The sequence below is a fragment of the Mycobacterium sp. OTB74 genome, from assembly GCF_029892685.1.
Taxonomy (GTDB): Bacteria; Actinomycetota; Actinomycetes; order Mycobacteriales; family Mycobacteriaceae; genus Mycobacterium.
In genome coordinates this window covers 1-114106 of record NZ_JARXVD010000018.1, presented here as the reverse complement: position 1 = coordinate 114106, position 114106 = coordinate 1, and the positions used below count along the sequence as shown (strand labels likewise).

General features: G+C 65.5%; 112 protein-coding genes and 1 pseudogene (1 of these 113 cut by a window edge). 51 read left to right on the top strand and 62 right to left on the bottom strand.

What is annotated here, in order from left to right; all coding sequences use genetic code 11:
• Window positions 1-305 carry the 5' end (the start) of a helix-turn-helix domain-containing protein gene (locus M2432_RS21835; RefSeq protein WP_280828923.1) on the bottom strand. The gene continues 874 nt to the left of window position 1, outside the view, so the window shows 305 of its 1179 coding nt (coding positions 1-305); its start codon is at window positions 303-305; its stop codon lies beyond the left edge, outside the window.
• Between the two features lie 140 nt (window positions 306-445).
• Here M2432_RS21835 and M2432_RS21830 point away from each other — a divergent pair, with 140 nt between their 5' ends.
• The gene (locus M2432_RS21830) at window positions 446-1825 is read left to right on the top strand and encodes a DUF2252 domain-containing protein (RefSeq protein ID WP_280828922.1); all 1380 of its coding nucleotides are present in this window, start codon (window positions 446-448) and stop codon (window positions 1823-1825) included.
• Window positions 1826-1839: 14 nt separating this feature from the next.
• Here the strand turns inward: M2432_RS21830 and M2432_RS21825 are convergent, their stop codons facing one another.
• Window positions 1840-2292, bottom strand: a complete 453-nt coding sequence (locus tag M2432_RS21825; protein ID WP_280828958.1) for a MaoC family dehydratase — start codon at window positions 2290-2292, stop codon at window positions 1840-1842.
• A 290-nt stretch (window positions 2293-2582) separates the two neighbouring features.
• On the opposite strand from M2432_RS21825, the gene M2432_RS21820 reads away from it, so the two are divergent.
• Window positions 2583-3221, top strand: a complete 639-nt coding sequence (locus M2432_RS21820) for a DUF308 domain-containing protein (protein ID WP_280828921.1) — start codon at window positions 2583-2585, stop codon at window positions 3219-3221.
• 4 nt (window positions 3222-3225) lie between these two features.
• Window positions 3226-3672 (top strand): DUF1003 domain-containing protein, encoded by a 447-nt coding sequence (locus M2432_RS21815; protein ID WP_280828920.1) that lies wholly within the window; start codon window positions 3226-3228, stop codon window positions 3670-3672.
• Window positions 3673-3687: 15 nt separating this feature from the next.
• On the opposite strand, the gene hemQ is transcribed toward M2432_RS21815, so the two are convergent.
• From hemQ to hemE, 3 genes are read right to left on the bottom strand one after another with little or no spacing between them, the layout of a single operon-like run.
• Entirely contained in the window at window positions 3688-4389 is a 702-nt protein-coding gene (gene hemQ / locus M2432_RS21810; protein ID WP_280828919.1) for a hydrogen peroxide-dependent heme synthase, read from the bottom strand.
• 14 nt (window positions 4390-4403) lie between these two features.
• Entirely contained in the window at window positions 4404-5768 is a 1365-nt protein-coding gene (locus tag M2432_RS21805; RefSeq protein WP_280828918.1) for a protoporphyrinogen oxidase, read from the bottom strand.
• Window positions 5765-6814: a uroporphyrinogen decarboxylase gene (hemE, locus tag M2432_RS21800; protein WP_280828917.1), complete on the bottom strand. Its 1050-nt coding sequence runs from the start codon at window positions 6812-6814 to the stop codon at window positions 5765-5767. The genes M2432_RS21805 and hemE overlap by 4 nt, the downstream gene beginning before the upstream one ends.
• Window positions 6815-6891: 77 nt before the next feature.
• On the opposite strand from hemE, the gene M2432_RS21795 reads away from it, so the two are divergent.
• Window positions 6892-7512 (top strand): DUF3000 domain-containing protein, encoded by a 621-nt coding sequence (locus M2432_RS21795; RefSeq protein WP_280828957.1) that lies wholly within the window; start codon window positions 6892-6894, stop codon window positions 7510-7512.
• Window positions 7513-7516: 4 nt separating this feature from the next.
• The gene (locus M2432_RS21790; protein ID WP_280828916.1) at window positions 7517-8758 is read left to right on the top strand and encodes a ribonuclease D; all 1242 of its coding nucleotides are present in this window, start codon (window positions 7517-7519) and stop codon (window positions 8756-8758) included.
• 7 nt (window positions 8759-8765) lie between these two features.
• On the opposite strand, the gene M2432_RS21785 is transcribed toward M2432_RS21790, so the two are convergent.
• The 5 genes from M2432_RS21785 to M2432_RS21765 form a co-directional block, all read right to left on the bottom strand.
• On the bottom strand, window positions 8766-9674 hold the full coding sequence (locus M2432_RS21785; RefSeq protein ID WP_280828915.1) for an alpha/beta hydrolase: 909 nt from the start codon (window positions 9672-9674) through the stop codon (window positions 8766-8768).
• Window positions 9675-9816: 142 nt separating this feature from the next.
• Entirely contained in the window at window positions 9817-11712 is a 1896-nt protein-coding gene (dxs, locus tag M2432_RS21780) for a 1-deoxy-D-xylulose-5-phosphate synthase (protein WP_280828914.1), read from the bottom strand.
• Window positions 11713-11748: 36 nt separating this feature from the next.
• A complete protein-coding gene (nhaA, locus tag M2432_RS21775; protein ID WP_280828913.1) occupies window positions 11749-13032 on the bottom strand; it encodes a Na+/H+ antiporter NhaA in 1284 nt (427 codons plus the stop codon).
• 92 nt (window positions 13033-13124) lie between these two features.
• On the bottom strand, window positions 13125-14333 hold the full coding sequence (locus M2432_RS21770; protein WP_280828912.1) for a TRAM domain-containing protein: 1209 nt from the start codon (window positions 14331-14333) through the stop codon (window positions 13125-13127).
• Window positions 14330-16324: an APC family permease gene (locus M2432_RS21765; protein ID WP_280828911.1), complete on the bottom strand. Its 1995-nt coding sequence runs from the start codon at window positions 16322-16324 to the stop codon at window positions 14330-14332. The genes M2432_RS21770 and M2432_RS21765 overlap by 4 nt, the downstream gene beginning before the upstream one ends.
• 104 nt (window positions 16325-16428) lie before the next feature.
• On the opposite strand from M2432_RS21765, the gene M2432_RS21760 reads away from it, so the two are divergent.
• Together M2432_RS21760 and M2432_RS21755 are read left to right on the top strand one after the other, a co-directional pair.
• A complete protein-coding gene (locus M2432_RS21760) occupies window positions 16429-17103 on the top strand; it encodes a TrkA family potassium uptake protein (protein WP_280828910.1) in 675 nt (224 codons plus the stop codon).
• A 10-nt stretch (window positions 17104-17113) separates the two neighbouring features.
• Complete coding sequence (locus tag M2432_RS21755) at window positions 17114-17773, top strand: TrkA family potassium uptake protein (protein WP_280828909.1); 660 nt, start codon at window positions 17114-17116, stop codon at window positions 17771-17773.
• Here M2432_RS21755 and M2432_RS21750 read toward each other — a convergent pair.
• Both M2432_RS21750 and M2432_RS21745 read right to left on the bottom strand, forming a co-directional pair.
• Window positions 17770-18387 (bottom strand): DUF3159 domain-containing protein, encoded by a 618-nt coding sequence (locus M2432_RS21750; protein ID WP_280828956.1) that lies wholly within the window; start codon window positions 18385-18387, stop codon window positions 17770-17772. The genes M2432_RS21755 and M2432_RS21750 overlap by 4 nt on opposite strands.
• Before the next feature lie 119 nt (window positions 18388-18506).
• Window positions 18507-18878, bottom strand: coding sequence for an OB-fold nucleic acid binding domain-containing protein (locus M2432_RS21745; protein ID WP_280828908.1), 372 nt, complete (start codon window positions 18876-18878; stop codon window positions 18507-18509).
• 186 nt (window positions 18879-19064) lie between these two features.
• Between M2432_RS21745 and M2432_RS21740 the strand changes: the two genes are divergently transcribed.
• Window positions 19065-19775 carry an alpha/beta hydrolase gene (locus M2432_RS21740; RefSeq protein WP_280828907.1) on the top strand — a complete coding sequence of 237 codons (711 nt, stop codon included), beginning with the start codon at window positions 19065-19067 and terminating at the stop codon, window positions 19773-19775.
• Here the strand turns inward: M2432_RS21740 and M2432_RS21735 are convergent.
• Together M2432_RS21735 and dut are read right to left on the bottom strand one after the other, a co-directional pair.
• Window positions 19762-20595, bottom strand: coding sequence for a DUF3710 domain-containing protein (locus tag M2432_RS21735; RefSeq protein WP_280828906.1), 834 nt, complete (start codon window positions 20593-20595; stop codon window positions 19762-19764). The two genes, M2432_RS21740 and M2432_RS21735, sit on opposite strands and share 14 nt — an antisense overlap.
• Complete coding sequence (gene dut, locus M2432_RS21730; RefSeq protein WP_280828905.1) at window positions 20592-21056, bottom strand: dUTP diphosphatase; 465 nt, start codon at window positions 21054-21056, stop codon at window positions 20592-20594. The genes M2432_RS21735 and dut overlap by 4 nt, the downstream gene beginning before the upstream one ends.
• A gap of 25 nt (window positions 21057-21081) precedes the next feature.
• Here dut and M2432_RS21725 point away from each other — a divergent pair, with 25 nt between their 5' ends.
• Window positions 21082-21558 carry a DUF3093 domain-containing protein gene (locus M2432_RS21725; RefSeq protein ID WP_280828904.1) on the top strand — a complete coding sequence of 159 codons (477 nt, stop codon included), beginning with the start codon at window positions 21082-21084 and terminating at the stop codon, window positions 21556-21558.
• A gap of 161 nt (window positions 21559-21719) precedes the next feature.
• Here M2432_RS21725 and M2432_RS21720 read toward each other — a convergent pair whose 3' ends face one another.
• On the bottom strand, window positions 21720-22022 hold the full coding sequence (locus M2432_RS21720; protein ID WP_280828903.1) for a DUF4193 domain-containing protein: 303 nt from the start codon (window positions 22020-22022) through the stop codon (window positions 21720-21722).
• Between the two features lie 162 nt (window positions 22023-22184).
• Between M2432_RS21720 and cei the strand changes: the two genes are divergently transcribed.
• Window positions 22185-22835: an envelope integrity protein Cei gene (cei, locus tag M2432_RS21715; RefSeq protein ID WP_280828902.1), complete on the top strand. Its 651-nt coding sequence runs from the start codon at window positions 22185-22187 to the stop codon at window positions 22833-22835.
• 10 nt (window positions 22836-22845) lie between these two features.
• On the opposite strand, the gene M2432_RS21710 is transcribed toward cei, so the two are convergent.
• The gene (locus M2432_RS21710; RefSeq protein ID WP_280828901.1) at window positions 22846-23688 is read right to left on the bottom strand and encodes an inositol monophosphatase family protein; all 843 of its coding nucleotides are present in this window, start codon (window positions 23686-23688) and stop codon (window positions 22846-22848) included.
• A gap of 110 nt (window positions 23689-23798) precedes the next feature.
• Between M2432_RS21710 and ppgK the strand changes: the two genes are divergently transcribed.
• The 5 genes from ppgK (at window position 23799) to M2432_RS21685 (ending at window position 28274) form a co-directional block, all read left to right on the top strand.
• On the top strand, window positions 23799-24581 hold the full coding sequence (gene ppgK / locus M2432_RS21705; RefSeq protein WP_280828900.1) for a polyphosphate--glucose phosphotransferase: 783 nt from the start codon (window positions 23799-23801) through the stop codon (window positions 24579-24581).
• 196 nt (window positions 24582-24777) lie between these two features.
• The gene (locus tag M2432_RS21700) at window positions 24778-26229 is read left to right on the top strand and encodes an RNA polymerase sigma factor (RefSeq protein ID WP_280828955.1); all 1452 of its coding nucleotides are present in this window, start codon (window positions 24778-24780) and stop codon (window positions 26227-26229) included.
• Window positions 26230-26303: 74 nt separating this feature from the next.
• Window positions 26304-26747: a DUF664 domain-containing protein gene (locus M2432_RS21695; RefSeq protein ID WP_280828899.1), complete on the top strand. Its 444-nt coding sequence runs from the start codon at window positions 26304-26306 to the stop codon at window positions 26745-26747.
• 140 nt (window positions 26748-26887) lie between these two features.
• Window positions 26888-27280 (top strand): tautomerase family protein, encoded by a 393-nt coding sequence (locus tag M2432_RS21690; RefSeq protein ID WP_280828898.1) that lies wholly within the window; start codon window positions 26888-26890, stop codon window positions 27278-27280.
• Between the two features lie 7 nt (window positions 27281-27287).
• Window positions 27288-28274 (top strand): nitronate monooxygenase, encoded by a 987-nt coding sequence (locus M2432_RS21685; RefSeq protein WP_280828897.1) that lies wholly within the window; start codon window positions 27288-27290, stop codon window positions 28272-28274.
• A 32-nt stretch (window positions 28275-28306) separates the two neighbouring features.
• Here M2432_RS21685 and M2432_RS21680 read toward each other — a convergent pair whose 3' ends face one another.
• The 4 genes from M2432_RS21680 to M2432_RS21665 form a co-directional block, all read right to left on the bottom strand.
• Window positions 28307-30361, bottom strand: coding sequence for a hydantoinase/oxoprolinase family protein (locus M2432_RS21680; RefSeq protein ID WP_280828896.1), 2055 nt, complete (start codon window positions 30359-30361; stop codon window positions 28307-28309).
• Complete coding sequence (locus tag M2432_RS21675) at window positions 30358-32100, bottom strand: hydantoinase B/oxoprolinase family protein (RefSeq protein WP_280828895.1); 1743 nt, start codon at window positions 32098-32100, stop codon at window positions 30358-30360. The genes M2432_RS21680 and M2432_RS21675 overlap by 4 nt, the downstream gene beginning before the upstream one ends.
• On the bottom strand, window positions 32097-33560 hold the full coding sequence (locus tag M2432_RS21670) for an aldehyde dehydrogenase (protein WP_280828894.1): 1464 nt from the start codon (window positions 33558-33560) through the stop codon (window positions 32097-32099). Before M2432_RS21670 ends, M2432_RS21675 begins: the two co-directional genes overlap by 4 nt.
• Before the next feature lie 86 nt (window positions 33561-33646).
• Window positions 33647-34813: a cytochrome P450 gene (locus M2432_RS21665; RefSeq protein WP_280828893.1), complete on the bottom strand. Its 1167-nt coding sequence runs from the start codon at window positions 34811-34813 to the stop codon at window positions 33647-33649.
• Between the two features lie 87 nt (window positions 34814-34900).
• Between M2432_RS21665 and M2432_RS21660 the strand changes: the two genes are divergently transcribed.
• From M2432_RS21660 to M2432_RS21640, 5 genes are read left to right on the top strand one after another with little or no spacing between them, the layout of a single operon-like run.
• Entirely contained in the window at window positions 34901-35722 is an 822-nt protein-coding gene (locus tag M2432_RS21660; RefSeq protein ID WP_280828892.1) for an FCD domain-containing protein, read from the top strand.
• Window positions 35719-36447, top strand: a complete 729-nt coding sequence (locus M2432_RS21655) for an SDR family oxidoreductase (protein ID WP_280828891.1) — start codon at window positions 35719-35721, stop codon at window positions 36445-36447. Before M2432_RS21660 ends, M2432_RS21655 begins: the two co-directional genes overlap by 4 nt.
• Before the next feature lie 2 nt (window positions 36448-36449).
• Window positions 36450-37919: an AMP-binding protein gene (locus M2432_RS21650; protein WP_280828890.1), complete on the top strand. Its 1470-nt coding sequence runs from the start codon at window positions 36450-36452 to the stop codon at window positions 37917-37919.
• Window positions 37920-37942: 23 nt separating this feature from the next.
• Window positions 37943-39037 carry a Zn-dependent alcohol dehydrogenase gene (locus M2432_RS21645; RefSeq protein WP_280828889.1) on the top strand — a complete coding sequence of 365 codons (1095 nt, stop codon included), beginning with the start codon at window positions 37943-37945 and terminating at the stop codon, window positions 39035-39037.
• A 19-nt stretch (window positions 39038-39056) separates the two neighbouring features.
• On the top strand, window positions 39057-39920 hold the full coding sequence (locus M2432_RS21640) for an acyl-CoA thioesterase domain-containing protein (protein WP_280828888.1): 864 nt from the start codon (window positions 39057-39059) through the stop codon (window positions 39918-39920).
• Here the strand turns inward: M2432_RS21640 and M2432_RS21635 are convergent.
• The 3 genes from M2432_RS21635 to M2432_RS21625 are packed head-to-tail and all read right to left on the bottom strand — an operon-like array spanning window position 39917 to window position 42483.
• Window positions 39917-40369, bottom strand: a complete 453-nt coding sequence (locus M2432_RS21635; protein WP_280828887.1) for a VOC family protein — start codon at window positions 40367-40369, stop codon at window positions 39917-39919. The two genes, M2432_RS21640 and M2432_RS21635, sit on opposite strands and share 4 nt — an antisense overlap.
• On the bottom strand, window positions 40366-41532 hold the full coding sequence (locus M2432_RS21630) for a hypothetical protein (protein ID WP_280828886.1): 1167 nt from the start codon (window positions 41530-41532) through the stop codon (window positions 40366-40368). Before M2432_RS21630 ends, M2432_RS21635 begins: the two co-directional genes overlap by 4 nt.
• Before the next feature lie 21 nt (window positions 41533-41553).
• Entirely contained in the window at window positions 41554-42483 is a 930-nt protein-coding gene (locus M2432_RS21625; protein WP_280828885.1) for a metal-dependent hydrolase, read from the bottom strand.
• Between the two features lie 160 nt (window positions 42484-42643).
• Between M2432_RS21625 and M2432_RS21620 the strand changes: the two genes are divergently transcribed.
• Window positions 42644-43195 carry a helix-turn-helix domain-containing protein gene (locus M2432_RS21620; protein WP_280828884.1) on the top strand — a complete coding sequence of 184 codons (552 nt, stop codon included), beginning with the start codon at window positions 42644-42646 and terminating at the stop codon, window positions 43193-43195.
• On the opposite strand, the gene M2432_RS21615 is transcribed toward M2432_RS21620, so the two are convergent.
• Entirely contained in the window at window positions 43177-44028 is an 852-nt protein-coding gene (locus M2432_RS21615) for an alpha/beta hydrolase (RefSeq protein WP_280828883.1), read from the bottom strand. The genes M2432_RS21620 and M2432_RS21615 overlap by 19 nt on opposite strands.
• Window positions 44029-44123: 95 nt before the next feature.
• Here M2432_RS21615 and M2432_RS21610 point away from each other — a divergent pair, with 95 nt between their 5' ends.
• Both M2432_RS21610 and M2432_RS21605 read left to right on the top strand, forming a co-directional pair.
• The gene (locus M2432_RS21610; protein ID WP_280828882.1) at window positions 44124-45182 is read left to right on the top strand and encodes a phosphotransferase family protein; all 1059 of its coding nucleotides are present in this window, start codon (window positions 44124-44126) and stop codon (window positions 45180-45182) included.
• Window positions 45183-45198: 16 nt separating this feature from the next.
• A complete protein-coding gene (locus M2432_RS21605) occupies window positions 45199-46032 on the top strand; it encodes a hypothetical protein (RefSeq protein ID WP_280828881.1) in 834 nt (277 codons plus the stop codon).
• Window positions 46033-46060: 28 nt separating this feature from the next.
• Here the strand turns inward: M2432_RS21605 and M2432_RS21600 are convergent, their stop codons facing one another.
• From M2432_RS21600 to M2432_RS21570, 7 genes are all read right to left on the bottom strand, one after another.
• Window positions 46061-47539, bottom strand: a complete 1479-nt coding sequence (locus M2432_RS21600) for an acetyl-CoA synthetase (RefSeq protein ID WP_280828880.1) — start codon at window positions 47537-47539, stop codon at window positions 46061-46063.
• Window positions 47536-48357, bottom strand: a complete 822-nt coding sequence (locus M2432_RS21595; RefSeq protein ID WP_280828879.1) for an enoyl-CoA hydratase-related protein — start codon at window positions 48355-48357, stop codon at window positions 47536-47538. Before M2432_RS21595 ends, M2432_RS21600 begins: the two co-directional genes overlap by 4 nt.
• A gap of 8 nt (window positions 48358-48365) precedes the next feature.
• Window positions 48366-49991 (bottom strand): AMP-binding protein, encoded by a 1626-nt coding sequence (locus M2432_RS21590; RefSeq protein ID WP_280828878.1) that lies wholly within the window; start codon window positions 49989-49991, stop codon window positions 48366-48368.
• 92 nt (window positions 49992-50083) lie between these two features.
• Window positions 50084-50887 (bottom strand): SDR family oxidoreductase, encoded by an 804-nt coding sequence (locus M2432_RS21585; RefSeq protein ID WP_280828877.1) that lies wholly within the window; start codon window positions 50885-50887, stop codon window positions 50084-50086.
• A gap of 50 nt (window positions 50888-50937) precedes the next feature.
• Window positions 50938-51624, bottom strand: a complete 687-nt coding sequence (locus M2432_RS21580; RefSeq protein WP_280828876.1) for a TetR/AcrR family transcriptional regulator — start codon at window positions 51622-51624, stop codon at window positions 50938-50940.
• A gap of 11 nt (window positions 51625-51635) precedes the next feature.
• Window positions 51636-52781, bottom strand: coding sequence for a sulfotransferase (locus M2432_RS21575; RefSeq protein WP_280828875.1), 1146 nt, complete (start codon window positions 52779-52781; stop codon window positions 51636-51638).
• Window positions 52778-53980: a DUF1214 domain-containing protein gene (locus M2432_RS21570; RefSeq protein ID WP_280828954.1), complete on the bottom strand. Its 1203-nt coding sequence runs from the start codon at window positions 53978-53980 to the stop codon at window positions 52778-52780. Before M2432_RS21570 ends, M2432_RS21575 begins: the two co-directional genes overlap by 4 nt.
• 159 nt (window positions 53981-54139) lie before the next feature.
• Between M2432_RS21570 and M2432_RS21565 the strand changes: the two genes are divergently transcribed.
• Window positions 54140-55339 carry a cytochrome P450 gene (locus tag M2432_RS21565; protein WP_280828874.1) on the top strand — a complete coding sequence of 400 codons (1200 nt, stop codon included), beginning with the start codon at window positions 54140-54142 and terminating at the stop codon, window positions 55337-55339.
• Window positions 55340-55386: 47 nt separating this feature from the next.
• On the opposite strand, the gene M2432_RS27995 is transcribed toward M2432_RS21565, so the two are convergent.
• Both M2432_RS27995 and M2432_RS21555 read right to left on the bottom strand, forming a co-directional pair.
• Complete coding sequence (locus tag M2432_RS27995; RefSeq protein WP_348536331.1) at window positions 55387-55536, bottom strand: hypothetical protein; 150 nt, start codon at window positions 55534-55536, stop codon at window positions 55387-55389.
• A 207-nt stretch (window positions 55537-55743) separates the two neighbouring features.
• On the bottom strand, window positions 55744-56454 hold the full coding sequence (locus tag M2432_RS21555) for an SDR family oxidoreductase (protein WP_280828873.1): 711 nt from the start codon (window positions 56452-56454) through the stop codon (window positions 55744-55746).
• A gap of 150 nt (window positions 56455-56604) precedes the next feature.
• Here M2432_RS21555 and M2432_RS21550 point away from each other — a divergent pair, with 150 nt between their 5' ends.
• Both M2432_RS21550 and M2432_RS21545 read left to right on the top strand, forming a co-directional pair.
• Window positions 56605-57519, top strand: a complete 915-nt coding sequence (locus tag M2432_RS21550) for a LysR family transcriptional regulator (protein WP_280828872.1) — start codon at window positions 56605-56607, stop codon at window positions 57517-57519.
• 98 nt (window positions 57520-57617) lie between these two features.
• Window positions 57618-57992 (top strand): RidA family protein, encoded by a 375-nt coding sequence (locus M2432_RS21545; RefSeq protein WP_280828871.1) that lies wholly within the window; start codon window positions 57618-57620, stop codon window positions 57990-57992.
• A gap of 57 nt (window positions 57993-58049) precedes the next feature.
• Here the strand turns inward: M2432_RS21545 and M2432_RS21540 are convergent, their stop codons facing one another.
• Both M2432_RS21540 and M2432_RS21535 read right to left on the bottom strand, forming a co-directional pair.
• A complete protein-coding gene (locus tag M2432_RS21540; protein ID WP_280828870.1) occupies window positions 58050-59594 on the bottom strand; it encodes a histidine phosphatase family protein in 1545 nt (514 codons plus the stop codon).
• Window positions 59595-59761: 167 nt separating this feature from the next.
• Complete coding sequence (locus M2432_RS21535; protein WP_280828869.1) at window positions 59762-60133, bottom strand: DUF952 domain-containing protein; 372 nt, start codon at window positions 60131-60133, stop codon at window positions 59762-59764.
• 197 nt (window positions 60134-60330) lie between these two features.
• Between M2432_RS21535 and M2432_RS21530 the strand changes: the two genes are divergently transcribed.
• Window positions 60331-60519 (top strand): hypothetical protein, encoded by a 189-nt coding sequence (locus M2432_RS21530; RefSeq protein ID WP_280828868.1) that lies wholly within the window; start codon window positions 60331-60333, stop codon window positions 60517-60519.
• 59 nt (window positions 60520-60578) lie between these two features.
• The gene (locus M2432_RS21525; RefSeq protein WP_280828867.1) at window positions 60579-61550 is read left to right on the top strand and encodes a YihY/virulence factor BrkB family protein; all 972 of its coding nucleotides are present in this window, start codon (window positions 60579-60581) and stop codon (window positions 61548-61550) included.
• 5 nt (window positions 61551-61555) lie between these two features.
• Here the strand turns inward: M2432_RS21525 and M2432_RS21520 are convergent, their stop codons facing one another.
• On the bottom strand, window positions 61556-61792 hold the full coding sequence (locus M2432_RS21520) for a DUF3039 domain-containing protein (protein ID WP_280828866.1): 237 nt from the start codon (window positions 61790-61792) through the stop codon (window positions 61556-61558).
• A 90-nt stretch (window positions 61793-61882) separates the two neighbouring features.
• On the opposite strand from M2432_RS21520, the gene M2432_RS21515 reads away from it, so the two are divergent.
• The 3 genes from M2432_RS21515 to M2432_RS21505 all read left to right on the top strand — a co-directional run bounded on the left by M2432_RS21515 (window position 61883) and on the right by M2432_RS21505 (window position 64290).
• The gene (locus M2432_RS21515) at window positions 61883-62260 is read left to right on the top strand and encodes a DUF3099 domain-containing protein (protein ID WP_280828865.1); all 378 of its coding nucleotides are present in this window, start codon (window positions 61883-61885) and stop codon (window positions 62258-62260) included.
• Between the two features lie 118 nt (window positions 62261-62378).
• Window positions 62379-63368: a sigma-70 family RNA polymerase sigma factor gene (locus tag M2432_RS21510; RefSeq protein ID WP_280828953.1), complete on the top strand. Its 990-nt coding sequence runs from the start codon at window positions 62379-62381 to the stop codon at window positions 63366-63368.
• 232 nt (window positions 63369-63600) lie between these two features.
• A complete protein-coding gene (locus M2432_RS21505; protein ID WP_280828864.1) occupies window positions 63601-64290 on the top strand; it encodes a metal-dependent transcriptional regulator in 690 nt (229 codons plus the stop codon).
• A gap of 5 nt (window positions 64291-64295) precedes the next feature.
• Here M2432_RS21505 and M2432_RS21500 read toward each other — a convergent pair whose 3' ends face one another.
• Entirely contained in the window at window positions 64296-65351 is a 1056-nt protein-coding gene (locus M2432_RS21500) for a DUF4192 domain-containing protein (protein ID WP_280828863.1), read from the bottom strand.
• Between the two features lie 171 nt (window positions 65352-65522).
• Here M2432_RS21500 and sthA point away from each other — a divergent pair, with 171 nt between their 5' ends.
• Complete coding sequence (sthA, locus tag M2432_RS21495; RefSeq protein ID WP_280828862.1) at window positions 65523-66938, top strand: Si-specific NAD(P)(+) transhydrogenase; 1416 nt, start codon at window positions 65523-65525, stop codon at window positions 66936-66938.
• Window positions 66939-66977: 39 nt separating this feature from the next.
• Here sthA and M2432_RS21490 read toward each other — a convergent pair whose 3' ends face one another.
• Window positions 66978-67784 carry a trypsin-like peptidase domain-containing protein gene (locus tag M2432_RS21490; protein WP_280828861.1) on the bottom strand — a complete coding sequence of 269 codons (807 nt, stop codon included), beginning with the start codon at window positions 67782-67784 and terminating at the stop codon, window positions 66978-66980.
• Between the two features lie 283 nt (window positions 67785-68067).
• Here M2432_RS21490 and M2432_RS21485 point away from each other — a divergent pair, with 283 nt between their 5' ends.
• Window positions 68068-69015 carry a PAC2 family protein gene (locus M2432_RS21485; protein WP_280828952.1) on the top strand — a complete coding sequence of 316 codons (948 nt, stop codon included), beginning with the start codon at window positions 68068-68070 and terminating at the stop codon, window positions 69013-69015.
• A gap of 71 nt (window positions 69016-69086) precedes the next feature.
• Complete coding sequence (locus M2432_RS21480) at window positions 69087-70109, top strand: alpha/beta hydrolase (RefSeq protein ID WP_280828860.1); 1023 nt, start codon at window positions 69087-69089, stop codon at window positions 70107-70109.
• 14 nt (window positions 70110-70123) lie between these two features.
• Here the strand turns inward: M2432_RS21480 and nrdR are convergent, their stop codons facing one another.
• Together nrdR and M2432_RS21470 are read right to left on the bottom strand one after the other, a co-directional pair.
• Complete coding sequence (gene nrdR, locus M2432_RS21475; protein ID WP_280828859.1) at window positions 70124-70588, bottom strand: transcriptional regulator NrdR; 465 nt, start codon at window positions 70586-70588, stop codon at window positions 70124-70126.
• A gap of 108 nt (window positions 70589-70696) precedes the next feature.
• Window positions 70697-71176, bottom strand: a complete 480-nt coding sequence (locus M2432_RS21470; RefSeq protein WP_280828858.1) for a LysM peptidoglycan-binding domain-containing protein — start codon at window positions 71174-71176, stop codon at window positions 70697-70699.
• A gap of 231 nt (window positions 71177-71407) precedes the next feature.
• Here M2432_RS21470 and lexA point away from each other — a divergent pair, with 231 nt between their 5' ends.
• Window positions 71408-72121: a transcriptional repressor LexA gene (gene lexA, locus M2432_RS21465; protein ID WP_280828857.1), complete on the top strand. Its 714-nt coding sequence runs from the start codon at window positions 71408-71410 to the stop codon at window positions 72119-72121.
• A gap of 82 nt (window positions 72122-72203) precedes the next feature.
• On the opposite strand, the gene M2432_RS21460 is transcribed toward lexA, so the two are convergent.
• From M2432_RS21460 to M2432_RS21430, 7 genes are all read right to left on the bottom strand, one after another.
• The gene (locus tag M2432_RS21460; RefSeq protein WP_280828856.1) at window positions 72204-74615 is read right to left on the bottom strand and encodes a hypothetical protein; all 2412 of its coding nucleotides are present in this window, start codon (window positions 74613-74615) and stop codon (window positions 72204-72206) included.
• A gap of 176 nt (window positions 74616-74791) precedes the next feature.
• A complete protein-coding gene (locus M2432_RS21455; RefSeq protein WP_280828855.1) occupies window positions 74792-75949 on the bottom strand; it encodes an acyl-CoA dehydrogenase family protein in 1158 nt (385 codons plus the stop codon).
• An 82-nt stretch (window positions 75950-76031) separates the two neighbouring features.
• Window positions 76032-77360 carry a DEAD/DEAH box helicase gene (locus tag M2432_RS21450; RefSeq protein ID WP_280828854.1) on the bottom strand — a complete coding sequence of 443 codons (1329 nt, stop codon included), beginning with the start codon at window positions 77358-77360 and terminating at the stop codon, window positions 76032-76034.
• Window positions 77361-77677: 317 nt separating this feature from the next.
• Complete coding sequence (hflX, locus tag M2432_RS21445) at window positions 77678-79093, bottom strand: GTPase HflX (protein WP_280828853.1); 1416 nt, start codon at window positions 79091-79093, stop codon at window positions 77678-77680.
• 27 nt (window positions 79094-79120) lie between these two features.
• Window positions 79121-80002 (bottom strand): diaminopimelate epimerase, encoded by an 882-nt coding sequence (gene dapF, locus M2432_RS21440; RefSeq protein ID WP_280828852.1) that lies wholly within the window; start codon window positions 80000-80002, stop codon window positions 79121-79123.
• A gap of 4 nt (window positions 80003-80006) precedes the next feature.
• Window positions 80007-80933 carry a tRNA (adenosine(37)-N6)-dimethylallyltransferase MiaA gene (miaA, locus tag M2432_RS21435; RefSeq protein WP_280828951.1) on the bottom strand — a complete coding sequence of 309 codons (927 nt, stop codon included), beginning with the start codon at window positions 80931-80933 and terminating at the stop codon, window positions 80007-80009.
• Between the two features lie 2 nt (window positions 80934-80935).
• Window positions 80936-81631, bottom strand: coding sequence for a hypothetical protein (locus tag M2432_RS21430; protein ID WP_280828851.1), 696 nt, complete (start codon window positions 81629-81631; stop codon window positions 80936-80938).
• Between the two features lie 141 nt (window positions 81632-81772).
• Between M2432_RS21430 and M2432_RS21425 the strand changes: the two genes are divergently transcribed.
• Entirely contained in the window at window positions 81773-83101 is a 1329-nt protein-coding gene (locus tag M2432_RS21425) for a DUF349 domain-containing protein (RefSeq protein WP_280828850.1), read from the top strand.
• 27 nt (window positions 83102-83128) lie between these two features.
• Here M2432_RS21425 and M2432_RS21420 read toward each other — a convergent pair whose 3' ends face one another.
• Both M2432_RS21420 and miaB read right to left on the bottom strand, forming a co-directional pair.
• The gene (locus M2432_RS21420; protein ID WP_280828849.1) at window positions 83129-83728 is read right to left on the bottom strand and encodes a hypothetical protein; all 600 of its coding nucleotides are present in this window, start codon (window positions 83726-83728) and stop codon (window positions 83129-83131) included.
• Complete coding sequence (gene miaB / locus M2432_RS21415; protein ID WP_280828848.1) at window positions 83725-85272, bottom strand: tRNA (N6-isopentenyl adenosine(37)-C2)-methylthiotransferase MiaB; 1548 nt, start codon at window positions 85270-85272, stop codon at window positions 83725-83727. Before miaB ends, M2432_RS21420 begins: the two co-directional genes overlap by 4 nt.
• A 139-nt stretch (window positions 85273-85411) precedes the next feature.
• Here miaB and M2432_RS21410 point away from each other — a divergent pair, with 139 nt between their 5' ends.
• The 4 genes and pseudogenes from M2432_RS21410 (at window position 85412) to M2432_RS21395 (ending at window position 88660) form a co-directional block, all read left to right on the top strand.
• On the top strand, window positions 85412-86140 hold the full coding sequence (locus M2432_RS21410) for an amino acid ABC transporter ATP-binding protein (RefSeq protein ID WP_280828950.1): 729 nt from the start codon (window positions 85412-85414) through the stop codon (window positions 86138-86140).
• Between the two features lie 29 nt (window positions 86141-86169).
• Window positions 86170-86964: pseudogene (locus M2432_RS21405) on the top strand (glutamate ABC transporter substrate-binding protein); the annotation flags it as partial.
• 36 nt (window positions 86965-87000) lie between these two features.
• Window positions 87001-87675: an amino acid ABC transporter permease gene (locus M2432_RS21400; RefSeq protein WP_280828949.1), complete on the top strand. Its 675-nt coding sequence runs from the start codon at window positions 87001-87003 to the stop codon at window positions 87673-87675.
• A 112-nt stretch (window positions 87676-87787) separates the two neighbouring features.
• Window positions 87788-88660, top strand: coding sequence for an amino acid ABC transporter permease (locus M2432_RS21395; RefSeq protein WP_280828847.1), 873 nt, complete (start codon window positions 87788-87790; stop codon window positions 88658-88660).
• Between the two features lie 527 nt (window positions 88661-89187).
• Here M2432_RS21395 and recX read toward each other — a convergent pair.
• The 4 genes from recX to M2432_RS21375 form a co-directional block, all read right to left on the bottom strand.
• A complete protein-coding gene (recX, locus tag M2432_RS21390; protein ID WP_280828846.1) occupies window positions 89188-89757 on the bottom strand; it encodes a recombination regulator RecX in 570 nt (189 codons plus the stop codon).
• On the bottom strand, window positions 89726-90796 hold the full coding sequence (recA, locus tag M2432_RS21385) for a recombinase RecA (RefSeq protein WP_280828845.1): 1071 nt from the start codon (window positions 90794-90796) through the stop codon (window positions 89726-89728). The genes recX and recA overlap by 32 nt, the downstream gene beginning before the upstream one ends.
• A gap of 150 nt (window positions 90797-90946) precedes the next feature.
• The gene (locus M2432_RS21380; protein ID WP_280828844.1) at window positions 90947-91141 is read right to left on the bottom strand and encodes a DUF3046 domain-containing protein; all 195 of its coding nucleotides are present in this window, start codon (window positions 91139-91141) and stop codon (window positions 90947-90949) included.
• Window positions 91142-91150: 9 nt separating this feature from the next.
• A complete protein-coding gene (locus tag M2432_RS21375) occupies window positions 91151-92326 on the bottom strand; it encodes a nucleotide disphospho-sugar-binding domain-containing protein (RefSeq protein WP_280828843.1) in 1176 nt (391 codons plus the stop codon).
• Window positions 92327-92385: 59 nt separating this feature from the next.
• Between M2432_RS21375 and M2432_RS21370 the strand changes: the two genes are divergently transcribed.
• Both M2432_RS21370 and M2432_RS21365 read left to right on the top strand, forming a co-directional pair.
• Window positions 92386-92832, top strand: coding sequence for a limonene-1,2-epoxide hydrolase family protein (locus M2432_RS21370; protein WP_280828842.1), 447 nt, complete (start codon window positions 92386-92388; stop codon window positions 92830-92832).
• A gap of 22 nt (window positions 92833-92854) precedes the next feature.
• Complete coding sequence (locus tag M2432_RS21365; RefSeq protein ID WP_280828841.1) at window positions 92855-93271, top strand: DUF5313 domain-containing protein; 417 nt, start codon at window positions 92855-92857, stop codon at window positions 93269-93271.
• 44 nt (window positions 93272-93315) lie between these two features.
• Here the strand turns inward: M2432_RS21365 and M2432_RS21360 are convergent, their stop codons facing one another.
• The 4 genes from M2432_RS21360 to pgsA form a co-directional block, all read right to left on the bottom strand.
• The gene (locus M2432_RS21360) at window positions 93316-94158 is read right to left on the bottom strand and encodes a hypothetical protein (protein ID WP_280828840.1); all 843 of its coding nucleotides are present in this window, start codon (window positions 94156-94158) and stop codon (window positions 93316-93318) included.
• A 13-nt stretch (window positions 94159-94171) separates the two neighbouring features.
• Window positions 94172-94990 carry a phage shock protein PspA gene (gene pspA / locus M2432_RS21355; protein ID WP_280828839.1) on the bottom strand — a complete coding sequence of 273 codons (819 nt, stop codon included), beginning with the start codon at window positions 94988-94990 and terminating at the stop codon, window positions 94172-94174.
• Window positions 94991-95149: 159 nt separating this feature from the next.
• Window positions 95150-95464 (bottom strand): transcriptional regulator ClgR, encoded by a 315-nt coding sequence (gene clgR / locus M2432_RS21350; protein WP_280828838.1) that lies wholly within the window; start codon window positions 95462-95464, stop codon window positions 95150-95152.
• Between the two features lie 104 nt (window positions 95465-95568).
• Window positions 95569-96153 carry a CDP-diacylglycerol--glycerol-3-phosphate 3-phosphatidyltransferase gene (gene pgsA / locus M2432_RS21345; RefSeq protein ID WP_280828837.1) on the bottom strand — a complete coding sequence of 195 codons (585 nt, stop codon included), beginning with the start codon at window positions 96151-96153 and terminating at the stop codon, window positions 95569-95571.
• Between the two features lie 89 nt (window positions 96154-96242).
• Between pgsA and M2432_RS21340 the strand changes: the two genes are divergently transcribed.
• Window positions 96243-96731: an amino-acid N-acetyltransferase gene (locus M2432_RS21340; RefSeq protein ID WP_280828948.1), complete on the top strand. Its 489-nt coding sequence runs from the start codon at window positions 96243-96245 to the stop codon at window positions 96729-96731.
• Window positions 96732-96794: 63 nt separating this feature from the next.
• Here M2432_RS21340 and M2432_RS21335 read toward each other — a convergent pair whose 3' ends face one another.
• Window positions 96795-99386 carry a DNA translocase FtsK gene (locus M2432_RS21335; RefSeq protein WP_280828836.1) on the bottom strand — a complete coding sequence of 864 codons (2592 nt, stop codon included), beginning with the start codon at window positions 99384-99386 and terminating at the stop codon, window positions 96795-96797.
• 201 nt (window positions 99387-99587) lie between these two features.
• On the opposite strand from M2432_RS21335, the gene M2432_RS21330 reads away from it, so the two are divergent.
• From M2432_RS21330 to M2432_RS21320, 3 genes are read left to right on the top strand one after another with little or no spacing between them, the layout of a single operon-like run.
• Window positions 99588-99902 (top strand): putative quinol monooxygenase, encoded by a 315-nt coding sequence (locus M2432_RS21330; RefSeq protein ID WP_280828835.1) that lies wholly within the window; start codon window positions 99588-99590, stop codon window positions 99900-99902.
• Entirely contained in the window at window positions 99899-100720 is an 822-nt protein-coding gene (locus M2432_RS21325) for a mycofactocin-coupled SDR family oxidoreductase (protein WP_280828834.1), read from the top strand. The genes M2432_RS21330 and M2432_RS21325 overlap by 4 nt, the downstream gene beginning before the upstream one ends.
• Window positions 100721-100723: 3 nt before the next feature.
• Window positions 100724-101596, top strand: coding sequence for an SAM-dependent methyltransferase (locus M2432_RS21320; protein WP_280828833.1), 873 nt, complete (start codon window positions 100724-100726; stop codon window positions 101594-101596).
• A gap of 81 nt (window positions 101597-101677) precedes the next feature.
• Here M2432_RS21320 and M2432_RS21315 read toward each other — a convergent pair whose 3' ends face one another.
• The 3 genes from M2432_RS21315 to M2432_RS21305 form a co-directional block, all read right to left on the bottom strand.
• Window positions 101678-103357: a ribonuclease J gene (locus M2432_RS21315; protein ID WP_280828832.1), complete on the bottom strand. Its 1680-nt coding sequence runs from the start codon at window positions 103355-103357 to the stop codon at window positions 101678-101680.
• The gene (dapA, locus tag M2432_RS21310) at window positions 103354-104256 is read right to left on the bottom strand and encodes a 4-hydroxy-tetrahydrodipicolinate synthase (protein WP_280828831.1); all 903 of its coding nucleotides are present in this window, start codon (window positions 104254-104256) and stop codon (window positions 103354-103356) included. Before dapA ends, M2432_RS21315 begins: the two co-directional genes overlap by 4 nt.
• Before the next feature lie 98 nt (window positions 104257-104354).
• Complete coding sequence (locus M2432_RS21305; protein ID WP_280828830.1) at window positions 104355-105122, bottom strand: GntR family transcriptional regulator; 768 nt, start codon at window positions 105120-105122, stop codon at window positions 104355-104357.
• A gap of 104 nt (window positions 105123-105226) precedes the next feature.
• Between M2432_RS21305 and M2432_RS21300 the strand changes: the two genes are divergently transcribed.
• From M2432_RS21300 to M2432_RS21290, 3 genes are all read left to right on the top strand, one after another.
• A complete protein-coding gene (locus tag M2432_RS21300) occupies window positions 105227-106141 on the top strand; it encodes a proline iminopeptidase-family hydrolase (RefSeq protein ID WP_280828829.1) in 915 nt (304 codons plus the stop codon).
• Between the two features lie 28 nt (window positions 106142-106169).
• Window positions 106170-107561 (top strand): APC family permease, encoded by a 1392-nt coding sequence (locus tag M2432_RS21295; protein ID WP_280828828.1) that lies wholly within the window; start codon window positions 106170-106172, stop codon window positions 107559-107561.
• 466 nt (window positions 107562-108027) lie between these two features.
• Window positions 108028-108399: a hypothetical protein gene (locus M2432_RS21290; RefSeq protein ID WP_280828827.1), complete on the top strand. Its 372-nt coding sequence runs from the start codon at window positions 108028-108030 to the stop codon at window positions 108397-108399.
• On the opposite strand, the gene M2432_RS21285 is transcribed toward M2432_RS21290, so the two are convergent.
• The gene (locus M2432_RS21285) at window positions 108396-109595 is read right to left on the bottom strand and encodes a crosslink repair DNA glycosylase YcaQ family protein (RefSeq protein ID WP_280828826.1); all 1200 of its coding nucleotides are present in this window, start codon (window positions 109593-109595) and stop codon (window positions 108396-108398) included. The genes M2432_RS21290 and M2432_RS21285 overlap by 4 nt on opposite strands.
• Window positions 109596-109735: 140 nt before the next feature.
• Here M2432_RS21285 and M2432_RS21280 point away from each other — a divergent pair, with 140 nt between their 5' ends.
• Together M2432_RS21280 and M2432_RS21275 are read left to right on the top strand one after the other, a co-directional pair.
• Window positions 109736-111769 (top strand): toprim domain-containing protein, encoded by a 2034-nt coding sequence (locus M2432_RS21280; RefSeq protein ID WP_280828825.1) that lies wholly within the window; start codon window positions 109736-109738, stop codon window positions 111767-111769.
• A 12-nt stretch (window positions 111770-111781) separates the two neighbouring features.
• Window positions 111782-113935 carry a DNA gyrase subunit A gene (locus M2432_RS21275; RefSeq protein WP_280828824.1) on the top strand — a complete coding sequence of 718 codons (2154 nt, stop codon included), beginning with the start codon at window positions 111782-111784 and terminating at the stop codon, window positions 113933-113935.
• Window positions 113936-114106 lie beyond the last annotated feature (171 nt).

Here is a 114106-nt window from a genome sequence, read left to right as displayed (position 1 = left end):
GTGTGTGAGGCCACCCGGAAGGCCGCCATCACCGCGGGGAGCGGGACGCCGGCGGCAGCACGCCTGGTTCCCGTGTCGGCGGCCGGCGAGGTGTCGAACGGCTGCCCGGTGGTCACGCTGGTGAACAGGAAGCCGATGTTGTCGCAAGTACTCTTGAGCAGTTCAGCTTCGGGGACCAGGCTGTTGGCCTTGTAGAACTCCACGTTCGACCGTATCGACGCGGTCACATTGCGCCCGATCTCATCGAGTCGGTGTACCAACATCGACCCGAGTTTCTTGATCTGAGCTTCGGTTCCCACCACCACGGTAACCGAGCCTAAGCGCAAAAATGGCGGTCACGTTGGCTATTCGAACATCGGTCTGCGCTGATCTTTGTCTCCGGTTCCATCGACACTCGCTGCACCGCAGGCGCAATATCAAACCATCCGAGCGGAAGGTGACAGTCATGTATCAGTCGGTGCAAGAACACCACGACGCAGGTAAAGCCGCCCGTTCAGAGTTACCCCGGGCAGCATTGGGCGAGCTGCACTGCCCAAGTGACCGGGCGGATCCGGTGGAACTACTCCAATCTCAGGCCACGTCCCGGATCGCCGAGCTCATTCCAATCCGATACGGGCGCATGCTCACCTCACCGCTGGCGTTCTTCCGGGGCGCGGCACTGATCATGGCAGCCGATCTTGCCGCAGGACCGCATACCGGATTGAGCGCTCAGCTGTGCGGCGATGCCCACCTGTCCAACTTCGGTCTGTTCGCTTCTCCCGAACGCAACCTGGTCTTCGACGTGAACGACTTCGACGAAACGTTGCCCGGGCCGTGGGAATGGGACGTCAAGCGGTTGGTCGCCAGCCTGGCAATTGCCGCACGTACCAATGGATTCCACACTGCCGACCGCGACCACGTGGTGCGCAGTTGCGCCGGCGCTTACCGCTCACACATGCAAGAACTCGCCGCGATGCGGGAACTCGACGTCTGGTACAGCCAAATCACCATCGACGACGAACTGCAGGCCAGTGTCAACACCAAGTTCGGGCGGGCCATCGAGCAGACGGCGGCCAAGGCCCGTACGCACGACAGTTTGGAGGCCGTTTCGAAACTGACCGAAACGGTCGACGGACAGATCAAGCTGGTCAGCCATCCACCGCTGGTGGTACCCATCGCCGAACTGGTCGGCGCCGACCGGGCACACCAATACGAGGAGCACATGGGCGCATTCATGGAGAAGTACATCGACAGCCTGGAAGCCAGCCGCCGCCCGCTCATCGAACGCTTCCAGTACCTGAGCATGGCGCGCAAGGTTGTCGGGGTGGGCAGCGTGGGTCTGCGCGCCTGGGTGGTGTTGCTGGTCGGCCGCGACAATGACGACCCCTTGCTGCTGCAGGTAAAGGAGGCTCAGCCATCGGTGCTGGCACAATTCATCGGCGCCAGCGAATATTCCGATGCCGGACAACGGGTTTCGGTCGGACAACGACTTATGCAGGCCAGCAGCGACATCCTTTTGGGATGGTTGCACGCCGTCGGCCCCGACGGCCATGAGGCTGACTATTACGTGCGCCAGCTGCACGACTGGAAGGGAGCGGTCGCCGTGCAGACCTCGAGCCCGAAACTGCTCGCGGACTACGGACGGTCCTGTGGTTACGCGCTGGCCCGAGCTCACGCTCGCACCGGCGATCGCGTCGCGATCGCCGGTTATCTCGGCACCAGTGACGCCGTCGACACCGCGTTCGTCCAATTCGCCGAGGCCTATGCCGACCAGAACGATCGCGACTACGCCGCGCTGCGCGCGGCAGTCGATGCCGGGCGGGTGACTGCCGAATCAGACCTGTAGTCGGGTGGCAGCCGTCATGGGTAAAGCATGATGACGTCGGCGACACAAGCGGGACGGGAATCGCCGTCGATTTCGAAAGTCAGCGCAAACATGGCTTCCACGCCGGAAATCTTCTGTTGGACGCTGAGCACCCTGACTTCGGCCCGAATCTGCGCACCCACCGGAATCGGGGCCGGAAACCGTACTCGGTTCAGCCCGTAGTTCAACGTGGTGGTCAACTCACGGATTTGCACAACTTCTGAAATCACCACGGGCGCAAGCGAAAGCGCGAGGTAACAATGCGCGATACGGCCCCTGAACGGCCCCGTCGCCGCCCGCTTCGGATCGGTGTGTATCCACTGACGATCGCCGGTGGCCTCGGCAAAAAGATCGACCTGACGCTGGGTGACAGTCATCCACGAAGTTGTGCCGACCACCTGGCCGACAAATTTGAGCAGATCCGCGGGTTCCTCGAGAACGGTAGTCATGCCAGACCTCCCCCTCAATGGTGCGGATTGGTGGCCCGAAAGTCGTTGTGATGCAGAACAACAACGGGGCTGCGATGCTGTAGCCGCGAACAGTGGTGGCCACCGTCCGGCCGAGAGACGCCCGCGAATGCCCATTGCCGCCTGCTGACCGTCAAGCGGCATCGACAATGTGCTGACAAACACCAACATCGCGTCAAATTTGTACTCAGGAACAATACCCGGTGTATTGCGAAGCGCGACAATATATTCGCAAGCGATCCCGATATTCACCACCAATCCCGGGAGAAACCATGACCACAGCAACCCGTCCCCGTTCCGCGAAACCATTCGGATTGTTCGACGAGGCACTCGACGATCTCGCCGCCCAAACCAAACACTGGTGGCTACTACTGATCACCGGCACCGCTTGGATAGTCATCGCAATCGTGATACTTCGTTTCGACTACACCACCATCGCCGCAATTGCGGTGCTGTTCGGTGTCTTCTGCTTTGCCGCGGCCGCGAACGAAGTGATGATCACCGCGGTGACGCCGTCGCGCGGCTGGCGAATCCTGCACGGACTACTCGCAGTGCTGTTCGTCGTCGTCGGCGTAATGGCATTCATCAGGCCCGATGACACGTTCGTCGGGTTGGCCGCGGTGATGAGTTTCTACTTCATCTTCCGCGGCGTGTTCGACGTCGCCTCTGCGTTCACCGCCAGCAAGGCGCCCGGCTGGTGGGTGCTGCTGCTCGTCGGTATTGCCGAGATCGGCATCGGATTCTGGGCGGCCGGTTCTTGGGACGTCTCTGTTGTGGTACTGGTGTCATGGGTAGCCGCGGGTGCCCTCATTCACGGTGTGGGACAGATCAGTTCCGCATTTCTGGTCCTCAAAGTCGGCAAGGGCGTGACGGCCGTAGCCGATCTTCGAGGCGATACCGCCGTCGCGTGATCCGATGAACGAGAAGAGCGATCGCCAGCGCTCAATTGCGCATTCGCTGAGGAACTCAGACGCCAGCCATCACCCGGCGGTGATCCAGGAAGCCATCAAACGCAACCAGAGCCTGCAGCTGCGACTGGCCGACCGGATCACCGCCTTCGCGGGCTCGATGAGCTTCGTTTACATCCATGCCGTGCTGTTCGCTGTATGGATGTTGTACTTCGAACGCAGTCCGTGGCCCACGCTGACTCTGGTGGTCTCACTGGAGGCCATCTTTCTGTCGACGTTCGTCATGATCGGGCAGAACCGCCAAGCCGAGTTCCAACAAAACAAGGCCGATCACGACTTCCAGACACAGGAGCTCGAACTCAAGACCAACACCGATCTGACACGTGAAATCCATTTACTCACAACGGAATTGCACAGACGATTGTTGGACGGCACCGCTCCTGATACCGCTTGAGCAACCGCCGGGCGGTTACGGCAGGTTGGCAACCAGCTGCTCGATGCCGACGCGGGGGCCGACGAAGAACGGCGTCTCCTCCCGCACATGGCGGCGGGCATCGGTGTAGCGCAGCTTCCACATCAGCTCGACGATGCGCGCCAGATCGGGGCCCTCGAAAGCCAGGATCCATTCGTAGTCGCCGAGCGCGAAGGCCGGCACGGTATTGGCCCGCACGTCGGGGTATTCGCGGCCGGCCATGCCGTGCTCGACGAGCATGCGGCGCCGGTCCTCGTCGGGCAGCAGGTACCAGTCCAGCGACCGCACGAACGGGTAGACGCAGACGTAGTCGCCGGGGTCTTCACCGGCGATGAACGCGGGCACGTGGCTCTTGTTGAACTCGGCCGGGCGGTGCAGCGCCACCACGCTCCATACCGGGTCGCTGGCCACGCCCAAGGCAGTGCGACGGAAACCCCGATAGGTGGCCTGCAAGTCCTCGACCCGCTCGGCGTGGGTCCAGATCATGAAGTCGGCGTCCGCCCGGAGCCCGGCCACGTCGTACAGGCCGCGCACCACGACACCTTTGTCCTCTTGCTGCTTGAGGAAGGTCGCCGTTTCCTCGGCGACCTTGGCCCGGGTCGCCTCGTCCGCGGGCAGCGCCTCAGGTTGCACGGCAAAAACTGAGATCATCATGTACCGGGTCATGGAATTCAACGCGTCATAGTCGAGCTTGGCCATGCTTCTATGGTGCCCTATCGCCGTGAACCGGCCGCGACCAACTCCGTGACCGCCCGGGTGGCGGCCGCCACGCAGGCCGGCACGCCGATACCGTCGAGATAACCGCCGGCCACCACTAGCCCGTCCGGCAGGCCTGCGCGCAGTTCGGTGGCCAGCTCGGGGTGGCCCGGGCCGTACTGCGGCATGGCGTCGATCCAGCGCTGCACCCGGTAGTCAACCGGTTCAGCCTTGATGCCGAAAAGCGCCCGCAGATCCTCCATAGCCCACTCCAGCAACCGGTCATCACCAACATTGCGGGCGACGTCGTCACCGAAACGGCCGAACGACAGCCGCACCAACTCGACGTTGCCGCCTCGACCCCACTTCCGCGAAGTGAGGGTAATTGCCTTGGTGTGCAAGCGTTCTCCGGCCGCGACCAACACCCCGGACTGCTTCGGCAGCGGCGTTCCGCCGGGCAGCGCCAGGGCCACCAACGCGGCCGAGGCCACCGGAATCATCCGCGCCACCGCGGCACTTCCGGGTGCGACGTCGGCCAGCAACCGGACTACCCGCGGTGCTGGGACGGCCAGCACCACGGCATCGGCGGGCCAGTCGCGGCCCTCGTCGTCGGTGAGCTGCCAGCCATTCTGCGTCGGCTCGAGCTTGTCGATCCCGACCTGGGCCCAGTGCGCGTGGGCGTGCTGGCTCAGCGCGTCGACCAGCACGCTGTAGCCGCCGTCGACCGCGCCGAACACCGATCCGGTGACCGGGGGTATGGCCGCCAGCACCGAGCCGACCGCGTCGGTCAAGCTGCGCGCGCCACGATCCAGCGCAGCCGCCAGCACGGGAGCCGCCGAACGCAGTCCGATGGTGGCCGCCGACCCGGCATACACCCCGGCCAGCAGCGGATCGACCGAACGGGTCACCACCTGCTCACCGAACCGGTCACCGACCAGCTTCGCCACGGTCGGGTCGGCACCGTACTGCCAGCTCAGGGGCTGGGACGCCTCGGCAGTGACTCGCTCGAGTGTCGCGTCGTCGACCAGTCCACGCAGAACGGTCGACGGTCCCGGGATTCCCTGCAATGTGCCCAATGGCATCTGGTGCAACCGACCGCCACTGCAGATCAACGGACGGGCCCCGGTGGTCCCGATCTGCCGGATGCCGAGCTCGGCCAGCAACGCCGTGACCTCGGGACGGCGCGCCACGAACGCCTCCGCACCCAGGTCCATCGGCTGGCCGGCCAGCCGTTCAGTGCGCAGGGTGCCACCGAGCCGGTCGGCGGGATCGAAAAGGGTGATGCGGGCCGCCGGATCGGACTGGCGCAGCCGGTAAGCGGCGACCAGTCCCGAAATACCGCCGCCGACAACGCAATACGTTCTGGCCGCCCGTGCGTTCACAAGGAATGCACCAGAGCAACAGCCTCGGTGATCACACCCGGATCAGTGGCCGGCAGCACGCCGTGTCCCAGGTTGAAGATGTGCCCGGTGACACCGGCCGCAAGGGCTCGCCGGCCATCCTCGACCACTCGCCGCACCTCGTGCTCGACCACAGGCCAGCCAGCCAGCAGCACCACCGGATCGAGGTTGCCCTGCAGCGCCTTGCCCTTAGGTACCCGGGTCGCCGCATCGGCCAGGTTGGTGCGCCAGTCCACGCCCACGACAGTCGCGCCGGCCTCCCCCATGGCACCCAGCAGCTCAGCGGTGCCGACGCCGAAGTGCGTCATCGGCACGCCTTCATCGTTGAGTGTCGCGAACACCCGGGAGCTGTGCGGCAGCACGTGGCTCCGGTAGTCGGCCAGCGACAAGGTGCCGGCCCAGGAGTCGAAAAGCTGGATGGCGTCGACACCGGCCGCTAGCTGGGCACGTAGGAATTCAATGGTCAGGTCGGTGAGCTTGTCCATCAGCGCGTGCCAGGTGGCTGATTCGCCGAGCATCATGGCCTTGGTCTTTTCGTGGTTGCGGCTGGGACCGCCCTCCACCAAGTAGGAGGCCAGGGTGAACGGCGCGCCGGCGAAGCCGATCAGCGGCACCTGGTCCAGCTCCGCGGTGAGTAGCTTGACCGCCTGCGCGACGGGTTCAACCTGCTGGGGTTCAAGGGGTTTCACCGCCTGGACATCGGCGGCGGTACGGATCGGGTGAGCGATTACCGGACCGACGTCGGGCACGATGTCCAGGTCGATGCCCGCTGCCTTGAGCGGGACGACGATGTCGGAAAACAGGATTGCTGCGTCCACATCATGGCGGCGCACCGGTTGCATGGTGATCTCACATACCAGCTCCGGGTTGAAGCATGCCGACAACATGGTGTGGGTGGCGCGCAGTGCCCGGTATTCGGGCAGGGATCGGCCGGCTTGGCGCATCATCCACACCGGAATCCGGGCAGGTTCACGACCACTGGCGGCGGCCAGGTAGGGCGATTGCGGCAGTTCACGACGGGTGCTCATCGTCATCAATGCTGCCATGCCCCGATCTGCGACCTATATTCTGCCGGACTGGCCCAAATATATGCCTATCGGCGCGCCTGCTTCCGCCTCCCGTCATATCAGCTAGCGTCCACAAGGTGACCTCCGCCGAACCGGCCCAGTTCCGAACCGCTGTGGCGGCGATGAACGCTGCCACGGTGCGCCAGGAGATCGAACTCGGCCCGATCCGTCCACCGCAGCGACTGGCGCCCTTCAGCTACGCACTGGGCGCCGAAGTACGCCATCCCGATGCCGAAGTCGTCCCGGAGCGCTCCGACGGTGACGCCTTCGGGCGGCTGATCCTGCTGCACGACCCCGAGGGCGCCGACGCGTGGGATGGCACTATGCGCCTGGTGGCCTACATCCAGGCCGATTTGGACGCCACCGAAGCCGTCGACCCGCTGCTGCCCGAGGTGGCCTGGAGCTGGCTGGTCGAGGCGCTGGATTCGCATGCTGACGGCCTTACCGCGCTCGGCGGCACCGTTACCGCCACCACCTCGGTGCGCTACGGCGATATTTCCGGCCCGCCTCGGGCGCACCAGCTGGAGTTGCGGGCGTCGTGGACCGCCACCTCGCTAGAACTGGGTCCGCACGTGCAGGCGTTCTGTGAGGTGCTCGAGCATGCCGCCGGGCTGCCGCCGGCCGGGGTGACGGATCTGAGTTCGCGCACTCGCGCATAACCGCATGACTGACGTTGATTCCGACGGGACCGCCGAGACCGACCCCGAGGTGACTCCCCTGCCGGCGCCTGCCGAAGGTGTGCCTGCAGTCTCGGTGTATGCCAGCGAAATCATCAGTGCTGCAGAGCTTCTAGCCTCCGGGCACGGGGCGTTCGCGATCGATGCGGAGCGCGCGTCGGGTTTCCGGTACTCAAACCGGGCCTACCTGGTGCAAATTCGCCGGGCCGGCGCAGGCACAGTGCTGATCGATCCGGTCAGTCACGGCATCGATCCCCTTACCGCACTTGCGCCGGTGGCCGCGGTACTTGGCTCTGCTGAGTGGATCCTGCATGCCGCGGATCAGGATCTGCCGTGCTTGGCCGAGCTGGGTATGACACCGCCTTCTCTCTACGACACCGAACTGGCCGGGCGGCTGGCCGGTTTTGACCGCGTGAACCTGGCCGCCATGGTGCAACGACTGCTCGGGCTGGGCCTGAAAAAGGGCCATGGGGCGGCGGACTGGTCCAAACGGCCGCTGCCGGAGGATTGGCTGAATTACGCCGCGCTGGATGTCGAAGTGCTGCTGGAACTGCGGGCGGCGGTCGCCGCCGAGCTGGAGTCACAGGGCAAAAGCGATTGGGCGGCGCAGGAATTCGAGCACCTACGCACATATGTTGCGCCACCGACCCGACGGGATCGGTGGCGGCGCACCTCCGGTATTCACAAGGTACGCGACGGTCGGGCGTTGGCCGCGGTACGCGAACTGTGGCAGACCCGTGACGTGATCGCGCAGCGCCGAGACATCGCTCCGGGGCGCATTCTGCCCGACTCGGCCATCATTGCGGCGGCGGTAGCCAACCCCTATACCATCGAAAAGCTCACGGCACTACCGGTTTTCGGCGGATCGCGACAAAAACGCAGCGCTCAGGTGTGGCTCGATGCACTGGCCAGGGCCCGGGTCGCCGAGCCGCCGGCGAACGAACCGTCCAACGGGCTACCGCCACCTGCACGTTGGTCACGGCGCAAGCCCGAGGCCTTTGAGCGGCTGGAAGCATGCCGCGGCGGGCTCGCCGAACTGTCCGAACGGGTTTCGGTGCCGACGGAGAATCTGGTGACGCCGGACACCGTGCGGCGGTTGTGCTGGGACTGGCAACCGGTTTCTGATGTCGCGGCGAGCGTCGATTCATTTCTGGAGTCCTCTGGCGCCCGCCCTTGGCAGCGGGAGTTGTGCGATCCGGTGCTGTCCGAGGCACTCGAGGAACACTGACCACGAGTCACAGCAGCGGCGTCACGAACTCCTCGAACGCCGCCAGCACCGCTTCGGGCACCTCGATCTGTGGCCAGTGCGCGATGTCGTCGGCCAGCATCACCACGTCCGGGTTCGGAATGACCTCGCGGTAGCGGGCCGCCATGTGTGCACCGGAGTTCGGGTCGGACGGGCCGTCGATCAACCGCATGGGAATCGTGGTTTCCCGCATGGCCCGCACCCAGCGATTGCGAAAGATGTAGCGGTCGTTGATGAATTCGCCGACCTTGTGCATTATCCGCTTGCCGTCGTTGTAGTCCAGGATCTGATGGAACTTGTCCATCATGGCCTGCGACGGTTTGGTGTTGACGCCGAACAACTCGTTGATGGTCGGGTCCGCCAGGCGGCGCGCCAGCGTGCCGCCCTGCAGCGGACTCATGATCGTGCCCAACGGAGTTCGTGACATCACCTTCTGCAGCAGCCGCGGGGTGTAGGCCTCGTTGAACATGCCGCCGTTGAGCCAGGTGATCGACTCGATCTGGAGCTTGCCGTACGACGGATCGCCGAATTGGTTGCGGGCCAACAGTTCCTGGCCGACTGAGTCACCAAGGTCATGGGCCAGGATGTGCGTCTTCTCAACTCCGAGGTGGGCTACCAGCGCCTCGTGCATGTCGGCGTGGTCGGGCACCGAGTACTGGTAGACAACCGGCTTATCCGAGAACCCCATGCCGATCATGTCGGGGGCGATCACGGTGAACCGCTGCGTGATGGTCTGCCAGATCAACGCCCAGTCCCATGAATTGAACGGATAACCGTGGATCAGCAGCAGGACCGGTGCGGTTCCCAGGGGAGGGCCGTCCTGGCGGTAGAAGATCTGGAATCCGAGGTAGTCGAAGTACTGGCCAGCGGACTTCCATGCCTCGAGTTCGGCGTGCATGGGCCCAAGCCTATTCCGAAGGCGGTCACCCTGCGCCTACAGCGCGAAACTGCCAGTGACCCAAGCCGCCGCGGCAGAGTCAGCGCGGCCGGGCTTTCGGTGCCGGCGCGCGGCCATCATTCTGCGGTCGCTGCGAAGCATTCTAGGGAGAAACCTCGACCGTGCTGCCCAGCGCGGCCACCCAGCCGGTCACCTGCCGGGCCACGTCCTGATCTGTCAGGCCGATGGACGCCAACACCTCGCCGCGGGTGGCGTGCCCCTGAAACTCTTGCGGCACACCGACATCGCGGCACGGTACGTCAATCTCGTTGCCGCGCAGCGATGCCGACACCGCAGAACCGATACCGCCGGCTACCCCGTTGTCCTCCAGCGTGACCACCAACTTGTGGGCACGGGCCAGATCGGCAAGGGCCGCCGGAACGGGCAGCACCCACCGCGGGTCCACCACCGTCACGCCGATGCCCTGCTTGCACAACCGCTCGGCCACCGCTAGGCCCATCGTGGCGAACGACCCGACTGCCACCAGCAGCACATCGTCAGGCAGGCTGTCCCCGGGCACCGCCAGGATATCGATGTCACCCACCCGTCGCAAAGCCGGAATATCTTCGCCGACAGCGCCTTTCGGGAACCGGACAGCGGTCGGTCCCTCAGTGACGGCCAGGGCCTCGCCGAGTTCCTCACGCAGCCGCGACGCGTCACGCGGTGCCGCCACCCGAATACCCGGCACGATGCCCAGCATCGACATGTCCCACACACCGTTGTGGCTGGCGCCGTCGTTACCGGTTACACCAGCCCGGTCCAGCACCATGGTGACCGGCAGCTTGTGCAGCGCCACGTCCATCATGATCTGGTCGAATGCGCGGTTCAGGAACGTCGAGTAGATGGCGACCACCGGGTGCATGCCACCCATGGCAAGGCCGGCCGCCGAGGTCATCGCATGCTGCTCGGCGATACCGACATCGAAGAACCGGTCCGGGAACCGCTGCCGGAATGCCGACAAACCGGTCGGGCCCGGCATGGCGGCGGTGATCGCGACGATGTCCCGTCGCGTCTCAGCCTGCTTGATCAGCTCGTCAGAGAACACCGACGTCCAGCCCGGGGCGGACTTGGAGGTGGCCCGCCCGGTGTGCGGGTCGATGATGCCGGTCGAATGCATCTGCTCGGCTTCGTCGTTCTCCGCCGGACCGTAGCCCATGCCCTTGCGGGTGACCACGTGGACGATCACCGGCGCATTGAAGCCACGGGCGTGCCGCAACGCCGCCTCCACCGCATGCTCGTCGTGGCCGTCGATGGGCCCGACGTACTTCAGGCCCAGGTCTGTGAAAAGCGCCTGCGGAGCCAGCGCGTCCTTGATGCCCGCCTTGATGCTGTGCACGCAGTGGTAGCAGAACTCGCCGACGACCGGCATGCCGCGCAGGGCGTTCTTGCCGCGTTCGAGGGCCTTCTCGTAGGCAGGCTGTAGGCGCAGTGCCGCGAAATGGTCGGCCAGCCCGCCGATGGTCGGCGCGTAGCTGCGGCCGTTGTCGTTGACCACGATGACGATGGGCCTGTTGGCGGCGGCGATGTTGTTCAGCGCCTCCCAGCACATGCCGCCGGTCAGCGCACCGTCGCCGACGACCGCCACCACGTGCCGGTTGCGGTAACCCGACAGCTCAAAAGCCTTGGCCAGCCCGTCGGCGTAGGACAGCGCGGTGCTGGCATGGCTGGACTCGACCCAGTCGTGCTCACTCTCCGCACGCGACGGGTAGCCCGACAGCCCGTCCTTCATGCGCAAGTTGTCGAAGTCCGAGCACCGGCCGGTCAGCATCTTGTGCACATAGGCCTGATGCCCGGTATCGAAGATGATCGGATCGTGCGGTGAGTCGAAGACGCGGTGCAGCGCAAGCGTCAGTTCGACGACCCCCAGGTTGGGGCCCAGATGCCCACCCGTAGCGGCGACCTTGTGGACCAGGAACTCCCGGATTTCGGCGGCGAGTTCGGTCAGCTGTGGCTGCGATAGGTGCGCCAGATCAGCGGGGCCGCGGACCTGTTCAAGCATCCTGACAGTCTACGCACCCGTTAAGGGGGCCACCGCTCACGGCTGAAAGATGTCCGGCACACCGTCGTCGTCGGCGTCGAGCGTCTCGCGCTGATGAATGCGGCGGTACGCAGCGTTGCGCGTCGCCAGCACCACGGCCGCCAGCACGCCAGCAACCACGGAACCGGTCAGCACACCGACCTTGGTGTCGACGCTGTCCGCAGCGCCAATGCCGAATGCGAGCTCACCGATCAACAGCGAGACGGTGAAGCCGATGCCGGCCAGCAACGCCACGCCCGCCACGTCCAGCCAGCTGAGGTCCTCGTCGAGCTCGGCGCCGGTGAACCGGGCCAGCAGGAATGTGGTGCTGAACACACCGACCGGCTTGCCCAACACCAGCCCGGCCACAATCCCGGCGGTAACCGGATGGGCCAGTGTGGAGACCAGGCCCGACCAGCCGCCCACACCGACACCGGCGGCGAAGAACGCGAATACCGGTACCGCCACGCCGGCGGACAACGGCCGCAGCGCATGCTCGAAGGCCTCTGCCGACGCATGCTTCCCCAGCACCGGCACCCCGAAACCCAACAAAACCCCGGCCACCGTCGCGTGCACACCACTGGCGTGCACCAACGCCCACGTAGTCGCCGCCAGAGGCAGCAGCAGCCACCAGTGCCCTACGCCGCGCTGGACCGCTAGCACGAACAGTGCCCCGGGAATTACCGCCAACGCCAACATGATCGGGTTGAGGTGGTCGGTGTAGAAGACGGCGATGACGATGATCGCCAGCAGGTCGTCCACCACTGCGAGGGTCAGCAGGAAGGTCCGCAGCGCGGTAGGCAGATGCGTGGACAGCACGGCCAGCACTGCCAGCGCGAACGCGATGTCTGTGGCGATCGGCACCGCCCAGCCGTCGAGGTTCTCGGGGTGACCGGCCGCCAGGTTCACCCCTACGAAAATCGCAGCCGGTACCACCATGCCGCCGACAGCCGCGGCGATCGGCAGCGCCGCCCGCGCTGGGTCACGCAGGTCGCCGGCGACGAATTCGCGCTTGAGTTCGAGGCCCACCACGAAGAAGAAGATGGCCAGCAATCCGTCAGCCGACCATTGGGACAGGCTCAATTTCAGATGCCACGCCTGCGGGCCGACGGCGAACTCGGACAGCGCCTCATAGATGTGGGCGGCAGGCGAATTGGCCCAGACCATGGCAATACCGGCGGCCAGCAGTAGCAGCACGCCGCCGACGGTCTCCTTGCGCAGGATCTCGGCGAACCGCTGGGTTTCAGGCCAGGTGCCGCGGGTCAGCAGCCGCCGGCGCTGCCGGTCGTTGCGGCTGTTCATCTTCGACTCCCGACGCTGACGGGCCCGACTCTGAGCCGGGCAGGTAGTGCGATCTTGTCATCCGCGGCGCGCGGACACACGACCCCGAGCGCTCAGGGGTGGGTCAGCAGCGCAACGCACTCGACATGGTGGGTCAGTGGGAACGAGTCGAACACCCGCAACTGCTGCACCTGGTATCCGTGCCCGCGATACAACCCGATGTCCCGTGCGAAAGATGCGGCTTCACAGCCGATGTGGATTACGCGCGGGACGCCCGCGGCCGCCAGCTGATCGATCACCTCGCGTCCGGCGCCGGTGCGCGGCGGGTCCAACACGGCCACCTGCGCCGGTGCCCGCTGCGCCGCCAGCGCCCGGCGTACCGAATCGGTGATCACGTCGACGCAGGCCAGATCGGCCAGGGCGGCCCGCGCGGCACGTGAGGATCCCCGCGAGGTGTCCACCGTCAGCACCCGACCCGACTCTCCCACCGAGCCCGCCAATGCCGCGGCGAAAACGCCTGCGCCACCGTACAAATCCCACGCAGTTTGGCCTTCGGACAGCTCTGCCCAGTCGGCGACCAATGCGCTGTAGGTCACCGCGGCATCGCGATGGGCTTGCCAGAATGCGGTCACCGGGATCAGCCACTCCCGTGACCCGACCCGCTGTACCGACTCGTACTCGCCGGACACCACTTGGGTCGGGGCTTTGGAGGTCCCCCGCTTCCCCGACTTGCCGCCTGTGGCGCGCGGCCCGGAGCGCACTACGTGGCGGCGTCCATCGTCGTCGAGCACCACGTGCAGCTCGGCACCCGGCGGCTGGGTCGGCAGGTCGGCCAGCATGCCGGCGGGCACCTGCGCACACGACAGGTCGGTCACCAACTCGGCGCTGTGATAGCGGTGAAACCCCGCTCGGCCGTCGGCCCCGACCGCCAACCGCACCCGGGTGCGCCAACCGCGCACCCCCACAGTGCCGACTTCCTCGGCGGCGCCGCCATCCCACTGGTACCCGCCCAGGCGGGCCAGTTGGTTGGCCACCACCTCACCCTTGAGCCTGCGGCCGGCCGTCGGTTCGACGAAAGCCAAGTCACAGCAACCAGATCCGTGCACCCCGGCGATCGGGCACAGCGAATCCACGCGATCCGGCGATGGCTGCAACACCTCGACAACGTCTGCGTGCCAGTACGATCCGCGCTCTGATACCACCTCCGCACGGACCACCTCGCCGGGCAGCGCGTGGCGCACGAAGATCACCCGGCCGTCGTGGCGGGCGACGCAACTGCCGCCGTTGGCGGGCGCGTCGATCGTCAGCGTCAACGTGGTCAATCGAGGATCCCCCGTCGGGTGTCACCGGGAGCCGACCCCGGCGACAGGGTCATCTTCACCCGTTCAGACGAACTCAGTTGCCACGGAACCGAAGTCACCATCACATTCGGGATGAACAGCAGCCGGCCCTTGAGCCGCAGCGCGCTCTGGTTGTGCAGAATGTGTTCCCACCAGTGCCCGACCACGTACTCCGGGATGAACACCGTCACCACGGTGCGGGCCGAGTCGGTGGTGATGCGTTTGACGTAATCCAAGATGGGCCGGGTGATTTCGCGGTACGGCGAGGCGAGCACCTTCAGTGGCACCGTGACCTCGCTGTGCTCCCACTTGTACACCAGCTCCCGCGTCTCGGCGTCGTCGACGCTGACCGTGAGCGCCTCCAGCACGTCGGGCCGCGTGGCCCGGGCGTACGCGAGCGCACGCAGGGTGGGCAGGTGCAGATTGGAGATCAACACAATCGCGTGGTTGCGGCTGGGCAACACCACGTCCTCGTCCGGCGCAGTGTCGGCCCGCAGTTCACGCGCCACCGTGTCGTAGTGCTTGTGGATCATCTTCATCAGCACGAACAGGATGCTCATGGCCAAAATCGCGATCCACGCACCGGCCAGGAACTTGGTCACGATGACCACCAACAGCACCGCGCCGGTGCACAGGAAGCCGATGGTGTTGATCACCCGGGAGCGCTGCATGTGCCGACGCTCGGCGGCGCCAGTCTCGGTGCGCAGCAACCGGGTCCAGTGCCGCACCATGCCGATCTGGCTGAGCGTGAACGATACGAACACCCCGACGATGTACAGCTGGATCAGCGCGGTGACCTCGGCATTGAACGCGACGATGAATGCGATCGCGGCGAACGCCAGGAACAGGATTCCGTTGGAGAAGGCCAGCCGGTCGCCACGCGTGTGCAGCTGGCGCGGCAGGTAGCGGTCCTGGGCCAGAATCGATCCCAGCACCGGGAAGCCGTTGAACGCGGTGTTGGCCGCCAGCACCAGAATCAGCGCGGTGACACCGGCGATGGCGTACAAGCCGACCGGAAACTCTTTGAACACCGCTTCAGCCAGCTGGGTCACGACGGTCTTCTGGTGATAGTCCGCGGGTGCGCCCACCAATTGGTCGACGCTGTCGGCCATTTTCACGCCGAGCTGCTTGGCCAGCACGATGATGCCCATGAACAGGGACACCGCGATGACGCCGAGCATCAGCAGTGTGGTTGCGGCGTTGCGGGACTTGGGTTTCCGGAATGCCGGGACGCCGTTGCTGATCGCCTCCACACCGGTCAGCGCCGCACAACCCGACGAAAACGCACGCGCGACAAGGAACACCATGGCGAAGCCCATGACCTCACCGTGTTCGGATTTGAGCTTGAAACCGGCCGACTCGGCACGCAATGGGTGGCCGAGCACCAAGATCTGGATGAATCCCCAAATCAGCATGATGTACATGCCGATCATGAAGGCGTAGGTGGGAATTGCGAATGCGGTGCCAGACTCCCGGATCCCGCGCAGGTTCAGCGACGCCAGCAGCAGGATCGCGGCGACCGAAAGCAGCACCTTGTGCTGGGCGATGAACGGCACGGCCGAACCGATGTTGGACATCGCCGAGGCCGTGGACACCGCCACCGTGAGCACGTAGTCGACCATCAGCGCACTGGCGACCGTCAACCCCGCCGTGTGGCCGAGGTTGGTGGTGACCACCTCGTAATCGCCACCGCCAGACGGATACGCGTGCACGTTCTGCCGGTAGCTGGCGATGACGATGAGCATCACCGCCGCAACCGCGAGGCCGATCCACGGCGCAACCGAGTACGCGCTCAGCCCCGCCACCGACAGCACCAGGAAGATTTCCTCCGGCGCATAGGCGACCGACGACAACGCATCCGAGGCGAATACCGGAAGTGCGATGCGTTTGGGTAGCAGCGTGTGGGCGAGCTTGTCACTTCGGAACGGCTGGCCGAGAACCAGGCGTCGCGTCGCAGTCGAAAGCTTGGACACGAGAGCCAAGGGTAAGCCCCTTACGCTCTGGCTGTAGCGTTCGGACTGCGCGAGTACGTTTCAATTCAATTCCGGGTTTCTTCCCCGCAGAAAGGACTCCGCTGGTGCGAGTAGTGGTGATGGGCTGCGGACGGGTTGGCGCATCGCTGGCGGATGGCCTGGCCAGAATTGGCCATGAGGTTGCCGTCATCGACCGCGATTCGACCGCATTTCACCGGCTGTCGCCCGAATTTCCGGGTGAACGTGTGCTGGGCATGGGATTTGACCGCGACGTGCTGCAGCGCGCCGGCATAGAGGAGGCCGGCGCCTTCGCCGCCGTGTCATCCGGCGACAACTCCAACATCATCTCGGCCCGCGTGGCCCGGGAGACCTTCGGCGTGCAGCGCGTGGTGGCCCGTATCTACGACGCCAAACGTGCCGCGGTCTATGAGCGCCTGGGCATCCCGACCATCGCAACGGTGCCGTGGACCACCGATCGGTTGCTGAATCTGCTGACCCGGGAAACCGAACCCACCAAGTGGCGGGATCCGTCGGGCAACGTGGGTGTCACCGAGCTGTCTCTACACGAGGACTGGGTGGGCCACCGCGTCACCGCGCTGGAAGGTGCCACCGGCGGCCGCGTGGCATTCATGATTCGGTTCGGCAGCGGACTGCTTCCGGACGCCAAGACCGTAATCCAGGCCGGCGACCAGGTGTACCTGGCCGCGGTTTCCGGCCGTGTCGCCGAGGCCATCGCCATCGCGGCGCTGCCCCCGGGCGAAGACGTCGACAGCCACTAGAGGAGCCCAGATGAAGGTCGCTATCGCAGGTGCAGGTGCCGTCGGCCGTTCCATCGCACGGGAACTCGTCGACCATCATCAGGTGACCCTGCTCGAACGTAATCCGGAACACATCGATGTCGACGCCGTGCCCGCTGCGCACTGGCGCCTTGGTGACGCCTGCGAACTCAGCCTGCTGGAGTCGGTCAAGCTCGAAGAGTTCGACGTGGTCATCGCCGCCACCGGCGACGACAAGGCCAACGTGGTGGTCTCTCTGCTGGCCAAGACCGAATTCGCGGTGCCGCGGGTGGTGGCCCGGGTCAACGACCCGCGCAACGAGTGGCTGTTCGACGAGAACTGGGGCGTCGACGTAGCTGTGTCCACACCGCGGATGCTGGCCTCGCTGGTGGAGGAAGCGGTCTCGGTGGGCGATCTGGTGCGGCTGATGAGCTTCCGCAAGGGCCAGGCCAATCTCGTCGAGATCACCCTGCCTGACGACACGCCCTGGGGCGGCAAGGCCGTCAAGCGACTGGGACTGCCACGCGACGCCACGCTGGTGACCATCCTGCGCGGCCCGCGGGTGATCGTGCCGGAAGCCGACGAGCCGCTGGAGGGCGGCGATGAGCTGCTGTTCGTGGCGATCGCCGAGGTTGAGCAGGAGCTGCGCGAACAGGTGCTGCACCCGAACTAGTCCGCTTCGGGGCGCTCCGCTTCGGCATGTTCAGCAGCATGCTCAGCTTCGTGAATGGCACGCTGCGCAGCCCGAATCGCCAGCAGCGTGGCAACCGCGGCGACGGCCGTCAGCGGCCAGCCCATCGCGATACGGGCCACACCCAGCCAGCGGGTCTGGTCATGCGCGTAGAGGTGGTTCTGCACCAGGAACCGCGCCCCGAACACCAACACCCACACGACGGTGGCGACGTCGAACGCCAACACCGCGCGGCGCACGTCACGCCAGGTGTGGCCGTGGCCGGTGACCCAGCTCCAGCCATATCCCACCAACGGGCGGCGCACCAGCACCGACACCAAGAACAGGCCTGCATAGGCCAGTGATGACCAAATGCCAAGCAGGAAATAGCCTTTCGAGGCCCCGACCACGTAGGCGATCAGGGCGCTGATGCCGACGCCGATGAAGCCGGACACCGCCGGCTGCACCGACTCGCGGCGCGCCAGGCGCCACACCAGGATCAATGCGGCCACTGCCAGGGCTGCACAGATGGCTGCGGTCAGTCCGTAGAAGCTCGATACGGGGACAAATACGATGACGGGCAGCGATGAATAGATAAGCCCGCTGACGCCGCCCATCTGTTCCAGGAGGGCATGCGCTGTCAGTTTGGCGTCCGCGCTGTCCTGCTCGGCGTCGATGGCCGCCTCCAGGTCGGCTTCGGCCTGCTCGCTGTCTGCGGTCCCCTTGTCGGGGAGGGTCACTTCTGAATCTCGTAATGCGGGTTGTAGATCGCCTTTGCTCCGCTGTCCAACTTGCCCAACCGACCGTGCACTCGCAGCGTGCGCCCGGACTCGATACCGGGGATGCGGCGCTGACCCAGCCACACCAGGGTGACAGTGTCGGTGCCGTCGAACAGCTCGGCGCGGACTCCTCCGCTACAGCCCTTGCCATTGGTCTCTACGCAGCGCAGGGTGCCAACCATGGTCACCTCCTGCCCGCGGGTGCAATCGACTGCCCGCATAGCGCCGGTGTTGAGGGCTTCGTCGTTGAGCTCCTGGACATCACGCTGTTCAGGATCCTCGGTGAGCCGACGAGTGAGCCGGCGCAGATAACCTTCGGCCGTAGCCATGGTCTCTCCTGAGACTTGGTGCGAATCCACCGTGGACCCGCTGTATAACCAACGTCACCGTAGACCTGTTGGTTCCGATTCGCCATTTCGGCGCGGTAGATAATTTTGGCAATCCCACTCAGTCGGCTGGACACCCGCTGTAGACCCGTCGTGAAGACCGTTTTCTCGGCCGGGCACGATCGAGGCATGACGGCCAATCTGCGCGGTGTGACGGCGGTGCTGCTGCCTGGCACCGGATCCGACGACGACTACATCCGCCGGGCATTCGGCGGTGCCCTGCGGGTCGCCGGGGCCGTTGTCGTCACCCCACCGCCGGTGCCTCTGCGTTTGATCGACGGGTACTTGCAGGCGCTCGACGACGCCGCCAGCAACGGGCCGATCGTGGTCGGCGGCGTCTCCCTCGGCGCGGCTGTGGCTACCAATTGGGCGCTGGCACACGCTGACCGCGCTGTTGGGGTGCTGGCCGCGCTGCCGGCCTGGACCGGCGTCGCCAACGGTGCTCCGGCCGCCCTGGCAGCCCGATATTCGGCCCAGCAATTGCGGGAAATCGGGTTGGACGCGGCAGTGGCCGGGATGCGCGCCGGCAGCCCACCGTGGCTTGCCGACGAACTGACCCGGTCCTGGAGCGCCCAGTGGCCCGCGCTGCCCGACGCTATGGAGGAAGCCGCCGGATATACCGCGCCGTCCGGCGCCGAACTGGCACGACTGACCGTGCCGATGGGCGTGGCCGGGGCCGTCGATGACGCGGTACATCCGGTCTCGGTTGCCACGGAGTGGGCTGCCACGGCACCGAGAGCGGCGCTGCGGACCGTCACACTCGCTGAGATGGGGCGCAACCCCGAGGTTCTCGGGGACGCCGCCGTGGAAGCCCTCGAGGAAGCCGTCAGCCGCCAGTGATGGTGCGCAGCTGCTGCATGGCCGAGCCCTGCTCGCTGCGGCGGGCCGCGCCTTCCGGCTGGACCTGCTGCTGCAACTGCTCGAGGGCTTGCTGTGCCTGCTGCACCTGCTGCAATGCCATCTGCTGAGCCGCCGCACGCAACTGCGCGAGCAGCGGTTCGGACAGCTGCACGGGCAGTGGGCTGCGCACCGGCAAGGGCGTGTCACCGCGTCGAACAACGGTGTCCGCCAAGGCGTTTCGCGCCTCCGCGCTGATTGCGTCGATGCTCTCGGCGGTACCGATGACCGCACAGCGCACCATCCAGCGGTAGCCGTCGGCGCCGATGAAGCGCATGACCACCTGGCCCTGACCCGGCTGCTGCGGCGGCAGCCCCACGACCTCGCGGCCCCAGGGGCCGTCCTCGATGCTGGCCTGAGCCGAATCCTTACGCAGCGAGTCGGCCAGCTCAGCGGCAACCTCTCGCCACAGCCCAGCGGTCTTGGGTGCGGCGTAAGCGGCGATGGAGAACCGGCCGTTGGGCGTCATCACCCAGACTGCGTTGGGGACTCCCTGCTCACTGACCTCGACGTTGAGCTGCGCTCCGTCGGGCACCGGCACCAGCACGCCACCCAGGTCGAGCCGGGCCACTTCGGCAGCTGCCGGGTCGTCGAAATCCTCGATGTCGAAGGGGCCATCTTCGCTGCTCTGCTCTGACTGATTCGACTGAGCAGCTGAGGCCACAACCTCTTGCGTCGCAGCTTCCTGCGGCGCAGCTTCTTCTTCATTGACCGGCTCGGCGGCCGGGGTGTCGTTGGATTTACGTCGTCCGAATGCCATCATAAACTCGCATGTCCGCCAGAGGAACCGTGGCCGCCCGCGCCACGTGAGGTGTCAGCCAGCCCGGCCTCGTCGAACGACGTGACCTCGACCAGCTCGGGCAATTCGACCCGTTGAACCAACAACTGGGCGATCCGGTCGCCGCGATGCACGGTGATCGGTTCTGACGGGTCGAGGTTTATCAGTGCCACCTTGATCTCTCCACGGTATCCGGCATCGATGGTGCCGGGCGCGTTCACGATCGAAAGCCCAACGCGGATGGCTAATCCGGAGCGCGGGTGCACCAGACCGACCATCCCGTGCGGGATGGCCACGGCAATTCCCGTGGGAACCAGCTGGCGCTGACCGGGGGTGAGTTCGATATCGACCGCGCTGTACAGATCGACGCCGGCGTCACCATCGTGAGCCCGGGCCGGAAGCGGCAGATCAGGATCGAGTCGAACGACCGCCAAAGAGGTGGACACGAGGCCAGAGACTACCCTTGGCCGCGTGTCAGACACGCGAGCAACCACCCAAACCGTGCGGTACCGAGAGCGCCTCACGGTGCCTTTGTGGTGGTGGCTGCCCGGATTCGGATTGGCCGGGCTGATCGCGCTGGAGGTTGTGCAAGGCGTGTCGGGCATTCCGACGTGGGTGCCGTTCGCGGTGCTGCTGCCGGTCGCAGCGGCGGTGCTGGTGTGGCTGGGCCGCGTCGAGGTGCGAGTGGTCAGCCGGGACGGCGAGAACGAACTGTGGGTAGGACCGGCGCACATTCCGACCAGCGTCATCGCGCGGTCCGCGGAGGTTCCGAAGTCGGCGAAGTCCGCGGCGCTGGGCCGACAGCTCGACCCGGCCGCGTACGTCGTGCACCGGGCCTGGATCGGCCCGCTGATCTTGGTGGTGTTGGACGATCCGGATGACCCAACGCCGTACTGGTTGGTCAGTACTCGTCGGCCGGAGCAGGTCCTGGCGGCGCTCCGCGGCTGAGCCGCGTATTGAGCACAGCGGCTGAGCCGCGTATTGAGCACAGCGGCTGAGCCGCGAACTTCATACAGCGGCTAAGCCGCTTAGACGCCGAGTGGCCAGTCAACGCACGCTATCCAGTTGGAAACGTGCGCAAACTGGCCACCCGACGGCCGGTTGCAGTGCTACGCAGCGCAATCGGTACAGATCATCACGCCGTTCTTCTCGCTGGCGAGACGGCTGCGATGGTGCACCAAAAAACAGCTGGAGCAGGTGAACTCGTCGGCCTGCTTCGGAACAACCCGGACCGACAGTTCCTCACCGGACAAGTCAGCACCGGGCAGTTCGAAGGACTCCGCCGACTCGGACTCATCAACGTCGACAACCGCGGATTGCGCCTCGTTGCGCCGCGCCTTCAGTTCTTCCAGCGAATCCTCGGAAACGTCGTCAGACTCGGTGCGCCGCGGGGCGTCGTAATCGGTAGCCATTGTCTTCCCCTCCGTATCCTTGCGACAGAGCTTTGTACCAGCGTCGAACGCTTCCACCAAATAATTCGTGCCCGAAATGCGGTCGGATCTTATGTGATTTGCGTCACATAAGCCAGGGGTGGCGAGGTCGAAGCGGGCGCCGACTGCATCTACAGTGCAGGGGTGGTCGCACAAATCACAGACGGCACAGCCTTCGACAAGCACGGTAGGCCGTTCCGCCGCCGCAACTACCGGCCGGCGGCAATCATGTTTGCCGTGCTGGCTGCCACCAGCTTGATCATCTGGCTGGTGGTAGCCAGCCAGCCCGCCGAGGTCCATCAGGCAATCACGTGCAATCAGCCGCCGGCGCCCACCGACCCGGGCCAGCCACGGCTCGGTAACGAAGTGTCCGCGGCCTCGATGGTCAACGTCGTCCCGGCCAAGCTCGCGGACACCAACATCCGGGTGCTCAACGCCAGCGGCCAGGGTGGCCAGGCCGGCGAGGTCGCCGGCGAACTACGCGACCTCGGGTTCAACCAGCCCGCCGCCGGCAACGATCCAATCTTCGGAGGCACGCGCATGGAGTGCCAAGGCCAAATCCGCTTCGGCCCGGCCGGTAAGGCCGCGGCGGCCGCGCTGTGGCTGGTGGCCCCGTGCACGCAGCTCTTCCAGGACCAAAGGCCTGACGACACAGTCGATCTGGCGATCGGCACTGAGTTCACCGAGCTGAGCCAGAACGACGACATCCAGGCCATGCTGACCAGCCTGAAGCCGGACGCCACTCAGCCTGCCGACCCGGCGCTGCTGCCCAAAATCCACAGCGGAACCTGCTGACCACTGTCGCTCAGCGGTATCCGGCGCGCTCGAGGTGGGCAGTCAGCGCGCCCGCGATGCCGGGTGCCGCGGCTATCACCAAGTCGTCGGAATACGGCAGCCGCAATACCGCACCCGCCTCCGCTGCGATCAATGCTCCTGCAGCCCAATCCCACAGGTGCACACCCGATTCGAAGTAGGCATCGAGCCGTCCGGCAGCGACCATGCACAAATCCAGCGCGCACGAACCCACCCGGCGAATGTCGCGAACCTCGGCCAGCAGATCGGTCAGCACGTCGGCCTGACGGCGCCGGTGCTCTCGGTCGTACGCGAAGCCGGTTCCCACCAGCGCCATCGGAAGCTCAGTTATCTCGTTGCAATGCAACGTGATACAGGAATCAGCATCGGTCAGCGTCGCGCCCTGACCGCGGGCCGCCGAGTACACCTCGCCGGTCGCGGCGTTGGCCACCGCACCAGCCACCGACACCCCGTCGATCTGCACGCCGACCGACACCGCATAGGCGCCAAGGCCGTAGACGAAGTTGACCGTGCCGTCGATCGGGTCGAGCACCCACACCGGCCGGCCCGCGGCGACCTGGGCCGTGCCGCCCTCCTCCTCCCCCAACACGGCATCGCCGGGGCGAAGCTGAGCCAGCCGGCCGCGCAAGAGACGTTCAGATTCGGTATCGACCACCGTCACGGGGTCGGTGGGAGTGGTCTTGGCGCGCACCACCGAACTGCCGGCCCGTCCGCCCGCCGGGAAGACCTCAGTTCGACGACGTCGAACGAAATCCGCGGCCTCGACGGCCAACTGCTCGGCCACCTTTCGCAATTCGGCTGGCTCGATACCGTCGTCGGGTGCGGTTCCGGTCATCACACCATCGCAGCACACCGGGCGGATATCTGCCGGTCCCGCCGCAAAACTCGTGCGCCCGCTAATGTGTGGGTCGCGCCTTACCGCCTACCCCGCATCGAGGAGTGCATATGACTCTCTCCCCCAACGCCGACACTGCGCAGCACAGGGGATTCGGGATCGATGTCGGCGGCACCGGTGTGAAAGGCGCCATCGTCGATCTGGACACCGGGCAGCTGCTCAGCGAGCGGTTCCGCCTGCCGACACCGCAGCCGGCGACACCCGCTGCCGTCGCAGAGACCGTCGCCACCGTGGTCCGCGAATTCGGCTGGACCGGACCACTGGGCGTCACCTACCCGGGGGTGGTGACCAACGGCATCGTGCGGACCGCGGCCAACGTCGACAAGAGCTGGATCGGCACCAATGTGCGCGAGATGTACAGCTCCCGGCTGGACGGCCAGGCCGTCACGGTGCTCAACGACGCAGACGCCGCCGGGCTGGGTGAGGAGAAATTCGGTGCCGGCCGCGACGTGCACGGTGTGGTCGTGTTGTTGACATTCGGCACTGGCATCGGCTCCGCGGTGATCCACAACGGCGTGCTGCTGCCCAACACCGAGTTCGGGCACATCGAAGTCGGCGGCAAGGAGGCCGAGCACCGTGCCGCGTCATCGGTGAAGGAACGTAAGGGCTGGTCCTACGAACGGTGGACCGAGGAAGTCACCAAGGTGCTGGTGGCGGTCGAGAACGTGATCTATCCCGACCTGTTCATCGCCGGTGGCGGGATCAGCAAGAAGGCCGACCATTGGGTGCCGCTGCTGAAGAACCGCACCCCTGTGGTCGCGGCCACCCTGCTGAATTCGGCAGGCATCGTCGGTGCGGCGATGGCCGGCGAGGCCGCGGCAAACCCGCAGTAGAGCATCCTCAACGCACCGATATCCGCCGCTGGTACGGCTAATGGCCACCTTGTCGTTACAATGGTCAACGGCGGCCGCGCAACCGGATAGCGGCGAGCATCCGATCGCAACGATCGACGCCAACATTCGACAGCCGACGCATTTCGGTGGCGCACGCCCACGCCTACCGGATTAACGCATGACCGAAAGGGTGGCCGTGGCAGCGACAAAGGCCAGCGAGACAACCGACGAGCCGGTAAAGCGCACAGCCAAGGCCCCCGCGAAGAAGGCCGCGGCCAAGGCCCCCGCCAAGAAGGCCGCCAAGGCCCCGGCGAAGAAGGCGGCTGCGAAGGCCCCGGCCAAGCGCGCCCCCCGCAAGGCGGCCGACTCGACCAAGAAGCCCGATGACGCCGTCGAGGCCACTGACGAGCTCACCGACGACGATGAACTCGTCGCCGAGCCCGGCGACGATCTGGACGTCGACGACGCCGACCTGGAACTCGACGACATCGACACCGACGACGATGACGCCGGTGACAGTAGTGATGACGACGAGGATGAGGACGAGGCCGAGGCGAGCGAGGCCAACGAGGACGGCACCAAAGCCGCGCCCAAGGCCGCCGAGGGCGACGCCGATGCCGATGCCCCCGACGAGCCCAGTGAGAAGGACAAGGCCTCCGGCGACTTCGTCTGGGACGAAGAGGAATCCGAGGCACTGCGGCAGGCTCGCAAGGACGCCGAACTCACCGCGTCGGCTGACTCGGTCCGCGCCTACCTCAAGCAGATCGGCAAGGTCGCGCTGCTCAATGCCGAGGAAGAGGTCGAGCTGGCCAAGCGCATCGAGGCCGGCCTGTACTGCACCCAGCTGATGCTCGAGTTCGCCGAGAAGGGCGAGAAGCTCACCACCGCGCAACGGCGCGATTACCAGTGGATCTGCCGCGACGGTGACCGCGCGAAGAACCACCTGCTCGAAGCCAACCTGCGTCTGGTGGTGTCGCTGGCCAAGCGCTACACCGGCCGCGGCATGGCGTTCCTGGACCTGATCCAGGAAGGCAACCTGGGCCTGATCCGCGCGGTCGAGAAGTTCGACTACACCAAGGGGTACAAATTCTCCACCTACGCGACGTGGTGGATCCGGCAGGCCATCACCCGCGCCATGGCCGACCAGGCCCGCACCATCCGTATCCCGGTGCACATGGTCGAGGTGATCAACAAGCTCGGCCGCATCCAGCGTGAGCTGCTCCAGGATCTGGGCCGCGAGCCCACACCTGAAGAGCTGGCCAAGGAGATGGACATCACGCCGGAGAAGGTGCTGGAGATCCAGCAGTACGCGCGTGAGCCCATCTCGCTCGACCAGACCATCGGCGACGAGGGCGACAGCCAGCTCGGTGACTTCATCGAGGACTCCGAAGCTGTTGTCGCCGTGGACGCGGTGTCCTTCACGCTGCTGCAGGATCAGCTGCAGTCGGTGCTGGAGACGCTGTCCGAGCGCGAGGCCGGCGTGGTCCGGCTGCGGTTCGGTCTGACTGACGGTCAGCCCCGTACCCTCGACGAGATCGGTCAGGTCTACGGCGTCACGCGTGAGCGCATCCGTCAGATCGAGTCGAAGACCATGAGCAAGCTGCGGCACCCGTCGCGCTCCCAGGTGCTGCGCGACTACCTCGACTAGCCGTGACTCACGTCGAAGGCCAGCATCCCCTCGCACAGGCGATGCTGGCAATTTCGGCCGAATGTTTCACAGCGATGGCTGACATCCTCACCGTCCTCGGCGACGACCTGGCCAATCTCCGGCCTGACCTGCCCGGCGCCAACAGTTGCTATGCCATCGTCAATCACTGCATTGGCGTGGTCGACTACTGGGCAGGCTCTTTCATTGCGGGCCAACGGATTCCGCGAGATCGATCGGCCGAGTTCACCGCCACCGGGACGGTCGATGAACTGTTGGGTCGGTTGACCGCCCTGCAACAACGGCTTCCCGGCTGGGTCGAGGTGGCGGTCACCGATGGCATCCGAGACCGCGAACTCGCCGACGGAATCCGAGGCGGCACCACCCGCGCCGCGGTACTCGCCACTGCCACGCCCGAATGGACCCTGTTGCACATCCTCCAAGACATCGCCCAGCATGTCGGGCATATGGAGATCACCCGGGATCTGTTGCTCCAGAGCAACACTGCCGTTTCGCCGTAGGCGACGGGTCCCTGCGAACGCAGTCGGAGATTCTTGCTACCAGCTTCGAGGATCTTGGTCGTGGCCGTTGTCCCGCAATCGCAATACGTTGTGTGTCAACGACGTTAGAGCAGGCAGGATATAAAGAAAGGTGGGCGGTCATGCCACTGTTGAACTTCACCGTCATCCGGGGCCGGACCCCCGAAGAGATCCGTCAGCTGCTCGACAGTGCGCACCAGGCTGTCGTAACAGCGTTCGACGTCCCCGAGGGTGACCGGTACCAGATCGTCGACGTCCGCGACCCCGATGAGGTTGTCGCGCTGGACACCGGACTGGGAATCGAGCGATCCGACAAGCTGGTGATCATCCAGATGGTCAGCCGTCGTCGCACCGCAGAGCAGAAACAACGGTTCTACGAATTGCTGGCCAAGAATCTGCATCGCGACTGTGGCCTGGATGCCGCGGACCTGATCGTGTCGATCACCGAAAACAGCGACGCTGATTGGTCTTTCGGCGAAGGACGCGCGCAGTTCCTCACAGGCGAACTGGTCTGAGGTTTCGATGATCACCACACGACTCACGTCGAGGTTCGGACTAACGGTGCCGATCCTGTTGGCACCCATGGACAAATTCGCCGATGCCCGCCTGGCCACCGCGGTCACCCGCGCCGGCGGCCTCGGAGTCCTGGGCGCCGGCTACGGCGACAGCGGGTGGCTCGATGCACAATTCGCCGCAGCGGCAGACACCCGCATCGGGGTCGGTTTCATCGCCTGGAAGCTGGCCGAGCGGCCCGAACTGCTGGACCTGGTTCTGGCCCGCAACCCTGCGGCTCTGATGTTGTCCTTCGGCGATCCGGCTCCTTTCGCCGACCGGATACATGCCGCGAAAATTCCGTTCATCAACCAGGTCAACGATCTGGAAGAGGCGCGCCGGGGTATCGACCTGGGCGCCGAGGTGCTGGTGGCTCAAGGTGGCGAAGCGGGCGGGCACGGTAAGGGCGTCCGTTCCACCTTCACGCTGGTTCCCGAGATCGCGGACCTGGTCACCGAGCGGGCCCCGGACACCCTGGTGCTCGCGGCCGGCGGCGTGGCCGATGGGCGCGGTCTGGCAGCGGCACTCTCGCTGGGCGCGGACGGCGCCGTCGTCGGATCGCGGCTGTGGGCGGCGCAGGAATCGCCCGTGTCAATGGTTGCGCGCGATCGCGCTCTTGCCGCGGGCTCGGATGACACGGTGCGTTCCATGGTGTACGACATCGTGCGCGGATATCCCTGGCCGCAGGGCTACGGTGGGCGCGCACTGCGCAACGACTTCGTCGGTCGCTGGTACGGCAACGAGGACGCGTTGCGGGCCAATCTGCTTGATGTTCAACGTGATTACCGCGCAGCGGTCGACACGGCGGACTTCGATACCGCCGACATCCACATCGGTGAAGGCATCGGCATCATCCACGACCACCCCGTCGCGGCCGCAGTTCTGGAACGAATGGAGCGCGAAGCGACCACCGTCCTAGGACGGATATCCGGGAGCTGTGCCAGGGCATGCGGATAATGTGTTGCAGCGGTTAGGCATTCCAGGTCGCGTCAGTTTTCGATCTCGATGATCAGGTCACCGTCGGTGTCTGCATGCGCGTTTTCGCCGGGGCCGAGGATCACCGTCGTGAACGGACTCACCACGGCTGCAGGCCCGCACACCGTGACGCCCGGGAGCACAGCAGCCATGTCATACACCGCGGCGTCATGCCAGTGGCCGCCGATGTGAATCCGGCGGTGGTCGAGCGGCTCGATGTCGGTGATGCTCGGCAATGTGATCGGGTTGGCCTGCTCCACCGCGCCCACCGCGGTCAATCGCAGACCACGCACCATGGGCTCCTGCGCGCGGGACTCGATGAGCCGCGCCTCGGAGTTGATGCGATGGAATTCCGCAACCGCGGCCTCGACATCGGTCGGGTCCTCGACGCTGATCGCCGTGTCGAAGGTCTGTCCCGGATACACCAGTAGCAGCGACCATTGCAGTTGGATTCGGCTCTCCGACACACCGGCGACCGCGAATTCGGCCCGGGCTTTGTCACCCAGTTCGCGCGCCAGTCGGCCGAGGTGTGCGCGGTCGGCTTCGGCCCACTGCGCGATGTAACCGCGCGACTCGTCGATCACGTGGTTGGCGGTCAGCAGGCCGAGTGCGGAGAGCCCGGCTGCCGCCCGGGGTATCACCACCCGTGTCATGCCCAGCTCGCGAGCCTGGGTGGTTGCATGCACGCCGCCCATCCCCCCGAATGCCACCAGTGACAACTTGCGTGGATCGGCCCCGGCCAGCGACAGAACCCGGCGTACCGCATCGGTCATGTTGGCGTCGACCAGACGCACGATGGCCGCAGCGGTGTCCTCGACGTCCAAACCCACTCGGCGGCCGAGCTTTTCGATCGCAGCTCGGGCGGCCTCGATGTCCAAGATCATCCGCCCGTTGTTGAAACCTGTTGGCGCCAAACGGCCTAGCACCAGATCGGCATCGGTGACCGTCGGTTCAGTGCCACCGCGGCCGTAGCACACCGGCCCGGGTTCGCTCTGTGCGGACTGCGGGCCGACGTGCAGGACTCCGCCTTCCTCCCAGGCGATCGACCCACCGCCGGCACCTACCGACGGTATGTCGATCATCGGCAGTCCGATGCAGTAGCGGTGGAACCAGTTCCAGTCCATCTTGATCTCGGGCTTGCCGCCCCTGATCAGGCAGACGTCGTAGCTGGTGCCACCCATGTCGACGCTGACAACGTCACCGATACCGGTCCGCTGTGCTGCCCGCGCAGCCGCACTGACCCCGCCCGTCGGCCCAGAGCCGACGGTGGCGACAGCGCGTCGGGCAGCGGCGTCGGCCGTCGCGATGCCGCCTGCTGAGGTGGCCACCAGCAACTGGTGCCGGTAGCCGACCTCGGCAAGTCTGGCGGTCAACCGCTGCAGGTAGCCGGCGATCGGCGGACCGACGTAGGCGTTCACCAGTGTGGTCGAGGTGCGCTCGAATTCCGGTGGCTTGGGCATGATCTCGTGGGACAGCGAGATCATCTCGACGTCCGGATATTCATCGAGGACGATCTCCCGGGCGCGCAGTTCATGATCCGGGTTGAGGTAGGAGTGCAGGAAACTGATCGCGATCGAGGTCACTCCGAACGCCCGCAAACGGGCTGCGGCCTTGCGCACCTGCTCGTCGTCGAGCGGTGTGTCCACCTGACCCTCGGCGGTCATCCGTTCATCGACCTCGAGGCGGACCCGGCGCCGTGCGATCGGTTCGGGCGCCGGCAGCGTCGGGTCCCAGATGTCTTCTTTGTAGCATCGCCGGAATTCGATCTCGTCACGAAAGCCTCGGGTGACGATCAGACCTGTTGGCGCACCGGTCATCTGGATCATCGCGTTGTCGGCTGTAGTCGTGCCGTGCACGATGGTGCGGGTGCGGCTCAGCAGCTCCTGCACCGAGATGTTCTCCGCGTCGGCCAGCCTGGTGATGCCTGCCAGTACTCCCTCACTCTGGTCGCGCGGCGTGGTCGGCACCTTGTCCATCACCACCGCACCGTCTGGACGGCGCAACACACAGTCGGTGAAGGTGCCGCCGACGTCGACGCCGATCCGGTAGTCGCCGGTAGATTCCGTCATGAGTTGCGTTGCTTCCGTTCGAGTTTGGTTGCCTCAAGGTCGACGGCCAGGGTCATGTCCGCCAGTGATCCGGTGATCACGACGCCGTAGTCGCGCAGGGCACCGCCGACAGAGACGTATTCGTCCCACACGTCATCGAGCACGGCCTGCGGGTCGCGCAGCAGTGGGTCACCCCAGCCGCCCCCGCCACCGAAGTCGTAGACGATGCGCTCACCGGCCTGCAGCGGCAGACCCGAAACCGCGGGGTCGACAACCTCTGTCCCGACCACACAGTGATCGGGGGCGCCGTTGTGCCCGCCGGCGATGCCCGGGTGGGTGTGCCGTTGGTTGACGACGTATTGGTTCACCTGCGTAGGGGTACGCACTTCTTTGACGAAGTGACTGCCGCACCCACCGCGCCACTGCCCCGGCCCACCGGAGTCGGTGCGGTAATTACGGCCACGAAGGATGTGCGGGAACAACTGTTCATTGATCTCGGCACTGGCCTTGATGAGGTTGCCATTGGACGCCGACAGCGCACCCCAGCCGTCGGTCCCGCGGGCAGCACTGACCCACCCCGCACTGACCTCACCGCCATGGTCGAAGAACGACTTGCCGGTGCGAGGGTCTTGGTCTCCCCACATCTGCCGGGGACTGCCGAATTTGTAGGCCTGCGGGCAGCACCGGTCCGGGATGATCTGGCTCATCGCTATCGCGATCGCGTCTCCCACCTCGACACCGGGATGGTGGGTACCACTGGAAACCGGTTTACCTTCAACAGGATTCAGGCAGCAGCCCTCCGGCACCCGCAGATCAATGCAGTTGAAGAAGCCCTCGTTCTTGGGTATCGACGGGTCGACCAGGGTGGCCAGCTGCGCGATCACGTTGCCGCGGGTGTTGCCGAACGTCGACCAACCGTTGATCTCCGGGCGGGTGTCGGAGCCTTCGAAATCAATCACCAGCCGATCTCCTTGAACGGTGATGGCAACGTGCACATGCAGATCCTGGTTGCCGGCCGGGTCGGAGTCGCAATAAGCGTCAGCCTCGTAGGTGCCGTCGGGCCACCGGGCGATCTCGGCGGAGAATCGTCGGGTGGCGTCATCGACCGACCATTTCACCGCTCCATCAACGGTTTTCACGCCGTATTCGGCGATCATGTCGGTCAGCCGCCGCGCACCGAGTTGCGCGGCCCCTACCTGCGAGCGCAGATCCCCGATGAAACCGGGCAGCCGGTTGTTGGCGCGCATGGTCAGCACGACATCGCGACGTTCCCTGCCGGCTTCGACGATCTTGAGCAACGGGTAGCGCACCCCCTCGCTCCAGATGTCCTTGGCGAACACGTTGTATCCGCCGGCCATCGCACCACCGGTGTCACCGTGGTGGCACTGGATGGAGGCGAACAGCACCAACTCCCCATCCGGTCCGAACACCGGTGAGAAGACGTTCACGTCGGGCAGGTGGCCGCCACCGTGATAGGGGTCGTTGGCCAGGATCACGTCGCCGGGATACAGCTCGCCCTCGAAGAACTCCGCTGCGAAACGCACTGGCAGCGTTGAGGACAACATGAACTGCGGGATGCCCACCGACAGCGCGGCGAGCTTGCCCGTCGCATCGAGGATGGTGGCATTGCGCTCATTGGACTGATTGAGGATGGGCGTGGTTGCGGTCCGTGAGACGTAGGTGGCCATCTCGAAGCAGATGGTCTCCATCGCCGACCGGATGACGCTGGCCGTCACGTTGTCCACGGTGTTCTCGGTCATTCGTGTCCCCCCTCGAGGTCCGGCAGTTTTCCCGCACTGACGACGGATTGCAGTTCGGTGTATTCGGCCAGGCCTTCCTCGCCGAACTCGCGGCCGATGCCCGATTGCTTGAAACCCCCAAAGGGACTGGAGATGTCGAGCATGTACATGTTGATGCCGAAGGTGCCGGTCCGTACCTGCCCGGACACCTCAAGCCCGTGTGCGACGTCACGGGTCCACACCGAGCCGGCCAGTCCGAACTCACTGTCGTTGGCGATACGGATGGCGTCGGCCTCGTCGGCGTACGGGATGACGGTCAGCACGGGGCCGAAGATCTCCTCGCGGGCGATGGCCATGTCGTTGTCCGCCCGGGCGAACAGCGTGGGGCGTACGTACCAGCCACGCCCGCAAGGGTTGTCGTCTCCGCCCAGCACAAGCTTGGCGCCATCGGCGCTACCGGAGCGGATGTAGTCGCAGACCCGCTGCTGCTGGCGCCGCGACACCAGTGGGCCGATGTCGGTAGCCGGTTCGGTGGGGTCACCGACCACAAGTTCGGACATCATCTGCTCCAGTGCGTCGACGAATTCGTCGTGGCGGCGTTCGCTGACCAGGATCCGGGTTTGCGCCACGCACGCCTGCCCGTTGTTCATCAGGCTGGCCATCTTGAGTCCGGCCACGGTCTTGTCGATGCGGGCATCGTCGAGCACGATGGCCGCCGACTTGCCGCCCAGTTCCAGGCTGTAGCGCTTGAGCTGCTCGCCGCACAGCGCGGCGATACGCCGGCCGGTGGCCGAATTGCCCGTGAAGGCGATCTTGTCGACGCCGGGATGGCGCACCAGCGCCTCGCCGACGTCTGCACCGCCCGGCACCACCGACACCACACCTTCTGGCAGGCCGATCTGCTCGCACATCTGCGCCACCCACAGCGTGTCCAACGGCGTCTCCGGCGCGGGCTTCACCACCACGGTGCAGCCGGCGATCAGTGCGGGAATCAGCTTGGGCATCAACAGGTTCTGCGGAACATTCCAGGGAATGATGATCCCGACCACGCCGACCGGCATACGACGCAGATGAGCCGGACCGAGCAACCCGGCGCGGCGCTGCTCCCACGGAAAGGTACGTGCGGTCTGTACCGCCAGCTGCATCATGGTGGCCGCACCTGAGGCCTGACCTAGTCGGCTGAAACTGGCGGGTGAGCCCATTTGCGCGGTGATCAGGTCGGCCATCTCGTCGATGTGGCTGCCGTAGACGGCGGCCAGCTTCTCCACTGCGGCGATGCGCTCCGCGACCTGCAGCCGCGGCCAGGGACCGTGGTCGAATGCGGTACGGGCCGCCCGCACCGCGGCGTCGACGTCCGCAACAGATCCCGCGGGGGCATGTGCAATGACCTCTTCGGTGTGCGGGGAGACCACGTCGATGCGTTGATCACTCGACGGGTCGCACCACTTGCCGCCGACGAAGATCTGTTCGTAGGAGCGCACAGGTACCGCCTTTTGGAGTTCTAACCTGGTCCAGCTATTGCGCAATCTTAGTAAAGATAACACTTTAAGTCTGATCTGTAACGGCATCAGCTCGGCGGATCGAACAGGATGGGCAACCGCACCGTCTCTCTCAGCAGCGTCGAGGCGCCCATTTCCGGCTGGCCGCACAGCCGGTAGTGCGGCCAGCGCCGCAACACCTCGGTGAACACAATGGCCGTCTCCAGTCGAGCCAGCTGAGCCCCGAGGCAGAAGTGCTCGCCAATGCCGAACGCCAGGTGTGGATTCGGCGATCGGGTGACGTCGAACCGGTCGGCGTCGGCACCGAACACCGCTTCGTCACGATTGGCCGCCGCGTACAGCATCACCAGGTACTCGTCGGGTCCCACCGACTCACCGGCGAGGTCCACCGGACAGGTCGTGGTGCGCGCCATCGCCACGATCGGTGTCACCCAGCGCAGCATCTCCTCGACCGCCTCGGGCACCAGTGACTCGTCCTCAGCCAGCCGTGCCCGCTGATCCGGATGCTCGGCCAGCGCCACCAATCCACCGCTGATCAGATGCCGGGTGGTCTCGTTGCCGGCAACCAGAAGGCTCATGCAGAACCCGAGTTGCTCGGCCCGGGTCAACTCGGCATCGGCGGTCAGGGCGGTCAGAATGTCCTCGGGCGGATTCGGATCCGCTGCACGCTGATCGAGTTTGTCGTTGAAGTAGACGACGAACCCGGCAGCTTCCATGGCTCTGGGATCGGTGTAATCCGTTGCCGCAATAGCGATTGCGTCCGTCCACCGACGGAAGACCGGAAGATCTGCAGCGGGCACCCCCAGCAGATGCGCGATGACAAGCAACGGCACCGGTGCGCAGAGGGCATCCACTGCATCGACAGGGGCACCCGGTTCGACGGCGTCGAGCACCTCGGTGACGATCTTCTTGATGACCGGCCGCAAAGCAGCCACTTGGCGCACGGTGAAGCCGCGGTTGATGACGCGCCGCAGTACGGCGTGCCGAGGCGGATCGACATAAAGCAGCGAGTCGGCCGCTGCCACCGCCCGGCCGCGGTCGACGATCAGCACACCACGTGCAGAGCTGAAACTCACTGGGTCCTTGCTGATCTCGGCGATCTGCTGATGCCCGGTCACCACCCAGTACTGCCCCTCGGGCTGGTGGACCACCGGGCAGCGCCGGCGCAGATCACCCAGTTCGGCATCGGGGCCCTGCTGCCAGAACTGCGGGTCGTCTACGTGTGGGACTCTCACTGGGTTCCCTTTCGTTCGATCTCCCAAGCGCGCTATTTTGTTAAGATAGCGCTTTAGGTGGCCGATCGTGGACGGATGGGACTTCTGATGACAACGACAGGTGTGGGCCGGGAGACCCGGCGAAGGCTGACCTCGCCGCGCATCGCTGAGACCGTCGCCGACGAGTTGCGCCGTCAGATCGTCGACGGCGAACTGGCCGACGGCGACCTGCTGCCGCCGCAGGCCGTGCTGGTCGAGCGGTTCAACGTCAGCCTGGTATCGCTGCGAGAAGCGCTGCGCATCTTGGAAACCGAAGGTCTGGTGTCGGTGCGCCGCGGTAATCAGGGTGGCGCCTTCGTGCATGCCCCCACCAAGAGCAGCGCCGCCTACATGCTCGGTCTGGTACTGCAAAGCGAGCACGTCGCCCTCGGCGACCTGGGCGCCGCGCTGCGTGACCTCGAGCCCAGCTGCGCGGCACTGGCCGCGCAGCGCGCCGACCGGGCCAGCACCGTGGTGCCGGAACTGCAACGGCTCAACCAGGCGATGGCGGACCAACTCGAGGACGGCCCGGCATTCGCCGACCTGGGCCGGCAGTTCCATGACGCCGTGGTGGCCGGCTGCGGTAACGCGACGGTTGTTGCGGTGGTCGGCAGCCTGGAGGCGCTGTGGAGCGGCCACGAACAGCGCCGGGCGGAGCACAATTCCGCCACCGGCGAGGGTCCTTCGGTGGCGCAGCGGCGCGCGGTGCTCAAGACCCACACCGCGCTCGCGGACGCGATCGAACTCGGCGACACCGAACGCGCCCGCAACATCGCCACCCGGCACCTGGCCGATGCGCAGACCTACGTCCTGTCCGAGAACGGCAACCAGCGCATCATCGCAACCTCACCGGCGATGCTCGCGCGCGCCCGGGACTGGAACACGCAGTGACCACACCGCACCGTAACGCCGTCATCACAGGCGGTAGCGGTGGAATCGGAAAGGCTTGCGGCACAGCGCTTGCCGAGCGGGGCTACGACGTCATCCTGACCGCACGTACCGAAGCGCCGCTGCGGGCGGCCGCCGAGCCCATGGCAGCGCGCTGGGTGGTGGCCGACGCTTCCGACCCAGAGTCCTTCGCCGCGGCGCTGGCCGGGTTGGACCGGGTCGATCTGCTCGTGCACGCCGCTGGTGTGCTCGACGGAACCTATGCCCGCAAACAGAGCTTCGAACAGTGGCGGGCCACCATGTCGGCCAATCTCGATTCGTGCTTCGTGGTCACCCAGGCCGTCCTGCCGCTGATGAAGCCCGGCTCGCGGCTGATCTTCGTGTCATCGTCGGCCGCGCACGAACCGATGCCGGGCCGGACCGCCTACTCGGCCTCGAAGGCGGGTATGAACGCATTCGCGCGGGCACTGGCGCTGGAGGTCGACCGCGACGGCATCAATGTCAATCTGGTGACACCCGGGCCGGTGGAAACCGAGATGCTGCAGGATGTTCCGTTCGAGATGTACGCGGTCACCACAGCCGACGTCGCCAACGCGGTTGCCTGGCTGGACACCGTGCCACCCTCGGTGGACCTGCCCGAGATCCGGTTGAACGCGATCACCCGGGGCCCGACCGCCCGGCCTCCCGTGGTTCCGCTGGAGGTCCAACGCCGCGCGGTGCGCAGCTGACCATGACTTCGTGCCCCGACGGCGTTCCCTTTGGCACGCAACTGACCGCCCGCGCGCAGGCAGATCCCGACGGGATCGCGCTGACTCTGGTGCGCACCGACGGGTCCGAACGGACCTTGACGTGGAACTCGCTGGAATGCAACGCAAATCAGTGGGCTCGGGCGCTCGCGGAGCGCGCCGTGGGCGTTGGCGATCTGGTCGCGTTGTCAGTGCCCAACTCGGTCGAGCTCATCCTCGGTGCGCTGGCGGCCTGGAAGGTCGGGGCCATCCCGATTCCGATGCGCTGGGACCTACCGGAGTGGGAACAGCAGCGGCTGCTGGCTGTCATCGACGCCAAATTGGTCATCGACTCCGGTACCGCTGACGCCGTGGCTCGAGAAGCCTCACGGCACGACGACGCGGCCCTGCCGGAGGTGACCTCCCCCGCGCTCAACGGCATCTGCAGCTCAGGATCCACTGGGCTGCCCAAGATCATCCTCAATACCTCACCGGCGCTCTGGTCGCCGGCCAAGAGCACGCCGTTCATGACGCACTGGGCGCCGGTGAGCACACCGCAGACCATCCTGGTGCCCGCGCCGATGTACCACACCAACGGGTTCAATCCGCTGACGTATCTGCTCGGTGGTGACCGCCTGGTGGTGCTCGAGAAGTTTGACGCCGCAACGGTACTCGACGTCATCGAGCGCCACCGGGTCACCCACTTCACCGCGACACCGACCATGCTGTCGCGTATCGCCGACCGGCCCGACGTCGACCAACGGGACCTGTCCAGCGTCGAGTGGATCATGCAGGGCGCCGCGGTCATGCCGCCCACCCTGTTGCGGCGGTGGTTCGATCTGCTCAGCCCGCAGAGGGTGGTGATGGCCTATGGCATGACCGAGAACCTCGGTTTGACCACGCTGCGCGGCGACGAGTGGCTCGACCACCCAGGAAGCGTGGGCCGCGGCTTCCGGGATACCGAGCTCCGAATCCTCGATCCCGACGGGAGTCCCTGTCCCCCTGGTGAAATCGGCGAGATCTATCTGCGGGCGGCGATGAGCGACGGCTATCGCTACCTCGGGGGCGCGCCGCCACTACCGACCACCGCAGACGGCTTCACCTCGGCCGGCGATCTGGGCCATCTCGATGCCGACGGGTTCCTCTATATCGCCGACCGGCGCACCGACATGATCGTCACCGGCGGTGCCAATGTGTTTCCCGCCGAGGTCGAGACGGCGCTGATTGACCACCCCGCGGTTGCCGACGTGGTGGTGATCGGTCTCGCCGATGCGCACTGGGGCCGGCGTGTGCACGCCGTCGTCCAACCGACCGAACCCGCCGATCCGCCCGATGCACAGGACGTCATCGCATTCGCCAAGGCTCGGCTGGCCGGCTACAAGGTGCCCAAGACCGTCGAATACATCGACGAAATCCCCCGCACCGCAGCAACGAAGGTGAACCGTTCGGCAATGGTGGCCGCCCGCGGCGGCTGACGCACAACAAGATTGGAGAATCCATGACGGAACATGGCGCCATTTTGCGCGGCATCGGCGAGCCGTTGAGCATCGAGGAGATCGAGCTCGCGCCGTTGGCCGCTGATCAGGTCCGGGTGCGAATCGCCGCCAGTGGGGTGTGCCACTCCGACCTGTCGCAGGCCACCGGTGTGCTGCCGGCCGGAACCCCTTGCGTGCTCGGTCACGAAGGTGCGGGCGTGGTTGCGGCGGTGGGCTCGGACGTCCACCATGTCAAGCCCGGCGACCATGTGGTGGTGGCCTGGGTGGCCGCGTGCGGGCACTGCTGGTTCTGCCAGCGCGGTGAAGTTCACCTGTGCCGCAACGCCATCCGTGACACATACTCCATGCCGTACGCCACTGACACCGGCGGCACACCGCTGTTCACCTCGATGGGCGTGTCCAGCTTTGCCACGGCCACCAATTGTCTGGCCCGCGCCGTGGTGCCGATCGATCCGGCGATCCCGTTGGAGATCGCGTCTCTGATCGGCTGCGGAGTCGCCACTGGTGCTGGAGCCGCGCTGAACACCACGCCGGTCCAACATGGCAGCACGGTCGCCGTCATCGGGCTCGGTGGCGTAGGGCTGGCCACCCTGATGGCGGCCAAGGTGCGCGGGGCCGCCGACATCATTGCCGTCGATCCGGTCGCCGAACGGCGCATGGCGGCAATCGAATTGGGCGCCACCCACGCGATCGACCCCAATGCGGGAGACGTTGTCGCGCAGATCCGGGCACTGACCGGGCGTCGCGGTGCAGACTATGTGTTCGAAGCGGTGGGTCGCGGATCGACCATCGCCACGGCGGTCGAGGCCACCCGCCGCGGCGGGACCATCTGCATCGTCGGGGCGGCTCCCCCTGAGGAGACCGTCACCCTGTCCGCCTACGACCTCTACATGCACGGCAAGACACTGGTCGGCTGTCAGTACGGTTCCGTGGTGCCGGGCCGGGACTTTCCCATGCTGCTGGATCTGTGGCGAGCCGGGCGGCTACCGCTGGAACGGTTGATCACCAGCCGGATCAAGCTCGAAGAGGTCAACACCGCGTTCGACGATCTGCGCGCCGGCAGCGGTATCCGGTCGGTGATCGTCAACGGGGAGTGACGAGAACGGAGATCAGCACATGACATCTGCCGGTGCCCTGCACGACGAACTGATAGCCGCACTGACTCTGGTCGAGCAACCCGACGGTGCGCTGCGCGCGCCGTACTTCACCGAGGGCCGCGGCGTCGTGTTCGGCGGACAACTGCTTGGCCAGGCGATCGTGGCGGCGAGCCGGCGGCTGCCGGACAAGCGGGTCAAGACGTTGCAGATGCTGTTTGCCCGTGGGGTCAGCCTCACCGAACCGGTCGACATCCTCGTCGACCCGATGCATGAGGGTCGCAACATCGGCAGTGCCACAGTGAGTTTCGTGCAGAACGAACAGGTCTGTGCGCGCGCACTGGTGCTGTTCGACGTGGCCGAGCCCGACCTGGTGCGCTATCAGGTCCCGATGCCCGACGTCGAGGCACCCGATCCGGCCAAGGCACAACCGCATCCGCTGACCGCGCCGCAGACCATCGTCGTCGGCGATGTCGACGTCAGGGATCCCGCGCTGACCGGCCCGGCGTCGCTGCGCTTGTGGGTGCGTTTTCCAGATGCCCCGGATGGCGCCGCCGTGCACCGCGCGCTGGTGGCGCACACCACCGATGGTTGGCTGATCGCCACCGCGATGCGGCCACATGCCGGCCTCGGCCAGTCGATGGCACACAAGGAGGTGTCCACCGGCGTCCTCACCCAGACGCTGTCCTTCCACGGCGAATTGGACGCGCGCGGTTGGCTGCTGATCGACCACGAGGTGGTCGTCAGCCGCGGTGGACGCAGCTACGGACGCGGCAACATCTTCGCCGAGGACGGCACCGTCGTCGCGTCCTTCGTGCAGGACGCACTGCTGCGCCGTTTCCCGCAGGGGCAGAACTCCGCGGGCCGGCAGAAGACCATCTTCTAGCCGGACATGATCGAAAGCGGGCCCAGCGCAAGCAGTTCCACCACCACACCGTCCGGGTCCACCACCGTGGCCACGCTCTTTCCGTTCGGCAGCGGCATGATCCGGGGCGGCCCACCGAGCCCCAGTTCGGCCAGCCGCTGCAGGGTCGCCTCGATGTCGACCTGAATTGCCAGCAGGAACACCCCGCGCGTGGGCGAGCCGGATTGTGCTGCGCCGTCAGTGATCTCGCGGACCCCGAGGTCCAACAGTTCCACAATGCCCGAGTCCGTGTTGGCCGGATCGCCCAGGAACACGGTGCGCGTCTCGGTGGTATGGACACCGAGCAGCGGCTCCATGTCGCCCGGCAGTACCTTGTCGACCAGCACGGTCAGGCCCAGTCCGTCGCGGTAGAACTGCAGCGACTGCTCCATGTCGCGCACGCACACACCCGCATGGTGAAGGATCGTCACAGGAATGAATTCTCCACTGTCAGACCGAGTTCGGGGAATGCGCCGAGCGCGAAAGTCTCCAGATCGCCCAGACCGACCCCACCGCCGACTGGGTCCTCTACCTTGACCAGCAGGTCCCGCAGTTGGTGCACCTGGCGGGCCACCTCAGGTTTGTCGCAGCCGGTGACGTGGTTGCCCTCGACCCGCAACTCCCCCACCCACTCGCCGTACACCCAGTCGTTCCAGCCGTAGTAGCCCGCCGGCCCCAGGTGATAACCGGTAGCACCGGCAGCCGTTACCGTCAGAGGCCGTTTGGTGCCGTCCTCCTGCACCAGCGTGATGGTGCCGTGCGTGAACCGCCGGTTGCCGTCCTCGAAGTGCAACTCCTGCTCGACGGCCGGGAACCTGAACGCCGTCCCGTCGTCGTTCTGCTGCTCGGCCTGGTAACGCAGTTGGCTGAAGCCAGGGCCCTTCTCCTCCTGGTAGAACAGGAAAATCGAGTACTTCGACCCATCGGGCCGGGTCAGCGTCATGGGCGCCCAGGTCATGAACATCTGCTCGATCTTGTGCCGACCGCGCCGCGGCAGCCCCGGAATCGGTTTGCCGACACCGGGCCGAAGCCCCCACGAGTGATCGCGCACGGAGATCCACTCGTCGCTGTTCACCTCGGTGTGCTCACCGTGCAGTTCCACCCAGCCGCTGGCCGTGCCAACCTGGTGATACCGCAACACGTTGTGGGTGACGCGATAACCGTCGGGGCTGCGGTCCGGCCACGGATCCTCCAGTGCCGCAGGGAAATCCCCGGTCAGCACGACGTCGAACGCGATGGGCGCGTGTTCGTTGGGGTCCAGGCTGATACGGACTGACTTCAGCGGTTCGACGACGCGGTAGTGGATCGGCCCGATATCAGCCGCCGACGGATCCGCCGACAGTCGGCGTCCGGCCCGCACTGTCCACTGTTCGGTACCCCGGCACACCCCGGCCGCGCCGTCGAACACCCCGCGGTTGGTGTACTTGCCGACGCCGAGCACCAACTGCAGGGAGTTGTCCCGCGCGTGCGCCATGCTCCAAATCTTCTCTGTCCATGACGGATCGGACTGGCTCACGGTGGCGAAAGTGTCGACGATCTGGTGGGTGAGGAACTCGTCCTCGGGAACCAGATCGCCGTAGTTGGTCGACAGCACTGTTGCGTACCCTCCTGTGGATCAGTTGGCGGCGGCGCCGAAAAAATCTGTCATGTCCGAGCCGTTCTCATAGGCGCGCATCCAGGTGTCCGCCCACTCGGGCAACGGCTGATCGGCCGGATCATGGTTCGGGGTCTGCGAAAGTACCAGCCGGTAAACCATTTTCACCAGATGCGAAGTGGGTACCGAACCGAACAAGGTGGGCGGACCGGCATGTCGGGCACGCCTGCCTCGGCTACCTGGGCCGCGGAAAAGCAACTCCCCGATGAGCAGCTTCGGCGACATCAACTCGACGGCCGAAGCACCGCCGCGGTCAGTCGGCGGGACGTGTTCGTCGAACGCCGCGGCGATGTCGGCCATCACGGCGGACACGTGGTTGAACGTCGCCCTGAATTGCTTGGTCCGGTACCAGGAGTTGTCGCAGAGATGGCGATAGAGGATCAGGCCGGAACTACGATGCTCGATCTCCTCCACGAAGTGCCACACCATCAATGAGGCGACGCGGCTGTCCCCGCCGCCGAACAGCGAATCACGGTTATCTAGAACAAGTTTGAACAGCGGCGTGAACGTCGCCTCCAGGTTGGCGACGTAGGCGGCGTGGTACTCCACCGGATGCTCTTCGATCAAACGGTCATACGACGCCACCGCACCCTGATACGCGCCCTCCAGTGCGGGATACCGCTCGATGAGCGCCAGCATGTGCTTGCGGTGCGCGGCGGCGTGCTGGGCCTCCTGGCGCAGGAATGCCTCCGCCTCGGCTGCGACCTCCGGGTCCTCGTCAAGCTTGTCCTGGGCCCGGCGCAGCGACGCAATGATGTACTTCTCGAACGGGACCGCAATGAACGTGAAGGCATTGCAGAAGATGCTGAAATTCGGATTGGCCGGCTGCCAGTTGAACGGCACGCTGGCGTCGAATTCCCATCGAATCTTGCGGACCACCAAGTCCGTCATCGATCGAGACCTCCCGGGACTGCCTTCGCGACTGTGGTTGACGTAGTAGAAGGCCGGTGTTTCACCGAACAGCGCAGCGAACCTCGCTACGAACGGCCTAAGTGTGACACCATGGGTCATACATGTAAAGCAATTGGCACAGCGGATCGGATGGCTGCGAATGAGTTCTGATGCCGAACAGTCCACCCGGCGACGCATCCTGGACGCCACCCGGGTGGTGCTGACGCGCAGCGGTATGCGCAATCTGCAGCTGTCCGAGGTGGCCGCCGAGGCCGGGGTGTCACGCCCCACCCTGTACCGCCACTTCGGCACCCGCGAGGGGCTGATGGACGAGTTCGCCGCCTATGAGCAGGACCGTTTCGACGCCGGTATCGCGACCGCGGTTGCGGGGCTTCGCGGCGACGACCGCCTCGACGCGGTGCTCGGTTTCATCGTCGAGTTCCAGAACTTCCACACCGCGTCGGCGGTGGTCGATATCGAGCCCGAGCACGTCCTCAACCAGATGCGCAAGGTGCTGCCGATCATCCGCAACCGGATCCGCCGCGAGCTACGCGGCCCCAACGCCGACACCGCCGCATCGGCGGTGGTCCGCATCGCCGTATGCCACTACCTCGTCCAAGGCGGCACCCCCGAACAGTTCCTGGCCGAGCTGCGGCTGGCCGCTGGGCTGGACCCCCGCCGCCGGCGCCTGGTTCATAACGCGGCAGGCTGAGCCAGCCAGCCGACAATCCTCTCTGCGACTGCATCCGGGGCCTCCAGATGCAGAAAGTGACCGACCCCCTCGAGCATTTCGAACGCCGATCCGGGCGCCGGCAGGCTGGTCAACGCGTCGTCGACGAGCTCTGCACCGATCGCGCCGTCCTGACGTCCGTGCAGGTAAAGCGTCGGAATCGATGGCAGATTCATTGCGGCCAGCGCTTCGACCTCGGCGACGGGGTCAGCGCAGTCGGGGTTGAACGACGCCCGGTACGGGTTGATCACCCCGCCGATGGTCTCGGCCGTGACGTGGCGGCGCAGCTCGGCCAGGTCGGCAGTCGCGTCGTACCCGGGCGACCAGTCGCGCCACAGCGACTCCCAGAACCCTTCGGCCAGCAGCGCCATCTCGGCCAGGCCCGGTTGCTGGATGAACCAGATGTAGAACGACCGACGCAGCTGCGCGTAACTGAACAGCCCCTGGCCTAGCACGGCGGTGGGCGGCACCGCCATGGTGACCAGCCGGGCGAACGCCGACGGGTCGGCGCTGACAGCGCCATACCCTGCGTTGGCGCCCCAGTCGTGACCGATCAGGACGGCGCGTTCGTCACCGCGGTAGGTGTCGCGGATGTCGAGGATGTACCGGACATAGGTGCCCACACTCACCGGGCCGGAATGCGGCGCACCGTAGCCGGGCAGCCACGGCGCCACCGCGCGGTAACCGCGCTCGGCCAACCGCGGTCCCAGATGTCGCCATGTGTACGGGGTGTCGGGGAATCCGTGGACCAGAACCGCCAGCGGGCGAGCCGGATCGTCGATGTCGCCGAAGGTCGGTGCAACAGGTTCGGTCATGCGCAAACGCTCCCTGGATCGTGTTACACGAAACGGTATCAACGTAATATCCAAATTGCTTTACATACACACCCTTCTGTGTAACAGTTTCGGCTATGGCGGGCATCACACTGCAGCAGCGCGACCTGGCTGAGACCCGAGAACAGCTGCGCGGCTGGTTCGCGCACCGGTTCGGCACCGATCTGGCGGTGTCGGAACTGCAGGCCGCCAACCGAGCCTCCGGATGGTCCAGCGAGACGTTGGCCTTCTCGGTCGACGGTGCCGGGGACTGCGGACCGGCCGGTGAGTACGTGATCCGAATTCCACCCGCCGGCGGTGGGCTGTTCCCCGAGTACGACCTTGCCGGGCAGACGCACACCCAGGAACTGCTGCGACCGCGCGGTGTGGCGACTCCGTCTCCCATCTACTACGAAGGCGATAGCAGCTGGCTTGGTTCGGCGTTCATGGTGATGCCACGCATCGTCGGGCGCACGCCGCCGGACATGACCTACAACATCCGCGGCTGGCTGCATGATGCTGGCCCGGAAGTGCAACGCCGCCTTCATGATTCGTTCCTCGATATCTTGGCCACCCTGCAACGGATACCAGAACAGGACGTGCCGTGGCTGCGCCGGCCGACCGGCGTCGGTGTCGGACCCGAGATCATCTGGTGGCGCGAGTATCTCGCCTGGTCTACCGATAACGACGTCCCGGCGCTGATGACGCAGGCGTTCGACTGGCTGGAGCGCAACCAGCCCGAGGACCCGGGGCCGCTCGGGCTCAGTTGGGGCGATGCGCGGTTGTCCAACACCATCTTTGACGACACCGGAACCATCGTCGGAGTGCTCGACTGGGAGCAGGCGTGTATTTGCCCGGCTGAGGCCGACTTCGGGTGGTGGCTGGCCACCCGTCGCCAGACGCTCGAAGTCCAGGGCTTGACGGCCGACCCTGAACTGCCCGGCTTCGACAGCCGTGAGCGCGTCATCGCGCGGTACCAGGAGATGATCGGCCGCCCGCTGCGTGACCTCGAGTTCTACGAGATGTTCTCGATGATCCGCATGGCGTGCTGCATCGTGCGCATCCAGGTGCTGCTGCGCAACCTCGGCCAGCACGAGCACGGTTTCATGCGAGCCCCACTACTGCCCCGGTGGGCAGTTGAGGCCCTGCGGTCGTGACGGATTGGGTATCGACATGCGACGTATCTCCCTGATGGCAGTGGTCGGCGGTATGGCCGCGGCGGTGGCGGACCTGGCCACCCGAGTCTCCAGATGGCCTTCGCCGGCCCGCCCCGACGGCACAGAACGAACCGGGCTGCGGGCCATCGAGGAATTCCTCAATGGGGCAGGCGCAGTCGACGATTTCGCTCCGATACAGGCCGAACGTGTCGCGACGGACATCGTGGAACTGGTGCAGCGCGAGGTCCGTGAAATCACAGGCCTGGCCGACCATCTCTACGGCATGGTCGATCTGGACTGCCGCGAGGCGGACCTGTCCGGGGAACTCTACGTGCGTCTCGACGACCTGCGCTGGCTGCTCGCTGGTTATGTGCTGCACGGCGACCGCATTCGGCACTTGGTCCAGCTGCCCGCACTGATAGCCGCGCTGGTCGAGAGCCTGGTCGCCGAAAGTGCTTACGCTGCAGCGCGATCGGCGGCTGTCGAGCTGCTGTCCAGGATCCGCGACACCAACTCTGCGGTGACCGACTGGCTGCTGATGCATCGGGTGGCACTGCCCGATCCCGACATGCTGGACTCCAATGCGCTGTTCAACCGCTACAGCCGGCTACAGACCGAGCCCTGCTGCGTGTCCGCCGATCCGCTGTACCTGTTGACCTGCCATCTGCATGACGTTTTGGAAACCGCCGACGCTGTCGATGATCCCGACCATCCGAGCCTGCGGGTCCTCGAGGCGCAACTCGGCAAGCCGCTGGCCGCCGTCGAAGACGAGATCGCGGCGGTGATGGCGTTCAATGCCGCGCTGGCAACCTTGGCCCGCACCTTGCGGCTTGCCCGGACCGACGCGTGAAACCCTTTCTGTCACTGGGCCTCAACTTCTACCACCGGGCTTCGTTGCGCTTGCCGTCGGTGGTGACGTTCACCGCCTGACCAACCAGTTCCCGCGCCTCGGCATCGCTCAGCAGATCGGCGTCGTGGACCCGGGCCAGCGCCCGGCCCTCGGCGGTGTCGAGCACCACCAGACCCTGCTGCGGTTGTCCGTCGCGGCCGTGGGCAACCGTATAGGCGCACACCGTCGCCGATCCCGAGTATTCGGTGAGCACCGGCAGGTGCGGCTGAGCCTTGTCCACCTCTGCCTGTAGACCGTTCAATTCCGGGGTATCGTTCGATTCCAGCACGGTGGCCACCCCAGGTGCACAGGACCACACGGCGGCAACGTGTTTGGCCATGTGCATGCCGACACCGGTGACCAGGGTGTGGCCAGGGCTCTTCGTGAACGCGGTGGCGAGCACGTGGGTCAGATAGCCACTGGCTGGCCCGCCCGCGTATGGCAGTCCACCGGTCAGGGTCAGCCCACGCGGGTCGTCCAGGGCCAATCCCAGTGCGTCACAGGCGAATCGCACCGACGACGGAAAACATGAGTACAGATCAAAGGCGTCGATCTCATCGAGGCCGACACCAGCGCGCCGCAGAGCGTGCCGGCTCGCGACAGCCATGGCCGCAGACTGCGACATGTCTGCCCGTGCGGCGACGGTGGCCGGATCCTCGGCGTAGGCCATGCCGGACAGGTAGAGCCTGCGGTCCTCGGCGACCCCGAGCGCGTCCGCCTTGGCCCGAGTGGCCATCAGCACCGCAGCCGACATGTCGACGTCCATGACTGCGACCTCGTGCTTGGTGTACGGCCAACCGACATAACGGTTCTCTGGCGTCGGCTTTCCGACGGTTGCCGCATCCAGCGCCACCGGGCGCCAGGCATACGGGTTCTGCGCGGCGGTGCTGCTCAGTCGCGCCATCACCGATGCAGCCTCAGCTGCATCGTCGGACAACGTCACGGCTCGGGCGGCCCGGCGGGCGGTGTCGAACAACGGGAAAGTCTCCCAGGCCTGCAGCACCTCGTGGTTGAGTTCGGACGGGTGCGGCGGGTCCCAGGGGAAGGGCGACGACTTTCGGTGACTCCATGGCAGTTTCACGCCGCCCTTCTTGGCGGCGCGCAGGGTGGCAAGCGCCTCGGCACTGCACAGCAGCGCCAGGTCCAGGTCGCCGTGGAACATCATCTGAGCGGTCTGGCCGACGAGCTGCTGCGGTGTGGTGCCACCGATCCCGGAGTAGTGCCGATGGCCTGGATCGGCGCCCAGCTCGGCGGCGAGTCGTCCCACCGGATCGTCGTAGGGCCAACTCTGGCAGTAGACCACCTGCAGCGAATCAATCTGCGGCAGAACGTGTTCAATACCGGCCTGGGCGGCCGCCTCGCGGCTGCGCTGCGCCCAGCTCACCAGTGGCTCAGGTGCGGCCGCGTCATGCACGGTGTGCTGGGCGGCCCCGATGATGCACAGCTGGCGCGGATCCTCGGCTCTCACCGGCCCGACCACTGCGGCGCACGTTTCTCGGCGAAAGCCCGCGGGCCTTCCTTGGCGTCTTCGGTGGTGAAAATCTCCTTGGCGATCCGCGCCTCGTTCCGGTACGCCTCACGCATGTCAACCTTGAGACCTTCCAGCACACTGCGTTTGGTGGCCTGCACGGCCAACGGCGCGTTGCGGGTGATCCGGGCGGCGTACTCGTACGCCTTGTCCAGCAGGGCGTCCTCGGGTACCACGGCGTTGAGTAGGCCCATCTCGAGGGCCCGCTGGGCATCGATCAGGTCGGCGCACAGCAGGAACTCCATGGCCTGGGCGAAGGGCACCTGGCGAGGCAAGCGAACCGTCGTGCCACCCCCGGCGAACAGACCGCGGGCGGGTTCGAGGACGCCGAAACTCGCGTGCTCACTGGCGATCCGGATGTCGACTCCACCCAGCATCTCCATCCCTCCGGCCACACACGGACCGTTGACGGCGGCGATGATCGGCTTGTAGATCTTGCTGCCCCGTAGGACCGCGTCAGTACCGTCGGACAGTGAGTAGCCATTGACCGAGTCGGCCGTGCCGGCCTTGATCTTCTCGGCCAGCGCGGTGATCTCCGGGACGTATGTCTTGAGATCGGCCCCCGACATGAAACTGCGTCCCACGCCGGTGAAGATCGCCACCCAGGCCTGCTCGTCGAGCTCGAAGCGCTTCCACGCCTGCGCAAGTTGGTGGAAATGCTCGAGGTCGCATGCGTTCTTGGCCTCGGGACGGTCCAAGGTGATCAGCGCGACGTGCTCGGCGCCGGGGCGGGCCGCAAGCTCGTAATGGACTGGCACGGTTCTCCTTACAGGTTCGGGTGGGCGTCGGGCCGGCCGTGGGCGGCGAACTCCGCGCGCAGTGCGTCGCGATCGACGCGCGTCATCGGCACGTACGTCTCGGTGCGGGGCGGGCGCCACCAGATCGGATCCGTGGTGAGCCACGCATCCCGGCGTAGGGGTTTCTTGTCGATCTTTCCGTGCCCCACAACGGGAATGCTCTCGGTGACCCGGACGAAGCGGGGTGCCCACTTGGTGCCCAGATCGGGCTGCGCTGCCAGGAACGAGGAGAATCGCTGAGGGTCGAAGTCGCGGCCGGCTATCGGTTCGAGGACTGCCAGAACCTGGTCACCGCCCTGCGGGTCGGGCACACCGACAACGGCGACAGCAGCGGCGTCGTCGAAGCGGGAAAGAATGCGTTCCACCGGTGCCGCAGCGAAGTTCTCCGAATCCACCCGCAACCAGTCCCCCACCCGGCCGGCGAACCAGAAGACCCCATCGGCGTCTCGGTAGGCCAAGTCCCCCGACCAGAACCAACCGCCACGCAGCCTGTCGGCATCTGCCTCGGGGTTGTCCCAATACCCTTCGAATGCGCCGGCGGTGTCCTTGCGCACCAACTCGCCGATGGCACGTCCGGCGTTGCACAACCGGCCGTCGGCGTCGAGTAGCGCTGTTTCGCAGTCATTTCCACCCTCGTCGACCACGGCGATCTGGGCGCCCGGTGGCGCGGTGCCCAGCGAGCCGGGCCGGGCCGGCATCAGCGCGATGCCGCCCTCGCTGGAGCCGTACCCACTGAAGACCCGCACGCCGAAGCGCTTGCCGAACTCGGCCATGTCCCGCGGCGAGGCTTCCGGCGCGAGGACGAACTTCAGTCGGTGGTCACGGTCGTGCGCCGAGGGCGGAGTCGCCAGGATATAACCGAGGGCACGACCGACGGTGTTGGTGAAGGTGACGCCGTAGGTACGCACGTCGTCAAGCCAGGCGGTGGCCGAGAATCTGTCGCGTAGTACCAGCCGAGCGCCACTTGCCAGCGCCGGAAAAAGCGTCGAGGACAACGCATTTCCATGGGCCAGCGGCATGGGGCAGTACAGTGCGTCGTCGCCACGGAAGCCCATTTGGGTGGCCACCGCGGCCAAGCGGCGCTGACTGCATCTGGCCGCCTTGGGAGCCGAAGTGGATCCCGAGGTGAAGATGAGGAACAACAGGGTGTCCGGCGACGGCTCGACGAGCAACTCGTCGGTGACGGCAAGGGCCGAATCCCGATGTGCCGACCAGGGTTCGTCATCAACCCGCAAGGCCCCGGGAACGAGATGGCCGAAGGTGTCGTCGGACAGCACCAACTGACACTGCGTGTGAGCGATGTCGCGGGCCAGTTCCTCGCCGCGACGGGTCGAGTTCAGGCCGACGACGCAGGTGCCCGCCAGAGCCGCGCCGAAGATCTGGAAGACGTACTCGGGCACGTTGGGCAGCAATAACCCGACGTGGGGCGGCCCAGCCGCACCGAGACTCTCCCGCAACCACGCCGCCCGCATCGCGGCCTCCGCGCAGACCTCCCGCCACGTCCACTCGCGGTCGCCGTGGACCAGACCTATGGCGTCGTCGTCGGCGCGGTTGCCGATAAGTGCAGCAACGGTCTCGGCCTGCAGAGTTGTCACATCACTTCCCCGGTGTCGGCCGAGCCCCATCTTTACTGTCAATCATACGATAATAGCAATATAGCGCGGCTAGCCTTTCCGTTTGGCGGGGCTCAGACGAAGTCACTGCCACCATCGACGTTCACCGTCGCACCGGTCACATACCCGTTTCGCCGGGATGCCAGGTACGTGGTGATCGACGCGATCTCCTCTGGCAAGCCCGCGCGGCCGAGGTCGCAGGGCTGGTGAAAGTTGTTGTCAATCCAGGTCATAACGTCGGTCGGGTTGGACGCATCCAGACCGTCGGCGGCCAGGATGTCCTTGAGGTTCTCGGTGAAACTCGCGGTGACGATGGTGCCCGGGCACACGCAGTTCACCAGGATGCCGTCCTTGGCGAGACTTTTGGACAAGTTCTTCGTGACACTGCTCAATGCCGCCTTCGACGCCGTGTAGGCCACCAGTCGCGGGTTCTGCCGCTGGATCGAATGCGCGGACAGCGTGACGATGCGGGCCCAATCGGCGGCACGCAGCATCGGCAGGGCAGCGCGGATCGACCGGACCGCGGCCATGGTACCCAGACTGAACGCGGCATCCCACTGCGCGTCATCCATGTCCTCAAAGTAACCGTCACCTGGGCCGATGGTGTGCACCAAAGTGTTGAGCGTCCCCCACCGCTGCTCAACCTCACCGAACCCGGCCACGATCGATTTCGCGTCGGTCATGTCCACACTGATACCGACGGCGTCCGGCGCACCGGCTGCCAGACAGGCTTCCACAGCCTCCTCGAGGGCCGCCTCGCCGCGCGCCATCAGCGCTACCCGGGCCCCCTCAGCGGCCAATGTCTCGGCGATCGCACGTCCCATCCCTTTGCTGCCACCGGTTACCACGGCGGTCGCGCCTGCCAGACCCAAGTCCATGTCGTCCTCTCATTGCCAGATCAATGGCGGATCGCAGCCGGAGCATCCGGCTAACGGGTTGCGTTGTCCTTCAACAGTTCCGGTCGTGGCGCTTCGGCAAGTGCCGCGTCGATCGTCTCTGCAGCGACTCCCAGACCGCGCAGACAGAACCGCTGCACCCGGGTGCGCAGTTCGGTAAGGTCGCCGTCGCCCATCGCCCACTGGCTCTGGACGTTGGCCCAGACGACACCGTTGATCGACCGGCCTTCGCTGTCGGGGTCGATGTCGTCGAACAGTCCCAGATCCTTTCCGCGCTCCAGGTATTCGATGAGGGGACGCAGCATCTCGCGGTAGGCCGGTGCGACCAGTTCCGGTGTGGCGAACATCTGCGACTGTGCCTCCAACGACACCCGGCGCAGGTCCGGCCGGATCCGGTCGTCGAATACGAGATCGAGTCGCCCATCGATCCACGCCATCACAGCGCGGACCGGATTGGAGGCCTGCTCCATGGGCTTGCGGAGTCGACGTACCTCGCGCCGGGCCATATCCAGGAATACCGCTGCCAGCAGTTGATCTTTGGAGTCGAAATGGCGGTAGAAGGCCCTGGTGCCCAGCTTCGTTCGTTCCAGCACTGCCGCGACGCTCAACGCCGGCACCCCCTCGGCCCGGATGATGCGGGCCGCGGCAGTCAGGATCACGGCTCGGACCCGCGGGTCGGGCTCGAGGCGCTTGCGTCCGGCCGTTGATGCAGAGTCCATAGCGGCCGCCACTAGGCACTCGCGTCGTAGGCGGCGAGATACTCGGAGAACGCCTCGCGCACCTGTCCTTCGGTGAGCCCGAAGTCGGCAAGTTCGTAGTCGTGGGTACCGCGGTGACCGGGCTGGTGCCCATCGGCCCACGCCTGCACCTTGTTTCGCGCTGCATCGGTCAACTCCAGCCCCAGCTTGGCATAGGCATCGGCCACGGTCTTGACCGAATCGTGCTGCAGGTCCGCGAACGAAACGTCCACAAAACGGTCGTCGCCCACCTTCTTTCGGAACTCCATGGCGCGCCCGACGCCCTTTGCCCACCACGCGAGCTGTTCGGCGCCGAGTTCATGGGGTTCCCTGCGGTCGCTACTCCAGCTACGCACGTAGCCGATCAGACTGCATACCGACCCGAGAACTTTTACCGGATCACGGTGGCTCCACAGGAATTTGGCGTTCGGATAGGCCTCGACGAAGGCGTCGATGGCGAACATGTGCACCGGTGTACGCAAGTGCCACAGGTTCGGTTTGCAGCGCCACTGCAACAACTTGAGCACCTGACGATGGAACGTGTAGGTCTCGCGCATGTCCGTGTCCATCAACCACGCCGTGTAACTGGGAACTCGGACGACACCATCGAAGTGGTACGTGCGAAAGCTCATTCCCATGAGGTCTTGGCATTCAGTCGCCGCCTCGGCATCCGAACTCATCATGGTGTTGAAGTCCGGAAACATGGTGTTGATCATGGCGATACCCTCGGCGGCCGCAGCGATCCGCGGGTCGGTATGCTGGGTTGCCGCCTCTGGCGGCGGTGTCGGCGCCTGCGATTCCCAGGTCCGCAACGAGCGGAATTGCGGGTCGTTGGCGATGAGCTGCCCTAGCGCGGTGGTACCGGTGCGTGGCAATCCGAGGATGACCACAGGCCCGCCGATCACTTCGTCGTCGATCTCGGGGTGCTGCTTATAGGTCTCGACAATCTTGAGTCGCTGGATCAGGGCGTTACTGATGGTGGCATGTTGGATCACCCGGCCCATGTCGTTGAGTTCGGCCTCGGTGTTCAGCCCGTCAACGGTTCGCTCGAGACCTTCCCGGTAGTAGTCGGATCCGAAGTCGGCCAACCCAGTGGCGATCTGTGCACCCTCTTCGAGTTCGTCGGCAACCATGGTCATCGGTAGAACCTTTCGTGAACGGCGCGCCGGCGCGCCGCGATCACGCGCGCGCGTTCGTCGGGCGAGGTGATCCTGGTGTGCGGCGGCAGAGCCGCGACCGCCTCGTCTATCTTGACGATCCGAGTGCTCGGGACCGGAGCGGATTCTGTTCGCACACAACGCAGCAACACCGCCCCGTTACTGTGCCCGGCGGTGTCGAGCCAGTTCGCCACCCCCGGATCGCGAGGCGAGAGCACGAATCGGACCATTCCGTCGGCGTCGACGACCGCCTGGTGTCCGTTGAGGCTGGACTGGTGCCTGCCGTAGTTGATGGTCTCCAGCCACGGGTTGCCGAGCGAGACGCTCCAATAGGCGCCAACGGGCGGCTCGAACTCCAGCACCAGCGCTTCGTCGCTTCCGAGCTCGAAACGCGCTATTACGGGCCGATTTTCGGTCGCAGCACCCATCGAACTCATATCCGCCGGCGGGAGGAAACCGTTGGCGGGTGCCATGGCTCCGAAGTCGAGGAAGAACTTCAAGTTGTCATAGACGAACTCCCCCAACGCATACAGCGCACTGGCGACCACAGCGTCGGCGTTGACCTCATGCTCCGGCGGCGTGCTCACCTGGCCGATACGCTCGATGTCAAGCGTCGCGGGAGTTTCAGTATCCCAGTCGTACAGGAAGTTTCGCACCGTGAGCACCGGTCGATCGCCGGACAGTCGAAGCCAGTTGCCGGGGTGCTCATCGGCCGACAGGATCACCTCGAAGTTGCCGTCGGCGTCCGTTTCGAGTTCGTCGACCAGCCGACTGTCGGTGGTGGCCATGCCGTCCAGGGTCTGCAGCCCCACATAGCGGGCCGTCCCCCTGTTACCGAACAGTCGGTAGGTCTCGCCCGAGGCCAGATTGGCGTTGAAGTACACGCAGTCCGGGCACTCCAGGCCCCATGTGACGACGTCGTCCATCTTCGCGCGAACGACCGCCAGCATCGGGTCGGGCTCCGCGCGCAGCGCCATGTCGATGCCGACCGCGAGCAACACCATCAGGTGGCGCATCCCGGCTGCACTGTCACGGCCGTTCCGGTTGACCGACGTTGTGGCCACCAGTCGTTCCGCCGCGGCCAGCCGCTCCTGCAGATGTGTCCACGCGCGCCCCATGTCGTTGTCCGGTCCGCTGCCGGAGAGCGCGGCGTCAGCAATCGACTGCGGAAGCCACGCCATCGGGTTCTTCCACGCCGGCGGCGACTGCTCATCGGTCACTGCTGCTCCGCCCTGAGTTCGCACTATTTCGAAAATGATGTTTTCGAATATCGCTGACTATCACAGCAGGTTGGAGTTACTGTCAACCCTGTCCGACACGATGACCGCTCGGGAGTCTCAGTGACCACATCGCAGGTAATTTTCGACCCGTTCTCAGACGACTACTTCAACGCGCCGTACGCCACCTACCGGCGGATGCGCGACGAGGCACCCGTCTACTACAGCCCGACTTATGACTTCTACGCGCTGACACGGCACGCCGATGTTTCCGCTGCGCTCAAGGACACCGAGACGTTTTCGTCGTCGCGCGGTGTCGATCTGCAGATGGTGCAGTCCGGCGAGCCCGTGCCACCGCTGATCATCATGATGGATCCGCCGGATCACCGGCGGATGCGCAGCCTGGTCAACAAGGTGTTCACGCCGCGGGCCATCGAGCGGCAGCGCCAGACTGTGATGACGCAGATCAACCGGTTCCTTGCCGCGGCGAATCCCGACGATTTCGATGTGGTGCAAGACTTTTCGGCACTGTTCCCGGTCGAGGTCATCACCCAGATGCTCGGCGTGCCACCTGAACTGCGTCAGCAGGTCCGGCTGCTGCTGGATAAATCGCTCGAACGCGAATACGGCAAGGTCGAGATGCCGGAGGCGGGCCTGCAGGCCAGCATTGAGACCGGGCTGATGTACTACAACATCATTCAGGACCGCCGGGCCGCGCCGCAGGACGACATGATCAGCGATCTGATCGCTGTCGAGCTCGAACGCGATGGCGAGATGACCAAGCTGGACGACATAGAGATCACCGCGTTCGCCTCCATGCTCGGCGGCGCCGGGGCCGAGACGGTGACCAAGTTGGTAGGCAATGCGGTGGTGACGTTCGCCGATCATCCGGATCAATGGCAACAACTGCACGACGATCGCAGTCTGATCCCAGCAGCCGTCGAGGAACTATTGCGCTGGGAAGCGCCCGCTCAGTACCTGGTTCGGTACACGCTCAAAGACGTTGAGCTGCATGGTGAAACCATCCCGTCCGGCAACCCGGTGCTGCTGTGCCTCGGCGCAGCCAACCGGGACGAGCGCGCCTTCCCGGGCGCCGACACGTTCGACATCACCCGCGACCGCAGCCAGGCCCAGAACCTCGGACTCGGCTACGGCACGCACAGTTGCCTCGGCGCCGCGCTGGCCCGCATGGAGAGCATTGCCGCACTCGACCGACTGCTGGACTTCATGCCGCGCTATGAGATCCGGCGGGACGGGCTCCAGCGGGTGGCCATGACCAACGTCATCGGCTGGCACAACGTCCCGGTGCGGGTACTGCGCTGAGCGCCCCGGCGGGAGGTCCGCCGGGGCGCTCAGTCCTGATGAAGTTGTCAGTCGAGCTTGGAAGCCTGGTAGTACGCGATCTGCCAGCGCTCGGTGGTCCGCTCGATCACCACGCCGAGGAATGCCCTGACTGTCGGGCGATCCGGGAAGTCGAAGTCGGCACGGACATATCCGAGCGTCCGATGGGGCGACAACACACGGCTTGGAGAATTTCGTACTCCACTGTCATCCCGGGCGACTGGCTGGCGTAATAGTCGAGAACCCCTTGGCGGCCGACGCTATACGGTCGCAGCCCCTGAAAGATGGCGCCCTCGGTGAACACGTCCCACAATTGGGTAGGCTGCTGCGCGTCGATGGCCGCCTTCCAAGCGTCCAGGACGCCCTTCATGGCGTCCTTCACGATGTCAGTGTCCGGCACTTTGACCACCGTCCAGATGCAGAACCTCGCCGGTGACGAAACGTGCGTTCTCCAAATACAGCACCGCGTCGACGACATCGTCGACACTGCCCATATGTCCGACCGGGTGCAGTTGCGCCAAGGCCTCGTAAGTCGACGGATCGTGCATCGGCGTCTGAATGATGCCCAACGCAACGGCATTCGACCGGATACCGCGCTGCGCAAATTCGATGGCCAGCGACTTGGTGACCGCATTCAGACCGCCCTTGGTCAGCGATGCCAGCGCCGAAGGCACGGAGGACAGTGCGTGGTCGACCAGGCTGGTGGAGATGTTGACCACGTGGCCGCCTTGCCCTTCGGCCAGCATCGCGGTCACCGCTGCGCGCGTCAGCTCGAAGAAGCCACGCAGATTGACTCCGGCGATCGCGGCGAAATCCTCATCGGTGTAGTCGGTGAACGGCTTGGCGATGAAGATGCCCGCGTTGTTGACCACCGTGTCGATCCGCCCGAACCGCTCCAGGGCCGCGTCAGCAAGACGCTGGCCTAGGCCCGGCTCGGCGATATCGCCGCGAATGGCCAACACCATGGGATCGTCGCTTTGATCGATGGTCCGCGAATTGGCCACCACGGCGTAGCCCAGCTTCCGGTAGCCCTCGACCAGGCCGGCGCCGATACCCTGCGAGGCACCGGTGATCACTGCAACAGGTTGAGTGTTCATTGTTCAAATCCTTTGATCGGGAACATCTGTACGGACGGTTGGGGTGTTCGTATGTCATCAACGCAGTGACATCGCCGCATACTTCACGTCGGTGCAACTTTCTTGCTCCTTGTTGATAGGCATCGCCTCGCACTGGCTTAGGCTGGCCGAATGGAGCTTCGGCAGCTGCGGTACTTCATGACTGTGGCCGAGGAACTCAATTTCAGCCGCGCGGCCGATCGTCTGCACATTGCCGGCCCGTCGCTGTCCCAGCAGATCAAGGTGCTCGAGCGCGACTTGAAGGTGCGCCTATTCGACCGCGACCGCCGTACCGTCACACTGACCGCGGCAGGTGCCGCACTGCTGCCCCACGTCCGTGCGCTGGTCGAGCAGTCGGACGAATTACGAAGGCGTGCACAGGGATTGGCCCGATCCGAGCCCATCAGGATCGGCTACGTCAACTGGCGCCCGAAAGACCTTGCCGAACGCTGTGCCGGCGTGGCCCAACTGCACGTCGACACCTGGATCATGCCGTCCCACGCCCATGCCGCTCGAGTCGCCGACAACAGCCTCGACCTGGCGATCTGCTGGGTACTGCAGGACGACCTGGACTCCCTGGAACTCGATGCGCGACTGATCGGCGTCGATCGACTGTATGCGCTGTGCACGGGAGGTGACCCGACGCCGGTCGCCGCCCAGGACACTGTCGTACTGATCGATGCCGATATCGGTAGTTGGTCGTCCTGGAACCGCTACGGCGAACAGTTCGCCGCCGAGACGGGTGCCAAGCTGATTCGCGTCGACGACGGCGGAGTCACAGGCCCAGCGTTCTTCGAGCATGTACGCCGGCTGCGCGTTCCGGTGTTGAACAATCCGAAAGGCCAGACGGCCGCGCTACCGGGTGATCTGATCCAGCGCGAGATTATCGCGCCAATGCCACTGTGGACATGGTCGCTGGTCTGGCGGCGCGATGACGACAACACAACACTGCACGCGGTGATCGACGCGCTGACCCATGACGTCACCGCGCTGCCGGCCGACCCGGAAACCTGGCTGCCCGCTTCGGATCCACATCGACCGCACTGACCGGTAGATTGCGACTGCCCCAGCGCCAGAACAACTTCGGTGGCACTTCAGGGTTTCCCGGACCCGGGTGCCGCGACCGAACTTCGGAGGAGACCATCATGTGCGATTCCCGAATCACGGTGTCCTCGGAGTCACCATTCGAAGACCAGGTGGGGTATGCCCGTGCGGTCCGGATCGGCCCCCTGATCGCGGTCTCCGGCACCACCGCACCGGGCGACACCATGGCAGAGCAGGCGCGGGAAGCATTGCGGCGCATCGAAATTGCGCTGCGCCAGGCCGGGGCGGAAATGTCCGATGTGATCCGCACCCGGATGTACGTCACCGACATCAGCCAATGGCGCGACCTGGGTGCAGTGCACGCAGAGGTGTTCGGTGATATCCGCCCCGCAGCCACGATGGTCGAGGTCTCGGCATTGATCGCACCGGACCTACTGATCGAAATCGAAGTCGACGCCTACCTACCCGGCCGATGACAAATCGGCCCCCATCAATCCGACGGGGGCCGATTCGCTTGCGTTGACCGCGAATTGTCAGCTGGCACTTCCGGCACCAGCAGCAGCATGCGCCGCAGCCTTGCCGGCCCGCTTGCCAGCCGGGCTCGAGGTACCGGAGTTCTGCGACTTCTTCGTGATGCTTGCACCGGAGTCGGCCGATTTGGTCGCCGCGGCAACACGATCGGCAGCCCCCTGCACGGCCTTGCGTAACTGCTGACGGGTGGCGTTCGCCTTGTCGCCGTTGGCCTTTGCACTCTTGGTCGCGTCAGCCTTGGCCGCATCAGCCGTTGCCGTGTCAGTGTTGGCCGCGTCAACCTTGGTCGCGTCCACAGTGGTCTCGACGGCCTTGGTCAGGTCAGTCTTCGTCTTCTCAACCTTGGTCGCGACTTCGGAGACCTGTTCCTGCATTTGAGACTTCACGGTGCCGGCAGAATCGGACGGCGTCTGCGCTGCCGCGACCGGAGCGCTCAATAGCTTGAGCATGCTGGTGGCCGGAGCCGCTGCGGCACTCACCTGGGTCGCCGCGGCACTGATCGACGAGGTGGCGGCCGGCGAAGTCGCGTCTGCGGTCTTCGGCGTCAGCGCGGTCTTGATGTTGTCAACGGCCTCGTTGACCTGCTTGATGACCTCGGCGTTCACGGCCCGATTGAATTTGGTGAACGAGAACGACGCATCGGCAACGCTGTGGTTGATAGCCGTCGCAATCTGGGTCAGGTCACCGGTGGCCAGCGCATCAGTCACCTGATGACCGGCGGCGGCCAACTGCCGGCTCAACGTGCGGACCTGCATCTCCACCACTGCACCGAACGTCTTCTCCGGGGAGATCTGCTTGCCGTCCCAGTTGACCAGCGTCCAGCCATCTTCGGGGTTGCCCGCGACCACCACGTAGCTGGTATTGGTCAACGGATGGGTGGCGAATAGCGCGAGCTTGTCGCTCAGGCTCAGATTGTCGACGTTCATCATGGTCCAGAACATGATGGTGCCGCCGTGCGAGAACACGATCGGGTTGCGATCGCCGTTGTCATAGATGGTCTGCAGCGCACCGTTGACCCGAGACTCGAACTCATTGCCATCGATGGACCCGGGGATCCGGGCGTTGATGCCCTGCCCCTGACCGGTCAGCCACTGGATCGGAGCGACCAAGTAGCCCTGGAGAGAGTTTGCCTCCGGGGTGCCTTCGTAGTTGCCGGCCTCGATCTCCTGCAGGCCCGGAAGAACCTGAATGGGCAGACCGAGGTACTGGGACATAGGCGTTGCCGTCTGCTGGGTGCGCACCATGGTCGAGGCGAAGATGGCGTCGTAGTTGTTGTCGCCCAGGACGCTGACGATGTTCCGTGCCTGTTGCTGACCCAGCGGGGTCAGCACCGGACCCGGCGTCGAGGTATCGATGAACCCTGACAAGTTGCCGTAGGACTGACCGTGACGCACAAACGTCATCGTCATCATCTCGGCGGCCCAGGCGGGCAGGGCCGACATGACAAAGAAGGCACCGGCGGTCAGTGCAACCCCAAGGCCCTTCCATTTCGTGGAGCGCCGACGCCGTGAACCGACCGCGCTGCCATTCTGTACGTGGTTGAACATGCCCTCACCATCTCCGGAGTATTTACGCGCGTGATGGTGTCAGCCGATTTGCTGTGATCCAGGTAACCTTCCCAGTCAGTGGAAAGTATATTCACAGAATATTGACTGGCTTTTCGCTGCGTTATGCACTAAGGGTGGCGTTCCGCCAGAGCCCGTCGCGATGCCATTCAGGCCCCGAAGTCAGCCGGCAGCTCAGCAAACCGACCGTCCGCACCCGGCAGATATGCGGTGATATTTCTCACGGCCGAAACAGGCAGGGCACCGTACAAATGCGGGAACAGCATGGCCGCGGAATCGTCGGGTACCCCAGGCTCCCAGCGAACAGGCGCCTCAAGCAACGCCGGATCGCACACCAACAGCACCAGGTCCCGACGTCCGGCGTACAGCCGGTTTGCGGGCAGGTGCACTTGCTGCGGAGCCGAAAGATGAACGAATCCAACATCATCCAGAGAATCCGGGCGACGTTCGCCGACGGCCAAAGCATCGCGCCAATCGTCGGCACTGCAGAGGTGCACCAGCACCGTCGGCGTCGGGCTCATACCAACAGCGTGCCGGGCCGCATAAGCGGCGCTGACACTGCCCTAGATACGGCCCCACGGCAAACGGAAGGTTGCGTGAGACACGACACACCCGTGAATGGCCCGGGAACAAGGCCGTTCTCGAAAACGTCTGAGAGAGTAGAGATGTGTAACTGGCACAGCGCCCACGGCGGCGACGAGCAGATACGGAGGAGCTCATGAGCGCAACTCTGACCAGCCCCACTTTGACCCGGGCTGACCGCTGCGATCGGTGCGGCGCTGCCGCCCGCGTCCGCGCCAAGCTGTCATCGGGCGCCGAACTTCTCTTCTGCCAACACCACGCCAACGAACACGAAGCCAAGCTGGTCGCGTTGGCGGCTGTGTTGGAGGTTAGCGCGGAGTCCTGAGGGACCCGCGGGGCGGTAATGCGCGACTAGTGGCGTCGTTTCGGTAATGCTGACTGGTCATGAGTGACCAGCCACAGCCGATCAAACCTTCACGCCACCACATTTGGCGCGTTTTCCGACGAACCCTGACCAAGAGCTGGGACGACTCGATATTCGCCGAGTCGGCCCAGGCGGCTTTCTGGTCGGCGTTGTCACTGCCGCCCCTCCTGTTGGGTTTGCTGGGCAGCCTTGCGTACGTGGCTCCGCTGTTCGGTCCGCAGACGCTGCCGGCCATCCAGGAACGGTTGATCCGGACGGCCAGCAGCTTCTTCTCGCCCAATGTGGTCACCGAGATCATCCAACCGACCATCGGCGATATCGCGGCCGGGGCGCGAGGCGAGGTGGTGTCGCTCGGCTTCGTCATCTCGCTGTGGGCGGGCTCGTCAGCGATCTCGTCGTTCGTCGATTCGGTCGTCGAAGCCCACGACCAGACGCTGTTGAGGCACCCGGTGCGTCAGCGGTTCTACGCGTTGGGTCTGTATGTGGTGATGCTCGGTTTCGTCATCGCGACCGCGCCACTGATTGCCATCGGCCCGGCGAAGGTGGCCGAGCACATCCCCCAAAGCTGGTCCAACGCACTGCAATACGCCTACTGGCCAATACTGGTGCTGGGCGTGACGCTCGCGGTGACCGCGCTCTACCGGGTGTCGCTGCCCGCGCCGCTGCCCACCCATCGACTGGTGCTCGGCGCCGTGCTGGCAACCGTGGTGTTCATGATCGCGACCGTCGGGCTGCGTATCTACCTCACCTGGATCACCGGGACGGGCTACACCTACGGCGCACTCGCGACACCGATCGCATTCCTGCTGTTCGCGTTCATGCTGGGCTTCTCGATCATGATCGGTGCAGAACTGAATGCCGCCATCCAGGAGGAGTGGCCAGCGCCGGACACCCATGCCAGGCGCCTACGCGAATGGATCGGAGAAAAGGCCGAATCGCTCAACGGCGCCCAGAGCGACACCGCGCCGCAGGACTCAGCGGTTATTTCTTGAGGCGGCTATTTCTTGAGCTGCTCGTAGATCCGCTTGCAGTCCGGGCAGACCGGCGACCCGGGCTTGGGCGACTTGGTCACCGGAAACACCTCACCGCAGAGCGCAACGACATGGGTCCCCATGACCGCGCTCTCGGCGATTTTGTCCTTTTTGACGTAGTGAAAATGCTTGGGGCGGTCGTCATCCGTACCGTCGTCGACCTGTTCATCGGAATCAGTGCGTTCGAGGGTGTCGGTCTGCATGACATCCATTGTGCGCCATGCTTCTGTAGATGTTCAGCTCGGCCGAGGTTGGCCGGCGCAGCACCCGGTCAGATGTGGGACAGTAGAAGTATGAAACACGGCCCCGAGCTGAGTTTCGACGACGACGGTCGGCCGGTGCTCATCACTCGTGCTGCACCCGCATACGAGGAGCAGCATCGCGCACGCGTCCGCAAGTATCTGACCATCATGTCGTTCCGGATTCCGGCGTTGATCCTGGCCGCTGGGGCCTACGGCCTCTGGCACAACGGGCTGATCTCGCTGGCCATCTTGGTGGCCTCCATCCCCCTGCCCTGGATCGCTGTCCTGATCGCCAATGACCGGCCGCCCCGCAGCGCCGAGGAACCGCGCCGATACGAGGCCGTCCGCCGCACACCGCTGTTCCCGACCGCCGACAGGCCGGCCCTGGAGGAACGGCACCCCGTCATCGACAGCGATCCCGAACCCTGAGCGTCATTCTTTTGCCTTTCTAAGGACATTCTCAGGTCAGTTCGGCAAAACCGCAGGTCAGACGGCATGGGCGTAAGGAACTTCGGGAACTTCCGCACCACCTTCGGCGTTGAACCAATTGACAGTTCGAGCCGAGCAGGAGGCCGCAATGGCAAATGCCACCACAAGCCGTATCGATACCGACCTTGACGCCCAGAGCCCAGCCGCCGACCTGGTGCGTGTGTATCTGAACGGTATTGGCAAGACCGCGTTGCTCAACGCCGAAGATGAAGTGGAGCTGGCCAAACGAATCGAAGCCGGGCTGTACGCCGCGCATCTGTTGGAGACCAAGAAGCGGCTCGGCGACAACCGTAAGCGTGATCTTGCTGCCGTGGTACGGGACGGCGAAGCCGCCCGGCGGCACCTGCTGGAAGCAAACCTGCGCCTTGTGGTGTCACTGGCCAAGCGCTACACCGGTCGCGGCATGCCGCTGCTAGACCTGATCCAGGAAGGCAACCTCGGCCTGATCCGCGCCATGGAGAAGTTCGACTACTCCAAGGGCTTCAAGTTCTCGACTTACGCCACCTGGTGGATCCGTCAGGCCATCACCCGCGGCATGGCAGACCAGAGCCGCACCATCCGTCTGCCCGTGCACCTGGTCGAACAGGTCAACAAGCTGGCCCGGATCAAGCGCGAGATGCACCAGAACCTGGGCCGCGAGGCCACGGACGAGGAACTGGCTGAAGAGTCGGGTATTCCGGTGGAGAAGATCAACGATCTGCTGGAGCACAGCCGCGATCCCGTGAGCCTGGACATGCCGGTCGGCACTGATGAGGAAGCCCCGCTGGGCGATTTCATCGAGGACTCCGAGGCGCTGTCCGCTGAGAACACCGTCATCTCCGAGTTGCTGCACACCGACATCCGGCACGTGCTGGCCACCCTGGACGAGCGTGAGCAACAGGTGATCCGCCTGCGCTTCGGGCTGGACGACGGCCAGCCGCGCACCCTCGATCAGATCGGCAAGCTGTTCGGCCTGTCCCGCGAGCGCGTTCGCCAGATCGAGCGCGAGGTGATGGTGAAGCTGCGTCACGGTGAGCGGGCCGAGCGCCTGCGGGCTTACGCGAGCTGAGCGAGCAGTCCGACACCGCGAGCTGAGCGAGTAGTCCGACACCGCGAGCTGAGCAACATCCAGAACTGACCCAACCGAACACGTAGTGCCCGCCGGTAGTTACCGGCGGGCACCGCGCATTTGTGGGTGCCGTGCGCGCCGCGCGAATCACACCGCGTACGGCGATGTTGGAACCCAGTTCAGGCGGTCAAACCGGTAAGCTGAGCCTTAGCAGAGGCCTGGAAGGTTTGGCATGAACGATCTGATCGACACGACTGAGATGTACCTGCGGACGATCTACGACCTCGAAGAAGAGGGCGTGGTGCCGCTGCGTGCGCGTATTGCCGAGCGGCTCGAGCAGAGCGGACCGACCGTGAGCCAGACCGTGTCGCGGATGGAACGCGACGGACTGCTGCACGTCGCCGGTGACCGGCACCTGGAATTGACCGAGAAGGGCCGCTCGCTGGCGGTATCGGTGATGCGTAAACACCGGCTGGCCGAACGCCTACTGGTCGACGTCATCGGCCTGCCGTGGGAGGAAGTGCACGCCGAGGCTTGCCGCTGGGAGCACGTGATGAGCGAGGACGTCGAGCGGCGTCTGGTGCAGGTCCTGGACAACCCGACCACCTCCCCCTTCGGCAATCCAATTCCGGGCCTGTCCGAACTCGGGGTGATGCCGTCGAGCGACGCAGACGTCAGCCTGATCCGGCTCACCGAACTGCCCGTCGGATTCCCGGTCGCGGTCCGGGTCCGACAGCTCACCGAACACGTTCAGGGCGACATCGAGCTGATCGCCCGGCTCAAGGATGCCGGCGTGGTGCCGAACGCGCGCGTCACCGTCCAGGTCACCGACCACGGCGGCGTCATGATCGTCATCCCCGGGCATGAGCAGGTCGAATTGCCGCACCATATGGCGCATGCCGTGAAGGTGGAGAAGGTCTAGCGCGCTCACGCCGACCGGCCGAACGTCCGTCGCGGCGGCATGTTCACACCGAGGCGATTGCCCAGCCGATAACCGGTGAGCCCCAGTTGGCGTATCTGGTCAGGGCGCATCCCGGTTTGCAGGGCTGTGTCGAGCATGCTTGCCATTCGATGCTTGGGGTCGATCCCGAGTGCCGCCTCAAGGGACACTCCGGCGAGTGGCCCGTCACCGCGCGCGTACGCCGAAAACGCCAGCAGCACAAGCGCTTCGATGCGCCACAGTTCTGGAAGCGTGCGGCTCAGCAGCGCCCATAGTGACTCTGCGGCACCGGCGTCCTCACCAACCGCCAACCCGTACAACGTGTCGCGTACCCGGGTGTCCCGCACGGTGCATGCCAGCCGCACCAGGTTCGTGCCGGTCAGGTTGCCCCCTGCACCGACCCGCTCCGCGCACGCCATGGCATGCTCGACGTCCGCGCGCACCTCTGCATCGTCGCGATCAACATAATTCATTGTCTCCGAATACTTTTCGATCGGGCCACGCAGCGATTCAGTGCGGTTCACGTCGGTGGTGGTGATCACCTCCACCAACTCGGAACGGCGCGCATACAGCCGTCGGCCATCGAGGACAGCTGCCATGGTCACCGGTGATGAGGCCGGATCTTCGACGATTCCGGCATTGCCACAAGTGTCAGCGCACTGCCACCGACCGCCGGCTTCGACGCGGTCCACCACGTGCATGCCGTACAACTCGATGCCTTGATCGCCCAATGACGCCCCGAGTTCACGGCTCAGCGTGCGGTAGGCATCCACACACATCGAGCAATCGATCCCGTCCTTGTCGACGACCACTGCGATGACCGCATCCGCAGACCCTGCGGCCGCCATGTCGGCGAGATGGTCCAGACCATCGGTCAGGGATTCGGACAGGTCGACCCTCATCACTGCGCCCATCTCCCCCGCGATGACCGTGACGAGCACCAACGACTTCTCTGGAACGAAGCCGAGCACCGCCGGTATCGCGGCGATCAACGCGCCGGGTCGGTTGAGGTGGAAGTCGAAAGCTGAATTGGAAGTTGTCATGTACAGAACCTCGCAGTGGGTTCCGTCAGGTATCGGCGAGGAAACCGGCCGATCAGCCCGGCTGTGAATCAAGTTGGATCTGTGGATAACTCTCCGGTGCATCTATGCGTTTGCGTGTTGTTCGGCATGGTCGGGATGCGCGTGAGCCCGGGCCGTGTAAATCTGGCAGTCATGGGTTCCACGCAGGAGTACGACCTCGTCGTCATCGGTTCGGGTCCCGGCGGGCAACGTGCGGCGATCGCCGCTGCCAAGCTCGGTAAATCTGTCGCCGTCATCGAGCGCGGCAGGATGCTGGGCGGTGTCTGCGTCAACACCGGCACCATCCCGTCCAAGACGCTGCGCGAAGCGGTCGTGTACCTGACCGGGATGAGCCAGCGGGAGCTATACGGCGCCAGCTATCGCGTCAAGGACAAGATCACCCCGGCCGATCTGCTGGCACGCACCCAGCACGTCATCGGCAAGGAAATCGACGTGGTCCGCTCGCAACTCATGCGCAACCGCATCGAGCTGTACACCGGCCACGGCCGGTTCCAGGACGACCACACCATCGTCGTCGAGGACCCCAATCGAGCCGAACTCGTCACTGTCCGTGGCCATTTCATCGTGATTGCCACCGGCACCATTCCGGCCCGCCCCGCTGGAGTCGAGTTCGACGAAGAGCGGGTGCTGGACTCCGACGGCATCCTGGACCTCAAATCGCTGCCCACCTCGATGGTGGTGGTCGGCGCGGGTGTCATCGGCATCGAGTACGCATCGATGTTCGCCGCGCTGGGTACCAAGGTGACCGTGGTGGAAAAGCGTGACTCCATGCTGGATTTCTGCGATCCGGAGATCGTGGAGTCCCTCAAGTTCCACCTGCGCGACCTGGCGGTGACGTTCCGGTTCGGCGAGGAGGTCACCGGGGTCCATGTCGGTGCCGCCGGGACCGTCACGACGCTGGCCAGCGGCAAGCAGATCCCGGCCGAAACGGTGATGTACTCGGCAGGCCGCCAAGGCCAGACCGATCACCTCGACCTGCCCCGCGCAGGACTGGAGTCCGATAACCGGGGCCGGATCTTCGTCGACGACAACTTCTGTACCAAGGTCGATCACATCTATGCGGTCGGCGATGTCATCGGCTTCCCTGCCTTGGCAGCGACCTCGATGGAGCAGGGTCGGCTGGCGGCCTATCACGCGTTCGGCGAGCCCACCAAGGGCATGATGCAGCTGCAACCCATCGGCATCTACTCAATTCCCGAGGTGTCCTACGTCGGTGCCACCGAGGTCGAGCTGACCAAGGACTCGATCCCCTACGAGGTCGGCATCTCGCGGTACCGCGAACTGGCTCGCGGCCAGATCGCCGGCGACTCGTACGGCATGCTCAAGCTCCTGGTCTCCACCGAAGACCTAAAACTGCTGGGCGTTCACATCTTCGGCACCAATGCCACCGAGTTGGTGCACATCGGGCAGGCCGTGATGGGGTGCGGTGGGACGGTCGAGTACCTGGTGGACGCGGTGTTCAACTATCCGACGTTCTCCGAGGCCTACAAGGTGGCCGCGCTCGACGTGATGAACAAGCTCCGCGCGCTGAACCAGTTCAGGGCCTAGGCCCGACTACCGCCTCAACGCGCGGCTTGCGCCTCGCTGCTAGCCGCCGCAACCGTCGTCAGGTGCGCCGGTGGCCTGATCAGCCGCGCCGCCTTGCAGCGCCCGCTGGTACAGCACCCTGATCTGGATGTCGAACGGCGCCGAATAGGACAGGTCGTTGAAGGCGCATCCGCCGCTCTGGAAACCCCCGACCACCCCCCTGACCTCGGAGCCGGCGATCCACGGTGAGCCGCTGGTGCCGTCGACCAGACCCGGGCATCGAACTGAAGGGAACCCCTGCTCCGCCCGGGCCGTGGCACCGCTACATCGGACCGGAACGCCGCCGTCGCCCGACGGATAGCCCATGACCTGGATGGTCTCGTCCGGGCCGGGCGCAGCGCCCAGCACGAAGCCGCCGCCTGCGTGCTCTTCCAATGTGCCGATGGCCGGCGCTGAATCACCGTGGCCGACCCGTGCAATAGCGAAATCGGCCGCTGGGTCGTGCCGGTTCACCCACCGCGGGTCCAAATACACCGCGTCGACGTGCCAGAACTCAGCCGGGCTGCCGGAACCCGCGTAACCGGGCGCGAAGTACGAGTCCGCCGACGAGTCCAGGCAATGCGCCGCGGTGATGATCAGGTCACCGGCCAATGAGTCGAGAACCGCGCCGGTGCAGGTGTGCTCTGACTTGCTGTCGAGAAAGACCGCGCCGATCCGCGCGTCCGGCTTCACCGGTACCGCGGTCAGCGACCCCGCCTCGATGACCCCGCCGGCGGTCAGACGGGGTTCGGGGTGAATCGGCTGTGCGCTGCACGAAGTGGCCACGAGCGCCACCAATCCGGTGACCACAAGCCGACGACTGCGCATCCTCCGATCTTGCCCGATGGGTATATCGGCAGCAGCACTCGGCACGCCGCCGATTCCAAAGGGGCGGCACAGTCAAGACCGCGAGAATGCGCGACACTGGTAAAGAGACACGTCGTCGATGTGCCGCACAAGGCACCGGGCATTCCCCAACGGCTACGTGGCCCACCGCCAGGCAAGGAGTGTCAACGTGAGTGAGCACAACGGGACCGACGAACAGTTGCACCCGGAGAACCCGACCGAGCAGTCGCCGCGCGGCCGCCAGTACCAGCCCGAACAGAGCGGGATGTACGAGCTGGAGTTCCCCGCACCGCAGCTGTCCGCCGCAGATGGTCGCGGTCCGGTGATGATTCATGCGCTCGAAGGCTTCTCCGACGCAGGGCACGCCATTCGATTGGCCGCCGAACACCTGAAGAACACCCTGGACACCGAACTGGTCGCCTCGTTCGCCATTGACGAGTTGCTCGATTACCGGTCACGTCGTCCGCTGATGACCTTCACCACAGACCATTTCACCAAGTACGACGATCCCCAACTGAACCTCTACGCGCTGCACGACACTGCGGGCACACCGTTCCTGCTGCTCGCCGGCCTCGAGCCGGATCTGAAGTGGGAACGCTTCATCACCGCCGTGCGTCTGCTGGCAGAGCGGCTCGGTGTCCGTCAGGTCATCGGCCTCGGTGCGATCCCGATGGCGGTCCCCCACACCCGGCCGATCAGCATGACCGCGCACGCCAGCAACACAGAGTTGATCGCCGAGCATCAGCCGTGGGTGGGCGAGGTGCAGGTGCCGGCAAGTGTGTCCAACTTGCTGGAATACCGGCTCAGCCAGCACGGTCACGAAGCGTTGGGTTTCACCGTGCACGTCCCGCACTATCTGGCGCAGACCGCCTACCCGCAGGCCGCCGAGACATTGCTGGCCGAGGTGTCGCGAATTGCTGCACTGAGTATCCCGCTGCAGGCCTTGTCGGAGGCCGGCGCCGAGGTTTACAGCAAGATCAGTGACCAGGTGGAGGCGAGCTCGGAAGTCGCTCAAGTGGTGACGGCCCTGGAACAACAGTACGATGCGTTCGTCGCTGCTCAGGAGAACAGATCGTTGCTGGCACGTGACGAAGAACTGCCCAGTGGCGATGAACTCGGCGCCCAATTCGAGCAGTTCCTCGCTCAGCAGGCCGGTGATGGATCAACGGAATCCCCGGACGGCGATGACGGTATCGGCGGTGCACGCCCGTAGCAGTTGGGAGTTCCCGCTCGGCGGACTCAGCACCAGAGCCGTCATGGCACTGCTGGCGAGGAGTGGGGACCATGACCGACCGTAAGACCACCTTGCACAGCGTGCGAGAGACGACACCGACGCTTGAGTACCGCACCATCCACGGCTACCGGCGGGCATTCCGGGCAGCGGGATCCGGTCCGGCCATCCTGCTGATCCACGGTATCGGTGACAACTCCACGACGTGGAACACGATCCAGGAGCGTCTCGCGCAGCGATACACGGTCATCGCCCCCGATCTGCTCGGCCACGGCAAGTCCGACAAGCCGCGGGCTGACTATTCGGTGGCCGCCTACGCCAACGGCATGCGCGATTTGCTCAGTGTCCTGGACATCGAACGCGTGACCGTCATCGGTCACTCGCTCGGCGGCGGCGTAGCCATGCAATTCGCCTACCAGTTCCCACAATTGGTGGAGCGGCTGGTGTTGGTCGGCTCCGGCGGGGTCACCAAGGATGTCAATGTCGTGCTGCGGATCGCAGCCTTGCCGATGGGCACCGAGGCGCTGGCGTTGCTGCGAATTCCGTTGGTATTGCCCACTCTTCAGATGTTGGGCCGAATCGGCGGCGCGCTGCTCGGTTCGACCGGCATCGGGCGCGACCTGCCTGACATGTTGCGTGTTCTCAATGACCTTCCCGAGCCTCGCGCGTCATCAGCATTTGCCCGGACGCTGCGCGCGGTGGTCGACTGGCGAGGTCAGGTGGTGACCATGCTGGACCGATGTTATTTGACCGAATCCATTCCCGTGCAATTGATTTGGGGCTCACGTGATTCGGTAATCCCTGCCGCACATGGCGAGTTGGCCCATACTGCGATGCCCGGGTCACGGTTGGAGATCTTCAAAGGCTCCGGGCATTTCCCATTTCACGACGACCCAGCCCGCTTCGTTGAAGTGGTACAGGAATTCATCGATTCGACTCCGCCTGCGGTCTACGACCGAGATGCGATCCGCCAACTGTTGCAGACCGGCGTCAGCAAGAATTCACTCAGCGGACCGACGGACACCAAGGTCGCAGTCCTCGATGCGATAGACGCCGACACCCGCAGCGCCACCTGAGAACTGGCGAAAACCTAATTCCCGCTTGCTGACGAGCGGTGTTCACGCAGTGCCTCGATCTCACGCTCAAAATCGTCGGCCGACGAGAACGAACGGTAAACCGACGCGAAGCGTAGGTAAGCGACCTCGTCCAGATCGCGAAGTGGTCCGAGTATCGCCAGCCCGACCTCATGGCTGGGCACCTCCGGAGAACCGGTGGCCCGCACCGTGTCTTCAACCTTTTGCGCCAACAGATACAGCGCATCGTCGTCCACCTGCCGACCCTGGCACGCCCGCCGAACACCCTTGATGACCTTCTCGCGACTGAACGGTTCGGTCACACCGCTGCGTTTCACCACCGCCAGGACGGCGGTCTCGACTGTGGTGAACCGGCGTCCGCATTCAGGACAGGACCGGCGCCGCCGGATCGCCTGACCCTCGTCGGCTTCCCGGGAATCGACGACGCGCGAATTCGGATGCCGGCAGAACGGACAGTGCATCACCGCTCCTTCGCCGCACCGACAATCGACCGCATCGAACGGCTTTGAGCCTACCTGCGTCGTCCACGGACGCCCGGGTGCGGTGCCGATGGCGTTCACCGGGCGACCTCAGCCGACCGGGGCGATCAACGTCTGCCCGGCGTCCAACGCCACCGACGGCAACTTGTTCAACTCGCGAATACGCTCGACCACCGCGCCGACCGGCGCGTCGGGAGCCACCCGCCGGGCTACCTGCTGAATTGACTCACCGGACTGAACACGAACCACGGCCAGGTCACCGGGCACAGCCGCGGCAGGTTGGGCCGCCGAACCGAACTGCGCGATCAACCCCAGCCATACGGTGATGCCAGCCGCCAGCAACGCCAACATCACCGTGGTGAACGGCGTGATCGGCCGCGGGCGGTGCGAGGCGCGTGACATCAGGACGCCGGTCCCGCGGTGACGAAATGCCGTGCCGGGAGGCCGACCGGTGAGCGGGCGTTGTTGCCCCGAACGTCGACGCGAGCGCTGCGCGCGCAGCATGTCCTGGCGCTGCCGCACCGTGCGGACAACGACGTCGGTCGGGTATTCGCGGGTGATGATTGCCATGGCGGTTCCTTCCGTTCGAAGCGGTTCGCTCTTATGTTCGACTATATCGCTCATGCGTTCGATTGATAGAACATGTGATCGAACTGTTGTGAACGATACGACGCCCCACCGACAAGTTCGGTTTCGCGAGCCGCGGCCAAACCAGAAGGCCCGCCCTGCGCCGACACGCCGACGGGTCAAATCTCGAACACATGTTTGATCAATGGCGCAGGGTCGGTTAAATTCGACGTCATGAGCGACAGCAGCGATACTCCGGACGGCACCGCCCACCTTCCCGGCGCTCAGTCCGCCGGCCGGCTCGACACCACCCTGACCGAACGCCAGCGGACCATCCTCGACGTCATCCGCACCTCAGTCACGACCCGTGGCTATCCACCGAGCATCCGGGAAATCGGCGACGCGGTCGGCTTGACCTCCACGTCATCGGTCGCCCATCAGCTGCGCACGTTGGAAAAGAAGGGATACCTGCGTCGCGACCCCAATCGGCCCCGCGCCGTGGACGTGCGTGGCGCCGATGATTCGGTCGGGCACAACGTGATGACCGACGTCGCGGGCTCCGACGCACTGCCTGAGCCGACCTTCGTCCCGGTGCTCGGACGCATAGCTGCCGGCGGACCGATCCTGGCCGAGGAAGCGGTCGAGGATGTGTTCCCCCTGCCGCGCGAATTGGTCGGTGAGGGTTCGTTGTTCCTATTGAAGGTCGTCGGCGAATCAATGGTCGACGCGGCCATCTGCGACGGCGACTGGGTCGTGGTGCGTCAGCAGAACGTTGCCGACAATGGCGACATCGTCGCTGCGATGATCGACGGTGAAGCGACCGTCAAGACGTTCAAGCGCACGCGCGGACAAGTGTGGCTGATGCCGCACAACCCGGCCTTCGATCCCATCCCAGGCAACGACGCGGTCGTGCTCGGCAAGGTCGTCACGGTCATCCGCAAGCTCTGAGAAACGAGCTCCCGCTACGAGGGCCTGCGCCGAGGTTCAGGCCGTCGCATGCGAGAAGTTCAACCCAGCGAACGGCGCCGGGTCAGCCTTTGATAAAGCCGTTGGTCACCGCGAATTCCTCACTGGCAAACCAGATTTCGGCAGGTGCCGCGTCATAGCCAGGGGAATCCGGTGCCCAGTACTGACCGGTCTTGGTGTCAGCCTTGATCGCATAACCATCGGGCGCCTCATCGCCCTCATGCATAGCAACCCGGAATGACATCTGCGCCGTCGGCGGCTCCTCGGCACGCAACGCTGCGTGTCGGCCACTGGACGGACCGCTCGCAAACTGCGCCACGGGTTCGTCTTCCCGTTCGACCCCACGAGTTGGACCGTCGTCCACATGGGATGGCGCTTCACCCTCGTCCGGGTGGCTGGGCGGCGCGGGTTCACCGGCGTCGTGGTGCACATCCTGAGCGTCGGTATGCGATTCGACAGCGGCCCGCTGTCGATCCAAACCACCGGACCTGGCCGCAGCGAACCCAGCCGCGCCCAGTCCTGCGGCGCCGACGCCCGCCGCTCCCCACCCCGCGAGCCCAGGGTGACCGGTATCGCCGGCGGTATTGGGCCGCGTCACCTCGTCACTGTCGGCAGAGCGTCCGGGGATGGGCACCGACACTGTCGGTTCGTCCGCAGCGTCATCGTCGGCATCGTCATGGTGGGCATCGTCATGGTGGGCAACGCCACCGCCCACCGCGGCGGGACGCTCCCAGCCATGACCCCCTTCGGGGCTGGCGATCAGATTTGGCGCGGTATCCACCCGGTCGGGGTCGTCCTGGAACGGCTCCCGGACCGACTCGTCGTGGTCTGCGTAGTGCTCATCCTCGTCCGGGTGGTCGTCATCCCAGTAGCTCGCCCGGTACTGGTCGTCGGCATGCTCTTCACCGCCTGGCGACATGAGCCGCGGCGGGGCATACGGGTCGGCGGCGCCAGCCCTGTACTGCTGCCCTTCGTAGTCCTCACCATGACCGGAGGCGTCGTACCGGTCGTACCCGCCCGAGCTGACAAAGTCGTCATGGTCGCCGTACTCGTCGTGGTCGCCGTACTCGCCATGGTGGCCCGAGCTGTCGTACGAATCCTGCGCGGCGTTGCGCCTGCGCCGCAGCATGGCCGCGATAACGATCCCGACGAGCACCAGGAACAGCGGAACGATGGCCAACAGCCACCACCAGTGGAACTGGTACCACTTGCTGCCGGACTCACCTGTCTTGCCCTTCATCGACTTGGGCTGCTCCGGGACCTTGACCCCGGACAACTGCGATGCCAGATCGCCGGGCTGGGTGCTGAACGAGTGGCTCGACTTGTTCCAGGAGATCGATCCGCCGGTGAACTTCTGACTGATGACATCTCCGTTGGTCGTCTGATCGCTGGTGGGTGCACCGAGCTTGCCGGTGGCTCCTCCGAGCTTGGACCAGGCCGCGTTCATCGCGCCGCGAACGATGAAGGCACCGTGGTCGGGCGTCCAGAAGATGACCGGTTGGTCCCCGGCGCCAAAAGTGGCGACCCGACTCATCGGTGGCAATCCGCCGTCGGTCTCACTGCTGGTCGGGAACCCCAGATCGCCCTGCGGTCCGCCGGCGGCTTGATACTTTGCCAAAACCTGGCCGGTCAGCACGTTGGCGCCGGTCTCCGGGGAGTAGTAGATGGTGCCGCCGGCGAAATTCTGGCCAACTCCGGCATGGGGATCGGTTGCATCGCCGACCGAGTACTGCGCGCCCTGTTCGGCGCCGAGCGGACCGGAAGGCCCGCCGGCGGCGCGACGAGCGGCGGCGATGGCGGAGGTGGCATCCTCGGGTACCTGCAGGCCGGTCAGTCGGCCGGCCAAATCCGCAGGCGTCGTGGTGAATTCCTTGGTTTTGACGTTCCAGCTGATCTCGCCACCGGTGAAGCTCTGCGAGACAACATCTCCCTGCCACGTCTCGTCTGCGGTCGGCACCCCGAGGGTTCCCGCAGAGCCGCCGAGCTTGTCCCAGGCGGCATTGATGGCACCGCGAACCACCCACGCCCCGTTGTCCGGCGTCCAGAAGATGACCGGCTTATCCGAAGCGCTGAACGTGCTGTTCCGGCTGCCGGAGGCACGTCCTGCACCCTCATCGATGGTCGGAAAACCCAAGTCACTGTCAGCCGGACCGCCAAGCGCGGCGTATTTGTCCAGAATCGCGCCGACCATGAAGTGCGCACCCGTGCCCTGGGTGTAGTACACCTTGCCGCCGGCGAAATTCTGGGCATAGCCTGCGCCCACCTGATAGACGTCACCGTCCTTGGCGCCGAGTTCGCCGGATTCACCACCGTCGGCGCTCCAGGCCTGGGCGATCGCAGCGCCGGCGGCATCGCTGTCGGGCGTTGCCATGGCAACCGGAGGCACGGGCGCCGTCAGCAGTGCTACCGCCACCGCGAGCACTCCGACTCCACTGCGCCCGATTGTCCTGCCAGGACGGCTTCGCAGCCCGGTCATCGAATTCCTCCCGCGGTTGGCAAAACTCCGGACGCCATAATCCCGTCACACAAATCGCGCCAGGCTATTGTCGTCGTCAACTTTGCGACAGTTGACGACGATTATGCGGGATATACGGCCAACCGCCTACCGTGTGTCGCGATCGAATCCGTATCAATTACTGCACCGTCAGTTAGTTAGACACCCAAACTACGCCCGATGATCTCCTTCATGATCTCGGTGGTACCGCCGTAGATGGTCTGGATCCGCGAGTCGAGGAATGCCCGGGCCACCTCATATTCGCGCATGTAGCCGTAGCCGCCATGCAGTTGCAGACAACGGTCGACCAGTCGCACCTGCGCTTCGGTGGAATACCATTTGGCCATCGCGGCCTGATCAATGGTCAGCTTGCGATCAAGATGCAGACCAATGAACTCATCGACCATGATCCGCACGACCGTCGCCTCGGTGGCCAGTTCCGCCAACGTGAAACGACTGTTCTGGAAGCTGCCGATCGGCTTGCCGAATGCCTTGCGTTCCTTGGTGTACTGCAACGTCGATTCCAGGACTCCTTCCATCGCGGCCGCGGCCATCACGGCGATGGAAATGCGCTCCTGTGGCAGGTTTTGCATCAGGTAGATGAAACCCATGCCCTCTTGTCCGAGCAGGTTTTCCACCGGCACCTTGACATCGGTGAAGGACAATTCGGCGGTGTCCTGGGCATCCAACCCGATCTTGTCGAGATGGCGACCGCGTTCAAAGCCCTCCATCCCCCGCTCCACGACCAGCAAGCTGAATCCCTGAGCCCCCTTGTCCGGGTCGGTGCACGCCGCCACGATTACCAAGTCAGCGTGAATACCGTTGGTGATGAACGTCTTTGAACCGTTGAGCACATAATGGTCGCCCTGCTTGACGGCCCGGGTCTTGATGCCCTGCAGATCACTTCCGGTCCCGGGTTCGGTCATCGCGATCGCGGCGATCAATTCACCGCTGCAGAATCCTGGCAGCCAACGCTGTTTCTGCTCTTCGGTGGCGAGCTCGAGCAAGTACGGCGCGATCACGTCGTTCTGCAGCGTGAAGCCCAAACCGGTGTGCCGGCCGGCGGTGGTCTCCTCAGTGACGATCACGTTGTAGCGAAAGTCCGGATTTCCTCCGCCGCCGTATTCCTCGGGCACCGCCATGCCCAGGAAGCCTTGCTTGCCGGCCTCGCGCCATACCTCGCGGTCGACGATCTTGGCCTTCTCCCATTCCTCCCGGTATGGGGCGGCGTGCCGTTCCAAGAATGCACGGTACGACTCGCGGAACAGGTCGTGTTCGGGTTCGAACAGCGTGCGGTCGTACTTGATGACACCCATGAGACCTCCGGTACTGGATAAGTTGATGACAACTTATCCCAACCGGATGGTTGGTTGTGTCGCAACACCGAACTGGCGGGGCCTACCGGGGCTGGGGACGCCCGGCGCCCTGCTGGGAACGCCCCGGCGCCTGCTGGCTGCGCGGCCGACGGCGGCGACGCTGCCCCTGCCCCGCAGTGGCCGTCTTGGCCGGGCGGTTTCCGCCGCGTCCCGCAGGCACTTCCTTGGGTGCCGGAGCGCGGTACGGCGCGATCTCGCCGACCAAGGCCTGAACGGGAGCCGAGTCGGCGACGACCTCCTGCGGCCGGGCAGTGATGCCGGCCTTGCGCAGCAGCTGCTGGGCGTCTTTACGCTGTTCGGGGAGCACGACGGTGACCACGTCACCGGAGCTGCCGGCCCGCGCGGTGCGGCCGGAACGATGCAGATAGGCCTTGTGCTCGGCCGGCGGGTCGACGTGCACCACCAGTTCGACCTCATCGACATGCACGCCACGGGCGGCGATGTCGGTGGCTACCAGCACCCGCGCCTCCCCCGTGCTGAATGCCGCGAGGTTCCGGTCACGAGCCGGCTGAGACAGGTTGCCGTGCAGGTCGACCGACGGCACGCCGGCCTCGGTCAGCTGGCGGGCCAGCTTGCGGGCCTGGTGCTTTGTGCGCATGAACAGAATCCGCCGGCCGGTTCCCGACGCCAACCGGTGCACCAACTCGCGCTTCTCTGCGACGCCTGCCACGTGGAAGACGTGGTGCGTCATGGCCGGTGGCGGCGCATCGATCTCGTCGACCGAGTGGGTGACCGGATCGTTCAGGAAGCGCCGAACCAGCTTGTCGACGCCGTTGTCCAGGGTCGCCGAGAACAGCATCCGCTGCCCGCCGGCGGGCGTGGCGGCCAGGATCCGGGTGACTCCGGGCAGGAAGCCGAGGTCAGCCATGTGGTCGGCCTCGTCGAGCACGGTGACCTGCACGGAGTCCAGGCTGACCAGCTTCTGCTTCATCAGATCTTCGAGCCGGCCGGGGCACGCGATGACTATGTCGACACCGGCCTGCAGCGCCGCCACCTGACGGTTCTGCGAGACGCCGCCAAAGATGGTGGTGACCTTCAGGCCCACCGCGGCGGCCAGCGGCTCGACGGTGTCGGCGATCTGGGTGGCCAGTTCGCGGGTCGGCGCCAGCACCAGTCCGCTAGGACGCGACGACTGCCGCCGCACCCCGGCGAGCCGGGCCACCATCGGGATAGAAAACGCCAGCGTCTTGCCGCTGCCGGTGCGCCCACGGCCGAGCACATCGCGGCCGGCCAGGGTATCCGGCAGGGTGCGGGTCTGAATGGGGAACGGCGCGGTGATGCCGCGGGCGGTGAGTGCGGCGACGAGCTTGTCGTCGACGCCGAGCGCAGCAAAAGAAGGTTCAGTGGTCACGAGGAAACGGCAGCCTTTCGGAGCACGGTAGGGCGATAGTGCCGGCGGCAGTATCGTTCGCCGCGAGAAGTGCTGGTTCAGTTCAACTGACGGCCCTCAGCCGTTCCACGACGTAAATCGGCTGCGCCCAAAGGCGGTCACAGAACCGATGTTGGCGCTGAGTCTACTGCCGATGACCCCGCGCCCATTGATCCCCAACCTGAAGAACTCCTCCGCTGGCACGAAAGCTGTTGTCCCTCAAAAGCTTTTATGGTCTTGTGAGATGGCACACGGCACCGGCGGGGACTGGAGGTCCACCTGGCCGTTACCGGCCCTGATCAGGCCGTGACAAACCCACTCAGGCTGGCGGCCAACGGAATCGGCACCCAGCCCTTGATCCGGGTGCCATCGGCCGTGTGCTCAGTGGCCTCGACCCGACCCTCGGCGTGCACCCGGGCCACCAGATCACCGCGGTCGTACGGGATCGTCACATCGACAGCGGCATCGGTGGCCACCACCAAATCGCACATCGCGGCACGCAGCCGATCAAGGCCCTCGCCGGTGTGCGCGGACACGAATACCGCATCCGGTAGCGCCCGCCGCAGCTGCGCCAAGGCCAGATCACCGGCGACGTCAATCTTGTTGACCACCAACAATTCTCGTGGTGCAGCCACGTCGTACTCGGCGACCACCTCACCCACCACCTGACGCACCGCATTGATCTGCGCCATCGGGTCGGCATCGGAACCGTCGACCACATGCACCAGCAGGTCGGCGTCGACGACCTCCTCCAGCGTCGAGCGGAACGCCTCGACCAACTGCGTGGGCAGGTGCCGGACGAATCCGACGGTATCGGTCAGGGTAAATGGCCGGCCGTCGTCGAGTTGCCCTCGGCGCGTCGTGGGTTCGAGGGTGGCGAACAGGGCGTTCTGCACCAACACCCCAGCTCCGGTGAGCGCGTTGAGCAGACTGGACTTGCCGGCGTTGGTGTAGCCGACGATGGCCACCGACGGGGTGTCGCTGGCTCGCCGGCTGTGCCGTTGGGTGTCGCGGATCTTCTTCATGTCCTTGATCTCGCGCCGCAGCTTGGACATCCGCTCGCGGATGCGCCGCCGGTCGGTTTCGATCTTGGTTTCACCGGGACCGCGGGTGCCGACGCCGCCACCGGCGCCGCCCGCGCGACCACCGGCCTGCCGAGACATCGACTCACCCCAGCCGCGCAGCCGCGGCAGCATGTATTCCATCTGCGCCAGCGACACCTGCGCCTTGCCCTCGCGACTGGTGGCGTGCTGGGCGAAGATGTCCAAAATCAACGCGGTCCGGTCGATCACCTTGACCTTCACCACTTTTTCCAGCGAGTTGAGCTGCGCCGGGCTCAGCTCGCCGTCACAGATGACGGTGTCGGCGCCGGTGGCCAGCACGATCTCGCGCAGTTCCTGCGCCTTGCCCGAGCCGATGTAGGTCGATGCGTCCGGCTTGTCGCGGCGCTGGATCAGCCCTTCGAGCACTTCGGAGCCGGCAGTCTCGGCCAGGGCGGCCAACTCGGCCAGGCTGTTGTCTGCGTCAGCGGCGGTGCCGTCGGTCCAGACGCCGACGAGAACCACACGTTCCAGCCGTAGCTGGCGGTATTCGACTTCGGTGATGTCGGCCAGTTCGGTGGACAGACCGGCCACCCGGCGCAGTGCCGAGCGGTCCTCAAGTGCCAGCTCACCGGTGCTCGGTGTCGGGTGCAGGGGGGATTCGGGATATGTCATAGGCAGTTATCGATGGTGCCCGCAAATTCAGCGGACCGCACCTGAATTATCCCTCCACCATTGCTCGGCGAGCTCACCGTGGGCCAGCAGTACCGATGGGCCGCGCAGGAAACTGGTGGTGTCAGTAACGGTCACAACCACCTCGCCGCCGGGAATGTACACCCGCAGACTGCCGGTATCGGCCCCGGTGTGCCGCAGTGCCGCCAGGGTCGCAGCGACGGTTCCGGTTCCGCAGGAACGGGTTTCACCGACGCCACGCTCATGCACCCGCATCGCGACGGTCCCGTCGGCCGGTGCGGTGAGCACCTCGACATTGACGCCCTCAGGGAACTGTTCGGCGTCGAACGACACCGGCGCCCCGACATCCAGCGCCGACAGTCCGGCCACGTTCAGCGAGGCATCAACGCAGGCCAGGTGCGGGTTGCCGACGTCGACGGCCAGGCCCTCGAAGGTACGGCCGGCCACCACTGCCGAACCGGTGCCGAATGACTGGGCCTTGCCCATCTCGACGGTGACGTCGGCGTTGACGGCGTCGACGGCGTGCAGCACCACCGGCCGAGGCCCGGCCAGCGAGCCCACCACGAACGCGTCGCGGCTCTCCAGCCCGGAGGCTCGCAGGTAATGCGCGAATACCCGGACTCCGTTGCCGCACATCTGGGCGATGGTTCCGTCGGCGTTGCGGTAGTCCATGTACCAGTCGTCGGCGGCCACCCCCTCGGGCAGTGTCGCGAAAACTCCGGCGCGCTGCGCGGCGCCCGCGGTGGTGACCCGCAGCAGGCCGTCGGCCCCCAAACCACGACGCCGGTCACACAGCGCGGAGATGATGGACGGGGTCAGCGCCAACTCTGCATCGACGTCAGGCAGCACCACGAAGTCGTTCTGGGTGCCATGTCCCTTGCTAAAGCGCACGTGGTCAGGATACGTGGCGCCAAAGCCGGGCCACCTCAGCCGCATTTTCTGAGGCATCGCCGGGCAGCCAGGTGATCCGGTGGTCGCGGCGGAACCAGGACCGTTGCCGGCGCACGTAGCGGCGGGTGCCGATGAAAGTGCGTTCGCGGGCCTCGGCCATGGCGGCGTCGTCGCCACCCGCAGCCAGCGCGGTGAGCACCTGGGCGTAACCCAGCGCCCGCGCCGCCGTCACGCCGTCCCGCAAGCCCAGGGCCTGTAGTGCAATGACCTCGTCGACCAGGCCATAGGCGAACATCAGGTCCGTGCGACGGGCCAGCCGGTCGTCGAGAACCGTTGTGTCCCAATCCAATCCGACGATCAGCGTGTCCCAGCGCGGAGCACCGATCTGCGGCGCCGACGCCGCGAAAGGCTGCCCGGTCAGCTCGACGACCTCCAGTGCGCGCACGATCCGGCGGCCGTCGGTGTCCAGGATCGACGCGGCCGCCTCCGGGTCGACCCGGACCAGGTCCGCGTGCAGGGCGGCGACCCCGACCTCGGCCAGCCGGGCCTCCCAGCGCGCCCGCACGTTCGGGTCGGTGGCCGGAAAGGCCCATTCGTCCAACAGCGACTGGATGTACATCATCGATCCGCCGACGATCACCGGCACCGCCCCACGAGCGGCAATCGCTTCGACGTCAGCGGCCGCAGCCTGCTGATAGTTGGCGACCGTCGCCGTCTCCGTCACATCGAGCACGTCGAGTTGGTGGTGCGGAATGCCACGACGTTCGGCGACGGTGAGCTTGGCGGTACCGATGTCCATGCCGCGGTATAGCTGCATGGCATCGGCATTCACAACCTCAACGGCGATCTCCCCACTGAGCCTTTCAGCCAGGTCCAGCGCCAGCGCGGACTTGCCGGTGCCCGTGGGGCCGACGACGGCGATGGGTCTCACGCTCACGCGGAGGCCCGTCCCGGCAACCAGGTGCCGACGAAGTAGCCAACGCCGAAGGGCGCGCCGCGGTACAGCTCGCTGACCCGCGCTCCCGGGCCCGCCAGCCCGGCGAGTACCTGGTAGGCCACGCGGCCCAGCACGCCGTCCAGCCCGGCCAGCACTGCGACATCGCCGGCAGCCAGCGCGTCATCCCAATGTTTTTGCACTGCAACAGAATCAGGATCAAACCCGCCGGGCGCCGCAGGGGTGAGGGTATGTGCACCGTCGGCTACCACCAGCACGCCGACCGGCGCGGAAGATGCGTCGAGTTCAGCGCGCAGCGCGCGGCCGCAAGCCACCGCCGCATCGGAGCCGAGTTCCTCGTCGAACACCCGGACCTGCGCCGCCGCGGCAGGGTTGACCTGCCCGCGCAACCAGCCGGTGATCAAGGCGCACAGCGGCAGCTGCCGAGGCGGGCCGGATGCGGCGGGCGACAGCGACACCTGGACATCGGCGCCGTATCCGGCAAAGGTCCCGACCGAATCCGCGGGCACTTCACCGTCCAGTGGCCCACCCGCGACCGCAACCCAGTGCGCCGGCAGGGCCTGCGCGGCGCGCCTCGCGGCGCAGGTCAACCCGGCCGATTCCGCCGCAGCACCGGAGGCCAGTTCGGGCACCATGACAGGGGCCGACGGGACGATTGCAATGGCGCTGAGCACGGGTCAACGCTAACGAGTACCGCGAACGCGTGCGCATCCACCGCGCCGACCTGCTTGAATAGCTAGCGAGCAATCACCAAGGCGCCGCGTCGCGCGGCAGGAGCGTGGATGGATCCACGCACAGGGCACGAGGAGCACCATATGACAACCAGCGAATCCGGCGGAACCCCGAAACCGACTCCTCGGCCCGGCCCGCCTCGCCCCGGACCCCGCCCTGGCCCGGGCCCGGCCGCGAGTCACCCTCCCGCCGCAACCGCACCTCCGGCTTGCGACCCGCATCCGTTCGGGCGGGTGGACGCCGATGGCACGGTGTGGCTGATCACCGCCGCCGGGGAACGCAATATCGGCTCCTGGCAGGCCGGTGACGCCGAGTCCGCATACGCGCACTTCGGCCGCCGCTATGACGACCTGAACACCGAGGTGGCGCTGCTGGAGCATCGGTTGACCTCAGGCAGCGGCGATGCCCGCAAGATCAAGTCGGCGGCCGCGGTACTGCTCGAATCCATGCCCACCGCGGCCGTCCTGGGTGACGTCGACGCGCTCACCGCGCGCCTGGCTGTCGTCGTCGACCACGCCGACAGCACGGCGCAGGAGGAACGCGCCAAGCGCGACGAGCACCGCGCAGAGCAGACCACCCGCAAGGAGGCACTGGCCGCCGAAGCCGAGGAGATCGGCGCCAACTCCACCCAATGGAAGGCCAGCGGTGACCGGCTGCGCGCCATCCTCGACGAGTGGCGGACCATCACCGGACTGGATCGCAAGGTCGACGACGCACTGTGGAAGCGGTACTCGGCGGCCCGCGAGGCCTTCAACCGGCGGCGCGGCTCGCATTTCGCCGAGCTGGACCGGGAACGGGTCGGCGTGAAGCAGGCCAAGGAAACGCTGTGCGAAAAAGCCGAGGCGTTGTCCGGTTCGACCGACTGGGGCGCCACCGCAGCGACGTTCCGCGATCTGTTGACGCAGTGGAAGGCCGCCGGCCGGGCTGCCAAAGACGTCGACGACGCGTTGTGGAAGCGGTTCAAGGCGGCCCAGGACACGTTCTTCGGTGCCCGCAATGCGGTCAATGCCGAGAAGGACGCAGAATTCAACGCCAACGCCGACGCCAAGCAGCAGCTGCTGCTTGAAGCCGAGAAGATCGATGTCAGCGATGTCGATGGCGCGCGGGCGGCGTTCCGGGCGATCGGTGACAAGTGGGATGCCATTGGCAAAGCGTCACGCGATCGCACCGCCGAGTTGGAACGCCGGCTACGGGCGGTCGAGAAGAAGATCCGTGATGCCGCCCAGACCGGTTGGACCGACCCTGAGGCGCAGGCCCGGGCCGACCAGTTCCGCGAGCGCGCCGAGCAGTTCGAACGTCAGGCGCAGAAGGCCGAAGCGGCCGGCAAGACCAACGATGCCGAGCAGGCGCGGGCCAGTGCGGCGCAGTGGCGTGAATGGGCCGACGCTGCGGCAGCAGCAATCAAGAAGTAGTCGCGGCAGCAGCAATCAAGAAGTAGGTCAGTCGGCGTCCGGGCCGTCGAGCAACCCGCGCTTCTGTTGTTCGGCGGCCGACTGCCGGCGCTGCGCCTCGGCGGCCAACTGCACGGCGGTTCGCGACCACACCACGCGGGCCCAGTGGAACGTCAGCACGATCACCGCGATCCATGCCAGGTACAGGCCGAAGCCCGGCCCCGGGTAGGGATGCACGACGGTGTTGCGCGACCAGATGGCGAGCATTCCGATGAAGCAGGACACTGCTGAGCCGGCCAGCGCGATCAAGGCCATGCCCCAGCGCCGCGTCAGCAGTGCTGCCATCGAGAAGCCGACGCTGAACACCAGGATCAACCAGACGAACACCCGCGACGGGATCAGAATCTTGGCGGCCAGCGCCGCGTGATCGCCCAGCAGCACGTCAAGACCTTTGACGTCTCCGGTGTGTGGCAGCACGAACGACAGCAGGATCACGAACACGCAGATGGCGACCACCAGGGCGCGGGCGCCGGGGGCAATTTCCCGGGCGATGCGCCGCTCGGCGGCGTCGATATCACCCTTGAACTGGTCGAATTCGGCATCTGAGCCGGCCCCGGAGCCATTGCCGCGGGGTTTGGAGTCATTCATCGTGCACATCCCTGCTCTACGGGCGTGACGGGCGGCAGGCCGATCTTCGGCATGCCCAGCCCCACACCGGTGACTGGTTTGCGGCCTGCGGCGTGCGCGTCGCCGGCCCGGGTACGGCGGTGCTCGGCGATGGGCGCGTCGGCGACCAAATGGTGCGGCGCGGCGCCGGTGACGGTGGTGACGACGATGTCGCCGGGCCGGATGTCAGACGTTCCCGGCGTGAAGTGCACCAGGCGGCTGTCTCGGGCCCGCCCGGACATCCGGGCGGTCTCGGTGTCTTTGCGGCCCTCGCCGGTGGCCACCAGCAGCTCGACCTCTCGGCCGATCTGAGCCAGGTTTTCCTCCCAGGAAATCCGTTCCTGCAACTCGATCAAACGCTGATAGCGCTGTGAGACAACCTCTTTGGGCAACTGGTTGGGTAGCTCGGCGGCCGGGGTGCCTGGCCGCTTGGAGTACTGGAAGGTGAACGCGCTGGTGAAGCGCACACGTTCGACGACATCCAGGGTGGCCTGGAAATCCTCTTCGGTTTCGCCCGGGAAGCCGACGATGATGTCGGTGGTGATGGCGGCGTGCGGAATGGCGGCGCGCACCTTGCCGATGATGCCGAGGTATTTCTCGGCGCGGTACGACCGGCGCATCGCCTTGAGGATGCGGTCCGAGCCGGACTGCAGCGGCATGTGCAGGGTCGGGCAGATGTTGGGGGTGTCGGCCATCGCCTCGATGACGTCGTCGGTGAACTCAGCCGGATGCGGCGAGGTGAATCGGACGCGTTCCAGACCGTCGATGGTGCCGCAGGCGCGCAGCAGCTTGGCGAAAGCGCCGCGATCACGTTCGGTATCGGACGGTGTCATCGGCGACTCGCGCAAGCGCTCGTCGGCAACAAACGAGACGCCGTAAGCGTTGACGTTCTGGCCGAGCAGGGTGATCTCCAGGACGCCCTGGTCGACCAGAGACTGGATTTCGGCCAGGATGTCGCCGGGCCGTCGGTCCACCTCTTTGCCACGCAGCGATGGCACGATGCAGAAGGTGCAGGTGTTGTTGCAGCCCACCGAGATGGAAACCCAAGCGGCGTAGGCGGATTCCCGCGTCGCCGGCAGCGCCGACGGGAATTCCTGCAGCGCCTCGACGATTTCGACCTGAGCTTCGCGGTTGTGCCGGGCACGTTCCAACAGCACCGGCAGCGAACCGATGTTGTGGGTGCCGAACACCACGTCCACCCACGGCGCTTTGCTCAGCATCGCGTCGCGGTCCTTCTGCGCCAGACAGCCGCCGACCGCGATCTGCATGTCCGGGTCGGCCTGTTTGCGGGGTGCCAGGTGGCTGATGTTGCCGTACAACTTGTTATCGGCGTTTTCACGCACGGCGCAGGTGTTGAACACCACCACGTCGGCGTCTTCATTTTCTGAGGCCCGGCGGTACCCGGCTTCTTCCAACAGGCCGGAGAGTCGTTCGGAGTCGTGCACATTCATCTGGCACCCGTAGGTGCGGACCTGATAAGTACGCCCAGCCCCCGACCCGGCGACCTGGGTCGCTGTCGAAGTCACGTGCCAATGGTACGGGCGCGGCGGTGCATACCAAATTTCGCAACCTAATTCCCGGTTTCCGGCACAGACCCGCGCTCTGGCTGTCGCCTGGGTAAGGTCTGTGCGCATGGTCACCGGCGAGCCGTCACCTGCCAAACCGATGATCTCGATCAAGGGGGTCAACAAGCATTTTGGTGCGCTGCACGTCCTGAAGGACATCAATCTCGACATCCCTCGCGGCCAGGTGGTTGTGCTGCTGGGACCGTCGGGTTCGGGCAAGTCGACGTTGTGCCGCACCATCAATCGGCTGGAAACCGTCGATTCAGGGTCCATCAGCATCGACGGGGAACCGCTGCCCGCCGAGGGCCGCAAGCTGGCCGAGTTGCGCTCCGAAGTCGGCATGGTGTTTCAGTCGTTCAACCTGTTCGCGCACAAGACGATCCTGGAGAACGTCACGCTGGCGCCCATGAAGGTCCGCAAGAAGAGCAAGGAGCAGGCCCGCGCTCGGGCCATGGAGCTGCTCGAGCGGGTCGGGGTGGACAGCCAGGCCGACAAGTACCCGGCGCAGTTGTCCGGTGGCCAGCAGCAGCGGGTGGCCATCGCCCGGTCCCTGGCCATGGACCCCAAGGTGATGTTGTTCGACGAGCCGACCAGTGCCCTTGACCCCGAGATGGTCAACGAGGTGCTGTCGGTGATGACGTCGCTGGCGGCCGAGGGCATGACCATGATGGTGGTGACGCATGAGATGGGCTTCGCCCGTCGGGCGTCGAACCGGGTGGTGTTCATGTCCGATGGAGCGATCGTCGAGGACGCCGCACCCGATGAGTTCTTCGCCAATCCGAAGTCGAGCCGGGCCCGGGATTTTCTGGGCAAGATTCTGGATCACTGACCGTGGAACGGGCAATTGAACGTCTGACCATGCGTCGGGTATGGCGGCGGATTGCTGCAGTTGCGGTGCTGATCGTGGTCCTCGCCGCTCTCTCCGCGTGCGGTAGCAGCGACAAGAAGATCACCATCGGTACCAAGTTCGACCAGCCGGGACTGGCGATGAAGAAGCCGGACGGGACGTTGGCCGGCTTCGACGTCGATGTCGCGACTTATGTTGCCGGACAACTGGGTTACAAGCCTTCGGACATCGAGTGGAAGGAAGCGCCGTCGGGCCAGCGGGAGAATCTGATCCAGAACGGCCAGGTCGACTACATCGTGGCGACCTACTCGATCACCGATTCGCGCAAGCAGAAGGTGGCATTCGGCGGGCCGTACCTGGTGACCGGTCAGAGCCTGCTGGTGCGGTCCGACAACACCGAGATCACCGGTGTCGAGTCGCTGCAGAACCATAAAAAGTTGTGCTCGGTGGCGGGATCGACTCCGGCACAGCGGATCAAGGACAAATACCCCGGTGTCCAGTTGCAGCAGTACGACACCTACTCGGCGTGCCTGGAGGCGGTGAAGACAGGCGCCATCGATGCGCTGTCCACCGACGAGGTGATCCTGGCCGGCTACGCCGCCCAGACTCCCGGTGCCTTCAAACTGGTGGGCAAGCCGTTCTCGGTGGAGAAGTACGGCATCGGCCTGAGTAAGACCAACCACGAACTGCGCCAGCAGGTCAACGACGCGCTGGTGAAGATGCAGGAGACCGGGGCGTGGAAGGCCGCGTTCGACCGCAACCTGGGCCCGGCCGGCCTGAGCGCGCCGCCTCCCCCGCCGCTGGACACCTCGACCGGCCCTGGTGTCGTCGAGCGGGTCCACCTGGTGGGTACCTACGGCAGCAAGATCCTGGCTGCGTTCTGGACCACCATCGAGCTGACGGTGCTCGCCGCGGTGGGTGCACTGGTGCTGGGCACCATTTTGGCCGCCATGCGGTTGTCGCCGGTGCCGATCCTGAACTGGTTGGGCTCGGCATACGTCAACGTGGTCCGCAACACCCCGCTGACATTGATCATCCTGTTCTGCTCGTTCGGCATCGGAAACACCCTTCGAATCACCCTGGTGGACCCGGCGTCGCCAACAGCCGTGGTGGACAGCAATTTTCGACTCGCGGCACTCGGGTTGACGATGTACACCGCAACCTTCGTATGCGAAACGCTGCGCTCGGGCGTCAACACTGTGCCGCTGGGCCAGGCTGAGGCCGCCCGCTCCCTGGGATTGACGTTCGGTCAGAACCTGCGGATCATCTTGCTGCCGCAGGCTTTTCGTGCGGTGATCAATCCGCTGGGTTCGGTGCTGATCGCATTGGTGAAGAACACGACCATCGCCTCCGCGATCGGCGTCGCCGAGGCAGCGCTGTTGATGAAGGAAATGATCGAGAACACCGCGGCGCTACTCGCGGTGGGTTCGATTTTCGCTGCGGGTTTTGTGGTCCTGACATTGCCGCTGGGGTTGTTGTTCGGGTGGTTGGGTAGGCGATACGCGGTGGTGCGGTGATGAGCGCTTGCGCGAAGAACGCGAAGACACCGATGAGCGCTTGCGCGAAGACACCGATGAGCGCTTGCGCGGAGACACCGATGAGCGCTTGTGCGAAGAACAGAGGACGCTGATGGCTGAATCTTCCGTCCTCTACGACGCCCCCGGACCCCGCGCGGCAATGCGCAACCGACTGTTCGCATACATCATCGTCGCGCTGATCATCGCGATGGGCGCCTGGGTGCTGTCGCAGTTCGCCTCGAAAGACCAACTGGCCGCAGCGAAATGGCGTCCGTTCTTGACGGCGGACCTGTGGAAGACCTACGTGCTGCCCGGTGCGGTGGGCACGCTCACGGCGGCGGCAGTTTCCATCGTGCTGGCCTTGGTGCTGGGTATGGCGCTGGGCATGGGCCGACTTTCCGAGAGTCGGCCGGTGCGCTGGATCAGTTCGGTGCTCGTCGAGTTCCTCCGGGCCGTGCCGGTGCTGATCATGATGTTGTTCGCGTACTTTCTGTTCGCGCTCTACGGCGTCTTTCCGTCCAAACAGCTTGCGCTAGCTGGTGTCATCACCGGGTTGACGCTGTACAACAGCGCGGTGATCGCCGAGATCGTGCGCGCTGGTGTACACGCGCTGCCCCGTGGGCAGCGCGAAGCAGCTTCAGCGCTGGGGCTCAGGCCTGGCCAGACGCTCCGGCTCATCCTGCTCCCCCAAGCCGTCACCTCGATGTTGCCGGTGCTGGTGTCTCAGATGGTGGTGGTGCTCAAGGACACCGCGATCGGTTATCAGATCACTTTCGTCGAGATGGTCCGTGAAGGCACGAACATCGGCTCGGCGTACGGCAATTACATTCCCGCGCTGGTGGTGATCGCGGTGCTGATGATCAGCGTGAACTTCGGGCTTTCCGCATTCGCCACCTGGCTGGAGGCACGGCTGCGGCGGTCCCGCCGGGCGCCGGAACCGTTAGAAGTCCAGGTGGAGGTCCGGGAGGGGGCTCCGGGCGCCTAGCGCGGCGGGATCGCTCTTTTCTGACAGCTCCCGTCCCGAGCCGTCAACATGCCTTGACATGGTCAACCAAGGTTGATGGCCGCAAATCGCAGGTGCCACCAGACACGCCACCACGCCCATCCGAGCCCGACGGTGAATTGCGCGCCGGAACATCGTGTCCTGGTCAGTGGTTCGCTTCACCGCTCCGATTCGTTCCGGAGGCGTGATGAACGTCGAGGTTGGCCGCCGCCGTTCGCCTCAGGGCCCGGCGCACAGTTTGTGGCCACCAGCAGTAAGCAGGCCCTCAACGCGGTGCAGCAGTTCGCCGACAACGCGCTGCACACGCCACCGGCAATGAAGCTCGCCGCCCTACCAACGAAAACCACTGCACTCCAACAACATTCCGTCGTAACGCCGCCGCACGACACAACCGTGACGCACCCCACCAGCGGATTCACGAACGCCGTAACCCACCACGACGATCACCCTCACCCCGTCAGTGGAGTTCACGTCAATCAGTCAAGCCATGACAAGGGCACACACCGGCACTAAACCGCGCGGCGCTGACGCTCCAGTCCGAGCTCGGTACTGACCACATCGAAGGCCATGGACTGGTTGTAGCCACGGCGGGCCAACATGCCGACCAGCCGTCGGGTCACCTTCACCTCGTCCGCCGCGTCGCCGAGCCGTTCCCGGCGCAGCTTGTCACGGACCAGTTGCTCGGCCCGCTGCCGCTCAGCGCCCGAGTCGATATCGGCCAGCGCGGTGTTGATGACCTCGTCCTCAACACCCTTCTTGCGCAACTCGGCGACCAACGCCCGTTTTCCCTTGCCGGCGTTGACATGTCGGGACTGCATCCACTGTTCAGCGAAGTCCTCGTCGTCGATCAGCCCGACCTTGGCCAGCCGATCGAGCACCCGGGTACTGACGTCCTCGCAGTAGCCGCGCTTCTCCAGCTGGCCCGCCAACTCGGCCCGGGTGCGGGCCCGCACGGTGAGCAGGCGAAGACACACGGCCTTCGCCTGCTCATCGCGTTGCGGAGCCTCTGAGACAGACCCAGTAGCCGGCTCAGGAGCCAGCCCAGCCTCAGAAGTCAACCGGCGCCGGGAGGACGTCATTGCTCGCGGTGCTTGCGTTACTTGCGCTATCAGTCACGACAGCACCGATACCGAGCTTTTCCTTGATCTTCTTCTCGATCTCGTTGGCGACGTCGATGTTCTGCAACAGGTAGTTGCGGGCGTTCTCCTTGCCCTGGCCCAGCTGCTCACCCTCGTAGGTGAACCAGGACCCGGACTTACGGATGAAGCCGTGCTCGACGCCCATGTCGATGAGCGAGCCCTCTTTCGAAATGCCGCGGCCGTAGAGGATGTCGAATTCGGCCTGCTTGAACGGCGGTGCCATCTTGTTCTTGACGATCTTGACCCGGGTGCGGTTACCGACCGCGTCGGTGCCGTCCTTGAGTGTCTCGATCCGGCGAACATCCAGACGTACCGAGGCGTAGAACTTCAAAGCCTTACCGCCCGTGGTGGTTTCGGGGGAACCGAACATCACACCGATCTTTTCGCGGAGCTGGTTGATGAAGATGGCGGTGGTGCCCGAATTGTTCAGCGCTCCGGTCATCTTGCGCAGCGCCTGGCTCATCAGGCGGGCCTGCAGACCGACATGGCTGTCACCCATCTCGCCCTCGATCTCGGCGCGCGGCACCAACGCAGCCACCGAGTCGATGACCAGAATGTCGATGGCACCCGAGCGCACCAGCATGTCGGCGATCTCCAGGGCCTGCTCACCGGTGTCGGGCTGGGACACCAGCAGGGCGTCTGTGTCGACCCCGAGCTTCTTGGCGTACTCGGGATCCAACGCGTGCTCGGCGTCGATGAACGCCGCGATGCCACCGGCAGCCTGGGCGTTGGCCACTGCGTGCAGGGCCACGGTGGTCTTACCCGAGGATTCCGGGCCGTAGACCTCGACGACGCGGCCGCGCGGCAGACCACCGATACCGAGCGCCACGTCCAGCGCGATGGATCCGGTCGGGATGATCGAAATCGGTTGGCGCGACTCCTCTCCGAGCCGCATCACCGAGCCCTTGCCGAAGCTCTTGTCAATCTGCGCGAGAGCGAGCTCGAGTGCCTTCTCGCGATCCGGGGCCTGTGGCGCCATGGTGATCTCCGTCCTCGTTGATGTTCATTGATCGGGTTTCCGATCGGTTGGCCGTGACGCTAGACGGGGCCACCGACAAGTTCCGCGGTCGAACTGAAGATCAGACTAACGAACAAGTGTTCGAATGCAAGTAGACACGCCGATGGCGCGTCACCACTGATCGCGCGGGACGTCGAAGTCCGCGCACAGTGCCCGCCACACATCGCGGGGCTCGACGCCGGCCTCAATCGCCTCCGCGGCGGTGCGTCCACCCAGGGCCGCCAGCACATGGTCGACCACCAGCGAGGAACCGCGCGCAGCACCGAACTGGTCCTCGACCAGCAGGGAGAATTCGGTCAGTCGCACCGCACCAACCTACCCAGCCCCGACACCCAGCGCCGCACGGCACACAGCCACCGGGTCAGCGACGTCAGCCGCACTCAAACCGGCCCGTCCGGCAGCCTCCCGGTATGCCGGCCCAGCCAGCACCTGGCCCACGGCCGCAACCAACGATTCCTCGGTCAGCGGCCGCACCACCTCGGCGCTGCCTTGGCGCACAACACGATTGGCGATCTCCCACTGGTCTCCCCCACCGGGCACCAACACCATCGGCACCCCGGCGAGCAACGTCTTGGACACAATGCCGTGCCCGCTGCCACAGATCATCAGATCGGCGCACTTGAGCAGCTCATCCTGCCGGCCCAATCCGACCGCGGCCCACGTCGGCACCTCGCCGTCAGCGCCGCGCAACCGCGAGACCACCACCCGAGCTCCCGACGGCAACGTCCGCCCCGGGATCAGCGCCTGCAGGGCCAGGTCATCCAGTCCCTGCATGCCGGTCGTCGCCGTCGAGGGCGCGACCACCACCACCGGCCCTTCACCAGGCGGCACCTCCAGCACCGCCGCGGTCGGCTCGAAATGCAACGGCCCGACCACCACGGCCTCGTCGGGCCAGTCCGGGCGCGGCACCTCCAGCGCGGGAAGGGTGGCGATCAACCGTCGCAGCGGCCCAGGATCTGTTGCAGGCAGTCCGATTTCGACCCGCGCCGCCGACCGCTGAAGGTCTCCCTGCCGAACTGATCGGGCAGTCAGAAATCGCATCACCGAATCACGCAGCCGGCCCCGGAACCCGACGCCCGGCGCCAGCCCGCTGCCCAGCGGCGGCAACCCCTTCGACGGCAGATACAGCGGATGCGGCGCCAACTCGACCCATGGCAGGCCCAGCAGTTCGGCGGCCATGCCGCCGCACACCGTGATCACGTCGGAAACCACCAGGTCAGGCGAAAGTTCGCGCAGCACCGGCACGTTCAGGATCGCCATGCGAGCGGCGCGCTGATGGATCTTGGCGCCCGAGTCGGTGTCGTCGTCACCTTCTTCGGGATCGAGGCCGAGCAATTCCCGTGCGTCGACGCCCGCTGCCCGCGCGGTATCCAGCCACTGCCGTCCGGTGAACAGCACCGCCTCGTCACCAGCGGCCACGAATCGCAGGCACAGCGCAATGGCCGGGAAGGCATGACCGGGATCAGGACCGGCGACCATTGCGACACGCATCGGGTCACCCTGCCACACCGACACCGGAACCTGTCCGGCAGGAGCGTTAGGGTGGCTCTATGACGCAGAGCACACCCGCGCAGAACAGCCCGGACGCACCGTCCAACGCGCAGATCGTCGAGTCATTCCTATATGCGCTGCAGGCCGTGGACCTAGACACCGCCGGCAGCCTGCTCGACGACAATCTGGTGTATCAGAACGTCGGGTTCCCCACCGTCCGCGGCCGCGCCCGGACCATGAAGCTGTTCCGTTCCATGGAGGGCCGCGGTGGGTTCGAGGTGAAGTTCCACCGGGTCGCCGCCGACGGGTCTGCGGTGCTGACCGAGCGGACCGACGCCATCGTCATCGGGCCGCTGCGGCTGCAGTTCTGGGTGTGCGGGGTGTTCGAGGTGCATGGCGGCAAGATCACGCTGTGGCGGGACTACTTCGACATGTTCGACATGCTGAAGGCCACCGTGCGTGGGCTGATCGGAGTAGTCATCCCGGCACTTCGTCCTGCGCTCTAACGCGCGAGTAAAATCGGGAGCTGTGGCCAATCCGAATCGTCCAAAGCCCAACCCTTGGCAATACCTCAAGTACAGCTATGGCGGTCAGCTGCCCGAAACCATGCGTGATTGGGTCGCCGAGGACCTGACGGGCAAGGGCGCCACCATGCGGGTGGTCATCCGGATGTTCATCCCGGCATTCCTGTTGCTGCTGCCGTTCTGGTTCACCCCAGGTACGACGTACATCCATTTCAGCGAGACGGTGCCGATCCTGATTCCGTTCTTGTTCTTCTCCCACGCGTTGAACAAGATCTGGCGTCGGCACATGCTGCGCACCAATGGCATCGACCCCGGCCTGCTGGACCAGAAAGAACGCCAGAAGAACGCGCACATCCACGACGCCTACATCGCCAAATACGGACCTCGCGATTCGTCGACGCCGGGCACGCACGACATCTGAGCAAGGACGGCGCTAAAAGCCGCGCCCTTCAAGAGCCGGACCTCTCAAGCCGAACGAATCCGACCCAACTCGTCGAAGGCCTGCGCCCAGCCGGCCAGCCGGTCGGTGGCCGCGACCAGTTCGTCGCGGTAGTACTGCTCCGATGTCGATGACACGGCGGCCCCGGAACGCGACACCGGGCCGCCGTTCACCGCTGACACCAATTGTGCTGCGGCTGTGGCGATTTCACCGTACTGCCGCACGCCCGCATCCAGTTTGGCGGATAGCGATTGGATGGTCGGCACCAGATGCGCCCGAGACTGCGGCACCGACCGCGCCGCAAGTTCCATGGACACCACTTCGCTGGCGGTGGCCGACAGCGCCATTGCCGTGCGATTGGCGGCGGCGGTGACCTCGACTATCTCGTCGGCGGGCAGCATCTGCCCCCGTTGAATCACGCTCAGCAGCGAGAACAGACCACGCTCGGCCGCGACAAGGCTGGCCATGGATTGGCGCGCACCCGATCCGCGGGGCGGCAACCGCAGTACCGCGCGTTGGGGCGGTAGGGGTTCGGCCCGCAGCCAGCGGTAGCGCAGGAAGAACAACGTCGCCGGGAACGCGACCACGCCGGCGATCACACCCGTGATGATCAACACCCAGAACGGGGTGCTCCACACCGCGAGCAGGGCCGTCAGGCCGACCCAGAATGCGGTTGCCGCGGTGAACAACAGACCCAGCCGGAACGCCCACCGTCGCTTGCGCAGCAGCTTGGCCCGTGGATCGGCGGCCGCTCCCAGCTTCTGGGCCAGCAGGTCGGACAGTTCGGCCGCGGTGTCGATGCCGCGCTGCAGGACCGCCTGCCAGCCCCGGGGTGCCCCGGGGCCGACCGACTGCGAGTTGGTCACCATGATCACCGACTGCCTACTGGGACAACGGATTTTCCGGCGCCGCCGGGTTGGCCGCCGGGGCTGCTGGGTTGACAGCCGGCGCGGCCGGGGCACCGCCGGAAGGCAGCGCGTCGCCGCGCATCGAGGCGCGAATCTGCTCCAGGCGCGAATGCCCGGCCATCTCCACGCTGGCCTGCTGCACCTCCATCATCCGGCCCTGCACAGAGTTCTGCGCCAGCTCGGCCGCGCCCATCGCGTTGGCGTAACGGCGCTCGATCTTGTCGCGCACCTCGTCGAGATTCGGGGTGTTGCCGGGGGCGGCGATCTCGCTCATGGACCGCAACGAGTTGCTGACCTGCTCCTGCATCTTGGCCTGCTCCAGCTGGCTGAGCAGCTTGGTGCGCTCGGCGATCTTCTGCTGCAGCACCATGGCGTTCTGCTCGACGGCCTTCTTGGCCTGCGCGGCGGCCTGCAGCGACTGGTCGTGCAGCGACTTGAGGTCCTCGACACTTTGCTCGGAAGTCACCAACTGCGCCGCGAACGCCTCGGCGGCGTTGTTGTACTCGGTGGCCTTGGCGGCGTCACCGGCGGCGGTGGCTTGATCGGCCAGGGTCAGGGCTTGACGCACATTGGCCTGCAGCTTCTCGATGTCCGCGAGCTGGCGGTTCAGCCGCATCTCGAGTTGACGCTGGTTGCCGATCACCGATGCAGCCTGTTGGGTCAGGGCCTGGTGCTGACGTTGGGCTTCCTCGATCGCCTGCTGGATCTGCACCTTGGGGTCGGCATACTCATCCACCTTGGAGCTGAACAGCGCCATGATGTACTTCCACGCCTTGACAAACGGGTTGGCCATGATTTCGGTCCGCCTTCGTGTCGTTCGGTGATACAGGGTTGGTTCTCGGGCAGCTGACCACGCGGTGCCAGCGTGTCTACAGCCAACCTATCGGTTGCGCAGAGTCCGCCACAGCCCCGCCACGGTATTCAGAACGTGAATCCCGGTGCTCGTCGAACGTCAGGCGACGGCCATCACCAACGGCTGAGGAATGACCACCTTGGTGCTCACATCGATGTTGGCCGCGCCACGCGGAAGTTCGTTGGTACGCATCTGCTCGGCAGCATCAGTCAGGATCTGCGACAGCGGTACGTCCAGGGCACCGCAGATGGCCCCGAGCAGCTCACTGGACGGCTCTTTGCGGCCGCGTTCCACTTCGGACAAATACCCCAGGCTGACCCGGGCACCGTCGGACACCTCGCGCAGCGTGCGGCCCTGACCAGTACGCTCCCGGCGCAACACGTCACCGATCACTTCGCGCAGCAATGTCGTCATTACGCGTTCCCTTCGCCGTGTCTGCATCAAGCTTTGTTGCACCAACGCCCAGAGTTCCCGCTTGGTTCCCGGGAATGGTCCGATCTGGTTAATTCCGGGTGAACTCAACGACGCCGCAGCGCCGATACCGCGTAGTCGATGCCGGTGACGACGGTGAGGACCACAGCGGTCCACATGAACGCCCAGGCACAGATGAGCCAGGGCGAGGGCATGGCATGCAGCGGCAGGATGAACAGACCGATGGCCACTGCCTGCACCAACGTCTTGAGCTTGCCGCCACGACTGGCCGGGATGACGCCGCTGCGAATCACTGCGAGCCGCAACAATGTGACGGCAATCTCACGAATCAGGATCAGCACGGTCACCCACCAGGGCAGATCCCCCAGCATGGACAGCCCGATCAGCGCGGACCCGATGAGCGCTTTGTCCGCGATCGGATCGGCCAGCTTCCCGAATTCGGTGACCATGTCATAGCTGCGGGCGATCTCGCCGTCGAACCGGTCGGTGATGACGGCAACCGCGAATACCACGAAAGCGGTTATCCGCCATCGGAATTCATGGCCATCGCCGGCAAACAGCGCCGCCAGGAACACCGGCACCAGCACAATACGAAGGCCGGTCAGGAGGTTGGCGATGTTCGCCACTCCGGCGCGCGAAGCGCGCGGATCGGTGTCTGACTGCCCCGGCACGGCACCAGAATATCCGGTTAGCTGCGCAATGATCCGCAGCCGATACCCTCACACCTGTGATCGCCGCGCCAAAACCCGACACCGCAGGGCTGGTGGTTCGCCGTGCCCGGACCTCGGATGTACCGGCAATCAAGGCGCTGGTGGACGTCTACGCCGGAAAAATTCTGCTGGAAAAGAACCTGGTGACGCTGTACGAGGCCATGCAGGAATTCTGGGTCGCCGAACTCGACAACGAGATCGTCGGCTGCGGAGCGCTGCACGTGATGTGGGCCGATCTGGGTGAGGTTCGCACCGTCGCGGCGCACCCCAAAGTCCGCGGCAAGGGTGTCGGTCACGCGATCGTCGCTCGACTGCTGGAGGTCGCACGTGAACTGCAGTTGGAGCGGGTGTTCGTGCTGACCTTCGAGATCGACTTCTTTCGGCGGCACGGATTCGTCGAGATCGAGGGCACTCCGGTGACCGCCGACGTGTACGAGGAGATGTGCCGCTCGTATGACACCGGTGTGGCCGAGTTCCTGGACCTGTCGTTCGTGAAGCCCAATACCTTGGGCAACACCCGGATGCTGGTGACGTTGTAGGGCACAGGTTCGCCGCGAATGCTCCATCCCCCGAGCATTCGCGGCGAACCTTTCGAACAATGACTAGAAGGCCGGCTCCTCGGCCGAGGCGCCTGTGGCATCAGACCCGCCCTGGATCAGCATCAGGGTTCCGGCGAGCTCATCGGGCTTGACCAGCACCTCGCGCGCCTTGGACCCCTCGGACGGTCCGACGATGCCGCGGGTCTCCATGAGGTCCATCAGCCGGCCGGCTTTGGCGAACCCGACGCGCAGCTTGCGTTGCAGCATCGAAGTCGAACCGAACTGCGAGGACACCACCAGCTCGACGGCCTGCAGCAGGACGTCCATGTCGTCGCCGATGTCGCTGTCGATCTCACGCTTTTCGACAGTCTTGACGGTGACGCCGTCGACGAACTCCGGCTGCGCCTGCGCCTTGGTGAAGTCGACGACTGCCTGGATCTCTTCGTCACTAACGAAGGCACCCTGCACACGGATCGGCTTGGGCGCCTCCGACGGCTGGAACAGCCCGTCGCCCTTACCGGTGAGCTTCTCGGCGCCGATCTGGTCGAGGATGACGCGAGAGTTGGTCGCGTTGGTCACGCCGAAGGCCATGCGGGCGGGCACGTTGGCCTTGATCAGACCGGTGACCACTGACACCACCGGCTGCTGGGTGGCGATCACCAGGTGGATGCCCGCAGCCCGGGCCAACTGGGTGATGCGCACGATGGCGTCTTCGACGTCCCGCGGCGCGGTCATCATCAGGTCGGCGAGCTCGTCGATGACGCACAGGATGTATGGGTACGGCTTGTACACCCGCTCGCTGCCCAGCGGCGCGGTGATCTCTCCCGAGCGCACCTTTTTGTTGAAGTCGTCGATCTTGCGGACACCGCTGGCGCTCATGTCCTGGTAGCGCTGGTCCATCTCCTCGACCAGCCAGGCCAGTGCCGCCGCAGCCTTCTTCACATCGGTGATGACCGGCGTGATCAAGTGCGGAATCCCTTGGTACGGCGGGAATTCCACCTTCTTCGGGTCCACGAGGATCATCCGGACCTCATCGGGCGTGGCCCGCTGCAGAATCGACACCAGCATCGAGTTGATGAAGCTGGACTTACCCGAGCCGGTCTGGCCGGCGACCAAAAGGTGGGGCATCTTGGCCAGGTTGTAGCTGACGAAGTGACCTTCGACGTCCTTGCCGATACCGAACACCATCGGGTGGTGGTCCTTGCGCGTGGACGGCGCGCTGAGCACGTCCTTGAGCCGGACCATCTCGCGGTCGCTGTTGGGCACCTCGATACCGACCGCGGACTTGCCTGGGATCGGGGCAAGCAACCGGATGTTCTCGTTGGCGACGGCGTAGGCCAGGTTGCGCTGCAACTGGGTGAACCGCTCGACCCGCACGCCGGGCCCGAGTTCGATCTCATACCGCGTGACGGTCGGTCCGCGCTGGAAGCCGGTGACGTTGGCATCGACCTTGAACTGCTCGAGCACCTCGGAGATCGCCGCCACGATGCGGTCGTTGTCGCGGCCCACTCGCTGCGGCGGGTCGCCCTCGGCCAGCAGGTCCAGTGGAGGCAGGGTGTAGTCGCCGTCGATGACGCGGTCCAGCGTCAGGCCCTCATCTTTGGACTTTGGCGCCGGTGCCACGTTGGCAGCGGCGGTTTTCTTGCGGCGCGACGGCCGGGCCGCCGGCTCGGGCACCGTCGGCGCCTCATCGGCAGGCGGGTCCGCCTGCTCTTCGAGCGGGTAATTGTCCATCGGCGTCCGGCCCAGCGGTCGGGTCATGGCCGTGGTCGTCTGGTTGGGCCAATCGGCCGGCTCGTCGCCGAAAGACTGGTCGTCGTAGTAGCCGTCGGAGAAGTCGTCGGCGTAATCGTCGGCCTCGAACTCGCCGTCGTAGTCCTCGTGCTCCTCATGTCCGCCGAAGTGCCCGGCCGCCAGGTAGCGCAGGTCCTCGGACAGTTCGCGGATGGTGGTACCCGTCGCCAGCAGCAGTCCGAACAACACGCCCATCACCAGCAACGGCGTGGCGATCCACACGGTCAGGCCGTCGGACAACGGGCCACCGATCGCGTAACCGATGAAGCCCGCGGCCCCGCGGCGGTCACCGGCCTCAGCTGGGGCGCCGGCCCACAGATGCCACAACCCCAGCGTCGGCAGCGCGATCATCGCGGCACCCAGGATCAGGCGCGGCCGCGCGTCGGGGTTGGGGTGGGTCCGCATCAGCGTGACGGCCAGCGCCAACAACAGCACCGGCAGCACAAGGACGGCTGATCCGATGACGGTGCGCAGGCCGTAGTCGAGCCATGCGCCGACCGGACGGGCCGCGTCGAACCAGCAGCTGGCAGCGATCAGGAAGGCGAAGCCGAGCAGCGCGAGCGCAATGCCGTCGCGGCGGTGTCCCGGTTCGATGTCGTGGGCGCGGCCCACGCTGCGGGCGGTCGTGCCGGCACCCTTGGCGAGCATCAGCCAGCCGGCCCGGGCTCCGCGGCCGACTGCGGCACCTGCGGTGGCAACCGGAGAAGGCGCTGGTTTGCGCGCGGGTGACCTGGGGGCCGGCGGGCGGGCCGAACGACCAGCACCTGACCTCGATGAACGCGCCCCCGACCCGGCCGCGCCACGATTCGCCGACCCGGCCTTGGCACGGGCTGCAGAACTCGTTGCGGTCTTACTCGCCATGGGGGCAAGCCTAATCGCAATAACCTCACAAGCACCATCTGCCACACAGGCAACACATGCGTCTGACCAGGTAGAACGGCTGGCCGTGGCCTAATTGTTACGTCACCCGCGCCAAATGCGCAGGTGTGGCTGCGGCTAGTGTGGACACCTGTCCGGTCGATTTCCGGCCGGTATCGCTAAAGACTCAATGAGGAGTACCGCATGCCCGTCGTCGTTGTCGCCACGATGAAAGCCAAGCCCGAGTCCGTGGACCTGGTCCGCAATGCCTGCACCGACGCCATCGAGGCGGTGCACAGCGAGCCGGGTTGTCAGCTCTATTCACTGCATGAGGCCGATGGCACATTCGTCTTCGTCGAGCAGTGGGCCGACGCCGACGCGCTCAAGACCCACAGCACCGCACCGGCCATCGGCAAGCTGTTCGGCACTGTCGGAGAGCACCTCGACGGCGCACCCGACATCAAGATGCTCGCCCCGGTTGTTGCCGGCGACCCGGCCAAGGGTCAGCTGCGCGCATGACGAGCGAGCTGTCCGGGAAGGTCGCGTTCATCACCGGAGCCGCCCGCGGTCAGGGCCGCGCCCATGCGGCGAAGCTCTCATCGATGGGCGCCGACATCATCGCGGTGGACCTGTGCAAGGACATCGCCTCGGTCCCCTATCCCCTCGCCACCGCCGACGATCTGGCCGCCACGGTCAAGCTGGTCGAGGAGAACGGGAGCCGGATCGTCGCGCTGCAAGCCGATGTCCGGGACCGCGACGCTCTGAAGGCAGCACTGAGCGCGGGTGTCGAGAAGCTCGGCGGGCGACTGGACATCGTGGTGGCCAACGCCGGCATCGCCCCGATGGCCGGTGAGGATGCCTGGCAGGACGTCATCGACGTCAACCTCACCGGGGTGTATCACACCCTCGACGTGGCAATGCGCCCCATGATCAAGGCCGGCAACGGCGGATCGATCGTGCTGACCAGTTCGGTGGCGGGCCTGGTGGGCCTGGCCGCCCCGCAGGCCGGGTCCATCGGTTACGCGGCTGCCAAGCACGGCATCGTCGGGCTCATGCGTGTTTACGCGAATCTGCTTGCCTCGCAAAACATCCGGGTAAACTCAGTGCATCCGGCCGGGGTGAACACACCGATGATCGACAACGAGTTCACCCGCAAATGGCTGACCCAGTTGACCGACGAGACCAAGGCCGGCCCCGATATGTCCAACGCACTACCGGTCCAGACCCTGGACCCGGAGGACGTTGCCAACGCGGTGGCCTGGCTGGTGTCTGATGCGGGCCGGTACGTCACCGGGGTGACGCTGCCGTTGGACGCGGGATATGTGAACAAGAGGTAGATCGTGGCTCGAAACGCGGCGGCAATGACGGCATTCGGACCGATGGTGCTCACCGCGATAGAGCAGCAGGAGCCGCCAGGACGTCGTCTGGTCGACGACGACCTGGCGGCTTCATTTCTACCCAGCAGCCTTCGCGCCCTGGTCGCCGCCATGCGGTTTGCGCCGTTGCGACGGGCGATGATCGCCAGCTCGGAGCGCTCCGGCCGCGGCATGTGGGCCAACATGGCGTGCCGCAAGCGCTATGCCGACGACAACCTGCTGGCCGCGCTGGGCGATATCGACGCGGTGGTGGTGCTGGGTGCCGGGTTCGACACCCGCGGCACCCGGCTGGCCCGCCGCGGCGACATCCCGGTGTTCGAGGTGGACCAGCCGATCAACATCGAGCGCAAACGTGCTGTGCTGAACCGGGTCTTCAGTACTCCCCCACCATCGGTACACCTGGTCGCGGTCGACTTTGAGCAGGACGACCTGATGGCCACCCTGGCCGCCCACGGTTATCGCCGCGACGCCCGTACCTTCTTCATCTGGGAGGGCGTCACCCAGTACCTGATTCCCGAGGCGGTAGCCGCCACGCTCGAACAACTGCGATCGGTGCCCGCCGGCAGCCGGCTCGACCTCACCTATATCCAGCGCGATTTCATCGACGGAGTGGACATCTCCGGCGCGCCGTCGCTGTATCGCCGGTTCCGCGAGCGCAATCAGGTCTGGAAGTTCGGGCTACGACCGGATGAGGTGCCCGAATTCCTCGGCGGTTTCGGTTGGCGGGTGATCGACCAGATGGGACCGGATCAGGTGATTGAGCGCTACGTGCGCCCCGCCGGTCGAACGCTGCCGGCCTCTGATCTGGAATGGTCGGCGCTGGCTGAAAAGGTCTAGCCCTACTTGCCGAACTCTCCCCCGCAAGCGGGAGGTGCCCCCACATCGCGGCTTGTACCTCGCCGCTTGATCGTCTTCCGGCTAGATCTCGAGTACGGTCGGGACAATCATCGGCTGCCGCCGGTAGGTCTCGCCGACCCATTTACCGACTGCGCGCCGGACCGCCTGAGCTACCCGCGCCGGGTCGGTGACCTGTTCGGAGACCAGCGTCTCCAACGCGTCTTGCGCCTTCTCCGCGGCCGGCTCGAGCGCCTTCGGGTCCTCGGAGAAGCCGCGCGAATGCAGGTGCACCGGGGCCACCGGCTTGCCGGTCGCCCGATTGACGACGACGGTCACTGCGATGAAACCCGAAGACAGCGTGAGCCTTTCGCCCAGCGTGGCATCACCGACGTCACCAAGCACCAGGCCGTCGACGAACACCTTGCCCACCGGTACCGCGCCCGCGATCTTGGCCTGGCCATTGACCAAGTCGACGCTGACGCCGTTCTCGGCCAGCACGACGTTCTCCTCCGGCACCCCGGTCCGGACCGCCAGCTTTGCGTTGGCTCGCAGGTGCCGCCACGTGCCGTGCACCGGCATCACATTGCGCGGCCGCACCCCGCGGTACAGGAACAGCAGCTCGCCGGCATAGGCATGACCGGACACATGCACGCGCACTTGCGCATTGGTGACCACCCGCGCGCCGATCTTGGCCAGCGCGTCGATGACCCCGTATACCGCTTCCTCGTTGCCGGGGATCAGCGAGCTGGACAGGATGATCAGGTCGCCGGGGGTCAAAGTGATACTGCGATGCTCGCCGCGTGACATTCGCGACAGCGCGGCCATCGGTTCGCCCTGGGTCCCGGTGGTGATAAGCACCACCCGTTCCGGCGGCAGCAGCTCGGCGGCGCCGATGTCGATCACGTCATCGTCATCGACGTTGAGGAAACCGAGTTCCTTGGCGATACCCATGTTCCGCACCATGGACCGCCCGACGAAGGACACCTTGCGCCCCAACGCAACTGCGGCGTCGATGATCTGCTGTACCCGGTCGACGTTGGATGCGAAACACGCCACGATGACGCGGCCGTCGGCACCACGGATCAGCCGGTGCAGGTTCGGCCCCACCTCGCTCTCCGATGGCCCGACTCCGGGGATCTCGGAATTGGTTGAGTCACAGAGGAATAGGTCGACCCCGGCCTCACCGAGGCGGGACATGCCGGGCAGGTCGGTGGGCCGACCGTCAGGTGGCAACTGGTCGAGTTTGATATCCCCGGTGTGCAGCACGGTACCGGCGCCGGTGTGCACGGCAATGGCCAGCGCGTCGGGGATCGAGTGGTTCACCGCGAAGTACTGGCATTCAAAGACGCCGTGGGTACTGCGCTGACCCTCGGCGACGATCTGCACTTTGGGCTTGAGCCGATGCTCGCGGCATTTCGCGGCAACCAGCGCTAAGGTGAAACGCGAACCGACGATGGGGATGTCGGGCCGCATCTTCAGCAAATACGGAATGGCGCCGATGTGGTCCTCATGGGCGTGGGTGAGCACTAGCGCCTCGATGTCGGCCAGCCGGTCCTCGATGTGCCGGATGTCCGGCAGGATGAGATCGACCGCAGGCTCGTCATGTGTGGGGAACAACACTCCGCAGTCGATGATCAGCAGCCGGCCAAGATGCTCGAAAACGGTCATATTGCGGCCGATTTCGCCGATGCCGCCCAGTGCCGTGACACGTAACCCACCCGGCTCAAGTGGGCCGGGTGGGGCGAAGTCAGGTCTGGTCACGTAAGCACCGACGCGGCACGCAGGTCTGTTGCCAGCTCGGCCACCTGCTCCGGAGTGGCCGGCACCTGGGGCAGCCGTGGATTGCCAACCTCGAGGCCCTGCAGCCGCAGCGCCTCCTTCGCCATGGTGACCCCGCCCAGGCGGTTCTGCGCCTCCGCGAGCGGGTTCAGCCCCACGTGAATCTTGCGCGCGGTAGCGATGTCACCGGAGTTGAACGCGGACAACAGGTCTCGCAGCTGGCCCGCGGCCACATGGCCCCACACGCTGATGAATCCGGTGGCGCCCATGGCCAGCCAGGGCAGGTTCAGGGCGTCGTCACCGGAGTAGTAGGCCAGGCCGGTCTCGGCCATGATCACCGCGCCGCCGTTCAGGTCCCCCTTGGCATCCTTGACCGCGACGATGTTCGGGTGCTGCGCCAGCGCGCGGATGGTGTCCCATTCGATGGGCACCGACGATCGCGGCGGGATGTCGTAGAGGATCACGGGCGCGTCGGTCGCATCTGCGACGGCGGTGAAATGCGCGATCAGGCCCGCTTGCGATGGCTTGGAGTAGTACGGGGTCACCACCAACAGACCGTGCGCGCCGGCCTCGGCACTGGCCTTGGCCAGCCGCACGCTGTGCGCGGTGTCGTAGCTGCCGGCACCGGCGATGATGCGTGCCCGGTCGCCCACTTCCTCGAGTACCGCCTCGAGCAGCGCGATCTTTTCGTCATCGGTGGTGGTGGGTGACTCGCCGGTGGTGCCGGACAGCACCAAGCCGTCGCACCCAGAGTCGACCAGGTGCTTGGCTACCTTCTTCGCACCCACCAGATCAAGGGAGCCGTCGGGGCCGAACGGCGTCACCATGGCAGTCAGCACGGTGCCCAACCGTGCGCTGACGTCGATTCCGGTGGTGGTCACGGGCATTTAGGTTACCCGTTGGTACTCAAACCGCGGAAACGCGCCGTCGTAGCCGCCGCGTCACCCCGAGAGTGGGACACGCTGTGCCACGGATGGTCTCACTCCTTGAGGACACCAGCGCGGCGCATCGCCGTCGAGATGTTTTCGAAGTCAATGGCAACGTGTGCGCGGGCCAGTGCCTCGGCGTCATCGCCGCGACCGTCGATGATCGCGGCGATCAATTCGCCGTGCTCGGTCACTGCCCGTAATTCCATCTGCCGCATGGTTTCCGGCTCACCCCACACGTGCGCCGGCGCGCCGATACTCACCGACGCCTCCAACTCCAGCAGCACCTGTTTGAGCACAGTGTTGTGAGCGGCATCCATGATTGCCAGGTGTAGCGCGCTGTCGGCCTGCTGGGCAGGCAACCCGGACTCGGCCGACCGATAGGCCTCCAGCCGCCGACTCAGTTCGGCGACATCGTGATCCGTGCGGGTTTCGGCGGCAGCCCGGCAGATGGCCCCGTGTACCCGGCAGATGGCATCACACCGGTCACGCAACTCGTCGACCCGCATGGTCAGCGTCCGGCCGACGGCTTCAGTGGACGAATCGGGCCATTGCTGGAGCACGTAGCTACCACCGCCGCGACCGCGCCTGGTCTCCACCAGTCCCAGCTGGACAAGCCGGGCCAGCGCCGCGCGGACCGTCATCCGGCCTACCCGCAGTGCGGCGGCCAGTTCGCGCTCGGCGGGCAGCCGCGCACCGGACAGGTACTCGCCGATGGCGATCGCGGTGACCAGCCGATCGGTGATCTCGTCTACCCGAGAGGGGGACGTGAGCTCACGATCGAGCAACCCGGGCACTCCGGGACCACTGAGCTGCGTCATTGTCGGCCGCCTCTCCCTCGCATCTCACACAAAATCGACGCGATCGTTAACAATAGACGTCAATGGTCTTGTAAAGAGACCATTAATGTCTCATGCTGGCCATCATGCCACGCACGACCACCACCGTCAGGTTCGGCGACCACCAGACCTGGGTTCAGATCACCACGCCCGAAACGCCCCGGCCGGGCGCGCTTCCGCTGTTCGTCCTGCACGGTGGGCCTGGGATGGCGCACAACTACGTCGCCAACATCGCTGAGCTGGCACAGGAGACCGGACGCACTGTCATCCACTACGACCAGATCGGCTGTGGCAACAGCAGCCACTTGCCCGATGCCCCCGCCGGCTTCTGGACACCGCAGCTGTTCGTCGACGAGTTCCACACGGTTCGCGCGGCGCTGGGCATCGAGCAGTACCACGTTTTGGGCCAATCATGGGGCGGCATGCTGGGCGCCGAGATCGCCGTCCGCCGGCCCGTAGGGCTCACATCGCTGTCGATATGCAACTCCCCCGCCTCCATGCAGTTGTGGGTCGAGGGCGCCGCCGAACTGCGCGCTCAGCTGCCCGCCGACACCCAGGCCGCACTGCGACGTCACGAGACCGGCGGCACCGTCAAAGCCACCGAGTACCTGGCCGCGACCATGGAGTTCTATCGCCGACACGTGTGCCGCGTGGTGCCGACGCCGCAGGACTTCATCGACAGCGAAGCCCAGGTGGAGGCCGACCCCACCGTCTACCACACCATGAACGGCCCCAACGAGTTTCACGTGATCGGGTCGCTGCGCGACTGGACGATTGTCGAGCGGCTCTCCTCGATCACCGCACCGGTGCTGGTGGTTGCCGGCGAGTTCGACGAGGCCACCCCTGCCACGTGGCAGCCCTATGTCGACAACATCTCCGATGTTCGTAGTCACGTGTTCCCCGATACCAGTCACTGCACGCACCTGGAGAAGCCCCAGGAGTTCCGCGCCGTGATCGCAGATTTCCTCGCCCAGTACGATCCGGCCGTCGCCCGGGTCTGACCAGCCGACCTCACCTGACAGGACACCTATGGCCACCACTGCCACCCACCTCACCACCGGTGAGGGCCAGCGCAGCCTCGAATCATTCGGATACGCACAGGAACTCAACCGTTCCGTATCCACCGCCGATCTGGTCGTCTACGGCCTGGTCTTCATGGTGCCCATCGCACCGTGGACTATCTTCGGCACCGTCTACAACAGCGCCTCGGGCATGGTGCCGCTGGTCTACCTCATCGGCTTGATCGCCATGGTGTTCACCGCGCTGGCGTACTCCCAGATGGCCAAGTCGTTCCCGCTGGCCGGCTCGGTGTTTGCCTACGTGGGCCGCGGTATCCACCCCGGCCTCGGTTTCTTCGCCGGCTGGACCATCCTGCTGGACTATCTGCTGATCCCGACCCTGCTCTACGTGTTCGCCGCAGAGTCCATGGTCGGACTCTTCCCCGGTACCCCGCGTTGGTTGTGGGCCGTGGTGTTCGTGGTGGTCAACACCGTCATCAACCTGCTCGGGGTCGGATCGCTGAAGATCGTGAACCGGCTGTTCCTGGCCCTCGAGATGGTGTTCCTGGTGGTGTTCGTCGTCATCGCGGTGCGCGCCATCAACGGTCAGACCCTGCCGCACGTGGGCTGGAGCACCTTGCCGATCTGGAACCCCGACGTGGTCACCGCGCCGTTGATCGCATCCGCACTGTCCATCGCCGTGCTGAGTTTCCTTGGCTTCGATGGCATTTCGACCATGGCGGAGGAGTCCACCGGAAAGCGCAATCCCGCCGGGCGGGCCATGATCATCGCGCTGTTCACGGTCGCATCTCTGTTCATCGCCCAGACCTGGCTGGCCAGCCTGCTCGCCGGTGGCCGGGCCTCGTTCAACGATGACGAGGCTGGTAACGCATTCTTCGAACTTGTCCGTGCGGCATCGAGCACCGGATGGATGAACGCGTTCTTCGTGGTCAACGTGCTGGCCGTCGGCTTCGCCAACGCGATGGCCGCCCAGGCAGCCACCAGCCGGCTGCTGTATTCGATGAGCCGCGACCGCCAGTTGCCGGCATTCCTGTCCAAGATCAGCTCGCGCCAGGTGCCCATCGCGGCGATCCTGGTGGTCAGCGTGCTGAGTCTGGCGCTGGTCCTGTTCTTCGTGGGTCAGATCGGGTTGATCTCATCGCTGGTGAACTTCGGTGCCCTGTTCGGATTCTGCCTGCTGCACATCTCGGTGATCTGGTACTACCTGGTGCGGCAGAAGTCGAAGAATTACCTGCTGCACCTGGTGGTCCCGGTGATCGGCTTCCTGATCATCGGCTACGTGCTGATCCACGCCGACATGCTGGCCAAGATCGGCGGCATCGTGTGGTTGGTGATCGGTGCAATCGTGTTCGGCGTCAACGTGTTCCGGGGCCGCGGGACACCTCAGGTGACCGGGGTCTAGGGGCCGCGAAGCGTGCGATGTGCTCTGCGTACCGTGACAGCGATCAGTAGTGCAGACGTAAACCTTGCGCAGGGCCTGGGACTGAGGTCTCAGCCATCGCCGGACCCCTGGCCTGTCGACCGCGCAGCTTCAGCATGAGTGGGCGCCAGGAACTCCATCTGCTCCCGCGCCCAACGCTTCGATCGCCAGATGCGGACAGAGCGCCAGACCTCTCCGAGTCGTCCTTGCCAACCGCCTGGACAAATCTCCACCAAACATGGCAGTGCCGACGATTTCGCCAGCCGTTTGTCGGCAGTCCATAGCGCTGGTTCAGCGCTAGCGATGACAGCGGTCCCCCGATCGGCGGACATACGGTTCATCCCGGTAACGGCCGATCGGTGGACAGACTCCGGGCGCCCGTTCGGAGACGCTTGACCCGACGGGGAGACCCACCTCGAGCCCAGTTGCCTGACTTAGGAAGAACGAAATGAGCTATCGCGTAATAGATCTGGTGTACGAACGTGCGAACGAGAAGGACTGGGACCTGATCTTCGACAGCGGACCCAACGGCGATCTGCAAACCGTCATCTGGGAGCACCCGTTGTTGAGCGCGGCCGGGCTGGTGACCGAGCTCGAGATCGTGTTCAGCCCGGACGGCCGGATCATCTCCGCGGAAAAGCGCCATGGCGAGACCTCCTACCGGCGTATCAGTTCCCCTGACACCTTCACCTCAACCGACATCTGTGTCCGAACACTGCAGCTGATGGCGAGCCCGAGATCGCGGCGCGAACTGACCAAGTCGACGCGCGATGAGAGGTTGAATGCCGTTGTCGATCCATTCTGGGCGGCAATAAGTTAGCCGAGCCCTCGGCGCAGCGCGGCCGCAAGACCCCCGCGATCACCGACCGTCACACCGCCAACCCCCAGCCAGGCCGCCATCGACCGCAGCTCGACGGCAAGCGCCGCCGCTACCCGCGTCCGATTGTGACTGTCCTCACTGAACGCACCGACGACGTGCAGCGCGTCGTCGGTGCGCTTGAGGTCAACCCGGCCCACGAGTTGCCCGTCAAGCAGGAAAGGCCAGACGTAATAACCGAATTCGCGTTTGGGCGCCGGGGTGTAGATCTCGATGCGATAGCGGAAGCCGAACAGCCGTTCCACCCGCGGCCGGAAAAAGATCAACGGGTCGAACGGGCACAGCAGCGCTGTGCCCCGGTCGGTACGCGGAATCTTCTGTCCGGCTCGCAGATATGCCGCGGTGCCGTCGATCGTGACGGGTTCCAACTCCCCCTCCGCCACCAAGGTGGCGAGCGCCGGCTTGACCTGCTTGGCACCGAGCCGGAAGTAGTCCCGAATATCGGCCTCGGTACCCACGCCCAACGCCCCGGCGGCCTTGAGCACCAACTGCCGCACCGCCTCCTCGTCAGAGACCTCACGGGCCAGCACGTCGGCCGGGAGCACCCGCTCGACCAAGTCGTAATGCCGGGCGAACCCGACGCGGGTGGCGGTGGTCAGCGTCCCCGACGACCACAACGCCTCGGCCACCCATTTGGTGTCGCTGCGTCCCCACCAAGGACCTTTCGCGCCACGCGGCTCTGCCTCCAAGTGGGCCTCAATCTGGCCGGCCGTCGACGGCCCCAGTTCCGCCACTGCAGCGACGATCTTTTCCGCCAGTTCGCCGTTGCGCCGCACGATTTCGGTACCCCAGCGCCCATGGGTGTATTCCCGCATGCGCCATCGCAGCAGCGGCCAGTCATCGACCGGGAGCAATGCGGCCTCATGAGCCCAGTACTCGATGAACTGGCGCGGCGAACGGGTCGTATGGCTCCAGACCAGGCCGTCAAGCACGTCCCGGTCATAGACCCCGAGCCGGCTGAACACCGGCGCGTAATGGGCCCGAACCGCAACCGAAACCGAATCTAATTGCAGCACTTGTATTCTGGACATCAGCCGTTTCAGGTGCGACCGGGTGACCGGGCCGGACGGCTTGGGCTCGTGAAAACCCTGGGCGGCGACGGCGATGCGACGGGCCTGCGCTGTGGTGAGTGTTGCCACCCTTACATCGTGGCGCAGCCCACCGACAAACTGACGCCCAGATCGGCAACGGTGTCGGATCAGAGGCCTACCATTCCTGCGGCACACCCCGTATTGGGGCTACGGTCGTCCCGTCCCGGCGCTGATGGAAAGGACCAGCAGTGAGCTACAACGCTGCAGACATCACCGAACTCGACGATGTCCAGCACACCCGCCTGCGGCCGGCGGTGAACCTGGGCCTGGACGTGCTCAACACCGCATTGCGCGAGCTCGTGGACAATGCGGTCGAGGAGGTCGCCGACCCCAGCCACGGCGGGTCCACCGTGACGATCACCCTGCACGCCGACGGGTCGGTCAGCGTCGCGGACGACGGCCGCGGCCTGCCCATCGACTCCGACCCCGTCACCGGGAAGAACGGCATCGTCAAGACACTCGGCACCGCGCGTGCGGGTGGCAAGTTCTCGGCGCATTCCGATGCTGCCAGCACCGGCGCGGGCCTGAACGGCATTGGCGCCGCTGCCGCAGTGTTCATCTCCGCGCGCACCGATGTGACCGTGCGCCGCGTCGGAAAGACCTACCTGCAGAGTTTCGGTCATGGCTACCCCGGCACGTTCGAGGGCAAAGACTTCGACCCCGACGCCGAGTTCACCCGCGCCGACACGCAGAAATTGCGCGGCACGGGCAACCGCAAGCCCGATGCGCACGGCACCACAGTGCGCATCCTGTTCGACCCGGCCGTGGTGCCGGATTCCAGTGTCGACGTTGGCGAGGTCCTGCTACGGGCACACGCCGCAGCTCGGATGTCGCCGGGTGTGCAGCTGGTCGTGGTCGACGAAGGCTGGCCTGGCGAGGAAGTTCCACCCGCCGTGCTGGAACCGTTCAACGGCCCGTGGGGCACCGAGGCATTGCTGGACCTCATGTGTACCGCGGCCGGCACCCCCCTGCCCGCTGTCCGTGCCGTCGTCGAGGGCCGCGGTGAATACACCACCGGGCGCGGCCCTACCCCGTTCCGGTGGTCGTTGACCGCCGGGCCGGCCGAACCCACGACGGTGGCCGCCTTCTGCAACACCGTGCGCACCCCTGGCGGCGGATCACACCTGACGGCCGCGGTGAAGGGGTTGTCCGAAGCATTGGCCGATCGCGCGTCCCGGATCCGCGACCTGGGTCTGGCCAAAGGTGAGGACGGCCCGGAGCCACAGGATTTCGCCGCGGTCACCGCGCTGGCCGTGGACACCCGTGCACCAGACGTGGGATGGGACTCCCAGGCCAAGACCGCGGTGTCGTCGCGGTCACTGAATGTGGCCATGGCCCCGGATGTGGCACGCAGCGTCACCATCTGGGCGGCCAACCCCGCCAACACCGACACGGTCTCACTGTGGACCAAGCTGGCGCTGGAGGCGGCCCGGGCACGACGCAGCGCCGAGGGCGCCAAGGCCCGGTCCCGCGCGGCCTCGAAGGCGAAAGGGCTGGGCACCAATCTGTCGCTACCACCGAAGCTGCTGCCCAGCCGGGAAACCGGCCGCGGTTCAGGTGCCGAACTGTTCCTGTGTGAGGGCGATTCCGCCCTGGGCACCATCAAAGCGGCGCGCGATGCCACCTTCCAGGCAGCCTTCCCGCTGAAAGGTAAGCCGCCCAACGTCTATGGGTTCACCGTGAGCAAGGCACGGGTCAAGGACGAGTTCGATTCCATCGAACGCATCCTGGGCTGCGGGCTGCGCGACAGCTGCGACCCCGAGCTGTGCCGCTACGACCGGATTCTGTTCGCGTCCGACGCCGACCCCGACGGCGGCAACATCAACTCGAGCCTGATCTCGATGTTCCTGGACTTCTACCGGCCGCTGGTCGAAGCCGGCATGGTCTACGTGACGCTGCCGCCGCTGTTCGTCGTCAAGGACGGACAGGAGCGGATTTACTGTCAGGACGAGTCCGAGCGCGACGCCGCCGTGGCCGAGTTGAAGACCAGGTCCAAGCGCAAGGTCGAGGTGCAGCGCAACAAGGGTCTCGGTGAGATGGATGCCGACGACTTCTGGAACACCGTGCTGGATCCGCAGCGGCGCACCGTGATTCGCGTGCATCTCGATGACGCTGAGAAGAAGTTGCACCACACCCTGTTTGGCGGGCCACCCGAGGGCCGGCGTACGTGGATGGCAGATGTCGCCGCGCTCGTCGACACCTCCGCGCTGGACCTGGATTAGGAAGAATCAACTGTGACCGCCACCCTGGACGTACCTGAACAGAACGCCGACCTGGTGCTCGACCAGAGCGCCGACGACTACTGGAACCACTACCAGCTGACCTTCGCGCTCTACAGCGTCAGCGACCGCGCCATCCCGTCGGCGTTCGACGGGCTCAAGCCAGGCCAGCGCCGCCTGCTCTACCAGATGCACGACTCGAAACTGCTGCCCGGCAACAAGCCGCAGAAGTCGTCCAAGGTCTGCTCGGCCGTCACCGGCAACCTGCACCCGCACGGCGGCGCGTCGATGTACGGGGCCGCCGCACTGATGGCCGCCGATTTCCAGCGCGTGAAAGTCATTGACGGACAAGGGGCTTTCCCCCGTATTCAAGGCGACATCCCCGCCGCTGACCGTTACACCGAGATGCGGTTGTCCGCGCCCGGTGCGGCACTCACTGCCGAACTCGACAACCACGCGGTACCGATGGTGTCCACCTTCGACGGCGAGTGGATCGAGCCGACAATCCTGCCGGCGCAGTGGCCGGTGCTGCTGTGCAATGGCGCGGTGGGTATCGCGGAAGGCTGGGCCACCAAGGTGCCGGCACACAATCCGCGCGAGGTCATGGCCGCGTGTCGGGCGCTGCTGAAAACCCCGAACATGACCGACGACAGGTTGGCCAAACTCATCCCCGGCCCCGACTGGGGCTGCGGATCGACGGTGGTCGGCACGGCGGGTATGCGGGAGTACCTCACCACCGGGCGCGGTGCGTTCACCGTTCGCGGCACCTTGTCGGTCGACGGGAAGAATGTTGTCATCACCGAGCTGCCGCCCGGTGTCGCGAGTAACACTGTGCAGGAACGGATCCGGGCGCTGGTCGAGTCCGGCGAAATGTCCGGTGTCGCCGACATGTCCGACCTGACCGACCGCCGCAACGGACTACGCATCGTCGTCACCGCCAAGCGCGGCCACAGCGCCGAAACCATCCGCGACCAACTGCTCGCCCTGACCCCGCTGGAGTCGACGTTCGCCGCCAGCCTGGTCGCCCTTGATGAGGACCGGGTGCCGCGCTGGTGGTCGGTGCGCGAGCTGATCAGCGCGTTCCTGCATCTGCGCGATTCGGTGGTGGTGCGCCGCAGCGAGTACCGCTTGGAGAAGGTCACCGCGCGCCGCCATCTGGTGGCGGGCCTGATGAAAATCCACCTCGACATTGACACCGCCGTGGCGGTCATCAGAGGCTCCGACACCGTTGACGAGGCGCGTCAGGGACTGCAGGAACGGTTCGAGATCGACGCCGAACAAGCGGATTACGTTCTGGGACTGCAGCTTCGCCGGCTGACCCGGCTCGACGTCATCGAACTGCAGAAAGAAGCCGAAAAGCTCGACGCCGAATTCGCCGAACTGACCGAGCTGGTGTCCAATCCGGATGCCCGCCGGAAAGTGATCGACAACGAGCTCGTGGAGACCGCGAAACTCTTCAAAGGACCAGAGTTCGACCGTCGCACGGTGCTGGATTTCGAGGGCACGCCCACGGCATCGAGTTCCGACGAGGACGGCCCCAGGGAGCGAAAAGTCAACGCCTCCTGGCGTCTTGATGATCGCGGGGTGTTCTCCGACAGCCACGGCGAACTGCTCACCTCGGGGCTTGGATGGGCGGTGTGGACCGACGGACGGGTCAAGTTCACCACCGGCAACGGCCTGCCGTTCAAGACCCGCGACATCCCGGTGGCACCTGACATCACCGGGCTCCTGCGTTCCGGTGTGCTGCCATCCGGCTACCACCTGGCGCTGGTGACGCGGCGCGGCAAGATTCTGCGCATCGACCCCGCCGCGGTGAATCCGCAGGGCGCGGCGGGCAACGGTGTAGCCGGGGTGAAGCTGACGGCTGGTGACCCCGGTGACGAGGTCATCGCTGCGCTGCCGATCACCTGTGAAAACGGCGAAGCTATCCTGTCGACATCCGAAAGGGGTTGGAAAGTAACCGAAGTCGCCGATATCCCGGTTAAGGGCCGTGGTGGCGCGGGCGTCGGATTCCACCCGTTCGTTAATGGCGAGGACGCATTGCTGTCGGCGTCGATCTCCCCCACCGGCTTCGTACGAGGCAAGAGGGCAGTGCGGGCCGAGAAGCGCGCGAAGGCTTCGGTGAAGGGCTCGGGTTCGGATGTGACGCCAGCAGAAGCGGTGAGCTAGAGGGCGTGTCCCGATTAGGTGCGCTGACCTGACCGTCGGTCCGAACCCCGAATTGTTGGGGCCCATAACTTGTCGGACCCTTCTGCTTTGATGGTGTTATGTCCACCACCGCAACACCTTTGGCCACCGAGGCGTCCCCCGGTGAGCGCCTGGAGGCGTTGTTCGACGAGG

What these genes read in the sequence shown, in the direction of transcription:
- M2432_RS21750 (WP_280828956.1), bottom strand. Translation starts at nt 18,387, where the DNA reads ATGGGCGGCGTCAGCGGGCTTATCTATTCATCGCTGCCCGTCATCGTA.
- M2432_RS21735 (WP_280828906.1), bottom strand. Translation starts at nt 20,595, where the DNA reads ATGATGGCATTCGGACGACGTAAATCCAACGACACCCCGGCCGCCGAG.
- M2432_RS21420 (WP_280828849.1), bottom strand. Translation starts at nt 83,728, where the DNA reads ATGAATGACTCCAAACCCCGCGGCAATGGCTCCGGGGCCGGCTCAGAT.
- sthA (WP_280828862.1), top strand. Translation starts at nt 65,523, where the DNA reads ATGGGTTCCACGCAGGAGTACGACCTCGTCGTCATCGGTTCGGGTCCC.
- M2432_RS21515 (WP_280828865.1), top strand. Translation starts at nt 61,883, where the DNA reads ATGAAACACGGCCCCGAGCTGAGTTTCGACGACGACGGTCGGCCGGTG.
- M2432_RS21295 (WP_280828828.1), top strand. Translation starts at nt 106,170, where the DNA reads ATGGCCACCACTGCCACCCACCTCACCACCGGTGAGGGCCAGCGCAGC.
- M2432_RS21820 (WP_280828921.1), top strand. Translation starts at nt 2,583, where the DNA reads ATGACCACAGCAACCCGTCCCCGTTCCGCGAAACCATTCGGATTGTTC.
- M2432_RS21745 (WP_280828908.1), bottom strand. Translation starts at nt 18,878, where the DNA reads ATGGCTACGGCCGAAGGTTATCTGCGCCGGCTCACTCGTCGGCTCACC.
- M2432_RS21500 (WP_280828863.1), bottom strand. Translation starts at nt 65,351, where the DNA reads ATGACAACTTCCAATTCAGCTTTCGACTTCCACCTCAACCGACCCGGC.
- M2432_RS21680 (WP_280828896.1), bottom strand. Translation starts at nt 30,361, where the DNA reads ATGACGGAATCTACCGGCGACTACCGGATCGGCGTCGACGTCGGCGGC.
- M2432_RS21520 (WP_280828866.1), bottom strand. Translation starts at nt 61,792, where the DNA reads ATGCAGACCGACACCCTCGAACGCACTGATTCCGATGAACAGGTCGAC.
- M2432_RS21360 (WP_280828840.1), bottom strand. Translation starts at nt 94,158, where the DNA reads ATGGTGACCAACTCGCAGTCGGTCGGCCCCGGGGCACCCCGGGGCTGG.
- M2432_RS21545 (WP_280828871.1), top strand. Translation starts at nt 57,618, where the DNA reads ATGTGCGATTCCCGAATCACGGTGTCCTCGGAGTCACCATTCGAAGAC.
- M2432_RS21615 (WP_280828883.1), bottom strand. Translation starts at nt 44,028, where the DNA reads ATGACCGAACCTGTTGCACCGACCTTCGGCGACATCGACGATCCGGCT.
- M2432_RS21550 (WP_280828872.1), top strand. Translation starts at nt 56,605, where the DNA reads ATGGAGCTTCGGCAGCTGCGGTACTTCATGACTGTGGCCGAGGAACTC.
- nhaA (WP_280828913.1), bottom strand. Translation starts at nt 13,032, where the DNA reads ATGAACAGCCGCAACGACCGGCAGCGCCGGCGGCTGCTGACCCGCGGC.
- M2432_RS21395 (WP_280828847.1), top strand. Translation starts at nt 87,788, where the DNA reads ATGGCTGAATCTTCCGTCCTCTACGACGCCCCCGGACCCCGCGCGGCA.
- M2432_RS21485 (WP_280828952.1), top strand. Translation starts at nt 68,068, where the DNA reads ATGTACGAGCTGGAGTTCCCCGCACCGCAGCTGTCCGCCGCAGATGGT.
- M2432_RS21585 (WP_280828877.1), bottom strand. Translation starts at nt 50,887, where the DNA reads ATGGACTTGGGTCTGGCAGGCGCGACCGCCGTGGTAACCGGTGGCAGC.
- M2432_RS21410 (WP_280828950.1), top strand. Translation starts at nt 85,412, where the DNA reads ATGATCTCGATCAAGGGGGTCAACAAGCATTTTGGTGCGCTGCACGTC.
- M2432_RS21645 (WP_280828889.1), top strand. Translation starts at nt 37,943, where the DNA reads ATGACGGAACATGGCGCCATTTTGCGCGGCATCGGCGAGCCGTTGAGC.
- M2432_RS21695 (WP_280828899.1), top strand. Translation starts at nt 26,304, where the DNA reads ATGGCTGACATCCTCACCGTCCTCGGCGACGACCTGGCCAATCTCCGG.
- M2432_RS21375 (WP_280828843.1), bottom strand. Translation starts at nt 92,326, where the DNA reads ATGCGTGTCGCAATGGTCGCCGGTCCTGATCCCGGTCATGCCTTCCCG.
- clgR (WP_280828838.1), bottom strand. Translation starts at nt 95,464, where the DNA reads ATGACGACATTGCTGCGCGAAGTGATCGGTGACGTGTTGCGCCGGGAG.
- M2432_RS21650 (WP_280828890.1), top strand. Translation starts at nt 36,450, where the DNA reads ATGACTTCGTGCCCCGACGGCGTTCCCTTTGGCACGCAACTGACCGCC.
- hemQ (WP_280828919.1), bottom strand. Translation starts at nt 4,389, where the DNA reads ATGGCCAAGCTCGACTATGACGCGTTGAATTCCATGACCCGGTACATG.
- M2432_RS21300 (WP_280828829.1), top strand. Translation starts at nt 105,227, where the DNA reads ATGCCACGCACGACCACCACCGTCAGGTTCGGCGACCACCAGACCTGG.
- M2432_RS21555 (WP_280828873.1), bottom strand. Translation starts at nt 56,454, where the DNA reads ATGAACACTCAACCTGTTGCAGTGATCACCGGTGCCTCGCAGGGTATC.
- M2432_RS21690 (WP_280828898.1), top strand. Translation starts at nt 26,888, where the DNA reads ATGCCACTGTTGAACTTCACCGTCATCCGGGGCCGGACCCCCGAAGAG.
- M2432_RS21535 (WP_280828869.1), bottom strand. Translation starts at nt 60,133, where the DNA reads ATGAGCCCGACGCCGACGGTGCTGGTGCACCTCTGCAGTGCCGACGAT.
- M2432_RS21370 (WP_280828842.1), top strand. Translation starts at nt 92,386, where the DNA reads ATGACGCAGAGCACACCCGCGCAGAACAGCCCGGACGCACCGTCCAAC.
- hemE (WP_280828917.1), bottom strand. Translation starts at nt 6,814, where the DNA reads ATGAGCACCCGTCGTGAACTGCCGCAATCGCCCTACCTGGCCGCCGCC.
- ppgK (WP_280828900.1), top strand. Translation starts at nt 23,799, where the DNA reads ATGACTCTCTCCCCCAACGCCGACACTGCGCAGCACAGGGGATTCGGG.
- M2432_RS21490 (WP_280828861.1), bottom strand. Translation starts at nt 67,784, where the DNA reads ATGCGCAGTCGTCGGCTTGTGGTCACCGGATTGGTGGCGCTCGTGGCC.
- M2432_RS21640 (WP_280828888.1), top strand. Translation starts at nt 39,057, where the DNA reads ATGACATCTGCCGGTGCCCTGCACGACGAACTGATAGCCGCACTGACT.
- lexA (WP_280828857.1), top strand. Translation starts at nt 71,408, where the DNA reads ATGAGCGACAGCAGCGATACTCCGGACGGCACCGCCCACCTTCCCGGC.
- M2432_RS21325 (WP_280828834.1), top strand. Translation starts at nt 99,899, where the DNA reads ATGACGAGCGAGCTGTCCGGGAAGGTCGCGTTCATCACCGGAGCCGCC.
- M2432_RS21710 (WP_280828901.1), bottom strand. Translation starts at nt 23,688, where the DNA reads ATGACCGGAACCGCACCCGACGACGGTATCGAGCCAGCCGAATTGCGA.
- M2432_RS21610 (WP_280828882.1), top strand. Translation starts at nt 44,124, where the DNA reads ATGGCGGGCATCACACTGCAGCAGCGCGACCTGGCTGAGACCCGAGAA.
- M2432_RS21685 (WP_280828897.1), top strand. Translation starts at nt 27,288, where the DNA reads ATGATCACCACACGACTCACGTCGAGGTTCGGACTAACGGTGCCGATC.
- M2432_RS21525 (WP_280828867.1), top strand. Translation starts at nt 60,579, where the DNA reads ATGAGTGACCAGCCACAGCCGATCAAACCTTCACGCCACCACATTTGG.
- M2432_RS21575 (WP_280828875.1), bottom strand. Translation starts at nt 52,781, where the DNA reads ATGACCATGGTTGCCGACGAACTCGAAGAGGGTGCACAGATCGCCACT.
- M2432_RS21470 (WP_280828858.1), bottom strand. Translation starts at nt 71,176, where the DNA reads ATGGCAATCATCACCCGCGAATACCCGACCGACGTCGTTGTCCGCACG.
- M2432_RS21425 (WP_280828850.1), top strand. Translation starts at nt 81,773, where the DNA reads ATGACAACCAGCGAATCCGGCGGAACCCCGAAACCGACTCCTCGGCCC.
- M2432_RS21740 (WP_280828907.1), top strand. Translation starts at nt 19,065, where the DNA reads ATGACGGCCAATCTGCGCGGTGTGACGGCGGTGCTGCTGCCTGGCACC.
- M2432_RS21825 (WP_280828958.1), bottom strand. Translation starts at nt 2,292, where the DNA reads ATGACTACCGTTCTCGAGGAACCCGCGGATCTGCTCAAATTTGTCGGC.
- pspA (WP_280828839.1), bottom strand. Translation starts at nt 94,990, where the DNA reads ATGGCCAACCCGTTTGTCAAGGCGTGGAAGTACATCATGGCGCTGTTC.
- dxs (WP_280828914.1), bottom strand. Translation starts at nt 11,712, where the DNA reads ATGCTTGAACAGGTCCGCGGCCCCGCTGATCTGGCGCACCTATCGCAG.
- M2432_RS21480 (WP_280828860.1), top strand. Translation starts at nt 69,087, where the DNA reads ATGACCGACCGTAAGACCACCTTGCACAGCGTGCGAGAGACGACACCG.
- M2432_RS21540 (WP_280828870.1), bottom strand. Translation starts at nt 59,594, where the DNA reads ATGTTCAACCACGTACAGAATGGCAGCGCGGTCGGTTCACGGCGTCGG.
- M2432_RS21605 (WP_280828881.1), top strand. Translation starts at nt 45,199, where the DNA reads ATGCGACGTATCTCCCTGATGGCAGTGGTCGGCGGTATGGCCGCGGCG.
- M2432_RS21625 (WP_280828885.1), bottom strand. Translation starts at nt 42,483, where the DNA reads ATGACGGACTTGGTGGTCCGCAAGATTCGATGGGAATTCGACGCCAGC.
- M2432_RS21455 (WP_280828855.1), bottom strand. Translation starts at nt 75,949, where the DNA reads ATGGGTGTCATCAAGTACGACCGCACGCTGTTCGAACCCGAACACGAC.
- M2432_RS21675 (WP_280828895.1), bottom strand. Translation starts at nt 32,100, where the DNA reads ATGACCGAGAACACCGTGGACAACGTGACGGCCAGCGTCATCCGGTCG.
- M2432_RS21660 (WP_280828892.1), top strand. Translation starts at nt 34,901, where the DNA reads ATGACAACGACAGGTGTGGGCCGGGAGACCCGGCGAAGGCTGACCTCG.
- recX (WP_280828846.1), bottom strand. Translation starts at nt 89,757, where the DNA reads ATGACGTCCTCCCGGCGCCGGTTGACTTCTGAGGCTGGGCTGGCTCCT.
- M2432_RS21620 (WP_280828884.1), top strand. Translation starts at nt 42,644, where the DNA reads ATGAGTTCTGATGCCGAACAGTCCACCCGGCGACGCATCCTGGACGCC.
- recA (WP_280828845.1), bottom strand. Translation starts at nt 90,796, where the DNA reads ATGGCGCCACAGGCCCCGGATCGCGAGAAGGCACTCGAGCTCGCTCTC.
- M2432_RS21335 (WP_280828836.1), bottom strand. Translation starts at nt 99,386, where the DNA reads ATGGCGAGTAAGACCGCAACGAGTTCTGCAGCCCGTGCCAAGGCCGGG.
- M2432_RS21790 (WP_280828916.1), top strand. Translation starts at nt 7,517, where the DNA reads ATGACTGACGTTGATTCCGACGGGACCGCCGAGACCGACCCCGAGGTG.
- M2432_RS21570 (WP_280828954.1), bottom strand. Translation starts at nt 53,980, where the DNA reads ATGGCGTGGCTTCCGCAGTCGATTGCTGACGCCGCGCTCTCCGGCAGC.
- M2432_RS21785 (WP_280828915.1), bottom strand. Translation starts at nt 9,674, where the DNA reads ATGCACGCCGAACTCGAGGCATGGAAGTCCGCTGGCCAGTACTTCGAC.
- M2432_RS21720 (WP_280828903.1), bottom strand. Translation starts at nt 22,022, where the DNA reads ATGGCTACCGATTACGACGCCCCGCGGCGCACCGAGTCTGACGACGTT.
- M2432_RS21505 (WP_280828864.1), top strand. Translation starts at nt 63,601, where the DNA reads ATGAACGATCTGATCGACACGACTGAGATGTACCTGCGGACGATCTAC.
- M2432_RS21330 (WP_280828835.1), top strand. Translation starts at nt 99,588, where the DNA reads ATGCCCGTCGTCGTTGTCGCCACGATGAAAGCCAAGCCCGAGTCCGTG.
- hflX (WP_280828853.1), bottom strand. Translation starts at nt 79,093, where the DNA reads ATGACATATCCCGAATCCCCCCTGCACCCGACACCGAGCACCGGTGAG.
- M2432_RS21460 (WP_280828856.1), bottom strand. Translation starts at nt 74,615, where the DNA reads ATGACCGGGCTGCGAAGCCGTCCTGGCAGGACAATCGGGCGCAGTGGA.
- nrdR (WP_280828859.1), bottom strand. Translation starts at nt 70,588, where the DNA reads ATGCACTGTCCGTTCTGCCGGCATCCGAATTCGCGCGTCGTCGATTCC.
- M2432_RS21305 (WP_280828830.1), bottom strand. Translation starts at nt 105,122, where the DNA reads ATGACGCAGCTCAGTGGTCCCGGAGTGCCCGGGTTGCTCGATCGTGAG.
- M2432_RS21830 (WP_280828922.1), top strand. Translation starts at nt 446, where the DNA reads ATGTATCAGTCGGTGCAAGAACACCACGACGCAGGTAAAGCCGCCCGT.
- M2432_RS21580 (WP_280828876.1), bottom strand. Translation starts at nt 51,624, where the DNA reads ATGGACTCTGCATCAACGGCCGGACGCAAGCGCCTCGAGCCCGACCCG.
- M2432_RS21815 (WP_280828920.1), top strand. Translation starts at nt 3,226, where the DNA reads ATGAACGAGAAGAGCGATCGCCAGCGCTCAATTGCGCATTCGCTGAGG.
- M2432_RS21530 (WP_280828868.1), top strand. Translation starts at nt 60,331, where the DNA reads ATGAGCGCAACTCTGACCAGCCCCACTTTGACCCGGGCTGACCGCTGC.
- M2432_RS21290 (WP_280828827.1), top strand. Translation starts at nt 108,028, where the DNA reads ATGAGCTATCGCGTAATAGATCTGGTGTACGAACGTGCGAACGAGAAG.
- M2432_RS21755 (WP_280828909.1), top strand. Translation starts at nt 17,114, where the DNA reads ATGAAGGTCGCTATCGCAGGTGCAGGTGCCGTCGGCCGTTCCATCGCA.